The following is a 115,343-nucleotide window of genomic DNA, read 5'->3' on the forward strand; positions in this document are numbered from 1 at the left end:
TCCATCAGCTGGTCAATATGGCGCCAACCACGCAGATTAAAATAGCCCACACAGAAATCAGCCCGCTCAGATATCTTCAGCGTATCTTGCAGTGCACCGAGTAATGATTGTTCAATATTATCAAAAATACGTGGCATCTATTCTTCTCTCTCGTCGTTAGCATCACGGCCCATACGATACTTGATGTCATAGTTGACAATGAAATCGATCTCTTCATCTGTAAAACCGTAGTGCTGGCCAAGCACATAGTCTATCTCGTCGATGATTGATTTGGAATGGCGCGGATAAAATTCTTCATATGTTATTTTTCCTGTGAGTTTAGAAACTTTGTCTTTCTCAGTTTTGTGGAATTTATAATCTTGCATCAGTTTTGACGCAAGATTTGTTAATAATTTGTGATGGTCTTCCCGTAAATTTGAAATTGATAGCGGAAATTCTCTCAGATCCGAAGGATTTAAATCCCTTCCATTTGTTGTTATGATAAAATACCAATAAAAGAGTGTGCTGCTTAATACACTAACTGCAATATCTCTTTCTATTTCTGTGTTAAAATATAGATAACTCTCCCGACTAGATACCCCTTCCTGTCCATTTACTACAAAGCGAGGTTGGAATGTTGTAAAAATTTTCCAGTAACGTCCTCCTCCTATTCGATAAAATAACTTAATTAGAGTTTTAGCTTGTAGTGAACGTCCAAGGATGCCTTTCGAAGTGAACATTTTTTCTATTATAGAATGTTCTAGATTCGAGCTTAGTTTGGGTAAAGTGTAAGAACGTAAGGGTTTGGACATGCATTGATAAGTAGTATTATTAAATAATATTGTTCTTTCTGATGCACTCCACTTTCGTAAGCCGGTTATCCAATGTTTCCCATTATTAACAGTTCCTTTTGCAGTCAATGATATGGTGAGGAGTACTTCGGCCCCTGAAAATAATTTCGAAGGCCTTTCGGCATATATACTATGCCAACTCATCGCAACTGAATGTATAATCTTATTTTGTAAAATACTCATTCTCTGAGTACAAACTAAACTGATAGGCACAATAAACCCTTGTCGCCCTATTTTTTTCAATAGTAGGATAGAACGCTCCATAACAAAAGCATATAAGTTTCCGCATGACTCTGTTTGATATCCATAAAGCATATACTCTTGACGAACCTTACTATACTCTATATATGGTGGATTTCCAATAATCACATCAAATCCACCATTATCCATTATTTCATAGAATTCGATCCACCAGTGAAATGGTTGGTGAGTTTTAAGCCATTTTTCATAGCTCTTCTTATAATTATCTTCCTGGGGCATGTTGTGGTGGTCAATACCATACTCATATGCGAGATAAGGATTGAGATCTGCTCTAAGTTTCTTGAGTTTATTGCGTAGCAATTGTTTATGTTCTTGTAGGGATTTTATTTTGTAATCCGTCTGGAGGCTAGGCTACGGAAGTGTTTTTCACTTCTCTCGATATCTTTGGCTTGCTCTTCTATACTGGCAAGTGATGCACCTAATTCTGAGCCAGCGAAAACGTTTTGGCCTATGATACGTCTTACATCTTCCAGGTTAGTATAACCGATCAGCGTGTTGCCAGCCATTACGTTGAAATCGATGTCTGGTAGGGGTTCTAGCTCGTCAGGCTTTTCGATTTGGGCGACTAGCTTGAGGAAGAGGCGTAATTTACAGATCTCTACGGCTTCATCCATGATGTCAACGCCATAGAGATTATTAATGACGATTGATTTCAGGATGAAATATTGCTGACTGTGGTGCTGATCAACACGAGCAAGGATAGTACGGAATCTGTCTATGCGGTTGTATATTTTACGCTGGGAAGCTGGCAAAGCAGCGTCCAGGCTTTCGCGCTCGGTAACCAATGTGCGCATGCGTTTTAAGCAGGCTTCATAGAGTGGCTTGAGGATGTTGAGGGCGGCAAAGAGGAATGCGCCAGAGCCGCAGGTTGGATCAAGTACCGTGACTTTCTCAATGGCATTATAAAAAGCCTGCAGTAAGTCTGTTCCTTCACAATAGGTAATCACGTCTTGCGCGAACCTGGTTATATCCAGATTATAGGTAATCAGATCGTTGATCGAGGTGATATCCCCTGAAGCCATTTTCATACGCACATCTTCATAGCGCTGACGGCGGGCAACCACTTCACGCCAGATCTCCGTTGGAAGAGCATGGGTTTCTGGAGCGACCTTATTCCATAGCGTGCGTTGGGAAATATCATGAACGCCTGCTTCGATCTCTGCTGGCAGTGGTTCATTTGCACCCCGCGAGACCGCTTCATAGATATAGTCGTCTGGATTATCGCGTAAAAGGGACCAGACCGGGCCATCAGGGGTGAAGGCAATCGGACATTGCTCGGCAGCTTTTTCAAACAGGAAGGGGATGATCGTGTTTTTGCTGATGTATTCGGTGATATCTTCCTTAGTGTAATAAGCGCCCATCTGCTTCTGGTTGATATACTTCTCAAAAATATAGCCCAGCACATCAGGATTAATCTCATTGCCTTTGCGAGCCGGCCGATCATCCAGATACCAGTCAAAGTCTTCAAAGAAGGAGAAGAGCTTTTCGAAGGCCTCATCGACAATCTGAAGGTCAGTATATTTATGCTCCAGCATATGCACATCAAAGAGACCGCCATTGATATAGGGGATATTACCAATAAGCTGTTCTAATTCAGGCTCACGATCGAGTTCTGGCTTATTCAGACCCTCATGAAAGAGACGACGCAAGAAATAGCGATAGAAGGTGTAGAAGACATCATTGCCTTTAAGGGATTGGGTCAGCTGCATGCGCTTCTGTAAGTAATCTTTGTCGCCATCCAGGTGATGCTTACTCGTGTTATCTAACAGTCCTTTTTTCTGGATAAAGTACACGAACATCAAGCGGTTGAGCATTAGCGAGGCATACCATTCACGATCTTCTTTGTGCTCCTCATCATCAGGAATACCCTGGATGTGACCAAGAAAACTGCTATGCTCTTTCTTGAAGCGCTCATAGAATTTTGTGGTGACCTTATCGACATCAAAGCCGCTCTTGATGCGCCCATAGGTGCCAATAACATCGACATTATCCTCTTCCTCGATCCCAAAGGCGATCTTTGCGAGTTTCTGGCTCAGGAGTTCAGCGCTCTGTCCTTGATAAAGTTTGTTAATACGCGCCGCCGCTGGTTTGCCAGCCTCGCGTTTAACCCATAACCAGACTTGATTTGTATGGTTGGCATCCAGAAAAATAACGATTTTCTCGTGGGCATATGGTTCTAATAAGCGATCAAGTTGCTTGAGTACCGTATCTTCAGCAATTGGACCATCAGTAAATGTGCAAGTATAGACCTTAAAGCCACCTTTTTCCGCCAGGGGCTCAAAAATATAATCTCGTCCCTTATAAGGAATAGAAAGGGCAGACCCCTTCAAACGGTTCCAGCCTAATTCTTCAAAAAAAAGATTTTTTAGATTACCAGCCACCAACTGTTTTTTGATTTGCTGAACATTCACTTTTGTTATCATCAGAGAGACTTCCTTGCTAAATAGAAATATATATTATTAGTGCACTTATTATCCCTGGACCATATGTATCTCTTCTATAATAATATGCAGCTATATCTTTGTAAAGGATAAACGTGATGTATTTGAATGGAGCCAAAAAGAAGTATCTATACTATGTTATACTTTGGGCGTTGTGATAGATGGCGTGAATGGAAAGGAGCTATGGTGGTGGCAATAAATCCACAGCATGGTGTTCCTGTGACGGAAGAAGGTTTTGAGCAGCTGATCAGCCTTGAAGGTCCGTATCGGTATGAATTTATTGATGGGTTCATGTATGATATGACCGGATCCTCTCCAGAGCATGCTGATATTAGCTCCAACCTTGAATACCTGCTGAAAGAGCAACTGGAAAGAAGCGGGCCGTGTCGTGTCTATCGAGCGCTGTACGTGTTTATTCCTGGTCAGCCGTCGGTGGTTCCTGATGTTGTTGTCACCTGCGATATTGGTGATCGAGATAAAGAAAAACGCATGCGACCCTTCAAAATTCGTTCCCCACTGATTGCGATCGAAGTTCTTTCCCCAGTACAGAAGCTTATGATCGAGTTGAGAAGTTCGCTCGCTATCAACATTCTCCCACATTAGAAGTTTATATGCTTGTGAGCCAGGATGAAAAGCATGTTGAAGTGTATAGCAGATCAACTGGTTGGGTACAGGAGCGTTTCCAGGGAGATCAAATGATTGAACTGGACCAACTGGACTTAGAACTGCCGTTAAGCTCAATTTATGAAGGTGTTTTATAAAGCTTGGCGAATCATGTTTGCGCATGCCGTCGCTGGCAAATCGAATTAACCGGGAGCAGCAGGAAACGATTCGTCATAAGACTCTTTATCTATTGCACAACGATAAATTCATATTAACCACTATGATTTAGCGTCACTCAGGGCTTTCCAGACATGGGATTATATCTTTACCACAAAGCAGCAGCGGCGGATACTCTAGTTGAGAGAGTACCCACCACTGTTCCCCTTCCCTGGTTTAAACTGATCCATCGATCCTTACGTTGGTGCATATGGGGGCGAAAATGTCGGGCGCTCGATTTGACAGCTCCAGGTTATTTGCTATACCATGCTGTACGCACATTCGGAATTCGCGCTCCAGCCCTGAGGAGCAAGAGTGAGGTAACTACATGTTTTCTATCCAATCGGCGACAGACTTTGTCCAGCTATTACAAACACAGGACCCCCTCGTTCTACTGGAGAATACCCTGGGAGGACAGGGAGATGGGTGGGATTATCTCTTCATCGACCCCATACATACGCTACAAATTTATCAGGCAAGCGAGTTTCTTCCATTGCTTGAGACCATGCAGAGATATATCCAGGAGGGCTATTACCTCGCCGGTTATTTCGCCTATGAATGCGGCTATTTTTTAGAGAAACTAGAGAAACTAGAGAAACTGTGCAGGCACGACTATAGAGATGAGCACGCGCCTCTCGCCTGGTTTGGGGTTTACCGCCATCCCTATCGCGTCAATACTGCTATCCGACAGGCGGGTTGGCAGGCCTACGCCCTGACTCACCAGGATGAGATGGACTGTGAAGCTCAGGATGTGCGTTTCGATCTCGATGAGGAGACGTATCGCCAAAAAGTTGAGCGGGTTCGTGAACACATTCGCGCCGGAGATGTCTACCAGATCAATCTGACTGGACGGACGCATTTTCGCTTTGGGGGCTCGCCGCTGGCTCTATATGCGCGTCTGCGCCATGCCCAGCGTACGCTCTACAGCGCCTATATTCGCACCGGTGAGAGGACTGTTTTGAGCTTTTCGCCAGAGCTATTTTTCCGCCTGGATGGGCAACATGTGACAACCCGCCCCATGAAGGGCACAGCTCCACGGGGGCGTACGCTGCTGGAAGACGAGCAGCAGGCTACCTGGCTACGCGGCGATACCAAGAACCGAGCAGAGAATATCATGATTACGGATCTCTTACGCAATGACCTGGGGCGTGTGTGCAAGATTGGTTCGGTCACCGTTCCGCACCTGCTACAGGTCGAAACCTATGAGACTGTTCTGCAAATGACCTCGACCGTTACGGGCGAGCTGGAGCGTGGGGTCAGCCTGGCGCAGCTCTTTTCCAGTCTCTTCCCGTGTGGCTCGGTGACGGGTGCGCCCAAGCTCAAAGCTATGGAGATTATTGGCCAGTTGGAGGAGACGCCACGGGGCGTCTACACCGGGTCCATTGGCTACATCGCGCCTCCAACAGCACAAAAACCACAGCAGGCTATATTTAACGTGGCGATTCGCACCATTGAGCTTGAGTGTGGGCAGGGCATTATGGGCATTGGTAGTGGCATCGTCTACGACTCGCGGGCTGCTGAAGAGGCTGCTGAATGTGCGGTCAAGGCCCGCTTCTTGACTACGCGAGCGCAAGAGTTTGCCATTTTAGAGGCCATCCTCTGGAATGATGGTTATCATCACCAGGAGAAGCACCTCAAGCGTATGCAGGCCTCGGCTTGCTATTTCGGTTATCGCTGGGACGAGGAGCGTATCCAGGTGCTCTTACACCGGCAGTGCCGCGAGATGACGCCGGGTCGTATCTACAAAGTACGCGTACAGTTAGAGCGCGACGGCAGGGTTACCTGCGAGAGTGTGCAGGTTCCGAAGCTGCAGGAAGAGCCATTGAGGGTCATCGTTAGCGCCGAACGGATCAATTCACAGGATCGCATGTATTTCCATAAAACCACGCAGCGGCCCCTCTATGAGCGTGCTTTCCAGTTCGCACGGCAGCATGGGTACGCCGATATCCTGTTTCTCAACGAGCGAGGCGCAGTGACTGAGGGCGCGATAAGCAACATCTTTATTGAGCGTGATGGCAAGTTGCTTACCCCGCCAGTAGCCTGCGGCTTGCTTCCAGGGATTGCGCGCCAGTGCATCTTGGAGGAGCATTCCAACGCACAGGAGGCCATTCTCTCCCTGGACGATCTCCTGACAGCGGAAAAGGTCTATATCTGCAATGCCATTCGTGGCCTGCGACAGATCCAGGTCGTCCACCTTCGCACTTCGAAATGATATACTGATTGCTACCTGCTAGTGTTGCAAAAAAATTCGCACATCGAGAACCTTCTTCGCGAGTTTGTGGTTTGACGATCTCACGGTGAGCTGATGGAGGACGCGAAGACGGTATATTCCTGAAAAAGGAGAATGGAAAGATGAAAGCGATTCAATTTGATCAGTATGGAGAACCCACGCAGGTTCTGACGCTGCGGGAAACGTCCATACCTGAGCCAGGTACGGAGGAAGTGCTCGTTCTGGAGGGATTTCCTTCTTTCATGTCGTCTCAGGCCCAAACGGGGGGACGCCCAAACACCCTGCTGTCTCAGATGGTCTTGCCAGCCGGGAAGTGCCGCTAATCAGAGAAGGTTTCGAGCGTTCCTACCAAAAACGCTCTTATCACATGTTTCTTGAGCGTGATGGCGGCGAAGAGAGCGATAAAGAGCGCCAGAACGCCACCGATGGCGAATGAAATCTGCGGCGTAATCCAGTGACTTACCGCCGCCTGGGTGAGCGGCGCGAGCAAGACTGCCAGCGACAGTGCTGATCCACGGATACCCATCACCTGTGAGCGATTCTGATCCGTCGTCGCGCTCAGGTAGGCTGTACCCAGCGCTGGAGCCAGCAGTGCGATTCCCAATCCAGTAATCACCGCGGCGGCGATCAAGAGCGCATACTGATGCAAGAAGAGCATGCCCAGGTTTAGCGCAGATTCAAGGACGCATCCCAGAACGATGAGCGTCTTCTTCGGCAAAAGTTCGCTGAGGCGTCCCAGCAGCAGAGGGAAGACAGCCAGCGACAGGCCATACATGCTAATGATCAAGCCATACTGAGCCGCGTTATAATGGAGTACCTTCTCGAAAAAGAAGGGATACTGAGGCAGTGTGAACGGATAGGTAAACGTGATACCAAAGTCTATCAGTACAAAGGCAGCGAAGAGCCACAGTAACTTTCGCACGCTCTGGGTGCCAGTACTCGCCGCAGTCTTTTCCTGGTTCTGACTGCTCTTCTGTTGGGTAAGAATGCTGGCGCGCACCACCAGGGGCAATGTTTCGGGCAGCATAACCAGGGCCAGGAGCGAGGCAATCAGAGCCAGGCCAGACGTCAGCAAGAATGGGGTAGTAAAGCCCCAGGCCTGGTAGAGGAAGCCTCCAATGCCAGGACCAAGGGCGATACCAGCGGCCTGGGCGGTCGTCATAATACCAATCCAGCGTCCCTGGCGTTTTACCGGCAGGATATCGCCAACCATAGCCATTGACGCGGGCATGAAGCCGGCGGCGAGCGCCCCTTCTACGAAGCGCACCACAATAAAGAGAGGTGGCAGGTTGACAAAGGCCAGAAAGACATTGGTAAGGACAAAGCCGGATAATGACAGCAAGACCACTGGCTTACGACCGATGCGCCAGGCCAGGGTTCCCATTGGCGTGCTAAAAAGAAACATGCCAAGTCCAAAGCCCCCCTCCATTAACGCCAGCGTCTCCGCGCCCAATCCCAGTGCCTGCAAGCGCTGAGGGTAGACCGGTATAATAATGCCGAAGCCGGTCATCAACAACGCGATGCAGGCCGAAAGAAAGGATAGGGTCGCCGTGACCTGTTTCTGTGGCCGCGCGGGCGGTATGAATGCTGGCGCGCTATCTAGCTGTGACTCTCCCGGCGTTAGATTGAGATTGCCTGTATTTATGGGGGTTCCTTGCATAAACTGCGAATCCTTTTATTACTCATGGGTTTGGGCCTCCTCGAATGTTCTGTACTGATGCATCAGTCAGTCACGCCTGGCAGATGGTAGCTGATGCTCGTTTTTTTGTCCAACGAATCGATACCGTCTAGGAATTGGAGGAACTCCTGTTTGCGCACTGGGGACAGTTGGAAGCGCGTGTCAATGCGCTCGCTGTCAGGGTAAACTGTTGCAGATCGAGCAGATAGCGGTGGTTGTAGGTTGCTGGCGCGGAGTTGCCCAGCAGATACTTGCAGACCTCAGCGCAGATTAGGTGGGCCGAGAGCGCAGTGACAAAATGGATATTGGGATGACGCAGCCATGCCGCCTGCTCGATCCAGGCCAGTTCCGCAATGGTCCCCTCATCTGGATCGAGGCTGGTGTATGCACATGCCAGGCAGGCCGTTTGAAAGGGAACCACAAATGGGCCGACTTCAGCCCCGGCCCCATGATACCCACCAATGATGAATGGGATCTCTCTCTGGAAAGCAGCCTGATTCATCCACTTCGTGATCTCACGAGGCTGATCGGCGCAGAAGACGACCAGATCCACCCCCTCGATCAACGCACCGAGCTGCTGCGAGCTCGTGATGGTCTGCTGAACCGGCTCGAACTGCACGTTGGGATTGAAGCGGGCGAGCTGCTCTGCTGCAGCGAGCGTCTTCGGTTTTCCCAGATCGTTGACCTCATAGAGTACCTGGCGATTGAGGTTTCCCAGTTCGACCTGATCGCCATCCACGCCGCGTAAGGAGCCGACTCCGATGGCAGCCAGGCCCAGAAGCACATTACTGCCCAATCCGCCCAGGCCAATCACGGCGACACGCGCCTGCTTGAGCCTGGCTTGAAACACATATTTCTGGGTTCCGCTGGCATCGAGCAGAGAGAGAAAGTGGATCTGACTGTCATAGCGCTCCAGATCGGATGGGAGCAGAGTGGCAGGCGGCTCAACGGCAGCGTCCTCTATCAAGCCAAAGTGGAGCAGTTCATCCAGCGCTTCACTCACCTCTTCGGCAGTCACCTGGGGGTGCTGCTGTTGCAGTGTGCTGACAATGTCCTCAAACGAGTGCCGACCATCGAGTTGCGAAAGCAACAGCAGTTGTGCTTCATCGATCTCTTCGAGTATGACTCCGCGTTCCCGCCCATAGTGAACACTGATCGTTTGCTGGGAATGGGAGGAGGATGCAGGCTGTGCACCAGGGTGTTTGACATGGAGAAATCGTTTAAAACACGGTTTGGTAAAAGGCATGCTTTCTTCCTTACAAACTTTCTCTTCAGCGTCAAAGCGGAGGCAGATGATCCCCTGCCAGCCTATGTCCTGAACTGCCTGGATCATCTGCTTTTCCAAAACACTAAAAGTCTTTGCTACCTATGATACAACTACCTATGATACAACTACGTTGGAGCATAAGGCGAGAGGCGCGGTAACTCTTTCGACGAACAACGTCGAATGTGTAGCTTTTTCATCGTTGGTTCCTTTCGTTTCACGTAGACAGGCCGTCGTGTCAAACCGCTTTCGTCACGAGCACGGCTGTCAGTTCCAACCTGGCTTTTGCCACGTTCACGTGGTGTCACCAGCCTTTCCCGATCGGGGGATACCTTGGAGAGGAACTTGCTCCTCCCTCCTATAACGAAAGGAGGGGAGATACGTTATGAGGAGATAATCGGGAGAAATCCCCAGTCTGTCCCCAGAGCCGTTGGATGAGAGAAAAAAAGAAAAAGAGAGCATCGCTGAAAGGTCGCTATTGCCCATAAAATGTGCTCTGGCTTAAAAAAACTGCCGATCCCTGAAAGTGCTTACGGCTCAACCTGTCATCCAGGCTCGCAGGTACAACAATACTGAATATATGATCAGCTTTATCCATTATGACAGTTTATCATATGGATTGTATTTTGCCTGAGTTATAAAGCTGGCCCTGGGCTTTACGTGTAAATACAAATTTTATCCGGCTCTATCATACTGCCTGAAGATGTCGCCATTTCTTTGTCTGTTATAAATTGGTCATATGTAGAAAGCAGCCCATAACGAAAAGAGCTTTTTCTCGTTATGGGCTGTTTTCTTGTCTGCTAGCTGATAGTGGGCTACTTTCTTTCCTTAATTTACGTGCGTCTCTGCGATAAATTCTGGCAGGAAAGTTGACAGGAAAACCGAGAGACGACCAAAGATTTTTGTAGAAACCAGTAGAAATTTGGAAGGAAAGTGAGCACGGAGAGATCTCGGTGGACTCCAGAAGAGTGTTTATGCCGGTGGAGAGATTCGAACCCTCAACCCTTGCGGGACTTGTTTTTGAGACAAGCGCGTATACCGTTCCGCCACACCGGCCTGTTCTTGATGTGATGTATAATACCGCATCTATATGCGGAAGTCAATAGTTTTTTGTGGCTCTTTTCCTCTGCTCGTCATGTTTGGTCTGTCTGCACTCAATATTTTTCGTATAGTCTCATTTAATGCCTATCTTTTACATGTGGCTTGCTGTGTTGATTTTCGTGGACGTGAAAATAAATTTCGGGTCGAGTCAGCTGGTAGGGAGGTGTGTTCATGCTGCTGATGGCTAGATTTTCCTTTCTGGCGTGCGGTTTGGGTATGATGATTATGAAGGGTTGTTATTCGGACTGATCCGTTGGACTGATACCGAATGGTTGAAATCGATGGTACTACGCTATGGGCCAATTTGGGTACAGGGGAGAGTGATCTGGCAAATTCTTGATTATAATACAGATAAATGTTCTCTGATTCTGTGGGTTGATGAGCTTGTGGAGGGTCGTCAGGGACATGGAAACACTCTTGCGCTTTAGGAAAAAGTTCTGTTATACTTTCCAATATCTCTTTCCCGTGGAAATGATGGAAGAGGTTGAATTATCTATCTATACAGCTACGGCAGAGCTTTGGGATTTGGCGTGGCTCGTTGAGACAAGGCATTAGTTATAGAGCGGAGGTAGATTCTCGTGCTTGATAAGGTTGCTCCGTCAGCTACGACCTCACAACAGCCAGGTAGCAAATCACTTGGTTCTCTCGATGCTGATATTATTATTAAGAATGCACCAGATCCAATTTTTATTTCAGACCTGGAAGGGAAGATCCTGTCGGCCAATGATGCGGTCTATGAGTTGCTTGGCTTCCGTAATGATGAGGTCCTGGAACAGTCGCTGTCCCGCTTTATTAGTGCCGAGGAGACGCGTGAGTTCACGCGCGGCCCCTGCGCGAGGTTATTGAGCGTGGTGTCACTCGTAATGCGCGGCTCAAATCCACAGAGCGCTTCTGGTGAAGTGATCCCCACGACCTTGAATGCTTCGGCTCTGCGTGATACCGATGGTAAGGTGATTGGTGCGATTGGTATCTGCGCGATATGCGTGAACTGGACAAGGCGCGTGCGTTGGCGGATAGCTTGATTAAGATGCGCGGACCGATTTTGTGTCGGACTGGAAGGTAATTCTGTCGGCCAATGATGCGGTCTATGAGTTGCTCGGTTTCCGTACTGACGAAGTCCTGGACAGTCGCTGTCCGCTTTATTATCCGAGGAGCGTGAGTTTCTGCACCCTCAAGAGGTTATTGAGCGTGCGCGCCCGCTGCTCGCCTGTCCCGTTCCGCCTCCAATGAAGTGATCCGAGACGCTGAATGCTTGCTCTGCGTGATCCTGATGGTAGGCGATTGGTGCGATTGGTATCCTGCGCGATATGCGTGAGCTGGATAAGGCGCGCGCGCTAGCGGATAGCTTGATTAAGAATGCGCCGGACCCGATCTTTGTGTCGGACCTGGAAGGTAAAATTCTCCAGGCTAATGACGCGGTCTATGAGTTGCTTGGCTTCCGGCCTGATGAGGTCCTGGAGCAGTCGCTGTCTCGCTTTATCAGTGCCGAGGAGACGCGTGAGTTTCTAGCAGCCCTCAAAGAAGTTATTGAGCGTGGCACGACCCGCAATGCCCGCCTGAATCCCCGTTCCGCCTCTGGTGAGGTCATTCCCACGACGCTGAATGCTTCGGCCCTGCGTGATTCCGATGGTAAGGCGATTGGTGCGATTGGTATCCTGCGTGATATGCGTGCCTACGAGAAAATCTTGCAGGACTTGCAGGAATCAAAGTCCGAGTTGCAGGAGAAGATTTTAGACCTGGAGAAGTTTGAAGAGGTGGTGGTTGGCCGTGAATTGAAGATGATTGCTCTGGAAAAAGAGATTGAGAATCTGAGGCGTGAGCAGGAAAAGCCAAAGGGCCAGAGTAAATGGACGTAACGCTTCCACTTCCTCGTGTTCCTGCTGACTATCGTGAGATGAACCTTGAGCAATTGCGCGAGGCTCACCACCACCTTCTGGAGAAAAACGCTTCGCTTGAACGCTGGATCGTGAAGAGCGAGGAGCGCCGCCGTGCCTTTATGCATATCCTTGGGGATCTGCATACTGTCAATCATAAATTAAATGATCAACGGAAGGCGATGATTCATATCCTGGCCGATTATGAGCATGATCGCAGCCGCCTGGCTAAACAGACGGAACGCCTGGATAATTCTCGACGCGCACTGATGCATATCTTACAGGATGCGCATCAGTCGAATCTGCGTCTGGAGAATAGCCGCAAAGCGATGATCCATATTATGAGCGATCTGAAAGAGACCTCGGAGGAGGTGCAGCGGCGCGAACTTGAGTTGCGTGAGAAGCAGGAACAACTGGTGCAGGCTGGCAAGCTGGCAACATTGGGTGAACTGACAACCGGTGTGGCCCATGAGTTAAATAATCCTTTAAATAATATCGGCTTGTTTATTGGCAATGCCATCGATCTGATTGAACTGGGCATGGCGGATACAGATCCTGAACGGATTATGCAGGAACTGTATAATGCTATGCAGCAGGTGCGTAAGGCCACTGAGATCATCTCACACCTGCGTACCTTTGGACGAGCCGCTTCGGTGAGCCGCGAACCAGTGGTCTTGACCGAAGTTATCGAGAGTTCCATCTCGTTGATGCAGGAGCAATTACGGCTGCGCCAGATTGAGATCGAGATGCATTTTCCTGTGCAAGATATGGTTGTCCTTGGGAATGCGATTCAACTGGAGCAGGTTTTTATTAACCTGTTAACCAATGCGCGTGATGCCTTAAATGATGTATCCAAAAAAGTGATCTCTATTGTTTGTACACTTGAGGAACAGATGGTGTTGATCAATGTGAGTGATACTGGTCCCGGCATACCTGAGGGGCTGGAGAAGCGCATCTTTGATCCTTTTTTTACCACCAAAGATGTTGGTGCCGGAACAGGCCTGGGCTTATCTATTACCTACGGTATCATTAAAGAGCACCAGGGAACTATTCTGGTTGAAAATCGTCCGGGCGAGGGGGCCACGTTCTTGATCCAACTACCTCTTCATGTAGATGCAAGTGAGTGATGTGCAGTATGACCGAAGCATATATTCTTATTGTCGATGATGATACAGCTCTGTTACAGGCGTTACCGCAGGCGTTATATTTGCGTATGCCTGGGGCAAAGGTAGATACCTCTGACACGGCTATGGATGCCTTGGAACTGATTAAGGCCAATGATTATGATGCCATTGTCAGTGATATTAAGATGCCGGGCATGGATGGCCTGGTGCTTCTGTCAAAAATACAAGAGTTACGGCCAGATATTCCAACCTTATTGATTACGGGCCATGGTGATCATCGCCTCGCGATTCAGGCGTTGCGTGGCGGGGCCTATGATTTTATCCAGAAGCCGATTGATCGCGAGTATTTTGTGGCCGCCCTGCGTCGTGCGACCCAGACCCGGCAGTTGCGTCGGCAGGTTGTCTTGCAACAGCAGGCCTTAGAGCAGCATGCCAGATCCCTGGAAATGACGGTGTTAGAGCGCACCAAAGAACTGATCCAGGCCAATGCTGTTAAAGATGAGTTTATCAGCATGGCCTCTCACGAATTGCGCACCCCCCTGTCCAGCTTAAAAGGTATGACCCAGTTATTACATCGCCGCTTGATTCGCTCCCAATCGCCTGAAGTCCCCAGTCTGGTCAGTATGGAAAACTCGATTCGTCGTATGGAAGTGCTGGTAAATGATCTCCTGAATATCTCATCGATTGAGATGGGCATGTTTGATCTGCATTGCCAGAAATGCGATGTTGTTGATTTGACCCGTCGGCTCGTCGATGAATATGTCTTTGGCACGAATCCACATCCAATTGTCAAGGTGTACCTCCCGGCGGAACCGATTGAAGCCGAAGTAGATGTTGAGCGCCTGGGCCAGGTAGTAATCAACCTTTTGTCGAACGCGCGCAAATATTCCGGAGCAAACTCACCGATCGAAGTCACCCTGGAGAAGCATGAGGAGACATATTCCTTAAACATTAAAGATTCTGGTGTCGGCATTCCCACTGAAATGCTGCCCTTGATTTTTGAACGCTTCTATCGTGTACCTGGCATTGAAGTCCAGACCGGCTCCAGTGTTGGCTTTGGCCTGGGGCTCTACATTTCCAAGCAGATCGTCGAACGCCACGGCGGCCATATCAAGGTCGAAAGTATTCCCAGCAAAGGGAGCTCTTTCTCTCTGATCCTTCCGTTACTGATAAACCCTATGCGCATTGATAACGATAATATTCAAACCTCTTCTTCAACTTCCTGAAATTATGTGCTTGTGACCACGTTCACGCTCATCCCTATCAGGACGCTGCCTAGTCGTGAGCGTGGTCACAAGGATTACCGTATGTGCGTTTTACTGTGCCAACGGTGTTGCGGATAGTTCAAGGACCTCGCCGCTGAAGCGCTGGATGAACCAGCGATCGTGGGAGATCACGATAACGGGTCCTGCGAATTGCTGGATCGCGCTTTCAAAGGCTTCGAGCACATTCAGGCTAATATAGTTGGTGGGCTCGTCGAGTAAGAGCACATTGGGTCGAGCCGCGAGCAGGCAGGCCAGCTCCAGCTTTCTGCGTTGTCCAATACTGAGTTGCCCGGCTTTTTTCTGCATATCTTCCAGGCGGAACAGACCATACCCGAGTAACCGACCCATCAGCTCGCCTTCAAAGCCGATCTGTCCATACTTATAGTTCTCAAGCACCGTCTTCTCCAGATCCAGTGACTCGGGATCCTGGGCCAGATAGCCGATACGGACGCCCTCGACGAGCTGGATATTCCCACTATCAGGTGCAATTTTGCCCATGATTATTTTCAGGAGCGTCGTCTTGCCCGTTCCGTTGGGACCCGTCAGCAGGACGCGTGATTGTGCCCCCAGAGTCAGGTCGAGTTGCTCGAAGAGCTGCCGTTCACTAAAGCGTTTACTGACCTTGTCCAGTTTAATCACGATGTCGGATTGGATCTGCTCTGTCTGAAAATGTGAGTTTACCGCCAGCAACTCCGGTGGTTTGGGAATCGGATCGGCCTCGATGCGCTCTAGTTGCACCTGGGCGGCGCGGACATTGCGGGCGACTGCGCTCTGGACATTCTGATTGAAGAAGTAGCGCGCGAACTTATCGTTGTCCCTGGGCGCACGATAGCTATGTCCGACCTGACGGCCGCTGACGCGCACCTTTTTGCGCAACTCCTGGATCTCTTCTTGTTGCTGCTCATATTCTTCCTCCCAGCGTTTGCGTTCAGCCTGTTTGGCTTCGACATAGGCGTCGTAGTTGCCGTGATAGACTTTGAGCTGATGGCTATGTTCATCGAGCTCAAAGATGGCGTTGACAGTTTTGTTCAGGAATTGTCGATCATGTGAAACCATCACGACCGCACCCTGATACGCAGCCAGATACTGTTCCAGCCATTCCATGGTCGCGAAGTCCAGATGATTGGTGGGCTCATCCAGGAGCAGCAGGTCGGGTGAGCGCAGCAATAAGGTGGCCAGTCCTACGCGTTCCTTCTCTCCTCCTGAGAGCGTCTCCACCACGCGAGTGCGGGGCAGATAGCTCAGGCGCAGGCCATCCATAATCATGTCGATCTTATGATCCAGATCATAGCCACCGCGATCCTGAAACCGTGTCGAGATGATGGTGTATTCCGCCATCATGGCGGCTAACTGCTCATCCTCGGCACTGGCCATGGCTGCTTCCAGGCTATGCATCTGTTCTTCCAGCTGCTTGAGGTTCCCGACCGATTCCAGGATCAGATCCTGGATATTCTGGCCGTAAAAGTCCGGCGTGGTCTGTGGCAGATAGCCAAACTCTGCTCCCGGTCCATAGGTAATCGTCCCGCTATCAATCTCTTCCTGGCCGATGAGCAGTCGGAGTAGCGTGGATTTGCCGACCCCATTGGGGCCGACGATGCCGATGCGATCATTCTGATTGATCACAAACGAGATCAGATGTAAGATGGTATGGATACCGTAGCTTTTGGTAAGTTCTTTGCTGCTTAATAACATAAAGTGAGCACCTCGCTTCTACCTGTACATGACAAAAGGGAATGAGACATCCCGCGTGTCATCAAAAGAAATGATGTAGTTGCTGTGCTCATGTGGACAGAGTAGACTCTTGCCATCTGGCAAGAGTTACTGGATTGCAGGCAAAAAGAACTGCTAAACATTGGAAATGGTGAGTACATGAGCACAGAATGGGGTGGTAGCGTTGAAGAAATGAAAGCACCAAAAAACATTCTATTGGTGGATAGGAATTGTTATGGTGTTGTGCTACCGAAGGTGTGATATGCTCATGCTACAAGTAAAATCTCCTTGGGGAAAAACTATATATAAAGTATACTTAAGAGAAAATGAAAAGTCAAGGCTAATTTGCATTTTTCAGAAAATTCATCTGGATAGATCGAGTTTGCAGGATACAGAAATATCCTGCAAACTCGCTTCTTCCTCAGGATTCGGAGCGGGTGGTGACGATTTCGTTGCTGGCGGCCCAGAGATTGAGATCCTGTTGTTGGATGGCGGCGGCCATCAGCTCTGGAAACAGTTCTGGTGTGCAGGCAAAGGCCGGGATGCCGAGCTTTGCCAGGGCGGCGGCGTGGTGTTTATCATAAGATGGTGCGCCTTGATCGCTGAGTGCCAGCAGGCAGACAACCTGGACACCGGAACTGACCAGTTCGGCAGCCCGCCGTAGCATACTCTGACTATCACCGCCTTCGTAAAGATCAGTGATCAGGACCAGGATGGTCTGGGATGGCCGGCTGATGATTTGCTGGCAGTAGGTCAGGGCACGATTGATGTCGGTGCCTCCACCAAGCTGCGTGCCAAACAACAGATCGACTGGATCCTGTAGATCTTCGGTTAAATCTACCACGGCAGTGTCGAAGACGACCATGCGTGTGCTGACGGCTTTCAGCGTGGCCAGGACTGCTCCAAAGATGCCTGCATAGACCATAGACGAGGCCATGGAGCCGCTCTGATCAACGCAGAGGACAATATCACGCAGGGATGAGCGTTTATGTCCATGTCCGACCAGCCGTTCGGCGATGATTGTGCGCTTTTCTGGCAGGTAGTTTTTCAGATTGAGACGAATGGTGCGATCCCAATCGATCTCGTTCTGTTTGGGTCGGTAGTTGCGTGTGGCCCGGTTGAGACTCCCATGCACAGCCTGGATAAGTGGATTGGCGAGTTTGCGTTCCAGCTCCTCAACGACTTTGCGCACGACCATGCGCGCGGTATCTTTGGTCTTTTCAGGAATGACCTTACTCAGGGTCAGCAGGGAGGCGACCAGGTGAACATCTGGTTCGACCTGTTCCAACATCTCTGGCTCCATCAACATCTGCGTTAGATTCAGACGTTGCAAAGCGTCCTGCTGCATAATGCGTACGGTTGCCGTTGGAAAGTAGGTGCGGATATCGCCGAGCCAGCGACTGACATTGGGGCTGAGCTTCCCAGGCCGCCTGAGCGCTCGCCATCATAGAGCGCTTCAAGCACATTATCCATGCCCTGATCTTGCCCGTCCAGTACACTCAGGCCGAAATCACCATCCTGTTGTTCTGCCTCTTGTTTGCCTAAGATCAGTCGCCAGCGGCGCAGACGTTCTTTTTCATCAATTGCCATAGGAAACTCCCATCAGTTGTGCCAGCACGGGTAAAACCCGGGCGGCATGCTCGGCATCGATTGTATGACTCTGTATTCCAGAACCTGTCTGCGTGGGTTTTGGTTGGTGCAGGTGCTTGACCTTTTCTCCCATGTTCCGGCGCTCAGGAGCCTGGAAATTAGCGAAGGCACGGCGCAGGATCGGCAGGAGCTGAATAAAGTTGTCTGGATTGAGCTGACTCAGCCAGGCATCCAGTACTTTCCAGAGCTCATCCTGATGCAGGATCAGCAGGCCACTACCACGTAAAACACCTTCAACCCAGGCTGCCGCCTGGAGAATAGGGGCCGTGGGAGCCAGAGCCAGACGTGTGAAGCGCTGCATCTCTTCTTCGCTGAGCGCCTGTTGGTCCAGTAACAAGCGACAACAGCGGCCACGGATCAAGCCATGGATGGTGTCGCTTTCAGCCAGATTTTTTAAGGTATGTTGCCATTGCAGGCGCTGCTCAGGCCAGTCTAATAATTGCAAACTCTCCTGAACATGTTCAATACTTTTGAGCATACCCTGGGCGGCATCATCATCCAGTGAGAAGCAGGCTCCGGGGAGTCCAATGATGCTGCGCTCGAACAGGCCAGCGATGATCGGTACAATACGCTCTGCTTTGGTCTGACGTACATCACCATAGCGGGCGACACGAGCCAGGGGCGGGAGCGCATCCATCAAGTGTTGTACATCGGACGAAACAGCGGCCCGCTGTTGCAGTTCTTCCAGCAGGTATTCAATGGCCTCGGGCAGCTCGGCCAGCACCACGCTTTGCAAGAGTGCGGTAAGTTCGGGAAGATCGGTCTGCTTTTTTGCGGTTGCGCAGGCATAGTTAGTGGCGGCTGCGGCGATGGTATTGCCCCAGATGTTCGCCTCGATGATGGCCACTGGAAAGCTGACCTTCCATTTGAGCTGCCAGTGTTCATGGAAGGTACCGGACTTGCCTGTGACGCGCGCCTGATTGCCCCAGGGAATAGCAAGGAGTTGCAGTCGATGGAGCAACTGGCTGCGACCCCGATCCGTCTCTTTGCGCAGATCGAGTTCTAACTTTGTTTTTTCAATGGATGGCTTCATGCGTAGCCGACGTTGCAGGCTTTCCAGATCCTGTTGCAACGGAACGATTGGCGTTTCTTTGGGTACCTCGCCGAGTTTTTCGCCGATCTCCAGTTGCTCACGAATCAGCTGCATCGGGGTACTATCGCCATGGCAGAGCACCGTTAAAATGGCTTCATTGTGTTCGTCCAGGCCGGGCTGGGACATATCGCGCATCGCGGCCAATGTCTCGGTCAGACGCACTGCCTCAATTACACTGGCCGAAGAGGCATCCAGTCCCTGTTCGCGCAGCAACTGGGCCGCTCTGGTGATCCAGCGGATCGTCATCTGTTTGGGTGAGTTCCAGAGATGGGCATACCAGCCTGGAGCCGTCATACCAGCCCCATAGCCGCTGCGTGAAGAGAGCCGCGAATAGGTCCAGGGAATCCAGGTGGTCGAGACTTTGAGTTGTGGCAGACCTTTGAGGAGCTCGCTATCCGCTCTGGCGGGTCCCGGTTCAACCAGCACCGGTGCATGCCAGGCACCACAGATGACGGCGATGCGCTGGAAGCCTTCTTGTTGCGCTGTCCGAATGGTCTGGCGCATATATGCCTCGCGTAGCTGTTCGCGCTGCGCCTCCTCGCTATTGCGTGGCTTCACCTCCTGGCGTAGCGCTGTCATTGCCTCCAGGATACCCTCAAACAGATTGACGACGTTTTTGCGCTGCTCGATCTGACGCTCCCACCACATCTCATGGTCTGCATAGCCGGCGGCCTGAGCCAGCATCGTCAATGGATCTTCCCGCAACAGCGTTTCTTCCTTACTCTCCTCCGGGACTTCAACCAGCACACTATTACGAATGCGCGCGCTTCTGGTCTGGGTTTTATCCACCGTTACCTGCTCACCACTGGCATCCTGTTCGGGATCGGTGTGGGCGAGCTGAATTGCCTGGGGCAGATCCATGAAACGGGCCGGAATACTGACTTTGCTGGCATATTTCAGGGCTTGCCATTCGGGTGAGAACTGGGTGAATGGATAGTACACAGCCTTTTTGGGTTGTTCAGTGGCATAGATCAGCAAGGCTACAGGCGGCTTCATCTTAGGCTGTGCCATGAAATGTAACACTTCTTGCGCATCCGGTGGGCCTTCGACCAGCAGGATGTCTGGCTTGAGTTTCTCCAGGGCGGCGCGCAGACTGCGCGCACACCCCGGACCATGATGGCGAATGCCAAAGACGTGTATACTCATCTTATAGTACCTCGTTGCAGGCGCGATACAGATCCTTCCAATCACTGCGCTCCTTGACCACGGTTTGCAGGTATTCCAACCAGACCACACGATCCTGAACTGGATCTTTGATGATGGCTCCAATGAGGCTGGAGGCGAGATCACCGGCATGCAGTTCGCCGTCCCCATAGTAGCCGGCCATGGCCAGTCCGCTGTTGATGACCGAGATGGCTTCAGCCGTTGAAAGGGTGCCACTGGGCGATTTGAGCCTGGTTTTACCGTCGATGGTGAGTCCTGATCGTAACTCGCGGAATATCGTGACCACGCGGCGAATCTCTTCCAGCGCTGGCTTCTCAGCGGGTAGTTCCAGCGCCCTGCCCAGACTGGCAACACGGCGATCCACGATCTGGATCTCCTCGTCGATGCTGGCAGGTAGTGGCAGGATCACGGTATTAAAGCGGCGTGTCAGGGCGCTGGAGAGCTCGTTGACGCCTTTATCGCGGTTATTGGCGGTGGCGATAATATTGAAGCCTTTATTGGCTTGCACCTCGGTATTTAATTCTGGTACTGGGAGCGTTTTTTCGGAGAGGATGGTGATCAGCGTATCCTGTACTTCACTGGGAATACGCGTCAACTCTTCGATGCGAGCCAGCTTGCCATCTTTCATTGCCTGCATCATAGGACTGACGACCAGGGCGGCTTCGCTTGGTCCCTCGACCAGCAGGCGGGCGTAGTTCCAGCCATAGCGAATGGCGTTTTCATCGGTGCCAGCTGTACCCTGAATCAGCAGGGTGGAATCCCCGGTAATTGCTGCGGCTAGATGCTCGCTAACCCAGGATTTAGCCGTGCCGGGTATCCCATACAGGAGCAGGGCGCGATCGGTGGCCAGTGTGGCGATGGCGATCTCCATCAGGCGCGGATTGCCGACATATTTAGGACTGACCACAAAACCACTGTCGAGCTTGCCACCCATCAAATAGGTGCGTACGGCCCACGGCGAGAGTTTCCAGTTGGGTGGACGCTGGCGCGTATCAACTTTGACCAGCTCGGCCAGCTCCTCCGCATATTGCTGCTCGGCGTGCTGACGTAAAATTGCCTCGATTTTTGTCTCTGTTACGACGCTTGATTGAGTGGTCATATTACTTGATCTCCTTTAAAAATTGTGTACGCATCTCAATAAGTGCAAGCATGTTCTGGACCTGTTGCTTTCGGTGCTGGATATACCAGGCATCTTTTTCTGGATGTTCCCATGGTCCTTGTGCGAGTTCAAAACAGGATGGATGAATGGCACTGGCTACTATGGGCAGGTTATCGGTCCAGGCGGTATAGCTGGTATTGCTTTCCTGCGCATAATATTTTTGCAGCGTCTTGATGAAATGTTGACTATACTTTTTCGACCAGGGGCCGGGTAATAATTGCACGGCCTGGGTCCAATGATTCGGATGCTCTACCAGTGGCAGGAGTAATGCTTCTGCCTGCTCCTCTGGCAGTGCAGCGAGCAGATTCTGGTAATGATCAAAAGATCCTTGTCTGGTTTTTAACAGGATATGTTCAATGGACCAGCGTAGCAGTGGTTCATACCAGTTGATGCTTTGATGGGTCAGTGCTGAGAACATCAGGCTCTCAATGAGTTCTTGCCTCAGCTCATATGTTGCGAGCTGTTCAATGAATTGGCCGGGTGTGAGCGCAAGGTGTTCCTCCCAGTGTGGTGGTGGCACCAGCATGAGCATATATTGTGACCACTGTTCGAGCGACGATTTCTCGGATAAAGCGGGGACAAACTCATCAATACTATCCAAAACAGTAGGAAGAGTAATTGTCAGTTCATTCTGCTTATAAACGAATATGCTGTCAGCGCAGGCCATGATACGTTGCATCTGTGGTGTTTCTGGAAGATAAGCAAACAGCTGTGTGGCCTTTTCGCGGATGCGTTGACTGCGATCCTTTAAGGCTTGTTCCAGCAATACCTGGTCCGCATTTGAAATGTTGACCACCAGGGTATCCAGAAACCTTTCACGGACCTCCGCTTTTTCTTGCTTCCAGACGCTTTGTAGCCAGTCCCGTGCCGTATCCGGATCCTTTATGCGCAGATATGATAAGACGTTCTCACGCTGCTCCAGGTTGCCTTCTTCCCAGAGTGCTTCTAGCTCCGCCCGGGTTGGATCTTCCTGCTTCGGACGGTGTATCCAACTCCACTCTGGATTGAACTGGCTCAGCCAGTCTCCGCGTTCCCCCAGAACCGCAAGAAATGCTGATTGTAACTCTTGATGCTTGCTGGCATAACTAATGCTCTGTAGCAGCAATGCATGTGGTAGCCGTAACTGTGCCGCTTGCAAACAGTGTAATGCTTCTGGTAGCAGCGTGTTAGCTGAAGTGTCTAACATCTCTTCAAAGCGATGTGCGATAGTTGCTGAGCAGACGCGCAGGGTTTCCGGGGCGGCCTGGGGCATGATCTTTGGTGCCTTTGGTGGCGCAAAGCCTGCCTGACTATAGATGGCATAGGCTCCTGCGGCCAGTAATAATGAGCGTTCTTTTTGTTCTGTGGGCAGTTGGACGGTGAGTGTATCCAGTTCAGTCTCTGTTGCTGGCAGTGGGGAAGCAAGCCGGTCCGTACCAACCACGGCGTTTTTGAGAAATGCTTCCATACAATGATCCTCTCTACAACACGTGATAGTGCTGATCTACCATGATCCCAAACGGGAAAAGCGTTTCTCCATCCCACTCGCCCGCGAAATCGACGGGATAACCACCCGAGATGGCGAGCATTTTCCAGTGGTCAGTTGGGGTGAGTGGCAAGGCATTTCCCTGCTGATCGCCAAGATACCAGCTACGCTTCTCTTCATCGTAGATGGGGCTGGCCTGGTTCAGGATGCAGAGAAAGCGTTCCTGCCATGGTTGTTGGGTTAACTGGCTGGCCACATCCGCCAGGAAGGCATTGATGCTGTCCACGCCAGGTAGGGTTGTTTGCATGGGTTGAACGCTGCTCTGGCGATGTATGAACAGTGCGCGTTGCGCGAATGCTCCTGGCCAGCAGGCTATTTCAGCTTCTTGATGAAAGCCGAGAGGATAATGTTCGGTATAAGATGCCCCGGCAAAAGCGAATTGAAGGATATAGCTGCTACGCCGGGTGCGTGTACCCCAGAGCCAGGTGCGCTGTGACCGACCACGTTGATGCAGGCTTTCCTGCCTTTGTCCCAGAAACAACCAATCGTCTGTGATATGGGTACCACGTTCAATGACTTCTGGTTCTTTGACTGTCCAGCCAATCAACTGGCGAATCTCTTCCTGGAGATCAGGGTTCGCGCGCTCCAGCTGTTGATATGCTTCTGTCAGTAGAGCGAGCTTGCCAAGCTGTGCTAATAATTTGGCGGTCCATGTTTTTGAGGCATTGGGAATATCCTCCAGTGCGCGGATACGGGCAGCCAGCCCCGAGGCCTGGGCATCCACCATCTGCGCCGCCTGTTGCTCCCAGAAGGTCGTTGGGAGAGACTCCACGCTCCCCAGTCCATTGCGCATAAGATCATTGAGCCAGAGATCTAATTGTTCAATTCCCCGCTGTACTTTTGCCTGACGTTTGTCTTTGCTTTGACTGGCTTTTTTATTTGAAGTGGTTGATTGCTCATCTTTTGACGCCAGCGTCTCCTGACGTTTCTGGGTAGCGGCTCGTTTCTTCAGCCATGTGTTCACCCACTCGGGTGGCTCACCCTCGATAAATTCTCCAGGCGATCCAGCGGCTAAGAAGAGCAGGCCCAGGCTATGCTTACAAGGCAGTTTACGGCTAGGACAACTGCATTGGGTGGAGAAACTGGTGAGGTCAACCCGTACCTGGTAAAGGGCACTTCCTGGCACTCACCCCATAGTGCCCGGGTATTTTGTCCCAGGTTTTGCCAATGCTTTGGGATTGCGAGTTTTTTACCAGCCTTTTCGGCACTGGCATCCAATGCCATCTTACTGACTTGATCGGTGGTGATGGTTAATTCCATGGATGTTTCCCCCGAAGAAGTTTTTTTTGTGTTCTACCTCTCTATTCTTTCTCAGCAGGCGAGATATGGCAATCTTTCGGTACTATTTGAGGCTGAGTTGAGTGCCACGCGCACGGTTGGCTTGAAACTTCCTTCCTTATCAGTACGTGAGAGTGGTAGCACTTACATGTATTCAAGCACTCAATTTTCATGAGAATGTATACGCGAGATAGTAGAAGGCATGGAGTGCTTTTCCACTAAGAATGGAGGCATAAAGATGGATAATCAACGCGATCAAGAATATAGAGACAACTCTGAGCAGCAGGACAAGCGTGTGCAAGAGTTGAATGCGGAAGCGATAGCTAAAGGTACTACACCTGAAAAATTGAAGCAGGAGCGTTCTCAGGGAGACCATCCTGTGCCTGGTCAGAAACCTTCGCATCGAATGGTGGATGGCTACGCTGAGACTCAGGGCGAAGATTATGCGCAGCCACAGCGTGATGAGCGCGAGGGCTATGATCCTGCCCATAGCGGTGTCAGACATCCCCAGAATAAGCCGGGTGCTCCGACAGAAACTCCGGGCCGTGATGAAGGTACTGCCTGGTCCTCTCAGGAACAAATGGGAAGCTTGCGCGATACCTACGATAAGAAAAATCCCGCCCAATAGCAAGTGTATCCTCTGGCTATCGTCGTAAACTGGTTTGCGGTTCAAGAATCAGGAACATCGAAAGGTAGATAGTATGCAAGAGAAGGCTAAAATCCAGCACATTCCTATCAAGATGTATCGTACCCCTGATCGTTTAATGGTTGCTGCTCCCATGCCCGGACTACAGCCAGAGGATATTACGGCCGTGGTTTCTGAGAATCAGCGCCTGGTTATCCAGGGTGACTTGCGTGGTTTGCTCAAGGACATTAAAGAATTGCTGGTAGATGAGTGGAGTGTCGGGGGCTATTATCGTGAGATTGAGCTTCCATCGCCCGTGGATGGCGTCAATGCCAATGTGAGTTATGGCAATGGCGTTCTGGTCCTGGCTTTCCCTTTAAGCGCCCAAACCCAGCCTGCCACCCTGAAATTGCAGAAAACTGGCACCGACCGTGGAGAGCATGTTGGTACTGCTGGTCATCCCAGTCATTAGTAGCGGCAGCCTTCATGGCTGCCGAACCTCACCTCCCTCCGCGCCTCCCTCCATGACCGTGACGCCAGGTCCCTCAGTGCCGGAAAAAAATAATCCTCCACAATCGTGTCCTTAGGTACTCCTATTGAGACAATTACGCTCCTCGTAACGATCTCGTAACGATCAACCTGTACAATAATGAAGTATCAAAATATGTGGATGTGCGTCGTAGCGGCGGTATTTACATCTTCAAAACTCCTTTTCTGGTCCAGATTTTCAATTGTGCGGATTTCTATTTATGATAAATGAGGTGTGGATGTGTCAGTAGAATATGCAACGGCTCTGGCTGCAACAGACTCTCCGGTACCAACTCCCGTGTGCTATGTGCAGCCCGTTAGTGCGATGAGTTTGGATGAATTGGCGCAGCACTGTAAAGAAGAAATGAGAAATTATTGTCAGGGGAAAGTGGGGGATGATTGCTATGCATTGGAAATTTTTCGACGTGCCATGCGTTTACATGATGCGCAGGCGTGGGATGTTTTGCACCAGTGTTTTTCCGGTATGGTCTGCACCTGGTTGCGCCGCCACTCCAAACGTGAGCGGGCCTATGCGTTGGATAGCGAAGAGAATTATATCGCCCAGGCTTTTACCCGTTTGTGGCAGGCGAGTATGAATAATACTGAACTGAAGTTTACTTCGGTCGCCGCCGCCTTGAATTATTTGCGGGCTAGCTTGAACGGTGCGATTATGGATACGTTGCGTAGTTATACCCATGCGAACGAAGTGCCCTTACCAGAAGATAATGATACTCTCTACAATGGTGAGCCAGTCACTGAAGAGCCAGAGGACCCCAACGAAGTATGGAATGTGGTGCGTTCTTTACTCAGCGATCCACGTGAGATTCGCCTTGCCTACCTCTACTTTCACTGTGGACTCAAAGCCCGCGAGATCGTACATTTCTGTCCCCTTGAATTTGCTGAGGTTCAGGAGGTGTATCGTTTGCGCCACAACATTTTTAAGCGTCTGACCCGCAACGCAGCGCAGATTCGCTGGCGTCTCAGCTGTTTATAACCTTGCATATATCGATAGTGTTGAGAAACTGAAATAGATTGATGCTTGCCTCTATGCTATTTCAGTTTTTTGTCTCCACATGCTTGTCGCTCTTATACTGTGACACTCCGCACGCCCTGAAGGGGCGGCGGCTTCTTGCACTCCTACGTAGTCGGCCCCCTGAGTCGGTGCCTCGTTGAGGCAACTCGTTGAAGACCGTAGTGGGTGAGGAATACACTCAAGCACAGATCCACACATCTGCTCGCTTGAAGGGCGGTGCCATGCCTGTTCACCGTTTCATGCCGTACCCGACGGGTGTGCAGCCAACGTCGGGTGTTTGGCGACTTGGAAAGGGTGAACACCTTTCTCTTTCGAAAACTGATGCATGCATCAGTGGGAGGCTTTTCTTGAACGATTTTGCCTGGCAACACTTCCTAAGGCCGTACAGCCTGTGCTGTCGTGCCTTCGTTGCACCTATGCAGTATAATCCAACCATGCATTCTATGCAACAAGCAAGGGCTAAAGCCCAGGAGAAACCCGCCTATCCGCCTGGGTTTAAACCACAGCGGCTTGCTGCGGGTTACGCTTTTGTCAGGAGAGCAGGCTGGCGATACTCTTACAGACATGGCGGATGATGGCTTGTGCCGCCTCAAGCGATGGCTGTGACTGTGTATAGACTGCAATGATATACTGTTCCCGTTTCGTTACAATGATCCCGGATGAGTTGACTACCCAGAGATTGTCGGTATCGCTGATGAGCCAGCCGTTCTTCATGGCAATGCTTGCTCCTGGCTGTGCGGTATCGCCAATGCCAAAGCGTTGATCGGGTTCGATATGGCTCATCAAGTCGAGAGCGAGCGCACGATGATGTGGTGTCAGAATTTTACCAGTCGTGAGCAAGGTGAGCAGGTCAACCATCATCTGAGGCGAAAGTTGCCAATTTCCCCAGGCATCAGGATCGGCCGTGAAATTGTTCAGACCAATTTTATGCAAAAATGCGGCCAGCCCGGCAGCATCACCAATCTGGTTATAGTAGATTATTGAGGTGGAATCATTGTTGGAATTTTCGATCATGCTTGTGAGTAGAAACATGGCCTGCTCATCTGGTTCATGCTTCTGATGCTCTAGCAGATCCAAAAATGCCAGCATAATTGGGATTTTGATGGCACTTGCTGCGATAAATTGCCTGTCGGTATTGTAGACATAGGTGCGGTTGCGGCTCAGATCATAGACGCTCATGCCCACATTGGACCCGATTGTCGTGAGGTAGTGGGCCAGTTGGGGTGATAAGATGTCGACCGTGCTCCAGATGCCTGTGCTTATGGGCTTATCGAAGGTGCTGGCAGACGCCATCATCCAACCTGTACTCACTCGTTTGAAAGAAGCCCATTGGACCCGATACCAGAGCTGACCTTCTACCCATGTTGTTGCGCCCAGCAAGGTGAGAGGAAAATGTGGTCCGATGTGGGCCAGGACTTGATTGATTCCTGGTCGTGTCATCAACACGGTCTCCTGTTGGGACCAGACCGGCTGTTGTTGTGTTAGCGTGATTGCTGGAAAATTGAAGGTTCGCAAATAATCGATGCCTGTGGGCAAGCGTTGGATGGCTGGTTGACCTGTCGTGCCTGGACTATCCCAGTCCAGGAGCAGGCCGTCATGTAAGAACGCCTGGGTAAGCATATGATGTGGCTGGCCATTGAAACTGATAGTAAATGGTAATGCCTCGGTGAGGGGCGTACCAAAATCCTTTTGCCAGCCATGCGGCGCAACCGTGGGTTGGTTTATGTAGGTCCAGAAGATGGAAGGAATGCGGTGCCCAACCCTGGTTTTACCACGATGTCCAACTGGAATGATGATATCTTGCTTTTCAGGCATGGAGAGATAGTCGATCCGTGGCCTGCCCGGGAGGGGCTGTACAAAATCGGGGGCAGTAGCTTTACGCAGATCAACATAGGTTGTCGTACTCCCTTGTCCACCAAGTGGTACCAGGCTTCCAGCCGTCAGCAGTGCCTGGAGTAATGGTAAGCGCACGATCCCTGTCGGTGCATCTTTCAGACCGGCATTTATTAAATCATCCATATTTGTCGATGAAGTTTGTACAGGCAGTGTATGTTTGAGCGGATCGAATAAGGCTCCATTTTCAAAGAACTGCAGCCAGCCCTGCTGGATTGGGAAGGCAGAGGTGAGGGGATGCCCCAGATTTTGTGCGCCCGCGTAGCGCTGATAATATGGCTGGAAGAATGGTGCTACCGTTTCACGTTGAAAGAACGCTGTGAAATTGGCATAGGGTGGGGTGACACTGCTGGCCTGATTCCACCTCTCGACCTCAGGGTTCATGACCACTTTTTCAGCCATAAATCTGTGAGGTAATTGCTGGAGGAAGGTGAGAAACGTACCTGTATTGGATACGAAGGATAGTACCAGGAGAAGTGTTATGATTTTAAGGAAAATAATGAATTTGCCTGTTTTTATCGAGTCTGCCTGTTTGCTTTTCCCTTTAAAATTCATATTTACCTTCTCTGATCTTTATGTAGCAGAATTCAGGTACATCTATGGGGATAACTTTCATCTTTCTTATCGACAGCATTATTTTTTTCAATAGGGCTAAAATACCCCAAAACATGAGATAATGATGGAGTTTGCTTGCTCGTTTGTGGTGTGGCAGGTGAAAAATATTTTTGTAAATTCCACCATTCTATGTTATAATTTATAGACAAAATAAAAAACAACGTTGGCGATGGAACTCGCCAGGCCATCTATACGCTGGCCGAACTGCGCAATGCTGATGGCTCCTGACAACCAGGAAAAATATATATGGTTGTCAGGAGCTTTTTTTATGCACGTATTGATGCTCACTATGCTGGAGGGATGTTTTCTGTTACAACTAGTATTTATCGGGCTTGCCGGAGCGCTGGGGGCCGTGGCACGCTATATGTTGGGACATGTTATTACTCAATCTGTTGGCTCAAATTTTCCTTATGGTACCCTGGTGATTAATCTTAGTGGATCGTTCTTGATTGGTCTGGTGTTTGCTTTAACCGCTCACCACCTGCTGAGTCCCGCGCTGCAACTGATCCTGGCAACTGGATTTCTGGGAGGCTACACGACCTTTAGCACGATGTCCTGGGAAGGCGTGCAGCTGGCTCGTGGCAGTATCAGATTGAGCGTGTTATACCTGGGAGCCACTTACCTTTTTGGTCTGCTGGCCGTTGCCGGCGGGATCGCACTGGGATGGTGGCTGTAATGGTGAAAAAAGATCTGTATATTCATCGCCTGTTGATGGTTTTTAGTGGTGGTTTTCTGGGAACGATGGCGCGCTATTTGTTAAGTCAGGCGCTTCAGGGAGCCTGGGGAAAAGGTTGGCCTTACGATATCTTGCTGATCAACCTCACCGGTGCTTTTGCTCTGGCCTTTCTGACCATGCTCGCGGATGCCGCGCTCTTTATTGGTCCCAGGCGGCGCTTAGTCCTGAACGTAGGTTTTCTGGGAGCCTATACCACCTTTAGCAGTTTAGCCCTGGGTGATATGACCCTGCTCACAGGCCAGAAGCTCTTGCTGGCTCTCCTCTACCTTGTCTGTAGCCTGGGTGGCGGCATGATCGCTGTGCTGCTTGGACAACTGGCTGCCCTCTGGCTTATTCGCCGTCAAAAAGGTGCGTAGCCGGTGACAATAAAGAAATAAAGGTCTCCATCCTCATGAGGATGGAGACCTGAAAATACATGGTAGGGCACAATCACCATAAGTTTTTATTTGATAATGCCATATTTAATCTTCATCTGCAAAATACGGGTTACTGATTGGTCAACTTGCGACTGTGGTAATGAACCATCCTGAATGGAGGCATTGAGAGCTGCCAATATGCTGGTGATCTGCTCTGGTGTCGATGGACCTTCGATCATATCATTGCCCGCTTTGATGGCCTGGACACAGGTCTGGGTGAATTGATCGCTGGTAGGGACAACACCATTGTATAAGCCCTTCATATACAATCCATCAGTAATGATGACACCATTGAAGTTGAGATTATTGCGTAAATAATGCACAACTTTTGGGTGAAAGTTCAGCGGGCGTATTGGGATCCAGCGCTTGCGTGATGACATCTGTGGTCATGACCATGGCAGGATCCTGCTGTTTGATGATTTTCTGATAGGGACAAAATCAGTCTTCTGTAAATTATCCATACTTTTGGTCACAATGGGTAGTCCAGAGTGAGGATCGACGTCATCAGAAGAACCAAGCCCAGGGAAATGTTTGAGGGTTCCTGGTATACCATTGTCCTGTAAACCCTTGATAAAAGTGCCTGCATATGTCGTCACCGTATCAGGATTATCGCTGAAGAAGCGTGGTCCATAGATCGTGTTATCAGGACCAACATCGACGACTGGGGCCAGGTTGGCATTGATGCCCAGTTGTTTGAGGTCCGAGGCATCGGTCTTGGCCTGCTCATAGGCGGTATTTGGATCACCTGACTGCGTCATCTGTTCAGCGGACGGTTTGGGCCCGAAAAACGCAGATGTTTTACTGACCGTTCCGCCTTCCTGATCAATGGCGATCAGTGGGGCAACGGCTGCATCGGTGGTAGCTTGAGCCGAAAATGCATGCAGGCTATCGACCGTGTTGTTTGGCCAGGCAAAATTACCATCGCTCTCCTGATACAAAAAGCTTCCGACATGCTGTTGAGCTACCATTTGTTGTAGTCCACTGACAGTATAGTCGTGGCCGATAAACTCAACCATAATCAGCTGGGCAAATTTGTCATTCAGGCTCATCTTCTTGAGGATGAGTTGCGCTTTGGTTTTGATGGGATCGGGTGTTGGTGTCGGTTTGGCGACGTTACTCGTTGTGTTGTTACTAGAAGGACTGACATAGGAAGATACATCAGAAGAAAATGAAGAACATCCACTTAACAGGCAAATGCAACTAAGTAGAAATAAGGAGAAGAGGGTAAGCCTCTTTTTATGCACTGCATAATCCTTTTGCATTGTACAGCTCCACAAAGATCTTATAGCGACCAGCAATATATTTAGTCGACGTTAGTTATTATAAAGCAATAGTTGTGTTATATTGCACATTCATTCAAAAGGTAGCCCTTTTAGGAGGGACCCCAGGGGATTGCAATTCCCCTGGCATGGAATATGTGGCCCTCCACTTATGTATGTACCGTTGCAGCATCATTATTATTTTCGCTGCAATGAACAACTGGCTGCCTGCCGTTTCAGGTTAAACATTGTATCCTGGCCACTGATAGTGCCAGAGAAATGTGTGTCGCCTGAATTACAAGCCGTGGATTTCACTGTCAGATCCACCTGTGGATTAACGCTGGCCTGCGGCTGGAACATCAGACTATAATTGTTCTGACTCAATGGCGGTACCGTCCACGACAGCGTGATCGTCAATTTACAATCGGGTGGAATAATCGCCCACCCTCCAAACATCGCGCGCCCCGTCTCATCGCTATCCGGGTTGGTCGGCTTACCAATCGGGTTCAGCGCGGCTATATTACTTCCTAAGCTATTTATATGCCTGGTGGGAGGATCAACTTGTGGTGTCGCAGAAGTACATACCAGGGAACCATCGTTGTAGACATCCTGCTGGCAAGGCGGGTAACCCGCTGCTGTTGATCCACAAACTGCTCCGTCATTTATTTGCGAGAAGCCATTCCCACTGACCAGCGTACTATCCTTTGGCACATACACGCGCACATAATCCTGATACGTATCGGGCCCGTAGACATCACCTTTTTTCTGATAATTCAGTACTATATTTAGTGAGTGGGTGGCGTTGTTTTGTTGATCCAGTGTGACCGTATCCTTGATAGTGGTTGTGACATACTGGGAGGCTTTGCTGGCACTCAAATTTTCCTGCACAACATACAGGCCATCGTGGGTGTTTGAGCGGTCCATCGACGCGGTTGAGCCATATTTAGCAATCAAGGCTTCAAGCTGGGGATTCGCTACATATACTTGCAGGTCCTTAGTCTTCATGGCCTGGAACATTTGCGCGCCCATTGGGGCTAACTGGGCAACCGGTATATGCATAACGTTACCCATCAATGCTTGCGTAACACGTCGTGTAAAGGCTTTACGCGCCAGCTCATGGTCATGTTGGTGCTCAATTACTATCTCACGATAAATGCCCTTATTATCCAATTGATAATAATGCAATTTGGCTTCAAGATTTTGCTCGGTAACGGTTTCCCCATATTCAGCAATGGTGATAGGGCCAGTGACATGTAAAATTTGTTTAATCAAAGCTGGTGTAAAGAGGATCACGCCGCTGAGCGGTGTCCCAAACTCACCGGTATAATACTGCATAATAGTCTGGGCGGTGGTCGGAAAATCAGCGGAGACATTGGCATCACGCACACCAAAATTGTCAACTGGCCACCAGGCATCAAATGGAGGTGGCGCGTGTTGTTGTGTGACTTTATCGTACAATATTGGATTAAGCGGTTTGGAACCACCAACTGTAGGATCCGAATGATCTTCTTCGTAGGCGCCGATATTTTGCATGTTGAGCTTGTTCATATGACCACCGTTGAAGGTCAGTTCACCAAATTGTCCGGTGAAGCCGCCGGTGGATCGTAGCTCGGCGCTATCCATTGGTTCCAGCAGAAATGTGCGTGGTTGATCGACACCAATCATCCAGCCGAATGCCTCGCGTACACCCGGCCCTTGCGCAAGGAGGGTATGGACGGTCGGGAGTAATGGTAACAGAGATGACAGGGTATGACTCTGGCTGGCAGTAAGGGGCAAGCCATCAAGGGATACACCTTGCGAGTAATCACTCATATCCTTAAAAACTGGCAGGAGTGTATCCAGATCCTGATTGAGGGCTGCAAATACTTCTTTTGTGATGTAGGGTTTGGGATGGGCCGTGTCTTTGTCCGCGGCACTCGCGCGTAGCGTGGCTACCATCTCAGGAGAATGTTTCATTGCCGTCGAAATCAGCTTGTCGCCGATGACGGTTGCATCCGTGGCAATATGCGTCAGTGAACGAGCGGCATTGATCTGCGAGGGCAGTAATGAGCCCACAAGGCCAATTGAGCCATCATGATCAAATTCATCACTTAAACTGGCAAAATCGTTGTGTGCTGCCGCGATCTCTTTTTGCGCCTGTTGGAGTTTGTCCATCTCGAAATAATGTGAGTAATCTCCCTTGGGGCGCCGCTAAAAACCGCCTGGGCTGCTTGCAAATGGCCGATGGCACCTCTGACCTGGCTGTAGAGGATAATACCGTTGACTGCTTCAAATAAGCCGAACAAGGATGGGATCAAGAGCGCAAAGACCAGGATGATAGACATGATTTTCCCTGGTCCTGAGAGTCTCTGGTAGCGGTTGCGGGCACGCTGAATCAAGCGCCTCTTTTTCGCGCGCGCGGCCACCTCTGGCGGCAGTCCCCAGTTAGGTCTGGACGGGGTACCAGATGGCTGCGGCGGAAAATTCATTCCAGAAGCATTGGCATTATTCCGGGCACCATACTGTTGCCGATCTAATAGCGGTTTGGTCTTATATTGCCGATCTAGTAGCGGCCTGGTCTTATATGGTGATTGCATATTGGGCTGTAGTGCGCCCGTGATGCGATTGTTATTCGTTCCTGTGCCTGGATAAGGATGGTTTCCACCTATCGGTTGCTGTCCATGCAAAGGTTGGTCAGGGCGTGGCGCTAACTGACCAGATGGATAAGGTGAACGAAAATTATTTTGCCCAGGTGGTTCAGGCATTCATGCCTCCATCATAAATATTGAAAGTAATAAATATTAAGCACTCATACGGCATTCGTAAAAATACTTATGAACCATACAATACTATAATATCGCATAAGAGCTGGCGAATATCTCTCAATTAGTATTTATGGTTCTGTTCAGCTTATCTGATTCCTGGCGAGAATTGCAGAGTAACGCTACCACTCGTGTCCTGATGAGCTTGAGCACATACCTGTGCAGGCGGTAGAAAGAGCCAATCTGAAAACTACCGGCCTTTCTCGTCTTTGCGTGCAGCCAATGGAATTTTAGCGTACAATCAAATCAAGCACACGTCCTTTTTGGTGTGTGATCAAAGCAGCGTTGACACGAACCAGACAACCGCTGTGTATCTCTGGTTTGTTTTCATTGTAGTTGTAAAGGAGTATGGTATGCAAACACTTCTGGGGATCGATCTTGGCACGACCGGTGTTAAGGCCGCCCTTTTCGCGGTTGACGATGGGCGTGTGATCGCCGATGCTTTTTTCGATTATCCTCTCTTTCACCCTCATCCAGGTTGGGCTGAACAAAATCCAGCGGACTGGTGGGATGCGACGGTTTCCGCGATCCGTTTGTGTTTGCAGCAGGGAGCCAGACAGGGCGCATCCGCTGAAGATGTGCGTGGGCTGGGTATTTCGGGACAGATGCACGGGGTGGTTTTGTTGGATGCCAACCAGCAGGTGTTGCGTCCATGTATTATCTGGGCTGATCAGCGTAGCGATGAGCAGTGTCGCTGGATCACGGAGAAGGTGGGTGCCAGTAAGCTCATTGAATATGTGAGTAATCCAGCGCTAACTGGATTCTCAGCTCCCAAGTTGCTCTGGGTGCGTGATCATGAGCCAGATGTATTTGCGCGTGCCCATACCATGCTACTGCCAAAGGACTATATCCGCTATCGCCTGACGGGCGTCCTGGCGATGGAGATCTCGGATGCCGCCGGTACCTGTTTGCTGGATGTGCAGCATGGCGCCTGGTCCCAGGAGGTGCTGGCCGCGCTCGAACTGGATCCTGGACTGTTGCCGCCTGTTGTACCTGCGGATGCCGCCAGCGGGATGATTACAAAAGAGGTTGCTGAACTGACTGGACTCCACGCTGGCATGCCGGTAGCCGGTGGTGGCGCTGATAATGCCTGTGGTGCGGTTGGGAATGGGGTGGTGGAGCCGGGTCTGGCTCTGGTCTCGGTAGGTACGAGCGGAATTGTTCTGGCCCATGCCAACTCACCGCAGGTCGATACCTCGGGTCCTGTGCCTCGCGTCCACACCTTTAATCATGCTGTGCCGCATGCCTGGTACCTGATGGGCGTCACCCAGGGCGCTGGACTCTCGTTACGCTGGCTGCGCGACAATATCGGCCTGCCCGAGCGAGCCCTGGAGCGCTGGACCGGCATTGATTCGTATGAGACATTGGGCAAGGAAGCTGAAAGTGTGCCTGCTGGCAGTGAAGGCCTGATCTTCCTGCCCTATTTACAGGGCGAGCGCACCCCGCATCTGGATGCCCATGCTCGTGGCGGTTGGATCGGGCTCACGGCCAGCCATGATCGTCGCCACCTGGTCCGTTCTGTGCTTGAAGGGGTAGCCTTTAGCTTGAAGGATTGTTATGGCATCATCCGCGAGCAAGGACTACAATTAAATCAGGTCCGTGCTACCGGCGGCGGAGCTAAAAGTGCCTTATGGCGTCAGATCATTGCTGATGTCCTTGAGGTTGAGCTCGTCGTAACTAATTCCTCTGAAGGACCAGCCTTTGGCGCAGCCCTGCTGGCCGGAGTCGCAAGAGGAGCTTATAGCTCGGTGCAGGAAGCCTGTGCCCGGACTGTTCGTATCACCAAACGTACCGAACCCAATGCTCAGGTAGCCCCGGCCTATCAGCAGGCCTACGCCGTCTATCAGGCGCTCTATCCAGCCCTGAAGCCCATTATCAGCCGACCGCTTGCATAGTATCTGGTATGAAAAAGCATGCGACTGGATTACATAGTGAGAGCCAGTTGCATGCTCTTGCAAAGCAATCATGAAGGGTTTGCACCTTACTCAGCGTGCTCTTTTTGCTTTGCTTTAACCACATTGTGGTAATAGTCGCAGCGATCCGTGATCGGACATTTGTGGCACTGTGGATGCTCATATACACGGACTACCCATGGTCAGACGTTTCTAGCCCGTCCTTTTTGTCAGCTATCTTTCCTCTTCTCCCTACAGACCTGAACTGCGACAGTTTTGCGACACCTTTGCGACAATTCATTACCATATTTTTGTGTTTTTCACTGTATAGTATGTTGAGCATATGAATAGAAGGAATAAAATGATACACATGTGTCAAAGGCGAAACTGTAATTGTGATTTATATGTATAGCATGGCTGGCTGTACATAGTGATTGAGAAGGCGACATATGGATAAAGAAATAAGCGCAAACGGCAGTCAAACTGCTCGCGAGACGGTGCTAGAGCTACGTCACCTGACACGTAAATTTGGTCAAAGGATTGCGGTCAATGAGCTCGATTTACAGGTCTATCGCGGCGATGTCTTTGGTCTGTTAGGTCCTAATGGCTCGGGCAAAACAACAACTATTCGTATGATTGTCAATCTGGTCAGACCAAACGTGGGAGAAGTGCTGTTGTTTGGACAATCTTTACAGCAAAGGCATTTCTCAACCTCTATCCTGGGTCGAGTTGGTTCGCTTATCGAGCAACCTACGTTTTATCCATTCCTTTCGGGACAGGATAATTTACTTGGCATTGCGTCGTTTGCAGGTATGTCAGATACACAGGTGACGCGTTCGCGCATTGATGAGTCATTGGAACTGGTTGGTTTAGCGGATCGCAGGAAAGATCGGGTTCAGACCTACTCATTAGGTATGAAGCAGCGCCTGGGTATTGCCGCTGCGTTACTGCAACGCCCCGATCTGGTTATTCTGGATGAGCCAACCAATGGCCTGGATCCCGCTGGCGTTTTTCATATTCGGCAAATCATTCAGCATATTGCCCGGCAGGGCATTACCATTGTTGTATCCAGCCATCTGCTCTATGAAGTGGAACAGATGTGTTCGCGTGTGGCTATTCTAGAGCAGGGAAAGCTCTTAGTTCAAGATGAAGTACAGAATTTATTACAGAAACATCGCGGTATGACGGTGATGTTTGATGATGCATCGGTGCTGGAAAAAGCTTTCAGTGCCATGCGGGTGTTCATTACCCAACAATCCTGGCTTCAGGGTTGTCAGGTTCTTCATGCGGATCCTAACGACAAAGGTCCAATTGGTGAATATGCATTGTCGATTGATTGCCCGAGCGAGTATGCCAGTCGTTTGAATCGTCTGCTAGGTGAGCAGGGGATCTATGCCGCTGAAATTCGCCGCCAGAAATTAACATTGGAAGATTTCTTTTTGCGCTTGACGGCTCAGCCGCAGCATATGCAGCCTGATCAGAAAAAGGAGGGTGCCGGCGTATGAAATCATTCGCTATTCAGCAACAAGCTACGGTAAATGCTGACGCCGGATCATGGGCGCATTTCTGGTTGCTGGTACGCTGGCATTTGCTGCTCATCCAGAAGCGCAAAACAGGCAAGGTGATTCCTGGTTGTTTACTTGGCGTAGTGGGGATGCCTGTGCTGATTATTATACTGGCTCAGTTATTGAATCCTGTGGTACGGACCGGCAATCATATTGCGATATTGCCTTTATTGATGTGGTTCACCAACTTTGCGCTCTTTTTATTTGGGAGCATCCTGATTGCTACTATGACCTGTATCCTGGTTGGCAGTGAATATAGTCTGGGCACCTTTCGGCAGATGCTCACACGGGGTGCCAGCCGCAGCCAGGTGCTGTTTTCGCAAGTCGTGGCCCTTACACTCTATATTCTGGCCCTCATGACCAGCATTTTTCTACTGGTGGCGGTATTGGGAAGCCTCACCAGTCTCTATATTCATGACTACTCCTACTTATCGCCCGTCCTCTGGCGCAACATTGGTTTAAGTTTTGTGACAGTAGCTGTGCGCTTATTGCTTTTTGCCTGCCTGGCCTTTTTTCTGACCACCGTTAGCCGCTCTACTGTCGTTGGTATTGCAGGTGCCTGGGGATATCTGCTGCTAGAAAGTATTGTGACGACGATACTGCTAGGAATGTCCATGCAATTGGGGAGGCCTGCTATCTATCTGGCGGCTATTTTACCCGGCAATATCACAACTACCCTGAATCAATATGTTATTCTGATGCTTTTTCCACAGGGTAGTGGGATTTCTGGTACCTTTCTGGCGGGACACAGTTTTGATGCCAGCCTGAACTGGCCAATCGTTCTTCTGATTATCGGTGCCTATGTTGTGTTTACTATTGGATGTAGCTATGTGCTCTACACGAGAAGGAATCTGGACATATAAGTTTCGTAAGGCATGGTTCAATGAAAGCGCAAAGGTCGATGACATCTGGTGTTGAGACAAAGCGGGCAAAAAACAGTCGTACCGGCAGCGCTGGTCGCCAATATTTTTTGTTGAAGCGCTTTTGTGGCCATAAAAAATAGTACGTGGAGAGGGCGCCACACGCGGAGGTCGGCATGCGGCGTGATGGTGGAGCGAGGGGCTCAACGAGCATCGCATGCCTGTGGCGCCTACACCGAGACGGATCCTGTTTCGTGATCCTCTCCGAGAAGGTACGGGGAGGATCCACACGATCCCTGTAGGCGCCACAGCACTGCGAGTCGTTCTTGCACGCTGGCCTGCGCAAACGCAGCAGTGCGGCCTCCGCGTGTGGCGCCCTCTCGACGTACACCTTGCTTGCTGGTCACGTCGAACCATCTCTCAACGTCTCGCTAACCGAAAAGTATTGGCGACCAGCGCTGCCGGTACTTTGGTTTCTCCTGCGCTCAAGAATTCTGAAAAGAATTCTTGAGCGCCATTGTCGTGTTAGCTGAGCTGGAAGGCGTAGATTTCGTTGGTGTTGATTAAGAGCCAGCCGTTGGAGACATAGGGGCGGCTCACTCTGCCACCATGCATTTTCATCGAATGGATGAGTTTGCCATGCTGGGTGTCCAGCATGTAGACTTCCTGGCTGCTGGTTGTCAGATAGACGATGCCATCAACGACCAGTGGGGTCGCGCTGATCTCGTTTCTGAGGTAGGCGGCCCATAGCTTCTGTCCGGTGGCCAGATTGATGGCCAGCAACTGGGTACGTGCTGTGCTGGTCGCAAAGGTTCCTTCGGTGCTGATATAGGCGATGCCATCTTCGATCTCGACCTCATTGGTAATCTGGTTTTCGAGTGGCAATGACCAGTAGGTTGCGCCACTATGCATATCCAGTGCGTAGAGCTGATCGTTGTAGACACAGATACAGACCACGTGTTCATCGAAGGGAACGGTGGCATAGACCTGACCAACATCAGCATAGGTAGCTATTTTCTGGCCGCGCTCAGCATCAACGGCGTAGCAGTGTCCCCGCTCTGTGGAGATATATACCACGTTATTGACGATCATCGGTCGGCCTTGCAGGGGTGCCTTCAACGTGACATCCCAGTATTGCTGGCCAGTGGCTACGTTGAGTGCATAGACGGCATGCTCTGAATGCACATAGATAATGTCGTTGAAGATGGTTGGGGTTGCCCTTAAAGGCTCATCCGTCTCATTCACCCAGAAGGCTTCGCCCGTATCCGCGTCCAGGGCGGCTATCTTGCCACCGCCCTGACGTGTACCAGAACAGACATAGAGCAAGCCATCACTGACAACCGGGGCTGCATAAATGCCGCCGTTGGCTTTATAGGACCAGAGATGTTCGCCGGTCGAGATATCGAGGGCGCGTAAGTGGCGTGCCACCCCGGTAAGATCATTGTTGGTGGTGAACGTACCAGCATAAATGATACCATTGGCAACGGTTGCCTCGGAATAATAGACATCCTGCAGTCCACTGGTCGTGTTCCAGATCGGCGTCAGTTGGTCCATCTGCCTGGTTGGTTGCCGGGTCGCGTTTGGATTCTGTTTATGTTTCTGTAAGAATTTGGGGAGCGTAACCGGATTATCTGGTCCAGCCGGTTTGCGCTCACGCGTCGGGGGATTCGTGTCAATAATACTCTGCTGTGCTTCCGCCTGCGTTGTATGCGATATTTTTTTTGCCTGGTTGGTTTTTTTTGCCTGTCTGGTTGCAGTGCGCTTTTGTCCAGTTCTGGGGCTGCTCAGTGCGCTCTGCAGGACCTGAATGAATTCCGCGACGCTTTCAAAGCGGTCGTCGCGCTCTTTGGATAAGGCTTTCAAGAGGGCGGCAGCCATAGCTGGTGAAAGATCAGCATTCAGATCACGTGGATCGATGGGGGCTTCAAAAATATGTTTGTAACCAATGATGTAAGGATCATCGGAGATAAATAGTTGCTGCCCGGTCAGGATCTCGTAGGCGATACAGCCCAGGGCGTATTGATCACTTTTCTTGCTGAGCTTCCCTTTAAATTGTTCCGGTGACATATAGGCAGGTGTGCCGATCTCATCGACGCGCCGTGTCTTCTGGATCTCCAGAGCAATGCCAAAGTCGGCCAGTACGGCATCATCTTTGGCGTTAAATAAGATGTTGGCGGGCTTGAGATCGCGGTGGACGACATCCATGTCATGGGCATGTTGTAGTCCTGCCCCTACTTGCGTTAAGATCGTAACTGCCTCTTCAACCTGCATCGGTGCGCCATCAAGTTGATCCAGGCGATCTCGTAGAGAGCCACCTGGTGCATATTCAGCCACGAAGAAAGGATAACCTTCATACAGGTTCGCATCTATGACCGGCAGAATATTGGGGTGGGCCAGATTATCGAGAATGACGGCTTCCTGAAAAAAACGATCAAATTCTTCTTGTGAATTTAAAACAGTATTCAATACTTTAATGGCTACCGGAGGTTTCTGGGTCAGCAAAAAATGTTTACCCAGATAGACACTACCAAAAGCACCATGCCCCAGTGATTCCGCAAGTATGTAACTAGCTAATTGCTTGCCTAATAATTCATCCTTCACCATACGCATCCTTTGCACCAAGAAACTATACTCTTTATATCAAATGAAATTATATACGATTTGTCCTATATTATGAATAGCAGGCCATTCAATCGTGTGAGCGGCGTTCACGATGGCTTTTTAATAGCATGTATGCCATTGAAGTGCTATTGTGAACACTGCTTTACATGTATAGCATACCTCAACATCATCCGCTTCTGTTTGAAGAAATCCACCAGATGGTTCCACCCTTGGATGGATGGCGGGCTGCCGCTGACCTCATTATACTATGCATAACATTCTTCCTGAGATGGGGAGAGCGCCACTCTTACCGGGGGAGAGTGTTGCCCACCACACTCGGACGCCTGCGGCGCCGATACTTCTTTTATTTTATGGTGCCAGAACATGTGCGCAGACACACATGTTCTGGCACCATAAAATAAACCCTGGTGAGCGACACATGCGCGAGGCAGCAGAACAAAAAAGGCCATTGGATGGGCTGGTTTCTTTCCCATGACGGGGGAGGTATTCTATGGAGAACGTGCACGATCCTCATGAGCGTAAAAAATTATCTATTTACTTTATTACTTCTGTCGCGGCTTTAGGTGGATTACTCTTTGGCTATGATACAGGTGTTATCTCGGGTGCTCAGCTTTTTCTGGTGAAGACGTTTTCTCTTAACCCTCAACAGCAAGAACTTGCCGTGAGTTCTGTCCTGATTGGTGCGATCATTGGTGCGATTGTAGCTGGAAAAATCAATGATGCGCTTGGGCGCAAACGCACCCTGCTGCTCCTGGCGGTTATTTTTACGCTGGGAGCTATTCTGACGGCTTTTTCACCAAATTATGAGCTGTTCATAGTATTTCGCGCGATCGTAGGTTTAGGCATTGGTGCCGCCGCCAGCGTCGTACCGGTCTATATTTCGGAGATGGCGCCATCGCAGATGCGTGGCAAGCTAGTAACCTTCAACCAATTGGCGGTTACGATTGGGATCGCGGTTTCATACTGGGTTGATCTGGCGTTTGCCCATGCTGGTATGGGCTGGCCGCCGATGTTCGCAACGGCCGCTATTCCTGGACTCATGCTTTTCTTTGGGATGTTGATCAGTCCTGAGACTCCGCGCTGGTATGCTGGTAAAGGACGCTGGGATAAGGCACAGGATGTCCTTGAACGCATTCAGGGGGCGGATCCCGCGACCGAGATGGCTGAGATCCGTTCATCATTGAGCCTTGATCGCCGTCAGGGCAGGTTACTTGATCTGTTTACGCCGGGTGTGCGCATGGCTTTACTGGTCGGCGTTGGCCTGGCGGTGTTTCAGCAGTTCGTTGGTATCAATACAGTCATTTATTATGCGCCGACTATCTTCCAGGCGGCTGGCTTTGCTTCGGCCAGTAGTGCCATTCTGGCGACCAGTGTCGTCGGGGTCGTGAATGTACTGGCCACCATCGTGGCTCTGGTTCTGGTGGATCGTACCGGTCGCCGCGTCTTGTTGATTATCGGCACGATCGGGATGATCCTGGGACTGGTCCTGCTGGGCGCGATCTTTGCGATTGGTCCTTCCCAGGCGGGTGTCCTGACCTTGCTGGCCTTGATCCTCTACATCATCGCCTTTGCGATCAGCATGGGGCCGGTCTTCTGGCTGATGAGTGCTGAGATTTTTCCCACCAACGTCCGTGCGGCCGGTGCCAGCGTCTGCTCCTTTTCCAACTGGGTGGCCAATTTCGTGGTCAGTGTCACCTTCCTTTCATTGATTCACGCGATCGGCACCTCAACCACCTTCTGGCTCTATGCCGTTATTGGCGTGATTGCCCTGATCTTCTGCTGGCGCTTAGTTCCTGAGACCAAAGGCAAAACGTTGGAACAGATTGAATCTTATTGGAATAATGGACGCCGCTGGCTCGCCGACCAAAAACGCACGTAACCAGACACCCATGTATGGTTTACAACCCAAAAGAGCAGGTTCCCCAATAACGTTGGGGAACCTGCTCTTTTGGGTTGCTGGTTTGCCTTGACGGGGTTTTCATACGTATGATACTATAGGTTTTAGGAAGCTAAAACATTATTTTTAGGGGGAAATGAAAGTGCAAAAGCCGATTCAGGAACTCGCGCCACGCATTAGTGATTGCCTCAAGCTGATTTATACGTTACAGGAACAGGGTCAGAAGGTTTCGACTTCTGTGGTCAGTGAACGGTTGGGGGTCAGTGATGCTACCGCCACGATGCTGTTCAAGGATTTCGCTGTGGCTGGTTGGGTTGAGCATGTGCCTTATCGCGGTGTCCGCTTAACTCCTGAGGGTGAGCAGAAGGCGATGGAGGTTATCCGCCATCATCGTTTGCTTGAGCTCTATCTGGCTCGTGAGCTAGGCTATAGCTGGGATAAGGTGCATGCCGAGGCTGACAAACTGGAGCATGTGATCTCGGAGGAATTTGAGGAGAAACTGGATGCACTGCTGGGTTATCCAACGGTTGATCCACATGGTGATCCTATTCCCAGTAAGGATGGGGTGATGGTGGTGCGACGGGGGATCAAGCTTGCTGAATTGCCGGTGGGACAGACGGCTCAGGTGTTGCGCGTCAGCGATCAGAATCCTGAGAAGCTGTGTTATCTGGGACAACTGGGCTTATATCCAGAAGCCTCACTCCAATTGCTCTCGCGTGCTCCTTTTGATGGACCTTTGCACATTCTTGTGGGACAGCCTCCTACGCAGGTTGAGCATATGCTCGGGCTGACACTGGCCGCAGAGATTATTGTGACCGCTCCTGAGCCCGCTGAACAATAGATTTTCAAAAACATGCAACTATTGAATTGAGCCAGAGAGTAATAGAGAAAAATACGGGTTCTTTTGTATTGGTGTATATCGATTGTGGCGATTGTATAGATGAGGTAGGCAGGTAGGTATGGCATTATTGTCAAAGTCGCGTAAAAAAGTTGAGTATGGACAGCCTTTTCATCTCGGTGTGCTCGGATTGATGAAGCGTGTCTGGACGGGCGATAATCGTTGGAAACTGGGCATGCGTGACATCTTGAAGGCGTTGGGTCCAGGTTTTCTGATCAGTGTGGGGTATATGGATCCGGGCAACTGGGGCACGAATCTGGCGGCGGGTGCTGGCTTTGGCTATCAACTCCTCTGGGTTATCCTTATCAGTAATCTGGTGGCGATTTTCCTGCAAATCGCTTCATCTAAACTTGGCATCGCGACCGGCAAGGATCTTGCGCAGTTGATTCATGAGCATTTTCCGCGTCCTGTGGCCATCTTCTTTGCGTTTACCTCGATTATTGCCATCATGGCTACTGATCTGGCCGAGATTCTGGGTGGCGCGCTGGGTTTTCATATCCTCTTTGGCCTGCCCTTATTTTTCTCCGCGATTCTCACTGGACTGATCGTGATGGTGTTACTGGGCCTGAGCCGCTGGGGCTTTCGCAAAGTTGAATTTATCATTATCGGCTTTGTCTCGATCATCGGACTGGCTTATGTGTATGAAACGGCCCTGCTGCATCCTGCGTGGGACGCCATCGCTTTCCATGTGGTGGTTCCCCAGGTGTCGGCGGGTGGCCTGCTGGTCGCGGTTGGCATCCTGGGCGCGACTGTCATGCCGCACAACGTGTTTCTGCATTCCTACCTCTCACATCAGCGTTTGAGTGGTCCAGATGCACCGTTATCTGAGCGGCGCAAGGTCTTGCGACTGGCTAAAATTGATACCGTTGCGGCCCTGAATGTGGCCTTCTTTGTCAATGCCGCGATGCTGGTTGTCGCCGGGGCCGTCTTCTATCATCACGTCAATCCTGATAGCCTGGATCTGCAGACCGCCTATGTGTCTCTGATACCTGCGCTGGGGACGTTTGCTGCCATCGCCTTTGGCATTGGCCTGCTGGCCTCCGGCCTCTCCTCATCCATGACCGGTACGCTCGCCGGACAGGTGGTGCTGCAAGGTTTCTTACAGAAGCCCGTTGCCGTATGGGTCTGGCGCATTGTGACCCTGATTCCTGCCCTGATTGTGACCACCCTGAACTTTTCAACGGTGCAGGTGTTGATTATCAGTCAGGTGGTGCTGAGTTTGCAACTCCCTTTCACCATTGTGGCTGTTATTATCCTCTCTAGCCGCCGTGACTTGCTCGGTGAATTCGCTAATACTCGCACTGTCACCATTATCCAGACCGTGATTGCTCTGATCGTGACCGCCCTCAACATCTGGCTCATCCTGAGTTACCTGCCATTTTGACACTCCCCCAGATAAATCGAGGGGGATTCTTCTTTCACTCACCAGGCTTGCTCGATGCTATCACTACCAACGAGTAGAGGTCCAGTGTCCAGAAGCGTTCCCAACCCACTACGGAGTGGTGGTTCCTGCCTGCCCGGCAGTACCGTTCTCTAAGGCTTTTTGTAAGATATTTCGCGCCGCATTTTCATCGCGATCCATGATCAGTCCACAGGAACAGATATGAGTCCGGACGCTCAGGCTCTTCTTCACCATGGTTCCACACCGCGAACACTTCTGGCTCGTGAAATGTGGGGCTACTTTGATGATGGGGATCGCATGCATGGCTCCATAGTAACCTATCCAGGCCAGGAACCCTCCCCAGGCCGCATCATTGATCGATTTCGCCAGATGCCTGTTCTTGACCATATTGGTGATCTTGAGATGTTCAAACGCAATCAGGTCGTGAGACGTGACCAACGCGTTCGCCTGTTTTCTGGCGAAATCTTCACGTTGCCTTTGAACTTTGAGATGCGCTTTGGCGAACCGCTTGCGTGCTTTCATACGATTGCGGCTTTGCTTTTTGGTACGAGAGAGGCGACGATGCAGGTGTTTGAGTCGTTTTTCGGCTTTGCGCAGGTACCGAGGATTATCAACTGTCTTGCCATCAGAGTCGGTCGTGTAGGCGTTCAACCCAACATCAATGCCAACGATGTCCCCAGTGGGGATGTGTTCAACCACGCGCTCAGCCCGGACACAAAACTGGACGTAGAATCCGTCCGCTCGTTTGATGAGCCGGACGCGTTTGATCTGCTTCAACGGAAATGTTTCAATTGCACGGGTCCCCACCAGGCGTACTCGACCAATACCACAGCCATCGGTAAAGAGGATGTGACGGCCATCGGCGTCAATCTTCCAACCAGAGGTTTTATACTCGACGCTCCGATTCGTGTGGACAAACTTCGGATAGCCCTTTTTCCCCGGTGTGTTGCTTGCAGTTGTCATAGAAGCGGGCAATGGCGTGCCATGCGCGATCAGCGGCCGATTGACGAGCCTGGGAGTTGAGGCTGGAGGCAAAGGAGAAGTCTTGAGCTAAGACGGCACAATACTTCCGCAAGTCATTCTGGCTGATGCCTCGCTCATCCATCCAGAGGCGTAGGCATTTATTCCGAATGAATTGGGTGGTACGGATCGCCTCATCAATCGCTGCGTATTGCTGCTGGTTCCCATCGATTTTATATTCAAACACGAGCATATGCGTACTTCTCCATGGTGATCGTCGTAAGTATCTCTCAGCTGTATTGAAAAGTCAATCGATACTTACCAATGTGGAACGGCGCTTTCATCCCCTGCTTCAAAGCAGGAGTTTTCCCGCGCTCGGGTTGATAATAATATGTGTAGGCTCTGGACCCCATCGTCCTGCATGCTGATTTATAGGCATTTAGCCAACGGCACTGTGTTCAATTGGCCAGGCTGTGTCAGCAGGGTTTCCTATACTTCGCTCAATGATATAGCGTACTCGACCATAGTATTTCAGGGCTAACTGTGCTAAGATTCTGCTAAACCAGGAATATGAAGACGAACTCACGTCATATTTGCGGATGATATTCTGTATAAGGAGAGACTTTTTTGGCAACTCACGAGAAAAGATATGTAATTATAGGCAACGGCGTCGCTGGTACGACAGCGGCGGAGACGTTGCGGAAGAATGATCCGAATTGTAGCATTCATCTGTTGACGAATGAGCGCTATCCGTTATATAACCGTGTCTCATTGCCCCGCTTCTTGCAGGGCGTGATCGTGGAGCAGAAAGTCATGATCCGCGATTTTGCCTGGCATGAGCAGCGCAATATCGAGTTGATAACGGAGACTGTGGTGACCGGTGTTAATACGGAAGAGCGCGTCGTACGGACCGAGGATGGTCGGGAATTTCCCTATGATGCGCTGTTGGTGGCCAGTGGTGGCTGGGCTAATCCTCTCAAGGTTCCAGGCGCACAGGATACCAAACATATTTACAATTTTGTGACCCTGGATGACACACGCACCATTGTTGAGCGCATGCAGGAATCCAGGTCGGCTCTGGCCTATGGTGGTAGCTTTATTGCCTATGAGTTGTGCGATGGTTTCGCTGTGCGCAAGCTGAATACGACCTGGCTGATGCGTGGACCTTACTGGCTGCGTAACTCTCTGGATACCGATGGTGGTGAGGTAGTGGATAATATCGCCAAAAAATTTGGGGTTGAGGTGATCCATGGCGATGAAATCGAGTCGGTGATTCCGGCCAATGGTGTTCCCAGCTATGTTAAAACCAAAAAAGGCCGTGAGATTCAAGCCGACATGGTCGGTGTGGGCCTGGGTATTACCCTCAACACCCAGATCCTTGAGGGCTCTCCCATCGAGGTTAATGGTGGTGTGGTCGTCAATGAATATCTGGAGACCAATGTGCCGGGCGTCTATGCCGCCGGTGACGTGGCTAACTTCTATGATGCGACCGTGAAGCGCCATCATACGATGGGAACCTGGGATAATGCCAAATCACATGGTCAGGTTGCGGCCGTGAATATGGCTGGCGGTCATCAGGCCTATGTAGATGTGCCAACGTATACCAGTCCACTGTTTGATGTCAATATCGCTGTGGTTGGTAGCGCGGAATCGAATAATCCTGAAATGGAGACGATCGCGCTGCGTGAGCCAGGTGAGAAGGGCAATGAGAATTATCGCCGCCTCTTCTTCCTGGAAAATAAACTGGTTGGTGTGTTGATGATTGGCAGTCCGAAGGGACGTAAGAAACTGGTTGAGGTTGTCAAAAATCAACAGACGTACGCCACCAAAGCTGAGCGCGAGGCTCTGTTGACCCTGAAATAACCCATGTGTGCAGGACCTTTGGGACTGAAGCTATCACCCAAAGAGTCTATAAAAAAGACGTAGCGACTTATTTCTTCTTGATTCCGATTACTAATAAAAGAAGAGTATGCGCTACGTCTTTTTTATAGACTCTTTTTAAAGCTTTTTTTATTTTGAATGTATTGTATACATATATGTTCTTGTATATATGTGCTATCTATGATCTGGTTACTTGACTGTTGGTTGCTTTTCAGCTAACGTAAGAGATGATAAGAGCTAGATAATAGGAGATGCTCCGTGGCGATAGTATGCAGTCAGTGTGGGAAAGAATTACCGCGAGAGGACGCGCGGTTTTGTACTAACTGTGGAACGTTAGTCCCCGACCATCCAATAAGTCCTCGGGCAAGCATGGCGGCAGAGAATGAGACGCCTGCTCACCATCTACCAGAGCAGGTCGCCCAACAGCCTGGTGACGCTAAAAAATCTGATACAACCAATGTGACTCCCTGGTTGGGCTTTGAAGGCCATGATGGTTCAAATGTAACTCCCTGGCTGGGCCTTGAGAAATATGACCTCCCCGATGCATTCCCTGTTTCTACGCAGGAGCAGCGAGAAACGGAAGTAAATACGTCTCAGGATGAAGGGGAAGCAGCGGCTGAAAAATCTTCTGAGCCAGCCGCAGGACGTAAAGCTGACAGTCCAATTCCTGGTAAGCCAACCTCTGGACCGATCAGTAATCCTGGTGTGTCGAATGGTTCGCGCCGCTTAGGTGGGGCTAGAACGACACGTAAGAACGGTGAAGCCTTGCCAACGAATATTGCCTGGCCTGAACCAATGACACACACGGCGACGGCAGACAATAAGCCTGGCGCGCGTCAGAACGCTGTTCAGACTGATTTTCCTATCCTCCCTTCCACTCCACCTCCAGCCGCGATCTACATGTGAAGGTCTGGGATGAAGAAACAAAAGCAGAAGTCCCAGTTGCTAGTGATAGCTCCAGTTCTGTACCTGTAGTCCAGGAGACGCAGGGAGAAGATGTTGAAGATCTTCCCACTGGTCCTCTGGCTGATCACCTTTCTGCTGTTAGTGCTACCCTGCTCAATCCTTTCCGGATTTGCCCACCACCCCGATAAGCTCGGTTACAGCGCAAGAACAGCTCAAACAGCATGAGCAGAAACGTGATCAGGTCAGTCAACTGCCGAAGATAGATGAGTTGCCGACGGCCCAATGGCAGGTTCAGGGCGTTAAAGAGGCGGTCGCAGCCGAAAAATCTTCACGACCTGGTTATCCTGAAGCCAAAAAAGAGCCAGCCGCTCCTCCTGTCAGCGCGCCAGTACAGAAGCGTGATGAGCCAGGGGTACAGTCTGCTTCTGCGATAGCCCTGTACGTGCACCGCGAAGTAATAAACGTCTGCTTATGATTGCTGCAGCGGCCCTGGTCGTGATTCTCCTCATTGCCATCGGCAGCTGGATGGCGCTGGCACAGCCATTTGCGCTATCGGCGGATACCAATCCTGTCCAGACGACAAGCAATACCGCGATCGGGTCTACCGTCACTTATCCAGCCGGTTGGAATGCGAAAAATACCTCGACCACAGCTACCCTGGCTGATAGTAGCAATACCGCGCAAATTGTTCTGGTCCAGGCGGCCACAGGTGATCCTGCGAAATATCTGCAGCAGCAGGCGACCACCATGGGTATCACTGGTGCGAAAGCTGGCGCTCCAATTACCTTTGCTGGCCAGAACTGGCAGCAGATCAGCGGAGATTTTCAGCTTGCCGGTGCCAGCTACACGGGCACCATCTATACGACCACCTATAACAACCATCTCTATACCTGGAAGCAGATCGCGCCTAAAAACGTTTTCCAGGATGAAGAGCGGCTGGTATTCGCACCCGCGCGTGCCTCTCTGCACCTGCGCTAACCTGTGCGTCAACATAGACAAAAGAGCCTGCTATACATTCGCGTATAACAGGCTCTTTTGTCTGTGCTCGTTATCTGGCTTTGGTGGGTTATTGAGCGGGCGCATATGATATAATGACATTTAGCTCTACGAGAATAGCGCTAGCTTACTTCTTGTCGCAGTTTTCTCTGTATGCATGGTGGTGTATTGCTCCGTGCATATGGTTGTAAGATACAAATTTGGCTAAAAAAGCTGGAGAAAGGAGCGCGTAGTTAGCCTGGCTGCTGCGCACATAGACTGAAACACATGGATGATATACATTTTGAGCGTCACTTCCGTACTCCACATTCCGAGGGATATTACATTATGCAGGGCAGCAACCTGCAAAGTAATAATCGCCTGGGCACGGTGGATATCCACTTTACGACCACTGCGGTCCATGGGACGCTGATCCTGGAGCGTGAGTTGGAAGAGGCGGACCTGACCAAGCTGATTGAGCAGATTGATGAGGATCTGGTTCTGTCGGCGGATATGCCACGCGATGATTTTCTCGTGAGTGTCTATGTCGGTAAGGATGTTGGTTTTTACAGCGATGAGTATTTTGCTGAAGAAAATAACGACTCGCTTGATTTCGATGATGATGATGATCAGTCCATATAGTCAGAACTGGTCACAAAAAGAGCAGAAGAGGTTGCCTTCGATTGGAAAATTGTGGGTGGCCTCTTTTATGTATGGGTGTGTGTCGCTCCAGGCTTCAGGTTAAGGGCGATTGCCCTTAACGATCCGCTGGTCGGGTGCAGGTTATACACATACCCAAACTAATCTTCGAGGAGGCCACGGCGCATGGCATATTTGACCAGTTCGGCGCGGCTATGGAGATTGAGTTTGTCCATGATATGGGTGCGGTGGGTATCAACTGTCTTGGGACTGATGATGAGGCGCTCGGCGATCTGGTTATTGGTATGGCCTTCGGCGACCAGTTTCAGGATCTCGCGCTCGCGCTCGGTCAGACTGCTATAGCTATCGCGCTCTTCGCCGGTGCGCACACGTTGCAGGTAATCTCCAACGACGACCGATTGAGCGGTAGGTGAGAGATAGAATTGTCCGCTTTTGATGACGTGGATGGCGGTGATCAGTTCGGTATCGGCGGCCTCTTTGAGCATATAGCCTGAGGCACCAGCACGCAGGCCTGGAAGACATATTCGTCGTTCTCATGCATGGTGAGGACCAGGATCCTGACATCCGGGAGCAGGCGCTTGATCTGTTTGGTGGCTTCAATGCCATTGATATCTGGCATGGTGATATCCATCAAAATAACGTCCGGCTGAATTCGTTGTGCCTCCTGGATCGCTTGCCGACCATCCTGGGCTTCGCCAACGATATCCATATCCGGCTGGGCATTTAACATCATCTTCAGACCAGCCCGCAGGATGGTATGGTCATCTGCCAGCAATATTCGTATCTTCATATCTTCCATGTTTCCTGACGCTCTTGAACGCTTACTATAAGCTGAATGGTGTGCTTTAACTGACGGCAATCGCCTGGTCCTGGGTTGCCAGTTGGATTGGTATATTGGCGTGGATGACCGTTCCTTTGCCGGGCTGGGAATCGATATCGAGGGTGCCATCCAGCAATTGTGCCCGTTCATACATGCCCACTAATCCCCAGCCACGTTCCTGTCCGAGACCAGGTTTTTTCTTGAGCTTTTCCACATCAAAGCCATCCCCGTTATCCGCGATTGTGGCGTCAATGGCGTCGTCCTCTTCTCTTAAGATGACGCTCACCTTCTGCGCATGTGAATGGCGGGCCACATTCGTCAGGGCCTCCTGGACAATGCGGTAGAGCACCGTTTCGATTTCCGAGGTCAGGCGGTCCTTGAGTCCGGTGGTGTGGAAATCTACTTCAATGGCGAATTTTTGTTGATATTCTTTAATATACCAGCGCAGGGCGGGCATCAGACCCAGATCATCCAGGGCGCTTGGGCGCAGGTCAATACTGAGGCTACGGATCGCGCGCAGCGTCTGGTGCGCCAGTTGACGCGTCTCGGCGATACGCTCGCGGGCCTCGGGCGATGTAATTGACTCTTCAAGGATGGCCAGACTGATCAATAACGATGTCAGGACCTGTGAGGTCTCATCATGTAACTCGCGGGCGACGCGTTTGCGCTCCTCTTCCTGCGCGTTAATGATCTGTGCCGCGCGCAGGCGATTGGCCTCATCAATGGCTTCTAACATCATATTAAACGTGCGTGCCAGTTGATCGGCCTGCGGATCGGTCCCTGTCAGCGGGGCGCGCATGGTCCGGTCGCCTGCCTGCACGCGATTCATCACCTTGCCTAGATCCAGCAATGGTCGAAACGCAAACTGCAACAGCACAAAATTCAAGGCAATACTCACTAACCATCCCACCGCTACAAAAATGATCAGCGGGACATAGGAAAACGTATTGAGTCGGGTGGCCAGCCAGGTTCCTCCGGTGGCACCGACAAAGATAATTGCGCTATTGGCCAGCAGTACACGGTAGAAAACGGGTAGTTCATTGAGTGCCCCTAGCAGTTTATTGCCTTTTCGTGTCGCTGTGGTCATGAGTTCAGAATCGGGCATCGCTAAAATCTCTTTTACTTGCGAATTTTTGAAGATGGTCATTGAGTATGTTGTAATTGTATCGGTTATTGCGCCGTACGTCAAACCAGGATGTTGCTTTTCTGCTACGCTCCTGGTAGGAATAAAACAGGACCCTTGCTTCCAGTATTTTTCTGGCCTTTTCTGGTGATAAAAAATCAGGTATATTCTAGAGAAAAATCAGGTACTCACCTGATGCCTGGGCTTGCAGGCAAGAGTATCTTAGGTTTACATGTCTAACGGAGGGTGTGAGACATCTGGGACAATAATCCGTTTCTCTTCCACTTAGTCTAGACAATCCATTATAATCTATAGGTAAGAGGGCAAAAGTTCTAACTTCTTCCATATTCTGGATGGCCGGGCGCACGCAAAAAAGCTAGGCCAGATCAGGATGCTGACTAAAAAAGTTGGCGAGGGGGTACCAGTGTTGAGGCGCGTATGCTATAATCAGCGTCACATTATAACAAGAACTTTGGCGATAATATCTTTCCAACCTGAGCAGGCCTTCTCCCTTTTGTAGGCCTGATTCTTTTGAGGAGGCACAGTGAGCTCTACTAATAAAAGCTTACTCGACGTAGCCACGCAGAAGATCGTCGAGAGCCAAGTCTGGCGTTCCATCTTCCGCCATGGTTATCCAGATACTCCATTGAACCAGTCTCTGGTAATGATGAGTAACGTATTTTTGCACCTTCATCCCGTTAAGGTTAGCCGCCAGGCGATGAAGATTACTTACACCTGGTGCATGGGCGGCATTTCGTTTTTCCTATTCTTGCTATTGACCATTACCGGTGTCTTTCTTATGTTCTATTATGTTCCGGACACCAATGTCGCTTATCAAAATATCAATCAGTTAAGTAGCGCTGTCTCATTTGGTCATCTTGTCCGCAATATGCATCGATGGTCGGCCCACTTGATGGTTGTTTCGGTAACGCTACACATGATTCGTGTGTTCTATCATGGGGCATATAAGCCACCCGAGAGTTCAACTGGGTGGTTGGTGTACTGTTGTTCTTTGTAACGCTGTTCCTGAGTTTTACCGGTTACCTGCTGCCATGGGACCAGATTGCGATCTGGGCTATTACCGTGGGTACCAACCTGGCTCCATACACTCCGTTGCTCGGCAACCCTGTGTACAAAGTGCTGGTTGGTGGCGGCGCAGTTGGTCAGGCTACGTTGATCCGCTTCTATGTTGGTCACGTGATCCTGTTGCCATTGGCCGGTGCTATTCTAATGGCCGTTCACTTCTGGCGCATCCGTAAAGATGGTGGCGAGGCAGGTCCTCCTCCTCCCTCACGTCGCGAATTGGAAGCCCGTGCTGAGCGTGAGCAGGCCGTGTCTGCGACACGCGGATAACGAGGCGTACCGTAGAATGTTCTGCGGTGCCATGAGAGGATACCTCTATGTCGATTGAACAGAAAGAACCAAAGGTACAGACTCAGGCAGGGGCAACTCAGCGACGGTACCGTACTCTGGCAGTTGTGAAGCAGGAAGCTATCACACGTGTAGAGAAGCCACTTGAAGACTCTGTCTTCGTGTGGCCCCACCTGCTCGTGCGTGAGTTCTTCGCGGCAACCGCACTGACAGTGATGGTCACGTTGTTATCATTGGTAATTGATGCTCCTTTGCAGGAACCGGCAACACCGAACTCGACGCCGAATCCAGCGAAAGCGCCATGGTACTTCCTGGGCTTGCAGGAACTCCTGCACTACTTCCACCGACGAGCGCCGGTGTGTTGGTTCCAGGTTTTACGCTGGCAGCCCTTGCCATACTTCCCTATGTGGATCGTAATCCTAGCCGTGCTTATGCGGATCGTAAAGTTGCCATTGTAACATTTACGATGTTTGTTGTTTTCTGGGCAGTGATTACCCTGGCCGGTAGCTTCTTCCGCGGACCTGGTTGGCTCTGGGTCTGGCCATGGCAGCATGTCTACTTTGATCTATAGGCTGAGGAAAGAGGATTATTAGATTATGAGTATTGATACACCTCCCATTTCACCGCAGCAGTATGAAGTACTGCACGGTGGTGGTGCAGAAGCTGCCGAGCTTGCTAAGCAGCGTATCTCACGCCGACGCTTCCTTCGCCGGTCAATGTTGGCAGTCTGGGGTGTTTCGGCTACAGCTTCTGTTGCGGGCGCACTCTTTTACATGTTCCCGAATCTGTCGGGTGGTTTTGGCTCGGCGATTACCGTGGGAAAAGCCAGTGAGTTTAAGCCTTCAAAGCCAGCTGATTTCAAGCTAGAGATTCAGGGCGTCTACCATCGTCCGACGGCTCGTGCTTATATTATTCACCTCGATCCTTCAACGGAGTTCCTGTTGAATGGACAGGCACTGAAAGATCAGCTGACATCGGAAAATGTGCTGAAGGATCCTAAGGATGGTTCCTATTGGATCGCGCTGTACCAGAAATGCGTGCACCTGGGTTGTACCGTGCCGTTCCGTGACAATTGTGTGAGCTTTAAATGCCCCTGTCATGGTTCTCACTACAACGTCACCGGCGAGTTCCTGGATGGCCCGGCTCCTCGTAGCCTGGACCGCTTCCAGATGACGCTCCAGGGGATGATGTTGTCGTGAATACCGGTACGATTAACGGGACCGTTGCACACCCGGATGCTACCACGCGGTTGATTGCTGCACCGAGGGTGGAGTGTTCAGCCTAGCGCTGTGCATGAACGTCTGACTTGTGTCAGATATGCATTCGTAAAACCAACATCTCATCAGCAACGCTGTCTCTACAGGTCGCCTCCGTTCTATTGGTCTGGATGGATCCGAGGAGGCAGCGCGCTTTTGTGAACAGAAGAAGATCGGTGATAACACCTTGAGGTTAACGCCCTCCATGGGCGAGGGACCGATAGGATGCATATCAAAAGGTGTGTGTTATGGGAAATTTAGTACAAGCTATCGTGGGTATCGTCGTCCTGCTGGTAGTCGTCGGTGGCTTGCTGTATATATTCTACTCAAAGACAAATGCCGTTGAGAAAACGGGCTTTGGCTCGCTGATTATGCTGGGTCTGGTGCCCTGATGATCCCTGTTTTCTGGATTGTTGAGGGCGGAAACCAGGTAGCGGCGACGATGGATCAGCAGAATCTGGCCATCGAACGTGGCATGCATACGTATGCCCAGGTGTGTACGGACCAGTGTTTTGCGATTGACAATGATAAAGTCAAAGATGTGACCTATAACGGTTTCACCATGGATTATTTCCAGAAGGTGACCGATAATGAGCTGCGGCGCATTATCGCCGGTGGTGTCTTTAATCCTAAGGCCGTACATCAACCAGTCAATCCTAATGCGGTACCGCGTGCAGAAGAGTATGGCGGTGGACTTTTAAGCAATGATGTTGATTATTTGATGGCTCTTATTCGTTCCAGTGATCCAAAAAATCATGAGAAGAGTGGCTTTGATGAACTGCCCGCCTACCTGCAGGCCAACAATACGACTCTGTATAACGCCGCGGTAACCTTTGGGAAGCAAGGTCAGTTTGGCGAAGCCAAAGACATGACCAGTCAGAAGGAAATTACCATTGATATCGCTGATAACGGCAGCAATGGAGTTACCTGTCAGAGCCAGCAAGGGTGTTTTACGCCGATTAACATTAAAGTGAAAGTCGGTACCAAAATCACCTGGGTGAACAAATCGAGACTTGCTCACACCGTGGTTGCTGCCGCGGGCCAGGATATTGCCAGCCCTAAACCGGCCAGTGATATCTTTGACTCCAAAAAGCAGTTAGCCACCAATGATACATTCACGTATACAGTGACCGATGCGGCCTATAATGCCAATTCTGACACGCATCGTTTGCTGTACTACTGTTCAATCCACCCGGATATGGTGGCCCAATTGGTCATCGAAAAATAAGTGTTTTCATCGCGCCTCTCATGGGGCGCGATGTTATTCCTGATTCTGATCGCTGCTCATGCTGTCGCAATGGATATGAACAGCATGTCGAAAGGAATTGCGATTCATGCAACAAGTAACGCAACAACGTGAGTTGCCAGAGCGAATGTCGTGGGCGCGTGCAATGGTTTTTGCCATTGGCTTTTTCCTGCTCGCCGCGATGCTCATCGGGCAGATTCCCGGCTATGTCTATAACGCGATGACCGCATCCAGTCTGGTGGAGTTTGAGCGTGGCGTTTTGAGCCTCGGCTTGATCTGTCTGGCCTGTTTTGCTGTGATCATGGTGATCGAACTGCTGTTTGATCCCAAACCAGTTGTGCCTCCTGCGCTGCTCGCTGGCGTCGGTGCTATTGTGACTATTGTTGGTCTGGCTGTGACCGTTGCGGTTGGGATGACCGGCTACAGGGATTTCCCTCAGGCCGAGACAAACATCCTGCCTCTTCTGGGTGGCCGGTTCCTCTGGTTCCAACCCGATGCAATCGATCTGGTGGCCATTGGACTGATCATTCTTTTTGTGGGTGTGGCCACCGTTTTCTATAGTGTTCTGGCTATGCGCGAACTGCGCAATCCAGATCGTCGTGACCTGGGCACAACCCCTGCTGTACGCTGGATGATCATCCTCTCCAGTCTGCTGCTGATTGTGTTCCTGTATTGCTACAACTATGACGTTGCCAGTGCTCTGTTCCAGAATATCGTGCTGGGCGTGGCCGTCTTCCTGGCTCTGGGTGCTTTTGCTCTGCGCCTGCATTATCTGATGCGCCCGGTACGCAAACGTGTCATGCCTGGTCTGTATGCGGTTGGTGCTCTGGGACTGGCCCAGACCGGTGCCGCGTTCGTCCTGCTCTGGATCATCGCTTATCCTTTGCTGGCACTCATTCATCCCTTGCCTGTGCTGGGACCCTATCTGACCAACTGCCTGCGGGCAACTGCTGTTCCTGGTAGTTGTACCTTCTCGCAGGATGCTGGTTATATCGTGGATGCTATCATCACTTCAAGCTTCTTTGGTGCCATGCTGGCAGCCATCTGGGCCTGGAAGTCTAACCGCAACCTGGTTGTGGTTGGTAGCGTCGTGATTACCGCTGTGATTGCCTTGACCGCTCTGGTCATGCACACCAGCGCTACTGCCTTGCCAACGGCTATGATGTTGTGCGCGGGCATTTTGATCGTCGCCACCGTCTGGACTATCACGGCTCGCCGTGAGTTCGCCGTTGTCGGTGAGAATAACCTGGGTTGTCTGGGACAATGGTTGGTGATGGGCACCTGCCTGTTCGTCTATCTGGCCTCATTTGCCTTCTTCTCGATGGCAAACTTCGCGGCTGAAGAGACGCCACCTAATATCCCAAATACCATTCCAGGTGGTGCCTCGAGCGCTAAAGATGCCTTTGTCATGCTGGTACTCTTTGCGATCCTGGGTGCTATCCAGTTCTTCTTCCTGACACGTAATCGTTATCGTGTCTAAGATACTGATGTAACAAAAAACAGGAGTGGCAATCGCGATGATTGCCACTCCTGTTTTTTGTTTGTCTGGAGGATTTAGATTTTTCGTTGCGCGATCGCAATACGCATGGGTGCTGAGCAGGAGCCCTTCTGAGAGAATAGTTCAGCTTTAGCCCTGGCGAGCATCATATCGTAATCAGAAGCCGAGGCGATCTTGAGGGCCACAATGGGAGCGCGGACCGCTTCCACGAGCATCAAAACATTCTTGCCGGCCAGGTGTCCAACCTTCCCCGCATAGTCACCAAGCGGAAACGTCACCTCTTTGTAGGAGATATTGACCAGCCCAGCCTCCCTGAGAAAACCATCCAGGCGCTTTTTGCCGGACAGATCAATGTTACGTCTGTTACCAAGCTCAATCAGCCAACCCCATAATGTCTGGAGTCCAATCCCCGCGTTGATGATCATGCCGGGTTCAGCCAGCTCAATCCACCCGCCGGGTTTCACTACGCGACACATCTCATTGACGACGTTCTGAAAATCACTGGTCGGTAATGCGCCAATCAAGAAACGCATATGGGCATAGTCGAATGTTTGTTCCGTAAATGGTAGCCCTTCAGGACATCGCGCTGTAAAAATAAGACGTTGCGTGGTCGCTGAGTGGCATCGAGGGTGGGTTTTAAAATATCCAGGCCAACAATGTCTGCCGTAGGAAAGCCTTTTGCGAGCTCGATTGCCCAGAGACCGGTTCCGCAACCGATATCTAGAATGCGACCAGGATTTTTAAGCGGAGCCAGATAATTGTCGCGGAGCATATAGCGGAAAACATAGTGTTGAAGATCGAGGCGATCAATTTCCTGCTCGTCTTTGGGCAACACATAGGGAGCATTCTCGACGTAAGCTCGGTCCCCAACTTTTACCAGACGCTGGTCGGTGTGTTCCACGGTCGAGCCCGTTATGCTTTTCCAGAGCCACTGAAATAGTCCCATTGAGATGAACTCCTGCATCATACAGAATTGCGATCATGCGCCTTTGAATTTCTCTGGCATCCACTGCACACCAATGGTGCCAGGCTCTCTATGATCAGGATGATTGTTGGTGTGCATGGCACATATGGATGAGTTGTTGAATCCAAAGGGTAAAAAAGAACCAGCGGAACCAGTCAAACTAACACGTAACTCTGGCTCTACATGATCATTGTGGATATAGTAACATACTTCTGTGATAAAGGTAACTATTTATGACGAAGGTTTGGAATGAAGGGCAAGGAATCATTGGGCCCTGCGGCCGGCGGTACTTTCGCGGATGATCAGTTGAAATGGGGCTTGTGTCTGGCGTGGTTGACCGCTACAGGTTTTCTCAATGCGATCAAGGAGAAATGTGACGGCCAGATCACCGATCTCCTGTTTATTGGGGCAATGGTTGTTAATGAGGGCATTGAGAATGCGTCCTCTTTGATATCGTCAAAGCCAATCACGGCAGAGCTATTGTATTCATTTAGTTGGGCTTTCTGTAAGAATGAGTTTAAGGTAGAAGTGTTTAATAGATAGTTGCTGCAGCTAGAAAGGATCAACTTGCAGTTACATACTTGTTATTTCTGAGTTGTAGAATTATTATTATGAGCATGAGATAAAACTTAAACATGGATGATCTATCAGGGAGGATAAAACGACATGATGTCAAATGAACAAGAGATTTTGTATAGACTAGAATTGTGGAAGTATTTGTCAGAAAAGACGGGTTTTAAAAATGTTGAAGCGGGTGTGTTGCGCGATATAAAGCTCTATGGAGGGATGCAAGGAATTTGGGTTGATAAACAGCGTACAGTTTCCTTAGCTAAGGAAGGAGTGACCGTTAGTGTCACTCACTCCGGTAAAAGTTATCCTGATGATTGGTCGGAGGATGGTGTTATTTATGATTATCCAAAAACAAACCGGCTTTCTGGAAGAGATGAAAGCGAAATTGAAGCCACTAAGAATACATTTAAGTTGGGCATACCACTTTTTGTTATTAAGCATGTAGGTCATTCTTTGCGAAATATTTATCTTGGTCATGTTGAGGCTTGGGATGACGATTTACGACACTTCCTTATTATTTTTGATGAACAATTCCCTGAAAAAACACCTGTCCAGGTTGTCCGAGAAGATCCTGCTGAATATCAGACATTTACCCTTTTTCACAATGATAAAAGCGTAAAACGCACTGTGCAGTCGCGGCCTAACCAGCAGCGCTTTAAATTTCAGGTATTCAAACGCTATGGGGCTACGTGTATGGTGTGTGGATTAAATGCTGTTGCGCTACTTCAGGCGGCTCATATTGTGCCCAAGGAGCACAAAGGGTCAGATGATCCACGTAATGGACTAGTATTATGCGCAAATCATCACCTTGCGTTTGATCTAAGCCTTTTTGCAATTCATCCTGATACGCTAGAACTCTGTGCAGCGCCATCTATAGAGAATCTTCAGGAACTGCTGATTACTGTTGATTCTATCCATCACTTATCATGTCTGCCCCATATAGATGCATTACGATGGAGTTTTGAACGTTGGCAAAAGAACAATGAAAGAACTTCATAATTTATGCGATACTAGTAGTCACTGCCAATTGCTTGAGTGCAATTGGTAGTGACATAAGCGTAACCCGCCGCAAGCCGCTGTGGTTTGAACCCAGGCGGATAGGCGGGTTTCTCGTGGGCTTTAGCCCTCGCTTGTTGCAATATCGTCTTTTCTCCTGTATACTGCAACAATGGAAAAGACGAGTACATTGCAGTATCAGCGTGACGAGCACCGCATCCATCTTATTGTGTATCATCTCATCTGGTGTCCTCGTCGTCGCAAAGCCATTCTTACGGGTCCCATCAAAGAACGGTGTCAACAGATACTCGAAGAGAAATGTCTGGAAAAAGGGTGGAGTATTCTCACCCTGGCGATTCAACCTGACCATATTCATCTTTTTATCCGCGTCTGGCCTTCTGAAAGTGCCGCTGATGTGGTGAAAGAACTTAAGGGCATCACGTCCTTTCATTTACGAAGGGAGTTCGCCCCTATCATGAAGAAAATGCCTTCGACCTGGACCCGTTCCTATTTTGCCAGCACGGCTGGTGCAGTGAGTGCTGAGACCATTCAACACTATATCAATGCGCAAAAAGGAATCTAGCGGGGAGGAAGGGAGGGAGTCATCGCATGGCAAAGGCAACGAAAACCATCACACAAGCAATGCAGTATCCATCCCGGTATGCTGCCTGGTTTACGACCACCCAGGCATTGTTCAACACAGTGGCTTCCTTCTACTTTGAGGTCATCACAGCTCACGAGCAGGTGCTGTTGCTTTCCTCACACAGAGCCTTGCATGCCCTTGAGACATTGACCCATGCGACGGAAGAAAACCCCGATCCGGTGATGCCGCTCGATGCCATTGCTCCTCAGGTTCCTGCCCTCTTTCGCCGTGCCGCTATTCACGCAGCTCTTGGCTCCGCCCACGCCTTTGAGACGAGCTTGCAGAAGTGGCGTGCGCGCAAAGAGAAAGCGGCCCTCAAAAAGAAGCGTTTCACCGAGCACCCACCGGTTCCCCCGCGGACCTGGAATCGGTCGCCGACGTTCTACAAGGGCCAGTGGAAAGGCGAACTGCGTCCTCCATTCTTCTCAAGCTCTGGACAGGGGCGAGGTGGATTTGGGTCAACGTTCGGCTCTTGAGCCGTGACCTGCCCGATGGCTATGAGCCCGGGAGTCCGTCGCTGGTTCGCCATGGCTCACATTGGCGGTTGCATACCCCGGTCGAAAAGACCTTCACCAGTCCGGGGAAGGTGGCTGTGCAACTGGCTCATGCCCAGACACGCATCTGTGCCATTGATCTCAATCTCGACCATCATCTGGCGGTCTGTACCATCCAAACAGCCGACGGCTCGACCGTTGCCACCACCTTTCTCAGTGGCGGCAAACGCGTAAATGGCCGTAGGAAGTGGCTGCTTGGTCGTATCGCCCGCAACCGTCGTAAGACGGGTATCCTGGCCGAAAACGAACCCGATAATGTGGCATTATGGGAGAAAATCCGTCATGTGGATGAGCAGGTGGCACACCTGATCAGTGCGCGCATTGTGCACTTTGCTCGTCAGCATCAGGCGAGTGTGCTGGTATTTGAACACCTGGGCAACCTGAAACCCCAAAAAGGCCGCTACAGTCGCCGAGGGAACAGCAAACGAGCCTTCTGGATGAAGGGGCGTATATTCACCAATGCCAAATATAAAGCGTGGAACGAGGGCATGATCACGAGTCGGGTGAACCCGCGCAACACGAGCCGCGAATGCGCCCGTTGTCATGGCCTGATTGTACGTTACCATGCCAAGCAGGGGCCCGAGCCAGCAGGCTACACCCCTGGGGCACCGTTGGCCTGGTGTCCTGCGTGTGGCATGAAGGGTCATGCCGATCGCAATGCGAGCCTGGTCATTGGTCAGCGCTTGCGTACACGTGCTCACCATCAGGAAAAGCCTCGCGCTCCTCTCCTGGGTCCAGGAGAGAGGGATGAGAAATCATCAGGTGTTGTCCGTTCCCAAGACGCCAACAGCAAAGGTGGCCCATCGCGCCGCCGAGCACGGAGGCACGGAACGGGCAAGGGCATGGCACCGCCCATGAGGATCACGCCAGGATGGTGGCGCCCTCAGCTATTCCTCGCCCATTACCTCTGTTCAGTGAGTCATAGCAACGCTATCTATCTCGAACAGTGGCGTACGCAGGAGTGGAAGAAGCCGCCGCCCTTCAGGGCGTGCGGAGTGTCACTATGGCTTCTATGTTTGAGTTGTTAGCTGGTCAATAGGAGCTTGCTGGAGATTAATGGAGTAGATATTGATGAAAAAAGTTACTGCGGCTATTCTTATGGTGGATGGAAAAGTGCTGATTGCCAGGCGTAAAAAGGGTGATGCTCTGGCGCATAAATGGGAGTTTCCGGGCGGAAAAATCGAGCCTGGCGAGACGCCAGAGCAATGTCTTACGCGTGAAATGATGGAGGAATTTGGTGTTGCGGTCGCTGTAAAAGATTTTTTCTGTTCGACCGTCTATCGCTATCAACATATAGAAATAGAGCTTCTGGCCTATCATACTGTGTATCTTTCCGGCGAATTTCAGCTCAATGCCCATGCAGATATGAAATGGATTCCTCTTGCAGCGTTAAATGACTACGATTTTTCTGCGGCCGATATTCCTATTGCTCATAAGTTACGTGAGAGGCTGATCGAGAAGCCATTGTGACTATAGATGTATGCAAGGAATAGGGCTACCATTGACAATCGTTGACTATATTTTCTATACTTATATTAGATTGTTTTAGTTTAAAAGTAATTTTCATAGCATCTATAATCTATGTGCTTCAGTGTGCTCCAGCCATTTTGCGCCTCCGACACCTGACGCTTTATATCTTCAGGTGCTCAAAACACACTTTTATGTACTGAATTTTGACCCTTCTTTGATTGTCTACCAGTGCTGCTCTGCCGCGATGGAGAGCCGAGCATTCTATATTCAGCAGTATCCTATCTGATATCTTGTAATCGTACATTGATATTCTGACAACATAATACCTGATCCAGGTTTTTTATGAGTATCGATTATTTAAGGATCATTGCGTCGCTTAATGAAGGAGAATTTCTATTGGGTGTGAAATTTGAACATGTTACAAAGGCGTATCCCGGTCATAAGCCTGCTGTAAATGAATTGTCGCTTGAAGTACAGACCGGTGAATTGCTGGTCCTGATTGGCCCGTCCGGTTGTGGAAAAACCACCAGCTTACGCATGATCAATCGTCTGGAAGAGCCGACGAGTGGAACGATTTATGTGGATGGCCGCGATGTGTGCAGTTATGATCCTATTGAACTGCGACGTGGTATCGGGTACGCGATTCAGCAGACGGGTCTGCTGCCACATATGACGATTGAGCAAAATATTGAGCTGGTGCCGCGCCTGCTGAAATGGGATAAGAAGCGCCGTCACGAGCGCACACGCGAGTTGTTGTCTCTGGTTGATATGGATTATGATACCTTCGCTTCGCGTTATCCGCGCCAGCTTTCAGGCGGCCAGCAGCAGCGTATTGGTGTGCTGCGTGCCCTGGCAACCGATCCTCCAGTCATCCTGATGGATGAGCCATTCGGGGCATTAGATCCTATCAGTCGTGAGTCACTCCAGACCGAATTGAAGCGCCTGCAATCCAGGTTGCGCAAAACGATTGTCTTTGTGACCCACGATATTGATGAGGCCATGCGCCTGGGTGATCGCATCGCTATTTTACAGGATGGTCAGTTGCATCAGATTGGCACGCCACAGGAACTGGTCCAGGCACCCAGAGACGAGTTTGTCGCTAAATTCATGGGTCGTCTCTTTAACTTTCCTAAAATACAGACCTCAGTGGATTTGATCGGGCAATTTATGCAAGAGGACACATCGCATGTCCACCAGGAATGCTCCGAACATGGAAAGATCGTGAAGATCGACCACTTACCTCTCTGGTGCTGGATTGATCGCAATGGCGTCCTGCGGGGTGTCTCCTCCCAGCCACCTACCGGTGCTGATCAGTGGGATCGTAATGATTGGACGGATCCGAAGCTGGCCGCTGTGAAGGATACAGATGCTTCTGAAGTGGTGCTCAAAAGGCTGATCGAGGGTGAAGCTGAAGCATTACCGGTCATTGGTGAAGGAGAGCAATTTATAGGCGTCGTTACACAGCGTTCGGCTCTCAAAGCTCTGTCTAATGTTGAGATGGAGAATGATGAATGAGTGTGATAACTGACTTTTGGAGCACATACGGTCTCTTGCTCGTCGATGCCATCGGACCTCATTTGTACATGACGGGAGTAGCTTTGCTGCTGGGCATGGCGATTGCGTTACCCCTGGGGATTCTGTTGTCCCGCTTCCCCCGCTTTTCTGTTCCTGTGATTACAACGGTATCAGTCTTCCAGACGATTCCGAGTCTGGTCTTTTTTGCGCTGGTAATTCCATACTTCGGTATCGGGACGCAACCGGCGATCGCGGTACTTGTGCTTTATTCGCTGTTGCCTATTCTACGCAATACCTACATTGGTTTGCGTTCAGTTGATGCCGCGCTGATTGATGCGGCGCGTGGCCAGGGCATGACCTCATGGCAGATTCTGACGATGGTTGAGTTACCGCTGGCGGCACCCATTATTGTGACCGGTATTCGTCTATCGGCTACCTATTTAGTGAGCTGGGCAACCCTGGCTGCATTGATTGGTGCTGGTGGCTTAGGGACGCTCATTTTCGCGGGCATTTCCAGTTATGATACCAATATGTTACTGGCGGGTGCGATACCGGCTGCTGTGCTGGCCCTGCTTATCGGACTTATATTTGGCTTTGTCCGGCGTCTGGTGACACCGCGTGGCTTGAAGATGGGAGTTCGGAATAGATGATCAGTTTCTCAGATATCGCTATGCTCACATGGCAACATCTCTACCTCTCGCTGCTTGGGACCGTGATCGGTTCGATCATTGGCTTTTTGCTGGCAGTCTGGATCCGTCGACAGCCGCGCCTGGCTGGTGTGTTGATTGGATTTGCTGAGGTTATTCAGACCATTCCTGGTATGGCGCTGCTGGCCTTTTTGCTGCTGGTATTTGGTCTGGGCGATACAACATTGGTTGTAGGGTTGGCTCTCTATGCCATTTTGCCTGTCCTGCAAAATACGTATGAGGGCCTTGAGGGTGTTGATCCGGCTTACCGTGAGGTTGGAAAGGGCATGGGCATGACACGTGGTGAGATCTTTCGCCAGATCGAGGTCCCCCTGGCTTTTCCTGTTATTCTGGCTGGACTGCGGGTTTCGCTGGTGACCGCGATTGGCGTTGCGACGATCGGTGTCTTCGTCGGTTCAGGTGGTCTGGGGAGCCTGATCTATCGTGGCTTGCAAATCATCGATATGCCAACCATGATGGCGGGAGCTATCCCGGTCGCTTTACTGGCCATCGTGCTTGAAATAGCCTTAACACTCCTGGAGCGCAAGCTATCGAAAGTTACTGCGAGCCGCTAACCCGTGGATGCGACAACGTTTGGATGCCTTCAGCAGATGAAGGGACGGCAAGAGAAGAAAGGGAAAAATGAAGAAGATTGTTTCAGTCTGGATCATGCTTACGGCGCTACTGACCCTGGTGAGCGGCTGTGGCTTCGGACCGCAAAGTAGCACCCTTGGGAATACACCAAAAAGTGGCAATACGATTGTCATTGGTTCCAAAAACTTTAGCGAGAGCATTGTCCTGGGCAATATGATGTATGATCTGCTGAAAGCAAAGTTGAAGCATGTCAACGTGCAGAACCAGCCAAACCTTGCCTCGACCCTGGTTGCGTGGACATCTGTGAAAGATGGTCAACTCGATATCTATCCTGAGTACACTGGAACTGGTCTGGTGGATATTTTAAAGAAGCCGGCCAGTACGAATACCGAACAGGTCTATCAAACTGTCAAGCAAGAGTATGCCCGGCAATACCATGTTGATTGGCTTGATCCCATTGGTTTTAATAATACGTACGCGGTCGCCGTACCCAAAGCTATTGCGCACAAATATCATTTGACGAAAATCTCCGACCTCGCCGCTGTCTCATCCCAACTGGTTTTTGGTGGTGATCCCGAGTTCTTTATCCGACATGATGATGGTTTTCCGGCGCTGATGAGCAAGTATGGCCTGAATTTCCAGTCGACCAGGCAGATTGATGTTGGCCTGAAATACCTGGCCGTCGCGAGCGACCAGTTCCAGGTGACTGATGCTTACTCGACCGATGGCGCGCTTATTCGTTACAACCTGGTTGTCTTGCAGGATGATAAGCACCTCTTCCCGCCCTATTATGCCGCCCCGCTTGTGCGTGAGGATACACTGAAGGCGTATCCCGAAATCAAACCCATTCTCAATGAGTTGTCCGGAAAAATTAATAATGAAACCATGAAGCAACTCAACTACCAGGTAGATGTGCAGCACAAGTCCGCGGATGATGTTGCCCGGCAGTTCCTGGTCTCACACGGCCTGCTCTCATCATGATCGGGTACAGGCTTGTGCTTCCAGCCATACTCTAAACTGTGTTCCATCATAGGGTTTATCATGTTCTAGAGAAATGGCTGGAACGATGTCGTGTGGGATCTAAGTTAATGCTTCACTGTGTTATGCTATGCATCGCGCGCTCACTTCGCCGTATTGGTTGACTTCTCTTCATGGCTGGACCCGTGACTGAAGCCAGGTGCTCCGCCAGTATGGTTGTTCTCTGGGTGTGCTGCATAGTAGCTCAGGTGGCGGTGCATATCGTTGAGCAAGAGATTTGCCATGTCTCGACTGAAGCCATCTTTCACCACAATGCGCATCACGGCCAGGTTCTCCAGGTTTTTGGGATAAGTATAGGCCGGCACGATCCAGCCACGATCCCGTAGGCGTTGCGATAAATCGAAAACGGTAAAGTTGGTTTCTTCCTTCAAGGTAAAGGCAAATACCGGTAGGTCGCTCCCATCGCTGAGCAGCTGGAATGGTCCCAGTTGGGCGATTTTCTCTGATAGATAGCGAGCTGTGTCCTGGCAAGCCTGCTGTATACGCTGATAGCCTGCTTTGCCCAGCCGCACGAAATTATAGTACTGGGCCACAATCTGGCTTCCGGGACGCGAGAAGTTCAAGGCAAAGGTCGGTGTCTGCCCTCCCAGATAATTTACGGAGAAGATCAGGTCCTGCGGCAAATCGCTGCGATTGTGCCAGACTACCCAGCCGACGCCCGGATAAACCAGTCCATATTTATGCCCTGACGTATTGATGGACTTAACGCGCGGCACGCGAAAGTCCCACACCACCTCTGGCTGGATGAATGGTGCGACCAGGCCTCCACTGGCGGCATCGACATGGATCGGAATGTCCAGTCCTTGCTCGCTCTGCAGGCGATCCAGTGCCTGGCTGATCTCCTCGACCGGCTCATAACTACCATCCATCGTACTCCCCATAATAGCTACGACGCCGATGGTGTTTTCATCACAGAGCTTGACTGCTTCTTCAGCTGTGAGATGATAGCGTCCCTGCTCCATAGGGACCAGGCGCGGCTCGACATCCCAGTAGCGACAGAATTTTTCCCAGCAGATCTGAATATTAATGCCCATTACCAGGTTGGGACGGTCGGTTGATTTTCCAGCGGCACGCCGACGTTCACGCCACTTCCATTTCAAAGCCATGCCAGCCAGCATACAGGCCTCGCTTGACCCGATGGTTGAGCAGCCAATCGTATCTTTTTCATCTTCAGCATGCCAGAGGTTGGCCAGAATGTTGACACAGCGATTTTCCAGCTCGGCCGTCTGGGGATACTCATCCTTATCGATCATGTTTTTATCGAAGGTATCGGCCATGATCTGCCGTGCCTCTGGCTCCATCCAGGTTGTGACAAAGGTGGCCAGGTTTTGCCTGGCATTGCCGTCCAGGATCAGCTCATCGCTCACGAGCTGGTAGGCTGTTTGTGGCAGCATCTCCTCTTCGGGCATTTCATTGCGTGGGATAGGCCGATCCAGTGGAATGCGACTATAAGCCGGATTCAGCAATTGTTCTGACTCGTCTTTAGTTGTACGCTTCACTTTTTTATGCAGCATGCTTCTGACTCCTACAAAAAATCTCTCTTTTTTTAGCCCTCTCTGGTGAACCACGTTCAGATGGATCGCCAGGATACAGAGATGGCTGTCAGGCTTTAGAGAAGTCGAAAATTTGAACAGCCAATCAAGCCACATTATATTATAGATAAGCACATTATTATCGTTTTTAAGCTGCTCAGCTATCATACAAGAGGAGGGATGCCATGTCAGTTCAGATTGAGCGCAATGGACCAGTTACCACGGTGATCTTGAGCCGGCCAGAGGTGCGCAACGCGGTTAATCGCCAGACGGCGCAGGAGCTGGCTGATGCCTTTCGGGATTTTGATGCTGATCCTGAGGCATTGGTAGGTGTATTGGTGGGCGATCATGGCCAGTTCTGCGCGGGCGCGGACCTGAAAGCGTTTGCGGCGGGCGAAGGTAATCGCGTCGAGCCAGATGGCGATGGGCCGATGGGGCCAAGCCGGATGCTGCTTAGCAAGCCAGTGATTGCCGCCATCAGTGGCTATGCTGTGGCGGGTGGGTTGGAACTGGCGCTCTGGTGCGATCTGCGCGTGGTGGAAGATGACGCTGTGCTGGGAGTCTTTTGCCGGCGCTGGGGCGTGCCGTTAATTGATGGCGGCACGATCCGGCTACCACGCCTGATCGGGATGAGCCGGGCGCTGGATTTGATTCTGACCGGCCGGCCTGTTGGGGCGCAGGAAGCACTGGCGCTTGGATTGGTAAACCGGGTTGTGCCACATGGTCAGGCGCGCCAGGCTGCCGAGCAACTTGCCAGAGAGATCAGTCGCTTCCCTCAGGCGTGTATGCGCAGCGACCGGCTCTCAGCTTATGAGCAATTCGATCTGAGCTTCCAGGAGGCGCTGGCGAACGAGTTTCAACATGGTTTAGGCGTGCTGCAAGCGGAAGGTGCCAGCGGCGCACAGAAATTTGCTAGCGGCGCTGGCAGGCATGGCAGCTTTATGTTGCAAGAAGAAACCGACGCTGGCTGATCTATCTGCCAGCAATTTCTGTCCAGAAAACTTTGTTCACAGACCACAGATTTCAGCCGACCTCAACCGACCAATCGCGGCGAGTTTTGAGCATGGATGGACGTGGTTACCTTTCGTCCTACCATGCCAGCATGCTATAATGAGATACATTTCGTGAGTGGGAGGGAACTTGTATGCAGTCTGAACAACCTCTCAAGGTACTGATCCTTGCTGCTGAAATTGAGCCGTTTGTGAAGGTCGGTGGTATGGCGGAGATCGTGGGTGCGTTGCCGAAGGCGTTACAAGCCCTTGGGCATGATGTGCGCCTGGTGATGCCACGCTACCGTCAGGTTGATGCCGAGCATTTTCAGTTGACGACAATCCTTGATTCGATTTCTGTGCCGATGGGCAATTTTCAGGTTTCGGCTTGCGTACGGCAGGCGGAGATTGGCAATCATATCCCTGTTTATATGATTGATGTACCCCGGTATTTTGATCGTGAAAATATTTATGGTTATACCGATGATGGTGAGCGTTTTATTTTGTTCTGCCGGGCGGCTCTGGAGGCTGTGCGGGCTTTAGATTGGTCGCCAGATATTGTGCATTGTAATGACTGGCATACGGGTATTGTGCCTAACTGGTTGCATACCCTGTATCGGGAAGATGATTTCTTTTCCCATACGGCCTCGGTCTATACGATCCATAATCTGGCCTATCAGGGCATTTTTGGTTATCGCTTGTTAGAGGTAGCCGGGGTGGCCGCCAATGGCTTTGTCTATCCACAGATCGCGGAACTGGCGAATGTGGTGGATATTATGGGGCGCGGTATCCTGTTCGCGGATGCTGTGACGACGGTGAGTGAGCGTTATGCGCAGGAGATTCTGACGCCGACGTTCGGGGAGAAACTGGATCATATGTTGCGCTCCCGCCGCGATCGCCTGTTTGGTATTTTAAATGGGGTTGATTATCAGGAAAATAATCCGACCACCAATAATCATATCCATACGCCATATGATGCGAACAGTCTGGATAAGCGGGCGGAGAATAAGGCGGCGCTTCAGGAGCAGGCGCACTTGCCGGTGAAGCCAGATGTGCCGCTGCTGGCGATGATTTCGCGGCTCGCCGACCAGAAGGGCTTTGATTTGTTGGCGCAAATCATTCTGCCACTATTGGCCCAGGGCGTCCAGTTTGTGCTACTGGGTGTGGGTGATCAGCATTATCATGAGATGTTCCAGAATCTGGCGGCGCGCTATCCGGATCAGGTAGCCATCTTCCTGACCTTTAATACGGAGGTGGCGCAGCGCATCTATGCTGGCAGCGATATGCTGCTGATGCCGTCGCGCTTTGAGCCGTGTGGCACCAATCAGATGTATGCTATGCGCTATGGCTGTGTGCCCATTGTGCGCCACGTTGGTGGTCTGGCCGATACGGTTCGGGAATATAATCCTCATACCAGCGATGGTAATGGCTTTGTCTTCCAGAACTACGATGCCTGGGAATTCTTCGCCTCGATCGTGCGCGCCCTCGCCCTGTATCCTTTTAAGGATTTCTGGCGTACCTTGCAGTTGCGCGGCATGGAGGCCGACCATTCCTGGCATGCCTCCGCCTTGCGTTATGTTGAAGTCTATCGTAACGCGCTGGCCTACCACCAGACGGGCAAATAAGCCAGTCCATACAGCCAAAGGAATTTTTGAGAAAACTGGAAAAGAGCGACGGTTCTTTTCCAGTTTTCTCTTTGTGTCAGGTATTGTTATAGACAGAGAGGAAGTTATGCCATTCAATCGTGTGAGCGAAGCTAGCCGCGGTTGAGCGGCGTTCACGATTGCTTTTTAATATGCTGTGGGCCGTTGACGTTTTTTGGGACGCATTTTATAATAATGCAGCACACTCACGGCATAACAAATAGTGCAGGGATTGATTGATGCGTGCTACCTTTAAAAGTAGGCATGGTATCAATGGTTGTGGAAGGGAGGAGGCATTGGTTGCCAAATACTACTCTGATGTTAATCAGCGACGCTCACATTTACTAAAGGTGTTTGAATCGCTGCCCACATATGATTCACAGGATTTCTGGCCTACGGTCGAACAGACGGATTTTCCACGTGAGGTGTTAGTGAAGTCAGCGCGGGTGGCGCGTCAAATGCAGCTGGAAGCGATCGGCAAGAAGCTTGCGTCCATTATCATTATACGTTCTTCAGCGAAAAATGAGTTTTGGGCCAAAAGTATTGCACGCAAATGCTACGGGCTTGGCTGGGATGAGCAGCGGAATATGGGACTCGATTTATGCGCTGATTTAAATGAAGCGATCCTGAAGGCCGTCCAGGATGTTCAGCGCCACTTCTGGGAAGAAAACTTTGTGCATTGCCTTAACTATGAGCGTATGCATGTCTATCGCTCCTTCATGTTACGCGAAGGACGTCTGAATACTGCCCATGTCGAGAAGAGCCGGCGTGTCCCCCGCAGTCTGATGTATCGCCTCGACGATATGGTTGCGTATTCTGATGCTTTACATAATCCTTATGAAATCGAGGATGAGCAGGCATACGCCATCTTTCACGCGATCGACTCCAGTTTCTTAGTGGATATCGTCAAGCGCCTCCCCAAGCGCCTGGCCGAAGTAGTTCTTCTGTCGTACTGGGAAGACAAAACCGAAAAAGACATTGCTTCGCGTCTCGGTGTTTCCGACCGCACCGTGCGTAACCGCCTGCAAGTCGCCATCCGTGTTTTATCCCAGGCCCTCATTTGCGAACCCGACTGTTCGCCATACATCCCCCACGTGCACCAGTCGGACCCGGATAGCTTGAACAAATAATTCTATATCCATCGACATATCAGCACCTGCAGATCAGCCTGCTTTCGCTTGCTCCTGTCTGGACTGATATGTCATACTACCGGTAATGGTAGGTCTGGCTCTTGCGGCCAATTTATTCAACGTAGCGGTAGCGCTTGTCGCTGCACCCTTTTCGTGTACGAGTGGATAGGAAGAAGGTTCGACAGATGGCTTTTGTGGATTGTTCGATGGGATGTAGTGGTCCTATGTGGCTGGCGGCCCTGCTGGATCTTGGAGTCTCGCTGGAGGTGATAAAGCGCGCCCTGGCAGCGGTGGGGGTGGATTCCTATCAACTGGAGTCGGGCAGGGTTGCGCCTTATAGCATAACAGGCATGCATCTGACCCTGAAGAGTCATGAACTGGAGACCTTTCGTTCGTTGGGGAGTGGGAGGAGATCTTGCAGGTAGGGGCTTTACCGGAACTGGTGCTGACTCGTGTGCTGGCTTGCCTGCATCGCATGGCTGAGGCCAGGGCAATCGTGCGCGAAATAGCTGCCTCTAAAGTCCAGTTTTCTTCCAGGAGCGTGGCGGAACTTGTGGCGATCCTTACTGGTCTATTTGAGCTCCAGATCACTGAGCTTTATGCTTCCTGGCTACCATTGGTGATGGGAGCCGAGGAGAAGGATGGACAGATTGACTCTGCCTTCACGTTAGAGATCTTGCGCGGCAGTGGAGCGCGCTGGCAGCCAACCAATGAGACCGTCACGCTGGTAACTCCTGTGGGGGCGGCTCTGCTGGCCACCTGCGCGCGCTTTGATACACCAGACTTCTCTATTGAACGGATTGGCTATGGCGTTGGTCTTCGTCACAATGCCACGCCTCTCGCTATGCGCCTCTATCTAAGCCCGGCCGACGAAGTGAAGCGGCCGGCCACTATGCGTCTCTATCTGGACCCAGCCGTTGAAATGGAAAAGTCTGCCAGTGTAGAGGGAGCCGATACCGATTGGGTCGCGGTGATTGAATCCCATCTGGATACCATGACCGGTGAGCTCCTGGGAGGACTGATGGAGCGCCTCTTTACCCTTGGAGCGCTGGACGTAACCTATACCCCCATCCAGATGAAAAAGAATCGCCCGGCCACGCTCCTGACGGTCATTTGTCCACTATCCATGGGGGATGAGTTGGCTCTGATATTGTTGCGCGAGACCACCACCCTGGGTGTGCGCATCCAGCCTATTCGTCGCCTCAAAGCACAGCGCGAACAGGTGCAGATCCAGACGGTGCTGGGTCCGATGCTGGTCAAGATCAAGCGCCTGGGCACGCAACTGATCAGTGCCTCCCCTGAATATGAAGAATGCCAGCGCATCGCTACCGCACGCCAGATCCCACTGGCCGAGGTCTATGAGGTTGCACGAGATGCTATCAAAAACGCTATAATAGAGAAAAAGGATGATAGAGACACTGCCGAAAAGGAAAAGTAAGGAGTTTTTCCGATGGATTTTGTTGATTGGCGGAAAAGAACAGACAATCCCTTAACGGATACCGCAGAGCAGCAGCCTACCTATCGTGGTCGGCGTATGGGCGATTATGTTGAAGAGCAGATCCGTGAAGCCCAGGAACGCGGTGATTTTGATAACCTGAAAGGTATAGGGAAGCCACTGCAACTGGATACGCAGCCGCGTGATGAGCATAGTATGGCTAATGGCTTGCTCAAGAGTAATGGCTATGTGCCCTTTGAGATTGAATTACAGCGCCAGATTGATAGTGCGCTCGAACGTACGACTGCCAGAACCAACCTCTTGATTACACGCCGGCAAAAGCTAGCCAGACGCCGCATTGCCCCCTTTGAAAGCGAGAAGCGCGGCTTTAATGCCGCCGTTGAGAAGGCCTTGATTGAATACGATCAAGAACTGCGCCAGATCAACAGCAAAATACTCACCCTCAACCTCTCCACACCCCCCGCGATGCATCGCCCGATCCTCAAAGTCGGCGAACTGGTAGAAGCCTTCCGTGAGGCCTGCCCACTTTTATTGTAACGGCAGCGCTTGTCGCCAATACGTTTCGCTTAAGCCCAGGGACGGTTTGATCCTTAGAGGAGATGAACGAAAGTAGGTTCGACCCTTTGGGTCGATTGGTTCCCTACATACTATCCTTGCTTGACCATGAGCAAGCTATGACATGTTAGGCAATGCATTCGTGGGGGGGGAGACAATCGACCCAAAGGGTCGAACCTACCATTTGTATCTCTCTTGATCATTTTTGCATGCGTTGCTTCATGATCATGCCACCATTGTAGCCATTCCATCCATAACCGAAACGTATTGGCGCTTGCCGCTGCGACCAGTTCGCGTCCGAGCAGGTATCCCGACAAGCGCTTCTTGCATAAAATTGTCTAAGGTGTTGAGCTTGAGTGTCACGTTGTTCTTACTTGCGATAGAGCTGATTGGGATAAGGATAAGCGATTAAAGCCATTTCGCATTCAGTCGCCTCTCATTGTTGTTGAGGTCTTATCTCCAACGACAGAGAGATATGATCGTGGAGAGAAGTTTGCACGCTACCAATCTTGTCCAAGCTTAGAAGTATACATCCTGGTGAGCCAGAATGAGCGCTATGCCGAAGTCTACCGAAAAGCGACAAATTGGAGGCAGGAACGTTTCTCGGAGAATGAGGTTATCAAATTAGATCAACTTGATTTAGAATTACCCCTCGAAGAGATTTATGAAGGCGTTCTCTCGTAGGTTCGGGGCTTGACCCCGATTTCTCGCTTTGGAAGCGATTCCCTTGCTTCGCGTGATCTTGGTGCGGTGAGGTTTGTATAGGGGGGCCAATCGGGTGCAAGCCCCGAACCTACATGCATGGTGGAAAAGGCATAAAAAAAAGCCGAAGGTCGGATTTGAACCGACGACCCACGCTTTACGAAAGCGTTGCTCTACCCCTGAGCTACATCGGCGGGTATTGTTTCAAGAAAGAGGACATCATAAGTTATGCCAACTTCTCTTAACACTGCCGATTATACCTGTAAACCTATGCCATGTCAAGCGCTTTTAAAGCAAATTTTCTCTCCATCTCAAAATCGCTAGCTTTCACTTAATTGATGAGTGGTGTGGTGGTAGGTGCCCGCGGACACCTACCACCACACCACTCATCATAAAACTGTGAGCGCCGCAGGCGCGAGCTTCCGTGGGGCAGTTATAGTTCAAGTGCATTTTCTTATTTTGAATTGATGCATTTCATAGTAATTTTTTGTGTTTAAATACAGAAATGTTCATCTCGACAACTCTACCATGGTATGGTAGAATAGAGGCCAACGTTTCGATCCCACCTAGTTTGGAGTTTTGTATGCGCGTCCTATTGGTGGCAACCACAAATCGTCATAAGTTGGAAGAATATCGAGCAATATTTCAGGATTTACCCTATCAATTGCTCTCTCTAACGGACCTCGGTATTGATTTTGATGTAGAAGAGACTGGTACGACCTTTCAGGAAAATGCGGAACTAAAAGCTCTGGCATATGCACGTGCCGCAGGTGTACTGGCGCTGGCTGATGATTCAGGGCTGGAAATTGATGCTCTTGGTGGAGCTCCGGGTGTGTATTCCGCTCGCTTTGCGGGTGTCGATACGCCATACGAGAAACGTTTTCCGCTTCTCTTTGATCGCTTGCGCGATGTCCCTCCGGAGCAATGGACCGCCCGCTTCAGGTGTGTTATTACCATCGCTGAGCCTTCCGGATATCATCAGAGTGTTGATGGGTCGATTGAAGGCATGATTACGAATCCACCTCGTGGTGCCAACGGATTTGGCTATGATCCTATCTTCCTGGTTCCCGAACTCGGAAAGACAACTGCTGAACTTCCACCAGCGCAGAAAAACCAGATTAGCCATCGCGGACGAGCGGCGCTGAAAGCTCATGCCGTGCTGGAAAACTGGTCACCATCTCCTTTGCCTCCTCAATAGGTATGGAGATGCTATTCGTTCAATGTAGTCGAGAGAGCGTGAGGAACAGATAACCTATGGCGAAGAGATCTGCCATTCGTGTTGCCCTTGATTTAGAGACGACCGGTTTACATCCCGAGCAAGACACAATCCTGGAGATTGCTGCGGTAAAGTTTCAAGGGACTGAAGTCATCGATACATTAGAGACTTTTGTGGCTCCCGGTCGTCCCATTCCTTATCGTGTGCAGCGCTTGACTGGTATTAAGCCAGAGCATCTGACCGGCGCTCCTCCGTTTTCTGCGGTTGCCAGGGATTTGCAGGATTTCCTTGGTGATCTTCCTATTGTTGGACATAGCATTCCTTTTGATGCCAGTTTCTTGCGCATGCGTGGTATCGCGCGCTCGAATCCTCTGGTTGATACGTTTGAGATGGCGACTGTCTTGTTGCCCTCGCTGGTCAGCTATAATCTGGGACAGGTCGCTGAGGCCCTGGGGGTGCGTGTGCCGCATGATCGCCATCGCGCTATGGTTGATACAGTGCTGGCTATGGAAGTCTTTAATGTTTTGCACCAGCGGCTGCAGGATGTTGATCTGGATGTGCTGAACGACCTGGCGAATCTTGATGCGCCGCGCTCCTGGCCTTTGTTGCATTTCTTTCGGCAGGAGTTGCGTGAGCGCCAGGAGCGTGATGGGGTCGTAGGCCGCCTCTCCCGGGGGAGTCTGGGGGATCGCTTCGCGGCCCAGCTTGGCATGGATCCACGTGTCCTCTCTTTTGCGGTTGGTCGCGAGCCTGACAGTGCCGCGCAACCCTCTACTCCTCCTGCTATTCCGGCTCCTGATCTTCCTCTCAGCGTCGTTGCTTCCGAGCAGACAGAGAATCCACAACTGGCCAGTACCCGCAGTGCCGTGCGCCAATCTCTGGAGCAGCGTACCCCGTTGCTCTTAGAGCTTACGCTGGGTGGACATGATTATAACGCTGCCTTGCGACCGGTGCTTGAGTGGTTGGCTGAAGAATCTGGTCCTGAGGATCCTCCGCGCCGTTTGGTGCTTGCCTGTGTGAACCAACAGTATGCTCGCCGCCTGATCGATACTATCCTCCCTCGCCTCCAGGCTCAACTCCATTCTCAGATTCCGGTGGCGTATCTGGCGGAACATGGTGGCTATCTCTGCACCCATCGCTGGTTTGGTGCTGCTATGCGTCGTACCAGTGGTGAACTGACTGCCGAGCAGGCGCGTGGTCTGGCCAAGTTGCGGCTCTGGACGCACGAGACGCTCCATGGGGATCGTAGTGAGCTGACCCTGTTGCAGCAAGAGATATCGGCCTGGGAAAGAATCTCGTCTGATTTTGAGCAGAAGCGCTCGCTTGATCCACGTTTTGAGAAAAGCTATCAACGCTGCACCTATCGGCGTAAAGGTTATTGTTTTGTCGAGCTGGCCGAGAAGCGTGTGAAGGCCGCGCAACTCGTGGTGACGACCCATACCGGCCTCTTCGATGACCTGTCCCTGTCCCAACCTCTGCTGGCTGATTTTGATCGCCGCTTGATTTTGGATGCGGATTTGCTGGAAGAAGAGAATATTCGCTGGGGGGGATCAGAGTTTGATCAACTGCAGGTGTTGCGGCTGCTGAATACGATTGGTACTGAACTGCCTGATGGACGCTATCAGGGCCTATTGGCGCTGGCGGCCCCGGCTTTGCGGGTGAATGGTCCTGGCGGTCTGTCTACGACCCTGACGGTGACGAAAGCCGAGCTGGATCAGCGCTTACTGCAGTGGTTTCAGTGCTTGCGGCAGGCACGCATGTCGGTTGAACGCTTATTTGCGGCCTTCCTGGGACTGGTAGAAGATTTTGCTCAGGGTGGCAAGGGGCGCTCGGAAGGTGCACATCGACCGAATGCCCGTGGCAATGAACGTGCGGATCAACCTCTGCGCATTAATGGAAATATTCGTCAGCTCAGTTCGTGGAATGAAGCTGAACAGGCCTGGCAGCAGGCGGCGCAGCGTTTGCGGGCTGTAATTGATGTGGCGAATCTGGCTGAAAAAACTATCCTTTCAGCGCAACAGGGTCGGCGTAAGCCTGAGCAGGGGAGTGGTGAGGATAGTTCTGTGGCCAGTGAACTGGTGGGTGCGGCCTACAAATTGGGCGAAATGGTACAGATGGTCCAGCAGGCGATGTCTACTGCTGAAAGCGATATGGTCTACTGGCTGCGCACACCACCGATGCCGATGTCGCCAGCACAGCAGCATGCGGCCAGGAAGGCGGCTGATCCCGGCACTGGTTCATTAGCGGTTGAGCACGCGCCGGTTTTATATTCTCAACTGGTGCAGACTTCAAATATGCTCAGGCGCTTGTTGTTGCAGGATCAATCCGGTACGATCTTTGTGGGTACTGCGTTAGCGGTTGACAGCTCGTTCGGCTTTGCTCGTCAGCGTCTGGGACTTGAGCAGGAGGCGATTCCTGAGCGTTCGGTGACGGCGGATCATGCCGAGCAGACGCTGCTTTATTTGCCCAATGATGTCCCTGAGCCAAATTCGCCCCAATATCAACGCCATGTCGATGAGGCTCTGATCAATATCGCTACGGCCCTTGAAGGGCAGGTGGTGGCCCTTTTCACTTCCCACGCCGCTTTACGCAGCACCTATACCGCGATCAAGCCGATTCTGGAAGCGCGCGATATCCTGGTCCTGGGACAGGGTGCAGACGGTTCGCCGCGTCAACTCTGGCAGGTTTTCCAATCCCAGCAGCGTGTGGTCATTCTGGGCACGGGCAGCTTTTGGGATAGCATGGATGAGGTGGTGCGACCGCCGGCCTGTCTGTTTGTGGCTCGTTTGCCCATGCCGGTCTTGAATGATCCACCCATTGCGGCGCGGGCCGAGCAATATTCAGATCAATTGCATCAACTGACTGTCCCGATGGCGACGCTGCGTGTGCGGCGGGTGATTGATCGCTTTATGTGGGGCAATCAGAGCGGCCGGAATATTGTCGTCTTATTTGATCGCCGCGTGACCTCGAAAGAATATGGCTCAACTGTACTCCATAGTTTGCCACGCTGCTCACAGCGTGAGGGCGCCGTCTCGCGCATGCCAGACACGATGCTGGATTGGTTGACAGGCGAAGGTGCCTGGGATGAGAATAATGCTTAGAAGTTGACGTGTGTACTGTCCAGCGGTTGCTTGCTGCTGCCCTCAAGGAATCGAAAGGAAACCGATTGTATGTCTGTGAAGCCTTCCACGAAAAGCGTTGATGGTCGCCAGTTGCGTGTGGTCTATGGCGCCTGCCCCCATGATTGTCCCGATACCTGTGCGTTGGAGACGCATGTAGATGAGCAGGGACGCGCTGTACGCGTGCAGGGACGTTCGACCCATCCGATTACGCGAGGCTGGTTGTGCGCCAAGGTCAATCGTTACCTTGAGCGCGTCTATCATCCAGAACGCCTGCTCTATCCTCTACGCCGGAGCGGACCCAAAGGGAGCGGTCAGTTTACACGCATTTCCTGGGATGAGGCGATTGCTGAGATTGCGGAACGCTGGCAGCAACTGGCAGCTACCCATGGCGCGGAAACTATTTTACCGTATAGCTATGCCGGTACTCTGGGCCTGGTCCAGGGAGGCGTTACCGATGCGCGTTTCTGGAATCGCCTGGGGGCGAGTCAGCTTGAGCGTGCGATCTGCGGCCATGCAGCGGAAGACGCAGTATTACTGACTGTCGGCGGTCGTCTCGCACCTTCGCCTGAAACCCTGGTTCAGAGTAAATTGATCTTGATCTGGGGCAGCAATCCTGCCAGTACCGCGCCCCACGTCATGCCGTTTTTGCGCGAAGCCCAGCGCAACGACTCACGCATCATCGTCATCGATCCTATTCGTACCCTGACCGCTCGTTCGGCCGATCAGCATATCCAGCCCTTGCCGGGCAGCGATGCCGCTCTGGCGCTCTCCATGATGTATGTCATTGTCAAAGAGGGCCTGCATAATCCTGCCTGGATCGCCGAGCATACACTTGGGTGGGAACCGTTCTGGGAGCGTATCCAGCAATATCCACCGGAGCGGGCCGCGACAATTACTGGTCTGGCCGTGGAGACGATTGTGGCTCTGGCCCGTGAATATGCGATGACCGCGCCAGCGGTACTCAGGATCTCGGATGGCATCAATCGCCATACCAATGGTGGCCAGACCGTGCGTACCCTGGCCTGTCTGCCAGCAGTGGTGGGACAATATGGTGTGGCTGGCGGTGGTCTGATGTATAGCACCAGCGACTGGTTGAAGTGGGATCGCGCGACAGTGGCTCGCCGTGGTGAAGCCGTCTGCCCGCCTGCCACGCGCAGCTTGAATATGAATCGCCTGGGTGCTATCCTGACCGGCGAAGCTGATCCCCCGGTCTACTCGCTCTATGTCTACAATGCTAATCCGGTGGCTTCGACACCCAACGCCGGTAAAGTAGTTGAGGGACTGCTACGTGAGGATCTTTTCACGGTTGTGCACGAACTCTTCGAGACCGATACCGCGCGCTACGCCGACATTATTCTGCCGGCCACCAGCCAGCTGGAGCAGGTAGATATCCACAAGCCCTATGGGCATTTATCCCTGCAATATAATACTCCAGCAATCGAACCGCTGGGCGAGGCACGCAGCAATTGGGATGTGATGCGTGCGCTGGCCGCTGCCATGGGCTTTAAGGAAGCCTGGTTGACCGCGTCTGCGGATGAAGTTATTGCTGAGGTATTGACAGCGACGGAGGCTCAGCAGCCTGCCCTGGTGGGTCTGACCCTGGAGCGTTTCCAGGCCGAGGGTTCAATTCCACTGGTCATTCCCGAGCACGAGCGTGTCCCCTTTAGTGATGGCAAGTTCCGCACTCCTTCGGGCAAAGTCGAATTTTACTCTGAGCAAGCGATCGCCAAAGGCTATGATCCCCTGCCGGGCTGGGAACCTGAAGTAGAGGCCAGACCAGAGCCGACCAGGCCAGCCAGCAAAGAGGAGCCACTCCCACTATTGTCGCCTGCGGCCCACCATTTTATCAGTTCTACTTTCGGCAATCAGCAGACCATGATCAGCAAAGAGCGCAACCCGACCCTGCGCATTCATGCTGAGGATGCAAAGCTACGCGGTATTCGCTCGGGTCAACTGGTGCGCGTCAGTAACGAGCGTGGCTGGTGTCATCTCGTCGCCGAAGTCTCAGAAGATGTACGTCCGGGCGTGCTGGCAACCACCACCGTCTGGTGGCCAAAGTTCAGTCCCGACCAGCGTAACATCAACTGGACCACCTCGGACCGTCTCGCTGACTTTAACGGTGGCAGTACCTTTTATACCAACCTGGTCTTCGTCACCCCCCAAGAAAGCAGCCAGCCACAGCAAGATCCAGTTGGCGTCTTCATCGCAACCAACTCCTGACAATCTTGTACTAACCCGTCGCGTTAATTTGACGGGTTTTATGCTCTATGTTACCATACTCTTAAGTGGATTATTAAGGTCTGCTATTCTTGAGGAGAGTATAAAATGAACTTATACGAGCAGTTGTTGGTGGTAAGAGAGCGGCTCGAAGGCATTGGAGCGCATGATGATAGCATGGACCAGGTTGAGAAATTGCTGAAAAGGGCTGAGCCCGCCAGAAATGACCGTACGAGTATTTCTCAAGTACAGGTTTTGCGTCACATGTTGCGTATGCCAGAGACGCAAGATAACTATAATGTCTACAATGACTTGCAAGAGCTGATCAGCGAGCGCGATGAAACTGAGATCATGGCGCGTGAAGATTCTGCTCCTGCTGCCTATGTAGATACTGAGCGTCGTCCTAAGCCAAAATCCTATTATAAGGACAAGGCACGCAAGGAAAAAGAACAGAACAAGGGCTAGACTACATTTCTGTAGCTGGCCCTTTAATTTGTCTTTGCTGGGCATTCGGACCTTCGAGTTGCAGTTGCTGTTTTAAGGCTTGCAATTGAGCGTCAACATTTTGCTGGGCGCTGATCTGCTGCAACTCCCGGTCGAGTGTATCGCCACTCCCGGCGCCCAGGAGGCCCTGTTCGCCCAGTGCTCCTTGCTCAATCAGTGCATCCATGGCATTTGCGCGGGCCTGCATCGTTAACACCTTATCCTGTGCCCGCTGCATTGCCAGATTCATCTCGGTCATTTCCTGTGAAATGCCGGTCAGCGCCTCATTGATCTTTACCTGAGCCTGTGCCGCGCCATATTGTGCTTTGACCATCTCTTTCTGGGTGCGGAACGTTTCAACGCGGGACGAAACATTACGCTCCATCGCGATCAACTTCTCTTCCTGGCCCTTCAATTGTGCAATCTGTTGCTCATAACTATTCAACTGGATGAGTAGCGTCTCCTTCTTCTGCAATGCCAGACGAGCCAGATCCTCTCGATCAGCTTGCAAGGCCTGCTGGGCCTGCCTATCCAGCGTCGTCACTTTATCCGCGACCTGTTTTTGTTGTAGCTCCAGGCGCTTCTCTTGCGTCACGACATCTGCAATCGAACGTTTCAATTGCTGTAACTGCTCAAGTTGTTTCCCATAAGAATAATCCATTACCTGACCGGGATCTTCAGCTTTATCCAGGGCAGAGCTGGCACGAATCCGAAAAAGATTGATAAACCGCTCAAAAAGTCCCATATTGTCCTCCAGGCTATCAATAATAGAGAATAGGCACTGCAATATATACGCCCTATGCCGTAATTCGTTGTTTTTTACTTGTATCATACCATACTTACAGTGAAATCTGCCCCAATGCGAAAATAAGAAAAAGCTCAAGCGGCAAAATGCTTGACAATTGTAGGGTGATCAGGTATACTTTTCTATGTCACTCAAGGACAGACGCGGGTTTGGTGTAGTGGCTAACATGCAACTTTCCCAAAGTTGAGATCACGGGTTCGATCCCCGTAACCCGCTTTTTCAAAAGCCACCTGAAGATTCAGGTGGCTTTTTTGTGCGTTTCATCGCCAGCGTACCGGCAGCGCTGGTCGCCAATACGTTTCGTTTAAGCACTTTTGTGGTTGCAAAAGCTGTTGTGAAAAAAAGCAGCGGATCGTCCGTGGAGAGGGCGCTACACGCGGAGGCCGGCATGCGGCGTGATCATGGAGCGAGGGGCTCAACGAGCAGCGCATGCCTGTGGCGCCTACACCGAGATGGATCCTGTTTCGTGATCCTTTGCGCACCGGTACGGGGAGGATCCACGCGCTCTCCTACCACGTTGCTGCGCGAGCAAGCCACGGCACACACGATCCCTGTAGGCGCCACAGCACTGCGCGTCGTGCTTGCACGCTGGCCTGCGCAAACGCAGCAGTGCGGCCTCCGCATGTGGCGCCCTCTCCACGTACACCTTGCTTGCTGGTCACGTCGAACCATCTCTCAACATATCGCTAATACGTTTCACTTAAGGATTGAATGGCTGAAATGATAGCATGACGGTGAAGGAACACCTTCTCAAAGGATCAAGAGGGGTAAAACGTGTAGGTTCGACCCTTTGGGTCGATTCGGTTGCCTCCACGATACCCTCACCTCCGCAGGATCACGCAAGTGAAAAAGCGGTGAAGCAAGGCGTGAAGAGGCTTGCTCATGGTCAAGCACGGATATCATGCAGGCACGAATCGACCCAAAGGGTCGAACCTACCTGTTCGCTTTTCTTGATCCTTTGAAGTCACTGGGCCTCTGATCGGCTTAGATGCTTTCGTCAATCTCGTCCAGAAAAAGGCTTACGTGAAACGTATTAGCGACCAGCGCTGCCGGTACTTTGGTCTAGCCACGAAGCTACACGGCGGATCGTTCCTGGTTGAGGTGCTTGTGCATCCTCTCCATATCTTTGGGCACGGTCTTGATGCCGATGAGACAGATCAGGCCGGCCAGCAGGAGGCAGGTGGGGCCGGTGACCTGTAAAGCGAAACCAAGGGAGTGGGTGCTATCACTGATGATACCAACGATCAGTGGCGATGCGGCATCTCCTAGCAGGTGACCAAGCAGGAGGGCCAGGCCCACTGCTGTGGAGCGTATTTCTGGTAAGGTTATATCCTGGATGATGGCCTGGATCGGTCCCAGGCTCAGGCTGAGACAAATGATGGCGATGGAGAAGACGGTGATGAAGGCTGGCAGTTGATGCATAGAGAGTGCGAGCCAGGTCAGGGGGGCGCCTGATAGAAAGGCGATAGTAGTGACCAGCATCCGTCCCTGAGGCATCCTTCTCTGCAGATAGTCGGAGAGCCAGCCGCCAATCAATGTTCCGATCAGGCTACCTCCGGCCAGCACACCACCAGAGACAGTGCCAGCTCTGGCAGCCGTCAAACCAAAATCGCGATGCAGAAACGTTGGAATCCAGGAGAGTGCGGCTCCGATGATAAAGAAGCTGCAGATAAAGGCAGCTACCAATACCCAGTATGTCGGTGTTTTAAGAAGTTGTCGGATGACCTTGATGATATCGCTACCGATACTGCCATGTGCAGACGTGGTCTCGTGACTGCTATTCCCATCTACGCGATCAAAAGCTCCGCGTCTGGGCTCTACAGCGCGCCAGATGAAAAAGGCGGCCAGGAGTCCTGGAATGCCAACAATATAAAAGACCCAGCGCCAACCGAATGCTTCGGCGATAATGCCTCCCATGATCAGTCCTAGAGCGGTTCCAATCAAATTACCAATGGACCAGACGGAGAGCATCAGGCCACGTTTCTCTTTGGGGAAGTAGTCGCCGATCAGTGAGACGGAGGCCGGAGCATAGCCTGCTTCGCCAATACCCAGCACGGAACGTGTCAGGAAGAGTTGTAGAAAGTTACGTGTCAGGCCACTCAATGCTGTGGCGATACTCCAGAGTGTCACACAGATCGCCACAATATTCTTGCGCGTGCCTCGATCCGCCCAGATACCAATGGGCAGTGTGGCCAACCCATAGATAAATAGGAATGAGGAATTCAGCAGGCCGAGATCAATATCTGTCAAATGGAACTCTGGCTGGATAAGGGTCTGTACCGACGCGAGCACAGAGCGGTCGGTGTAGTTAAGGATATTTATGATGAGCAAAATGAGAAAGGCAAAACGAGCTTGCGTTTGCGTCGGCTGCGCAGAAGGTTGAGCTTGAACTGAAGGGGTGGCAGTATTCATAAAAGAATAATCCTGGGTCCTTTCCTTGGTTTGCAGTGTCACAGTTTAGCTGATAGGCTCTTCTTTAGATCTTACGTAGAGCATATACCTTATGTTGTATATTCTACAATGCCCATCCCAAAAGTAACGTCAGCCATAGGTTTTTTTGTCCTATTCATTTTTTGTGCCTTTTCTCGAAACTTTATAGTCGTGTTAAAACGTATAGATAGGGAAGAGCATATTTGTCGATCGCATGGTTACGCAGTTTTTTATTTACCGATCTTATGAACTTTATTATCAAGGCAACGTGCGTTTTCCTGACAAAGAAATAAGGGACGACGTAAAGGAGAATTTTATGCTGGTTCTTGCAGACGCTGTAAAAATTCAGATTGGCTCCAATGTATGGACCATCGGCTTTGACATTATCATGTATATTGTGATCGCAGCCGTGGTTGGGGTAATTGCAGAATATATCGTTGGCTGGAAGGTTCCATTTGGCATTATTGGTGCGATTATCGCTGGTGTGATTGGTGTCTGGTTGATGACCAGAGTGATCAACATCACTGGTATTGGCGATTTTAACCTGTTTGGTGTTCCCCTGTTGCGCGGACTAATCGGAGCAATCATCATGATTGCCATCTGGCATGTGTTGACCCGTGGCCTCGGACACCGTCGTCGCTATCGTGCTGGCTAACTCTCAAGCTCAAACAAAACCACAAAAAAAGCTCATCTTCGGCAAAAGGAAGATGAGCTTTTTTTGTGGTTTTAATCTTTCAGGGCTTTTCTTTTGAAGCTGACACCAAACCAGCTTTTACTGATGATACCGGTGAGCAGGAACATATAGAAGATGGCCCAGAAGATGGAACCCAGGTCGGCTCCTTTGATATCTGGATGGGTGACGAGGTTGAAGATAATGGCTGCCAGCAGAAGCACAAATAAGCCAATCTGAGTGGCCGTCTCGCGGAAATAGAGTCCTGCCTGCTGCGTCTTACGGGTCACTTTGTAGGCGGGCTTTTTATTGGGACCATACCACAGCGCGAGCCAGCCGGCTTTAATAAAGACAAAGATCATGCCAAACCAGATCTGCCGGGCGCGCCAGATCTCTTCAAAGGTGGTGGAGTCTCCAATAAAGGCCAGCAGGATCTCGGTGGCGAGGGCGTAGGGCCAGAAGTGCATGACATAGGCCAGATTGTCAGAAATAAAAGGATGAATGCCGGTGACCAGGTCGATGATCGGGGTGATGATAAATAAGAGTAGCGGCAGGCTGAGCAGATAGAAGAAGCCGAGTTCGGTAAATTGCATTCTCTGGCGGAAGGATAGTCCTCTGGTGACCCAGGGATTCTGCCAGAAAAAGATGCGCAGGGTATCGAGCGCCCAGGTGCCGAGCTGTTTGTAGACGTTGGGAATATCCTCGGGCGAGACCTGGCCGACTGCTCCTACGATGGGGAGATATGTTCCTTTGAGTCCATTGCGCATGGCGACATAGCCGGAATAGAGATCCTCGACCAGATTCCAGGTTGGGAAGCCACCGATCTTGTGGAGTTGTTCTTTACGCCATAGCAGACCACTGCCACAGGGGAAGACCGAGTTGGTGGCGTTGCGGGCAAACATGACGCCGCGATAAAAGAACGTCTGGCGATTACCAAAAGGATCTCCAGTACTGACCAGGGTGTCTTTGATGGTCTGAATGTAGGAGACCTCTGGATGCTGCTGGAAGTGACCCATGACGTAGCGCAAGAAGTGGGGGGTACCCACCACATCGTCCGCATCGCGGGTCTCGATAAACTCAATCTCTGGAAACTCGGTCGAGACATAGTCCAGCATGGCATTCAGATTTCCGTCTTTGGCGCTGCCTTTGCGGGCAGGATTCCCTTTGCGTGGTGGCTCAAAATAGATCAATTTGGGCAAAGGAAAATGCTGCTTCATCGTCTGGATCATTTTTTTCATTTCGGGCCGATGGCTATCATCGCCGATGATCAGGAGCATTTTATCCTGTGGCCATTCCTGACTGAGTACGCTCTCCATGGTTGTCTGGACCATCTCAATTGGCTCACCATAGGTCGGAATCATGATCGCGACCTGTGGTTCGTCCCGTAATGGATGTTTGCGCAGGATTGGAATGGTGCGCTGCCAGTTATTGAAAATAGTGATTAAGATCAATAAGGTCATGTACACGGTGGCAATAAAATAAGGAATCGAGAGCCACAGGGCGGCTTTATTAAGTATCCCCTGCAACCAGACCAGGTAGTAGACGGCGGTGGCGGCAAAGAAAAGACCACTCAGACGTAATTTAAGGCTGTTCGCACTCTGGCTGGTAGGAACGCCACGCAGTGTTGCCATCGGGACCGTCTGAAATTTGTCCAGGCGCGTAATCTCTTTGATGGCCTGGATGGGATGGGTTGCCAGCATCTCAAACGTCGAGAGCTTTTTATCGACCCAGGATGGTTCCTGGATTCCATCCATGGACGACTGGCGTGTAACCAGGTCTTTGCGGTTGAATTTTTGTGTGCCACCTGATTTTTTGAGATGTGCAGGTGGGGATTTGAAGCTTTGACTATTCTGGCCAATTCCTCGGCTATCGTTTGTTGTGAGATAGCCTGAGTGGGCATCTCGGATGCGTCCAGACTCTTTTTCACCTCGTCTTGCTTCATATCCTGAGTGGGCATATCTGGTGCCCCCATGGCTGCTTCTGTTCTGGTGGCACAACGGCCTGCGTCGGCACGGCGGAATCGTGCAGATGGTGTGTTATTCTGGCCTGTTTGAATTCCTGAATTGGCGGTTCCGGTCGATAGGGAAACTGAGGAAGAAAGTCTACCTGTCCTCCTGCTCCATCCGCTGGCACAAAATTTGCGTGCGTGGGGGTGGTAGCCTGGTGTGCCTGGAAACCTCTCGGTTCTTGTACCGGTGTTGCCGCGCTCTCTGGTTGGGTATAGCGAAACTTCCTTGGCCTTTTCAGGCTGCTCGCTGTATCAGTTTTTCCTCGAGTTTCCCCTTGCTTCGGCCCTTGTTGATCATCCGGGTATCTAGATGAAATGTTGTCCATGTTAGCTTACCTTTTTCATCTGTTACTATTTTTTTCCAGCCTTAGAAGGGCCAGGCGTTTTGTTTGTCGTTATGTGGCTATTGATATTTTTCCAGATGGTGACTGTATCAGTGTATTTGAGTATCTGGAAATTACTCTTGAGTGCTGTGTCTTTTTGCTCATAAAAATAGACTGGCACAAAGTTTTTGCAGGCACGCAATTGTTTGGTGATAGTGGCTGGCCAGCTATTACTCCATTTGGTCTCTACAAACCAATTATATTGACAAATATTGATCTTTGCTTTGCTATGGGTAATCTGGTAATTATTCAGGACTGCATCTGGGGCTTTGATTTTGTGCTGTGCATAAAGATACATACTATAGGACCAGGAGTCATTGATCAAGAATGTGTCTCCAGGTTTTGCTTGCTGGGCCAGATAGGTGGCGGGTTGGCGGATATCTGGCCAATTATTGTCCAGTTTGGGATATTGATAGACGCCCAGCACGATCAGTCCTGCCAGGACTATCAGTGCCAGGAACTTGAGCAGGAACATGCGCTTCCAGAGCAAGGCACAGACTAATCCGATCAAGGGATATAGAAACAGGAAGCCAAAGCCGGCATTGCCATCCATATCGGCTGCGATACCAGTTAATCCATGATAGAGCGGAAATAAGACGCTGGCGATGAGTAGAAAGATCGTCAGTTTCTTTTTGCCGGCCAGCAAAAATCCCAGTGCCGCAATCACGCATGGGATACCAGTAAAGTAGGCCTGCGTCATAAGTAGCGCCAGGCGGGAGGTGCGTGGAGTCGCCACCGTGTTTGTCACGCTGCTCACCCAATCCCCAAATTGATATTGAAATGAGAGCAGGAAAGCTAAGAAGAGACCCGTGGCCAGGAAAAGGAAAAGAAAAATATCGGTGCGCCTCTTATCCTGTCGTACATAGGCCAGCACGCCCAGCAGAGGCAGCAGCATCAATGCGGCCAGATATTCAGTGATCACGGCCAGCGCAAAAGCGACGGCCGCAGCGCAGATCCAGAAGCGATGGGGATGGTTAGTGAGTTGTGACAGGCAGGCCAGGCTGATAGCCAGCAACGCTACCGCAGGAGACATAGAGACACCCAGATGTCCCAGAACCAGCATGGTACTATTCGCTACAAATGCCATGGCTGTAAAGCAAGCCACTCTGGCATCAAAGAGATTTCTAGTCGCACTATACAGGGCCACCAGGGTCACAAAGCCAAAGGCCATGGCCGTAAAGCGTACCAGTAGCAACCCTTTCAGCGTAAAGCCGAGTCCTGCCAGCAGTGGCCAGAGCAGCGAACCCGCGAACCAGGATAAATAGCCGTCCTGAATACCCTGTCCTTGCAAGGTACGTATCCCGGCCACAATATAGGTGGCTTCGTCCATACGAGGACCGCTTTGCCGTTGCAGGATAAACACACATTGGATGATGATATAGGCCAGCAGGGTTAGATAACCAAGGGTTATCCAATAGGTGTAGCGTACTGGTGCATCGCGTCCTGGTACCACTGCAGGTGTTTTGGCGGACTTCCGACTGGCTTTTTTGGGCTGCACCTCTGTTTTTGTCGAGGCTTCATGCGCGGCATCCGGACTGCTTTTGGGTTGTGTTCTGGGTGTAGAATGTCTGACCAGTTCGATGCCTGCCGTTGGTTGTACTTCCAGTGCTGGGGCAGGCGTGGGCGTTGGTGCTGGCCTGGCGACACTGGGAACGATGCTGGTATTCAGTTCTGAGAGAGCCGTGCGGTTCGTGGTTGGTTGGTTGACAGTGGGCACGGCAGTTGTATCCAGCGCAGAGAGAGCCGCGCGTGCTGGCTGTTCTGTGGCTGGTAGTGTATTGCAAGCAGAAACGATAGCAGTGTCCACCATGGTAATGGGATGTGGATGCTCGTCTGGTTGCTGTTTTTGCTCAGATATGGCTAGCCCTTCTGGCGTTTTTGTCTCTATGCTATCTATGCCAGGGTATCTTGTCGTGGTGTTGGTAACGAGAGCGATGCCTCCTCCCTGGCTGGCTCGGAAGCAGCGTTCTTCTGCTGAAAACGTACTTTAGAAGATTTAAATGGCATGAATTCTCTGAGTCCCTTCAACATTCCACTAAAAATAGGAATGTATCTATTCAGCAGTGGGAAAACACCTGGACTATAAAATATGTATAATTCCTTCTGCCATTTCCATTATAACCACATTGTTGAGCAGTGGGAATTTTTTTGGTCAATAGTTATACTATTTGGTTATTTGCCTGTCATTCAACATGATGGGAAAATCAGCACAGCTCTCTATATGTAACAGGCCCTTTGATCATAAAACAATCAAAGGGCCTGCCGGGATGGATATGATTAGAGATTGACCATTTTGACGCCGTAGATGGTGCCGGTCTGGTTGACTTCGTCGAGGGCCCATTGGGGAATGGGGTTGTCGACGGAGATCACCATGAGCGCGGACTCCGAGGGGCGTCCGGTGTCATAGAAACGGGCTTTGCGTACGCTGGGGCCAACGTCCATGTGCCGGATATTGACTTTCGCTTTGCCCAGGACGGTGCCGACGAGGCCGATCATGCCGGGTTGGTCGATGTTGCGGCAGATGAGAATGGGGCCTTCGGGCACAAACTCGGTCCAGTAGGGTCCGACCTGTACGATGCGGGGCTCGTCGTGCATGACGGTGCCACTGATGACATTGACGTAGTTATCCTGGTTGGCAGTACTGCCAGTGCTCTCGCTGCTGACGCGTACAGTGACCTGGTTGGCGAATTCGGCCGGTGTGGTCGATTTCTGCTCAACAATCTCGATACCCCATTCCCTGGCCAGGACCTGGGCGTTGATCATGTTGACATGGGCGTCGGAGACCGATTCGAGTAAACCTTTGACCAGGGCGGCCTGCAGTGGACGCAGGTCATAGCTGGCGATTTCACCACTATAGGTCAGCTCGATTTTGCGCAGTGGCTCCGGCTGCAACTGGGTATAGAGCCGACCGATTTTCTCGATCAGGACCATATAGGGCTGCAGGATTTTGAGTGTTTCGGGCAGGATCAGTGGTGCGTTGACGGCCGCGCGTGGGAAGCCGCCATTCAGGACTGACACGATCTGCTCTGCGACATCGGTGGCGACTCCGACCTGTGCTTCCTCGGTGGAGGCTCCCAGGTGTGGGGTGGCGATGATGCGTTCATGGGCGACAAGCTGTTTTAAGAGCGCGTTGTCTCGGATTGGCTCCTGGCTAAAGACATCCAGGGCTGCGCCAGCGACATGGTTCTCATTGAGAGCCTTCAGCAGTGCCTCTTCATCGATCAGTCCACCACGAGCGCAGTTGATCAGGCGCGCGCCGGGCTTCATTATACTCAGTTCTTTTTCGCCGATCAGCCCACGGGTACCATTGGGTCCGCTGGTCAGTGAGGTATGCAGCGTAATAAAATCAGCCTGCTTCAGCACATCTTCCAGACTGAGCATGGTGACATTGGATTTGCGGGCCTGTTCAGCGGAGACAAAAGGATCAAAGGCAATGATCTGCATTTCCAGTCCCTGTGCCCGTCTGGCTACGGCCATACCTACTTTGCCCAGGCCGATGACGCCCAGTGTTTTATTGCGTACCTCGATACCCAGAAAGCGGCTCTTTTCCCACTTCCCGGCTTTCATGCTGGCATCGGCGCCTGGAACATGGCGGGCCAGTGCCATCAGCATGGCAATGGTATGTTCTGCCGCGGCCATAATATTGCCGGTGGGAGAGTTGACGACGATAATACCCTGGCGCGTGGCGGCTGCGGTATCGATATTATCGACGCCCACACCAGCGCGGCCAACGATTTTCAGATTATGTGCCGCGCTTAAAATATCGCCGGTCACCTGTGTCTCACTGCGTACGACCAGTGCGCTATAGTCACCAATGATCGCTTTTAACTGCTCCGGTTTCAGTCCAGGTCGCTCATCAATCTGGGCTGCCGGCAGTTGCTCACGCAGAAAGTCAACGCCTTCGCGTGCGATACGATCAGTAATCAGGATCTTCACAGGACCTGTCTGTCCTTGTAGTTTTTCGACCTCGTCACGTACTTCTGCCATGGATTTTGCTCTCTTTCTCGCTGTATGGGCTGGCTTATCCCCGGTAGCCAAGCTCTTTCAGGTGGCGCTCGACGGCATCCAATGTCTGCTCCAGATCGCTGTCCGTGAAGTATCCCAGGTGTCCGATGCGGAACATCTTGCCCTTCATGTGATCCTGTCCGTCGGCCAGCACGATATTGTCGCCTTCACGCAGTTTTTTCAATAGCGCTTTGGTTTCAATACCTTCAGGAGCCTAATGGCGGTGACGGTATTGGAGGCATATCTGACATCGGTGGCCAGCAGATGGAGTCCCATGGCCTGAACACGGTCACGCACATACTCACCAGCTTTTTTGTGGCGTGCGAAGATCGCCTCACGACCCTCGTCCAACATCATTTCCAGGGCTACATCTAGCGCATAGAACAAAGAGACTGGAGGGGTGGTTGGATGCTGCCAGCTGGCGTCTAACTGCTTACGCGTTGAGGTCCAGTCCCAGTAGAAGCGGGGAAGTTTCGCGTTTTTATGTGCCTGCCACGCGCGCTCGCTGGCGGCAATCATCATGATACCAGGAGGAATCATCCAACCTTTTTGTGAACCTGTAAAGACCACATCCAGGTCCCAGAGATCCATTTCTAAGGGCAGGCTACTCAGTGAACTGACCGCATCTACCACCACCAGTGCCTCAGGACTTACCGTGCGCACGATGGAGGCCAGGGTGCGAATGTTATTGGTAACGCCGGTTGAGGTCTCGTTGTGCGTCATCAGCACACCCTTGTAAGGAGTCAGTTCTTTGAGCCGCGCTTCCACGATAGCAGGATCAGCGGCCTCGCCCCAGGAAAACTCGATGCGCGAGACCTTTAAGCCATAGGCCTCAGCGATTTTAGCCAGTCGAGTACCAAAATTTCCAATAATAATCGAGACGACATGATCACCAGGCGAAAAGACATTCACCACGGCACATTCCTGTCCACCTGTACCGGAGGCTGGATAGGTCAAAACCGGGAAGCTGTCTGGAAAAAATATTGCAAACGCGGGGTCACTCGCTTCATCAGTGCAGAAAATTCGGGGCCACGATGATTGATCATCGGAGCCGCCTGAGCATCCAGCACTTCTTGTGGTACAGGAGTTGGCCCGGGCACGCGTAAGTTTTGTGGGGGGATCGGAGTTCGTGCTTCTACCTGAGGTACTGGTATTGCCTTATGTTCCTTCGTGGTCATTGCTGCTATTACTCCATCTCTATCTTGATGAATACCAACGTTACATTATACCAATGGCATTCAGTGCGTCATTGCAATGACATGCGGCGGCTAACTGCACTGTTATCCGCCGCGGTCCTTAAGGGATATTCTTTTCAGAGTATAGCATATATGCTTGAAAGCCGGGTAGACAAAATCCTTAAACATATAAATAAACGCTACGTATTGCGGCCTCTATTTTGACAATGCTACAATTGCTGTACGATGGCTGGTAATTATCAGGCAACCGTAGTCATCAGTCCAAAGAGGAGGCAAGTAAAGCCTTGAAGTATTTTATTAGATGAGGAACAAGTATATGCGACGCACCAAAATAGTCTGCACCATCGGACCCGCGACCAATAGTGACGAACAGCTTGAGAAGCTGATGCTTGCAGGAATGAACGTGGCCCGCTTAAATTTCTCACATGGTACGCAGGAAGGCCATGCGAAGGTCATAGCAAGTATTCGTGCTATCTCGAAGCGCCTGAATGTTCCGGTTGCTATCTTGCAAGATCTCCAGGGACCGAAAATTCGCACAGGACTCCTCGAAGGGGGGCAACCCGTGCGGCTGGTCGATGGGGCTCAGATTGCGATTACGTCGCGTGATATTGTGGGGACCGCTGAGTGTGTGGCGACGACCTATCAACAGTTACCGCAGGATGTCAAAGTTGGTGATCGCATTTTGCTCGATGATGGACTACTTGAGTTACGTGTGATTGGCAAAGATGCGACCGACGTGCGTTGCGAAGTTGTACATGGTGGTCTTTTAAAAGAGCATAAGGGTATTAACCTGCCAGGAGTTGCGGTTAGTGCTCCTTCTTTGACCCAGAAGGATTTAGAGGATTTAAAATTTGGTGTGCGACAGGGAGTGGATTATGTCGCGCTGAGTTTTGTGCGTAAGCCCGAAGATATTCTGGCAACCCGACAGCAAATTGAAGCTATTCAGGCTGAATTTGAATTAGATTGCTCCAATGGTCCCATTCCTTTGATTGCTAAATTGGAGAAGCCTGAGGCTGTGAAGCGGCTCGATGAGATCTTACGGGTCACCGATGGCGTGATGGTTGCGCGTGGTGATCTGGGTGTGGAGATGGCTCCCGAGACTGTGCCGCTGATCCAGAAACATATAATTGCTCGCTGTAATGATCTTGGTTTGCCAGTGATTACCGCCACGCAGATGCTTGAATCGATGATTACCAATCCAAGGCCGACACGTGCCGAAGCTAGCGATGTCGCTAATGCTATTTTGGATGGAACCGATGCTGTGATGTTAAGCGCCGAGACCGCTGCGGGTGCGTATCCGATTGATGCCGTGAAGATGATGGACCGTATTGCTCGCCAGACTGAGAGTGAGGGCCTGACAAACTATCAACGTCATGCGCCGTTGCTGACACAGGATCGCGCAGTCTGCCATGCGGCCAAGGCCCTGGCTGAAGAGGCCAGCGTCAGATATATTACGGTCTTCACCAGAAGTGGCGCCTCAGCTCAGTTAATCTCGAAAGATCGTCCGCGCACACCAGTGATGGCCTATACTCCTTCTGAAAGTGTCTATCATCGCCTATGTCTCTGGTGGGGTGTCTGGCCGCACATCATTCCACTCACCGGCTCAACGGAAGAGCTGATTGATATCGTCGAAAAGAAATTGCAGGCAGAACACGAAATCCAGGAAGGCGATAGCATCGTCATCATGGGTGGCATGCCCGTCGCCAGTCGCATGCGCACCAATTTTGTACGCCTGCACCATATCGGCGAACAACCGTAGATTCGAGGCTTGCCCTCGATTGTGATGGCTAAAAACCAGCCACAATCCGTAGGTTCGAGGCTTGCCCTCGATTGTGACGGCGCGTATATAGCGGGGAGGTGCAGGAGGGGCGTCGAGCCCCTCCTGCCGGGGTTCGGGGTGTCCCCGATCATCTCTCCCCCTCCCTCCCGCCGCAGGCGGGAGAGCTTTTTTTATATCTTCTTTAAAAGTGAAAAATCATAGGGCCCAACCTACGAGGGAGGATGGTTGGCCGTGTCCATGAACATTGACATTTTAGCTGCTGCGTGCTATTCTAATCAAGCCGTAATTTAGGGGCACTTTTAGTGCTATGTAAAACGTGGCGCTGCTGAAAATACAGCCCCCTTTGTGTGGGGCAGAGGTGGAAATAACAAAGCATGACTGTCAAAATTCGCTTAAAACGTACGGGGATGAAGAAAGCCCCTAGCTATCGTGTTGTAGTGGCTGATGCACGTTCTCCTCGTGATGGCCGCATTATCGAAAATATCGGTTGGTATAACCCACGCGTCGAGCCTTCCGCCATCAATATCAATGAGGAAAAAGCTCTCGGTTGGTTAAAAAAATGGTGCGCAACCTACAGAGTCCGTTACTCTGCTCCTCAAGCGCGCCGGCATTCTGGACCGTTTCACTCAGGAGAAAGCTGCAGCCAAAGCTGCTACTGCTGAGCAGGCATCGAAAAAGGCTTAGTTGTATCTGCAGTAAGGATACTATTATGCGGAAATTGATTGAGTATATCGCTCAGTCACTGGTAGACGACCCCTCGGCCGTCGAGGTGCGTGAAGTTCGCAATGACCGCAATGCGCTCGTGTTAGAACTCCATGTGGGGGCTGATGACTTTGGTAAAGTGATTGGTCGCCAGGGGCGTGTTGCAAAGGCCATGCGCACATTAATGCGCGCAGGCGGAACACGTGAAGGTCGTCATACCTCGCTAGAGATTCAATAAAGTTAAGTGTGTACCAGCTCGCAGCGCAAGCCACTCTGCCCAGCACATCTCTGGCCCCTGGGCTAGTTGTATCGTGTTGGTGTTCGTTCTCCAGGCTGGTCAGGCAGAAAAAGAGCTAAGTACCATGAAAAACACGACAGAATGGGCTACTATCGGCAATATAGTGGCCCCTTTTGGTATCCGGGGTGAGGTTAAAGTTTTCCCCCTGAGTGATATCCCCAATCGCTTTGTCAAACTCAAAGCGATCTATCTTGCACCCGATTATACACGCTATGCGATTGAAAGCGTGCGCCCTCATAAAGGGGATTTGCTGCTGATCAAATTCAAGAGCATAGATGACGCCAATGCGGCCGAGAAATTGCGCGGGCGCGCGATTGTGGTCCCCTTGAAGAGCTTTCTACGCTCCCTCCCGATGCTTATTATCAGCATGACATCATGGGTCTGCAAGTGTTGCGCATGAATGGACAGGAAGTTGGTACCATTACCGATATCTGGACCACCGGTGTAATGACGTCTACGTGCTCAAAGGTCCACAGGGTCAGCAATTTCTTATCCCAGCCATAAAAGAGGTCATCAAACAGATTGACCTGATCCGACGAGTGATGTATATTGATCCTATGAGGGTTTGTTGGATGATGATGCGGTCATGGATGACCCAAATCAGGAAGATTCTGAAGAAGTAGAGACACATATCCCAGGTAGCGGTGGCGAGTGAGGGGCTAAACGCCAGGGACCAATGCGTGGCAATTGGAGATTGCGGTCCAAGAAATCAGCAGCCGATTGCCACAGACCGCAGGCGCTTAGCCAGTGTCCTGAAAGACATGATTATGGATGAAACCAGCTTGTGTATTGATCCGTGTCATAATTGGTACTGAGTGTTTTCAACTGTTGTTGCGTCGATTGTCAAGCACGCCGCAGTATATTTGTAGGGGAGGAGTCTCATGCCTGACCATATCCCGACTCTTGCTGATGTTTGTAGCGCAATTGCCGAAGGACATCTTATCGCCGCCTCCGACGGCTCTACGTATCATGTAAGTGCATTTCAACTGCGTCGCCACTTTAATAAACGTCAAAGTTTTCCCACTATTTCATTCCTGGACGACATGTTCGCACCCACGTATCCCGACGGATCCGATGAAAATCAGCTAGATTACTATAGCTATGGCCACTAAAGGCCTTTTTTTTATTTAGACGCAGATGTTGTAACTACGCATCACGTGGGTTCGTGGCTGGCCCCACGATTGTTTTTGATATCTTCATAAGTTGCGTTGATGGGAACGAACGACTATAATATGTCTTGAATTTAAAGAAGCCGTTCAATGACGGCCATCTTGAAGATATCATCTATCATTTGCTTAACCCGGCATATTTCTAGCATCGATTAGACGAAATGTGTCTTCCGACCGCTTGCGACAGAAGCAGAAAAGCACTCGGTCATGAATGAAAGGTAACATATGGAGCCACTTAATTCAGACTACGAAGTTGTCGCCCGCGCATCCCATCCGCGTGCACGCTTCAACTGGTTATACATTTTCCCCGTCCTGGGAGGACTCTGGTTGCTCTATTTACTCGCAGCAGCCGTTTTCCAGTTTTCCATCAGCGATGTAATCGATCCCATCATGAGTTTCATGCTGGTCTTGTTCTTCGTGCTGGCAGGATTGCTGTTCTGGGCACTGGCCCCAAAGGCCAATCGTTAATTCGCTTGAGCCCTTGATGAGACATACACAACTGATCCAAAAACGGCGGTGTATGTCTCATATTTTATTTCAGGCTATTTCTCTCTTGTGCTTCTATTGTCTTCGTACTGAAACTATTACTTCGCATCAATTCGTGTTAAAAGGTGTCCAGACTGCGTTATGCTGGATACAACGCCCCGGGCTCTTCCTGCCAGCGCAGGAAAATGATCAAAAAACACGCCAGGGGCTGCTGTGTAGAGAATACTGCAGCCTTGTTGGATTCTATACAGTAATAAGAGGGAGTTGGTATTTCTTGCTCTCATTCGGTAGAGCAACTGCATCAACTGTTTATTCTCTACCTTTTTCGATGAAGGGATCAGGAGACATTTGTTGCGTTATTTGCTATGATGTGTGCAGACGTAATGAATCCCAGATACACGTGTAAGATACTCGTATAGTTAGGAGTAGATATGACAACCGCAGAAAAAACTTCTCAGGTACAGCAATGGACAAATCTTGCTCAACAACTACGTGTTGATAGTATTCGTTCGACGACCGCGGCAGGCTCCGGACACCCTACCTCATCTATGTCGGCCGCCGATCTGATGTCGGTCCTGATGTTAAGCCACTTCCACTACGATTTTGACAATCCCAAGAATCCGAATAACGATCATTTCATTTTGTCGAAGGGCCATGCCGCTCCACTGCTGTATTCAATGTACAAAGCAGCCGGCGCGGTCAGCGATGAAGAGCTACTGACCTTGCGTAAATTTGGTAGCCGTCTGGCTGGCCATCCGACCCCGGAGATTCCCTGGGTTGATGTCGCAACTGGCTCTCTGGGACAGGGCTTGCCGGTAGGCGTTGGTATCGCTGCCGTTGGCAAGTATCTGGATAAACTTCCGTACAAGGTCTGGGTCTTGCTCGGCGATAGTGAGAGCGCTGAAGGTTCCAACTGGGAGGCGTTCCATCTGGCCAGCCATTATAAATTGAATAATCTGATCGCGGTACTGGATTGTAACCGTCTGGGACAGCGTGGTGAGACCGAGCTGGGCTGGAATACTGAGGCCTATGCTGAACGTGGTCGCGCCTTTGGTTGGAACTCGATTGTGATCGATGGCCATAACTACGAAGAGATTGACAATGCGTATCGTCAGGCCGCCGCAACAACCGATCGACCCACCTTTATCATCGCTAAAACCATGAAAGGTAAAGGGGTCTCGTTCCTTGAGAATAAGGACGGCTGGCATGGGAAAGCTTTGGATGCTGATCAGGAACAAAAAGCCATCGCTGAATTGAATCCCCAGGTGCGCAGTATGGTCTTCCCGGTTCAGAAGCCAGCCAATGATAAGCCTGATCTAGAAGCAGCCAGAAAGCCAGTTGAGCTGCCACGCTACGAGCTGAACTCAACCGAGGCCACTCGTAAAGCCTATGGTGACGCCTTGCTCGCTCTCGGAGCGGCGAATCCTGATGTCGTGGTCATGGACGGCGAGGTGAGTAACTCGACGTACGCGAACGAGTTTGGCAAGGCTTATCCCGATCGCTTCTTTGAGCAATATATCGCGGAACAGCAGATGATTGCCTTTGCCGTTGGTACCCAGGTGCGCGGCAAGATTCCATTTGCCTCAACCTTTGCCGCATTCCTGTCACGCGCCTATGACTTTATCCGTATGGCCGCCATCTCGCGCGCCAATATTCGTCTCTCTGGTTCCCATGCCGGTGTTTCCATCGGTGAAGACGGACCATCCCAGATGGCCCTTGAGGATCTGGCTATGATGCGTGCGGTCTTTAATAGCACCGTCCTGTATCCATCGGATGCCAATCAGGCGGCGCATCTGGTGGCTGAAATGGCCAACCACGGCGGAATTTCCTATATCCGTACGACGCGCGAAAAAACACCGGTCATCTACAGTCCCGATGACACCTTCCCGATTGGTGGTAGTAAGGTTGTCCATCAGTCTGATAAAGACCAGGTGGCCGTTGTGGCGGCTGGTATCACGCTGCATGAGGCTCTTAAGGCCTATGATCAGCTTAAGGCTGAGGGGATCAATATCCGGGTTATCGATGCCTATTCGGTTAAACCGATCGACGAAGAGACCCTGCTCACCGCAGCCGAAGAGGCAGGTGGCAAGATCATCACCGTTGAGGATCACTGGCCCGAGGGTGGCTTAGGTGAAGCAGTCCTGGAAGCTTTCACCCAGGTTGACGCTCCGATGCCTCAGGTCGTCAAGCTGGCTGTGCAGTCGATGCCCAGCTCGGGTAAACCAGCCGAGCTGCTTGAAGAAGCTGGTATCAGCGCTCACGCCATCGTTCAGGCTGTTAAAGCGTTGATCAAATAACTACTGACCTATACCGTAAGACGCCCCACCGCTTAGCATCGTGGTGGGGCGTCTTTTTGTTACTCAGTCCTGGCTCTCACTGTTTTGAATCTGTATTGCCAGAGTTGAAAGATTACATAGGCGATACTTGCACCCAGGCAGTCATAGAAAATATCCAGGGCGGACCACCAGGTGGGGAAGGCCTGGCGGAAGAGGGCCTGGATGGCTTCTTCTCCAATGCCACAACTTACCATCCTTGCAAATTGTTACCAAAACATCCTGTTGACAGCTATTTTAAGTTAATTATTATCACGTTGTCTATGCCCTATGTGCTTATAGTTTGTCCTACCCTATGGTACCTGCAGCGAGTAGTTCCTATGTTTGAAACTGGACTCTGAAATTTCTCGTATTCTATGAGAAATAGATAACATTTAAATATATTAGCGAAGGGGTATTCTATGTCTGGTAAAACTGCTTCATTCCTGATCAACCCCCGTGCCGGAGAGAACACGGCTAAACTGGCCGATATTTTAGCTGTTCTGTCGGCTGGCGGTTGGAAGACCGAGATTGGTCTGAAAGAATATGGCGGCCACATTATGCAACAGGCCCGCGCCGCGAGCGAGCAAAAGAAGAATCTGGTGATTGCCTATGGTGGCGACGGCACGCTGAATCAGGTTGTCAATGGCGTAATGAGCTTTAAAGGCAAGCGCCCGACCGTTGGTTTGATTCCTGGTGGAACCGCCAATGTCTGGGCAGGCGAGATTGGTATTCCTTCTGATCCTGTCAAAGCTGCATTGACGCTGGTCAATAGCGAGGTGCGCAAAGTTGACGTTGGATGCCTTTTCGTGCGCTCAGTTGCTTTTCCTGGTGAAGATCAGCCAGAAGAGACAGGTCTGGGCAAATCTCGCAAGAAAGCCATCCAGGAAAGCGATAAAGTGCGTCATCATTTTCTGTTGATGGCGGGCATGGGTCTGGATGCGGCGGTCATGGGCAATGTCTCCAAACCCCTCAAATATCAGATTGGACCCTTTGCGGTTGGCCTGGCGGCAGCGCAGGAACTACCCGCGCAGCATCCTTTCCCGATCGAGATTCAGTCCGGTGAGGCCGGCGACTCGTTGTGGAAGGGTGAGGCTATGCAGGTGGTGCTGGGCAATACCCGGCGCTATGCTAAAGTTGAGCGCATGACTCCTGATGCCTATGTTGATGATGGCGCGATCGATGTTTGCGTGATTACAGCCGGTAATCCATTGAGCACCATGCAGCAGGTTTCATCATTGTTGCTGCGCCAGAAACCCGATAATACCACTGCTGAATACTTCAAAGGCTCTCATCTGCGCATCAAAATTCCGGCCAGCGTGGCTTTACAGGTAGATGGTAGCGCGGTCAAGCTGAAAGATTATGTCAGTGCCGCTGATTACAAAAAGCTGTCCAAACTGGATAAAACTGAGCTGGAACAGGTCTTTGTGACCTATCAGATTGATACCCTGCCACAAGAGTTACCGGTGGCGATTCCTTGTGCTTATGATGATGAGCTGTTTGAGCATGCTTATCATTCTGACGAGCATAACGAAGTAAGCAATGAGGAACATGAAGAGGCTTCAGGCACTGGTCAGCGCTTGAAGCGTGGTTTGTTCCACCGCTTTACTAAAGACGATGATCAGCCTGGTGAGACTGCTGACCAGAAGCAGACGGCTATCGAGGAGACATTGTCTGCCTCTGAACTGAAGAAGGCAGATAAAATCTCAGAGAAGCAGAAAGAGCATCAAGAAGAGCTGAGCCATGAACTGCCGGATGTGATGGAGTCGCTCTCGAAGAATGGTCGTAAGGTCGCTGTCTTCGCGAAAGCGCCTAATGCCTCTGAGCGCAAGACCTATGTCATCGCCGGTGCGGTGCAGAAAAACAGCGGTGAGCCGGCTCCTGGCGCTGTCGTTGTCAACGGAAAAACCACGATCTTTGATCATGATGGCCACTATGTCACCGATCTGGACGCAGCGATGCGTGAATTGACCGAGGGTGCGGTTGTGGTCGTAGAAGGTTCAAAGAATAAGCGTAACGTGGTACGTGCCAAACGGATCGTCCTGCCATAACCAATTGTGTCGTCTTTTGTAATGTCTGAAAAGTGTTTTGTGTTTATTGGTGCTAGCAACCAGGAAAATATGTGACACTTTTCAGACATTTTCTGTTGAGAGGAGTTGAGACCATGCGCTATCATCACGAAAACCACTAACCTCTGTCTGCGTTCACCCGCCAGTCCTATCCGAGGCGATATTTGGTGACCAGCGTCTGGATCCAGGTATTTTGTTTCTCGGATGGGACAAAGGTATTTTTCTGGCAGCGTTTAGTCATGTCGTCGATGAATTTGCGTTCCTGAGGGGTGATGCGTGAGTTGTCGACATCCATCGCATCGAAGTAGGTTTTGAGATTTTTGATATTCAGCCGTACCCGCGACACCTGAGGACCAGAGAGGCCGCTGCGCGCTTCAGGTGTCTGGGATTGTTGCCATTTCGCGAAGGCGCCCTCATCTTTATTCCAGGCTCCGAGTCCGGCCAGGTAGTCTGCGCGCTCATTTTGTTCATGTCCTGCATGGCCACGCACCCAGTTGAATTTTGGTGCGCTCTTGCGATAGCTGAGCATCTTGCGATAGATCTCCCACAGGTCAGGATTGGCTTTCATTTGATAGGCGCCCGTGGCAACTTTGATGGTGTATTCGCTATCGCTATGAATGGTGAGTGGTAGGGCGGGAGGCGCGAGCGAGAGGACGGCCAGCACTGCGGAGATCTCTGCACGATTATTGGTTGTGGTTTTGGAGCGTGGAATATGACCATAGCACTCCAGGCACTCGGCGTGTGATGGGAGTTGTCCGTTGACCGAGTCGCAGGCCGCCCAGAGCAAGGCGCTCCAGCCAGCAGGCCCGCCTGGATTCTTGATGCAGGCCCCATCTGTATACGCTACAATGCCGCTTTTATCTAACCTGGACAACGACGCCCGCACGTCCATATCCAGGACTGCCTGTAAGATAGACGTCCACTCTAATGATGCTTGTATTTCGCTCACCACATACGCCTTTCAATGCTCAACAATTACAATCGATAGAATCGCATAGTGCAGTTTAACATAGTTGCGCATGTGGTTCAATTTTCAGGCTGGGATTCTTATGATAGAATTGTGTTGTTTGTAGTTTGTGCTAGTTAGCAGTGGATAACGCGGCTCTTGTAGACATCGAGTGGTCCTGGAAGCCTGGCGATATTTCTCGCATGGGACACAAAAGCACTAGTGGAGTTAGAGGTTTTTTTCATGAATACAGCAGATGTTGGACATGTGTGTACCATGGGGGGGCTGGGCGAGCCTTGCGGTGAACTTCAGGCGGTGACTGGCGGACTCCTGCATCGTGTGTGGCGGTTGACCACGAGCCAGGGGACGTTTGCACTCAAGCAGTTAAATGCGGCGATTGTGCGTGAGCCCGCTACGCTGGATACCTACCGGATGTCCGAGAAAATCGCCCGGCTGATGGCGGATCAGGGGCTTCCTGCGGTGGCGGCCCTGCCACAGGCCGCTGGGGATGTCATATACTCGCTGGACAAGCAGGCGCTGCTGGTCTATCCATGGATCGCGGGCCAGACCCTGACGTGCGCGAATGTAGATCTGGAGGCGGCGCGTGCGCTGGGAGCCTTGCTTGCTCAACTCCATGCTGTTAAACTGACTATTCCAGAATTGCCTGCTTTCGAGTGGAAACATTTCCATGATGATGATTGGGATATCCTGACCTTCCAGGCATCCGATCTCAACCTACCCTGGGCTAATCCTGTGCGCTCACTCTTGCCTCAATTGCTTGAGTGGACCCGCGCCTATGAAGAGGCCGGAACCGTGCTGGGGCAGCATATGCTGGTCAGTCATACTCACTGCGAGCCCGGCAATGTCATCTGGAGTGCGGAGAACAGGCCCTGGTTGATCGACTGGGAGGCCGCAGGCTGGATGAATCCGACTATGGAACTGGTCAGTGCGGCTCTGACCTGGAGTGGGATCGCCACGGGTCAACCGCGTGAAGAAATATTTTCAGCGATACTTGAAGGCTATACCAGCGCCGGTGGCGTGATCCAGGACTCTGGCCGGGACGCGCTGCATGGTTTTATGGGTACCTGGTTGGGCTGGTTACTTTTTACTATGCGTCGCTCGCTCGGCGAATCTGTGACGAGCGAAGAAGAAGAACAGATTGGTATACGCGAGACATCCCAGACGGTAGCTATGCTGCGCCTGCTGGCGGCCCATGAAGCATCCTGGATCGCCCTGGTTGAGCGCTGGCGTTAGCATTATCCTATGCTGTTCAATCGTGTGAGTGGCGTTCACGATGGCTTTTTTATCGCATGCTATGGTAAGTATTTGTAGTTTCGTTGGATGTTTTTGTATACCATCAAAGGAAAAAAATTTATGACCACGACAAAATCGCGTACTGCGTCTGCGTCTGGCTCCGAGCCAGCGACCACCGAGGCCCTGGTGCGTAATCCAGGTCTTCCGCTGGATATGGGATGGGTAAATCGCGTCCATAGTAATCGGAGCGCTATTGAGCGTCGCGCCGCTACGCTGCCGACACGACGGACCGTCAAAAAAGATTGGCAGGCGGCCTGGTTGTTGCGGGCAGTAACCTGCCTGGACTTAACCACCCTGGCCGGTGATGATACTCCTGGGAATGTGCTGCGCCTCTGTGCTAAAGCACGCCAGCCGGTGCGACAGGAGATTCTCACTGAATTGGGCTTTGACGAGCTGAAAGTAGGAGCGGTCTGCGTCTATCATAATTTTGTTGCTACTGCTGTTGAAGCCTTGCAGGGAAGTGATATTCCTGTGGCTGCGGTTTCGACTGGTTTTCCAGCTGGCCTGAATGGCTTTGATCAGAAATTGCAGGAGATTACGGCCTCGGTAGCGGCTGGTGCTCGTGAAATTGATATTGTGATCTCACGCCATCATGTGCTGACCGGCAACTGGCAGGCGCTGTATGATGAGGTCAAGGCGTTCCGCGAGGCCTGTGGTGAGGCCCACATGAAGACGATTCTGGCCACGCATGAACTGGCCACCTTGCGCAACGTCGGCATGGCCAGCCTGGTCTGTATGATGGCCGGGGCTGATTTTATTAAAACCTCAACCGGTAAAGAGCCGACCAATGCAACCCTGCCAGTCGGACTGGTAATGGTGCGTGCCATTCGCGATTATTATGAGCAGACCGGCTACAAAGTTGGTTTTAAGCCAGCCGGCGGTATCCGTACCGCTAAATCCTCGCTGGATTGGCTGGCGTTGATCAAAGAAGAACTGGGCAACGAGTGGCTCAACAACTCACTGTTCCGCATTGGAGCCAGTGGCCTGTTGTCGGATATCGAGCGCCAGTTAGCGCACTACGTCACCGGTCAGTATGCGGCCGCGTATGAAAATCCAATGGTTTAGTTGAGGGAGGCGTCGAGTATGAGTGTTATGGAAATTTTTGAAACGATGGAGTATGGTCCGGCTCCTGAAGCGTCTTCTCTGGCTCTGGCCTGGATTAAAGAGCATGAGCCGTTTCAGTTGTTTATCAATAATCAGTGGGTCAAGCCAGCCCAGGGCAATTATTTTGAGAGCAACAATCCCGCCACTGGCAAGACGCTGACCAAAGTCGCGGCGGCCGATAAAGGGGATGTTGATAAGGCTGTGGCGGCGGCGCGGCAGGCGTTTAAGTCATGGAGTAAGACTCCTGGCCATGTGCGTGCGCGCTATCTCTATGCGATTGCCCGCCATATCCAGAAGCATTCCCGCCTGCTGGCTGTGCTGGAGGCGCTGGATAATGGCAAGACTATTCGCGAGACTCGCGACCTGGATATTCCGCTGGTTGCCCGCCATTTCTATTCCCATGCTGGCTGGGCGCAGTTGATGGAGACCGAACTGTCCAACTATCAGCCCGTGGGTGTGGTTGGCCAGATTATCCCCTGGAATTTCCCCTTGTTGATGATGGCCTGGAAGATTGCACCGGCTATCGCTATGGGCAATACCGTTGTGCTCAAGCCGGCCCGCTATACCTCGCTGACCGCGCTCAAGTTTGCCGAGATCCTGCAAGAGGTTGGTCTGCCTAAGGGTGTCGTCAATATCGTAACTGGCGAGGCCTCCAAGGCTGGCGATGCTCTGGTCAACCATCCCGATGTCGATAAGATCGCCTTCACTGGCTCGACGGATGTTGGTCGCAGTATCCGCAAGTCAATCGCCGGTAGTGGTAAGAAGCTCTCGCTGGAACTGGGTGGTAAGTCTCCCTTTATCGTCTTTGACGATGCCGACCTGGATAGCGTGGTTGAGGGTGTGGTGGATGCCATCTGGTTCAATCAGGGGCAGGTCTGCTGCGCAGGCTCCCGCTTGTTGGTGCAGGAAAATATCGCCGAGCGTCTGATCGCCAAACTGCGTGCGCGTATGGAAAACCTGCGCATCGGTAATCCATTGGATAAGACCATGGATATCGGAGCTATTGTTTCGCCGGGACAGCGGGCCGAGATCCAGCATCTGGTCGATATTGGTGTTAAAGAAGGGGCCACGCTCTGGCAGCCATCTACGGCTTGCCCGACAGACGGATCGTTCTTCCCACCAACCCTCTTTACTAATGTCTCGCCGGCCGCTACCCTGGCCCAGGTCGAGATCTTTGGTCCTGTGCTGGTAACTCTCACTTTCCGCACACCCGCTGAAGCCGTTGAGATCGCCAACAACACCCGTTATGGACTAGCCGCCAGTATCTGGAGCGACAACATCAATCTCGCCCTGGATATCGCTCCTAAGGTCAAAGCGGGTAGTGTCTGGGTCAATAGTACCAACCTCTTTGATGCCGCCTGTGGCTTTGGTGGCTATAAAGAGAGCGGCTATGGCCGTGAGGGTGGTAAAGAGGGGCTCTATGAGTATGTCAAACCTGCGTGGTTCGGGACTACACCCCGTGCCCATGCGAAGAACGCCACGGCTACCGTCGCCGCCGCTGAGCAAGAGGCCAGTAACAATGGCGCCGTCCATACGGATGCATTAGAGGCTCTGGTGGCTGACGAGCAAAACTCATCACTACCAGCCATTGATCGCACGCCAAAACTCTTTATCGGTGGCAAGCAGGCGCGTCCTGACTCCGGCTATAGCCTGCCGGTGACTGACGCCAGTGGGCATGTCATCGGTGAAGTTGGCGAAGGTAATCGGAAAGATATCCGTAACGCGGTCGAGGCTGCGCACAAGGCCAGCGCCTGGGCTGGAGCTTCGACGCATAATCGCGCCCAGATCCTCTATTATATGGCTGAAAATCTGGCTGTACGCGAAGCCGAGTTCGCCCACAGAATCGTCGCGCAGACCGGACGTGAGTATGCCGATGCCCTGGAAGAAGTCCAGACCAGCCTGTCTCGCCTCTTCAGTTATGCCGCCTGGGCCGACAAGTACGAGGGAAGCGTCCATCGTCCACCGATGCGTGGTGTGGTCCTGGCTATGAAGGAAGCCGTTGGAGTCATCGGTATCGCCTGTCCCGATGAATATCCGTTGCTCGGCTTCATCTCGTTGGTCGCTCCCGCCATCGCTATGGGGAATACCGTGGTCGCGCTTCCATCACCCACCGCACCCCTCAGCGCCACCGACTGCTACCAGATCTTTGAGACCTCGGACCTGCCGGCTGGCGTGGTCAACATCGTCACTGGAAATCGTGAGGAGCTCAGCAAAGTGCTGGCCGAGCATCATGATGTCAACGCCATGTGGTACTTTGGCAGCGCCGAAGGTTCCACCGCCGTCGAGCTTGGTTCGATCAGCAACATGAAACGCACCTGGGTCAACTACGGTCGGAGCCGCAACTGGCTCCAGCGTGCTCAGGGAGAAGGCGAAGAATTCCTGCGTGAAGCCACCCAGATCAAAAACATCTGGGTCCCCTACGGCGAATAAATCTGCCAAAAGCAAAAGCAAGTAGCGCATGGAAGAGCACTTTCCTCTTTTTGAGGAAGGTGCTTTTTCTTTATTTGCTAATGTGTATTTGTGTGAGAGTCTGTGTTTATTTCTGAGTGTAAGAAGAGAATAAGCACAAGCATATGAGAAAAAATAAGCAGAATGGGTAACGGTTCTTTCCCTTTTAAGTCGGAACAGGAGCAGTGCATGCTACGTTGTGGCTGGTGACCGCTTGCCTTTGCGTTGTGTCGCGCTTGATGAGATTCTTGGTGCAGCCAGGAGAAACTCAGAAGGAAGTTTCTGGATTAGCCAACCTACCTGGATCTGAAAGGGAAAAGAGCATGTTGTGGAAAGTAGTGAGTGCAGAAAGCATGTGTAGTGTGAGTCATACCAACACCAGGGAGTCTGGGAAAGCCAGTGTATAGAGTGAAGGATCACAGGCGGCAGGTGGAGAACAGGGTAAGTGAAAAGGCCATGATATGCATATGTCCTTTTGTACTCTTTGACCTGTCGGAATCTGCAAATGGAGATCCTACTTCGCTGAAACGTGCCCGCCTGGTTCGAGAAGAGGCCGATGGAAAAGGATCAGGAATGTTACCTCGTCAGCGAACTACTGCATAGTTCTACCCCTTACTGAAATGTTGTTTTGTGTCAATCACCCTACAAAATGTAGGCTATATACTTATTTATATTTAATAGAGAATGCATCCGGATCAGTATACATAGATATATAAGTATTGTCAATACTTATATATCTATGTATACTGATCCGGTGATGGTTTATTGTTATTTTTTACTTGATTATAGTAATGATTAATAATAAATTATGAAATATTGTATGTTTTTCATACTCTTAATTTCTTAAATGTATTAAGGAGGGACATAGTATCACTTATATTTAATTTTCTGCTAACTAAAAATAGCTAGTAGAAAGAAGTAAGCCAAGTTTTTTGAAACAGTGGATTTTTAAATAAGGAAGGACTCTGATATATGATTAGTGTGCCTAAAAAATTAAGGTTACTTATTGCATCATTGCTTTTAACAATGGTGCTGTTTACATCGGTATTTTTTTCTAACTCAACCGCCCAGGCAGCAACAAAACCTTCAAAGTCTCCAATTCCTAATACCGTTTGCGATGGACCAACTAATTCCTATGACTATGGTGGTGGGGTTCTCGATAATCTTGGAATAGACCGTGTCAATACAAGTGCTGAATACTATTACAATAACACTACACAAACGACTGTTAGTAAATCATGGTCTACCACAATCACAGCTAATGCTTCGGTTACAGTCGGGGGTCAGTAAAAGCTAATGCTGGTGTAGTTCTTGCTGGTGTTGAAACTAGCTTAAATGCATCTGTGACTATGAGTATTTCCGGATCATTTACAGATTCAATAAGCTATAATATCCCCCAGGAAAAAGCATTGGGGTCAGATACGGTGTAACGCGACAAAAAAGTGGGGGTTATTACTATTATATTGATAGTGGGTGTCATTGGTTAAATCAAGGTTATGTCACTGCGTGGGAGCCATGGAGAGTGGAATGGTTGAAGGTCGAAGGAACCCTCTAAATTTCATCTGACAATATGAATAAACTGGGGTAGTGGACATATATATGCCCACTGTCCCTTTTGTTCATATTGTTACAATACATCCAAACGAGAGGATTGCCTTAAACATTTAGCATTTGTTAGTCAATGAAAGCTTATTCAAAAACCTATTCATGATAGATGTAATGAAAACAAAAGCCAGAGATCTTCCACCTTTATGATGTGAAGGTTGCTCAGGAATGAGGGGACGGATGTGTTTTCACTATTCATTGCTGACTTCCGACGGTCGTGTTTGTGTCATTGGTGCTGGACTAATCATTTTTCAAATAAGCTCTTGTTAAGGATGCAATAAAAAGGAGAAATATATGAAACGTCATGCTTCATTGTGTGTACTTTTTTGTTTTACTTTAATTTTAGTTGCGTGTTCAAGTACGCCGCCAGTCAATGGAAGCAATACTCCAACGGTCCATATATCCACAACCCCTACTGCTACATTAATGCCACCTAAATTAGAAGTAACACCAAATACTGGACTTGTCCTAGATTGCTCGAAGATAAATCAAAAGTTTGAGTTATACAATTCAGGGGGGAGAGATTTACTTTGGGTATCCCAGGTGTACTCTCAAAGTGGAATTACTGATAAATCTTTATTAAAAATAAAATTATCACCTACAGGTGGAACGCTGGTTTCTGGAGGACATCTTGTTGTAATCGCACAAGGAACAATTTCTTCATCATTAGAACCAGTTATTATTTCTTTTATCTATAAAGATTCTGCGATACATGCACAAGGGATTAGTCAATCTATTATTTGCAAATAAATTGAGCATGATCTTTCATTGGTATATGAATGGGCTGTTTAGGTTGTCTTGTTTTAATTTGCACTCTTGACCTGTCGACATCTGCAAATGGAAATCCTACTTCGTTGAAACAAGCCTGTCCGGCTTGAGAAGAGGTCCATGGAAAAAGATCAGCAATGATACCTCACCGGCAACCTGCTTTATAGCGCAACCCCTTTATGTGTATTCTGGATATCTGGTTGGTCAATCAGCGCTATACACGCGGTCGCCGGCCTGGATGAAGTTTTTGGTGGGGCCTTCAGTGACTAAGGCATAGAAGCCACGCTGGCCGTGGTGCAGGAATTGCAGAGCGTGTTTGATCTGTTCGTTGCCGGGCTCTTCTTTACGATGTAACACGAAGTGGCTAAATTCCAGACAGGGAACGGCACAGCTCAGGTTGTAGAGTTCTACCTGCTGCTGGTCCTGTGCGCGTTCGATGATGAGTCCGGCTCCCAGGTCTGCTAGCCGATAGTGTTGATCGGTTTCAATCAAGATATTTTCGCCGGCGCACCCATCATAGACATGCTCACCATAGGCCTGTCTGATCTCCTGATAGTGGGCGGTAAAGTTAAAGGAGATGCCGTTGTTGCCGCCGTTGTGATGGGTGGTGGGATGCTGGATATTGTGAATATCGATGATGGCGGTCGGACCATCAATGATACCTACCACGCCGTCTGAGGTGAGTTGAAGCTGCTCGACGACCTGGATGGGGGAGGGATTATAGGTTACGTGTGGCTTCTGGCCGAACTTTAAACTAAAGCGTTGGATCTGTACCTGTTTAATCGAGCCGATTAGCTTCATCGATATTACTCCCATGAAAAAAATAAAGGATAATGACATTCTAGCATGTTTTGCTATGTGCTGTCATTATCCTTTTATGTAATGTCTGTTCACCTCTTCCTTATGAAAGAAGTTGGTGTTTAGCGTCCAACCACTGAGCGCAGTTCCTGAACGACTTGTTCAAGCTGTTCGGCGGCTTCGGTCGCTGAGGTTGCACCTACGTGTAGCTGTTCGGTCACCTGCGTGGCGACTTTGAGGGCTGTCGCCAGTTTCTGGTTACTGGAATACTGGTATTCGAGCGCGTTGGTCAGATATTTCGAGGAACTGATAATCTCATCTAACGCCTGCTCGGCTTGACGCTGCGAGACATGGCCCCACTGTTGTTTGAGTCCCTGGCTGGTGTTGGCCAGTTTCTCGGAGGCTGCTTTGGCGGCATCCGTATAATACTGGACCGATTGCAAACCAACCTGTGAGGAATCTACCACCCAGATCTGCTCACCGGCTGCATCCTGCTGACTCTGGGCCAGTGTGTTCAGGGATTGGCTGTTGCCGCGGAGCCGATCAACCGCGCGCATGACCGGACCCGTAATGCCTTTGCCTGCGAAATAACCAGCGATGGCGACCAGCAGAGCGGCGAGAAAAGCCAGTCCCAGGATATCCAACGTCTGCTGATTAGCAATATCGGTGACACTATTGACGGGGCTGAGCACCAGATATTGCCAGGGTACTTCGCTTGTCGCGTGGCGTACCACCTGGAAATCTTCTTGCCCACCATCTGGACGTGCGATAAAGTCATCTGTTTGTTGTGTGTTATTGAGGTGTTTGGATAGATCAGTATCATAGGGACCATTGATCTGAGATTTGTCCCCATAGCGTTGTTGATCAAGGATCGTTTGCTGAACGCCATCTTGTAGTGGTTTGATCGAGGTAAAGAGACGCCTGGCATCGGTATCAGCGACGCGGATACCGTTGTCATCTACAATAAAAGCATAACTGCCCGGACCATGCACGTTGGCATCCTTTTTGACGATCTCATTCCAGACATAATTAAGTCTCAAGGTGGCGCGCATAAAGCCCAGGAATTTTCCTCGTGTTTTGGTCAGTGTCTGAGCATCGATCGGGGCATAAATATCGACTGTGGCCTCTTTTTTATCGCTTGAATAAAAAACTGGCGAGACAAAGGTTTTGCCTGCTTTGACCATTTGCAATTGATCGGGTGTAAAATAACTGTTCCCATGTTTGGGCACACCCGCTGGATAGGACTGGATCAGATCTCCATTGGCTCTAAAAAGTGACCAATACTCATAATCGGCATTACGAGCCAGACCAGCCTGCAGGGCGTAGGTCGCATGGAGCAGATCATTCCGATAGAATGGATCATCGGCGGGGGTGACTGCCAGAAATGTCTGTACACTGGGTACCTGGGTCAGGGCCAGTGCATCGAGTTTCCGTTCGCGAAAATAGGTGTCGATCAACTGAACACGTGTTTGAGCATCGTTGGTCATCGATCCATTTGCCTGGGTAATCAACGTTGGGCGCGTCTGGGTCCAGATAAAGGCAATCACCAGCAGAAGTGGGATAACCGCGGCTAAAACATAGCCGAACGAGATGCGTTGTGGCAAAGAAAACCAGGTTCGTTTGTGTGCTTGTTTATTTCTTTGTGCCATAGATAATTGTATCCTTTGTTGCTATTAGGGGAATTGGATAATCCCAATGTTTTCCAGATCTTGCAGAATTTGTTGTACTTCTCCAGGTTGGCGCCCCATCAGGCGTACAAGTTCGATGAAAGATCGATTTCCGTCAATGAGTAGGTAAAGATGCCGATGCAACCGTGAAAGATTTGCCTGTGTTAAGCGTTTCAGACCAGCATCGGCTGCGCTGGTACGTCGCGGTCCCTGCGTTACAGGCGAGGATACCGCCTTTAAAGGGCCTGTCATTGCACGTTGATTGGGATCAGTTAAGTGCTGAGCAGAAAAATCTGATTGGCTCGTTGGTGGCGGTGATGGCATTGATGAGGGTCCCGAGATATGTGCCATTGGCCCCGTGATCCGATCGGTTTGTGTACTGACAAATACAAAACGACATGGACCCCAGGTCCTCAGCCAGGCTAATGCTGTCTGCCCGTCGAGTTGGCCGCTTTGCGCCGCAGTAATATGGCCATTGGAAAACGTAACTTCGCCCCACTCTCTTTGTGGTCCTTCTCCACGTTCAACAGAGAGTTGGCCAGTTTTACGTCCAAGTTGAATTACTTGCAATACATTCGTTAACTGATCAGTAGGGGTACCCCGTTTTAATGGCATCGGCATCATGCTCCGTCCTAAGCCTCGGAATTTTTAAGGTCTTCTATAGTCAAAATATTGTACAAGCATAGCATAAAGAACGACGATTGTGACAATTTTTCCATTTTACTAAGTAAAATGACTTAATCGGCGGTACTATTATCCTTTATTCTCTCAATGATTTAAGGTAGATAGGTTTCACATTTGTGATTCAGTGCGCGTAAATAAATGTTGAGCATATTATAATATAATTATGCTTAAAATGTATTACTGGTTAGAGGAAATTTTATTGAAAAAGAATTTCATATAATGAAATTATAAGCACATGTATTCATACTGGTATGTAACTTAGATGGTGTTTTTAGCAAAGAATGGGCTCATAAGTGAAGGGTCAGTAATAGAACTTGCTTTTTTATGTGCTCTTATCTCTATATTACCACGAAAGAGAGCGTGTTTATTTACCACGAGATATTCAGTTACTGAGCTCTTTTTATTGATTGTAGCATAAATAACAGCATACTAGTATGCTGTCAAATTTCGTGTGATGAGTTGTGCGCCCGCTACGCGGGCGAGAGGGGGGGAGATGCCGGGGGCACAGCCCCCGATCCCCCAGTCAAGGGGCTGGCCGCCCATAGGTGCGAACGTAAGCAGTACTTGAACAATTGAATCAACGAAAAAGACCTCAAGCCGATGCCAGATAGAGCGTCTGGGCTAGTTGCGTGACCACTTCAGATTCCTGATGCACACGGTTTTGCGGATGATACCGCACGACCGGCTGCATCTGGGAGAGTGACGCTTGGATGTGCGACCAGGTCCAGGTACCCAGGATCATCGTGTGCAGGCTTTGAGCAAAGACGGCACACAGCGCCCAGGTACTCATCGGCCCCGCCACGCGCCCTCTCGCTTGCTCATGCAACTCGCGGCGTGCCTGGCTCACCTGCCGCTCCAAGAGGATCCAGCCGACCAGCATGGCTGCAAGTACCGCTTGATTACTTTGCAAATCATCACTGCGTAAGCGGTGTAAACGCACCAATTGCTTGATGCGCTTGAAGAGCAGTTCGATCTGCCAACGCGCCCGATAGAGCAACAGGATTTGCTCGGCTGACCAATGATCCGCTGACAGCGAGGTAAGTACCACCAACCAATCGGCGATCTGAATCGTCAATGCCTGGTTGGTGCGCCCATTCTTGCGGGCCTTCTCCTTTCGCTTGCTGTGCGCTCGCTTGGCTGCTTCTGGACTCAGATGAACGGCCACTAGACGCATCGGCTGCTGACGGCCACGCACCTGGAACACGACGTTGGCTTCTCCCTTGCCCGTTGGCTCCACGTGGGTCAACCAGCCAGAGAGATCAAACGGCGTCTGAGCATCGGCCTCAAGTAAGGGCATCGAGGACCAATGCAATCGGGTCACGACCTCAACGCCCTCATCGAGTTGATCGAGGATTGCTTGTCGACGACAGTAGGCACAATCCCCGACCACGATGTCTCCGCGTTGTCCATGAAAGTG

Annotated in this window: 98 protein-coding genes, 3 tRNA genes, 8 pseudogenes and 1 riboswitch (1 of these 110 running past the window's edge); of the genes and pseudogenes, 70 read left to right on the top strand and 39 right to left on the bottom strand. The window is 50.9% G+C overall.

Annotated elements, in window-relative coordinates; all coding sequences use genetic code 11:
* Positions 1 to 137 precede the first annotated feature (137 nt).
* Both KDW_RS33405 and KDW_RS33410 read right to left on the bottom strand, forming a co-directional pair.
* On the bottom strand, positions 138 to 1,391 hold the full coding sequence (locus tag KDW_RS33405) for an Eco57I restriction-modification methylase domain-containing protein (protein ID WP_198925710.1): 1,254 nt from the start codon (positions 1,389 to 1,391) through the stop codon (positions 138 to 140).
* 23 nt (positions 1,392 to 1,414) lie between these two features.
* Entirely contained in the window at positions 1,415 to 3,514 is a 2,100-nt protein-coding gene (locus KDW_RS33410; protein ID WP_198925712.1) for a DNA methyltransferase, read from the bottom strand.
* A gap of 309 nt (positions 3,515 to 3,823) precedes the next feature.
* Here KDW_RS33410 and KDW_RS34615 point away from each other — a divergent pair.
* The 3 genes and pseudogenes from KDW_RS34615 (at position 3,824) to KDW_RS29825 (ending at position 6,904) form a co-directional block, all read left to right on the top strand.
* Positions 3,824 to 4,293 (top strand): annotated as a pseudogene (locus tag KDW_RS34615) (Uma2 family endonuclease).
* A gap of 386 nt (positions 4,294 to 4,679) precedes the next feature.
* Entirely contained in the window at positions 4,680 to 6,563 is a 1,884-nt protein-coding gene (pabB, locus tag KDW_RS29820) for an aminodeoxychorismate synthase component I (RefSeq protein WP_151759543.1), read from the top strand.
* A gap of 140 nt (positions 6,564 to 6,703) precedes the next feature.
* Positions 6,704 to 6,904 (top strand): hypothetical protein, encoded by a 201-nt coding sequence (locus tag KDW_RS29825; RefSeq protein ID WP_151759544.1) that lies wholly within the window; start codon positions 6,704 to 6,706, stop codon positions 6,902 to 6,904.
* Here the strand turns inward: KDW_RS29825 and KDW_RS29830 are convergent.
* The 3 genes from KDW_RS29830 to KDW_RS29840 all read right to left on the bottom strand — a co-directional run bounded on the left by KDW_RS29830 (position 6,901) and on the right by KDW_RS29840 (position 10,579).
* Positions 6,901 to 8,241, bottom strand: coding sequence for an MFS transporter (locus KDW_RS29830; RefSeq protein ID WP_151759545.1), 1,341 nt, complete (start codon positions 8,239 to 8,241; stop codon positions 6,901 to 6,903). The genes KDW_RS29825 and KDW_RS29830 overlap by 4 nt on opposite strands.
* A 127-nt stretch (positions 8,242 to 8,368) precedes the next feature.
* Entirely contained in the window at positions 8,369 to 9,505 is a 1,137-nt protein-coding gene (locus KDW_RS29835) for a TOMM precursor leader peptide-binding protein (protein ID WP_162005746.1), read from the bottom strand.
* Between the two features lie 993 nt (positions 9,506 to 10,498).
* Positions 10,499 to 10,579: transfer RNA gene (locus KDW_RS29840), tRNA-Leu, on the bottom strand.
* Between the two features lie 623 nt (positions 10,580 to 11,202).
* Here KDW_RS29840 and KDW_RS34620 point away from each other — a divergent pair.
* The 4 genes from KDW_RS34620 to KDW_RS29855 all read left to right on the top strand — a co-directional run bounded on the left by KDW_RS34620 (position 11,203) and on the right by KDW_RS29855 (position 14,848).
* Positions 11,203 to 11,646 carry a PAS domain-containing protein gene (locus KDW_RS34620; protein ID WP_233098030.1) on the top strand — a complete coding sequence of 148 codons (444 nt, stop codon included), beginning with the start codon at positions 11,203 to 11,205 and terminating at the stop codon, positions 11,644 to 11,646.
* 285 nt (positions 11,647 to 11,931) lie between these two features.
* A complete protein-coding gene (locus tag KDW_RS34625) occupies positions 11,932 to 12,480 on the top strand; it encodes a PAS domain-containing protein (protein WP_233098031.1) in 549 nt (182 codons plus the stop codon).
* Positions 12,471 to 13,625, top strand: coding sequence for a sensor histidine kinase (locus KDW_RS29850; protein WP_151759547.1), 1,155 nt, complete (start codon positions 12,471 to 12,473; stop codon positions 13,623 to 13,625). Before KDW_RS34625 ends, KDW_RS29850 begins: the two co-directional genes overlap by 10 nt.
* A gap of 8 nt (positions 13,626 to 13,633) precedes the next feature.
* Positions 13,634 to 14,848, top strand: a complete 1,215-nt coding sequence (locus KDW_RS29855) for a hybrid sensor histidine kinase/response regulator (RefSeq protein ID WP_151759548.1) — start codon at positions 13,634 to 13,636, stop codon at positions 14,846 to 14,848.
* A gap of 90 nt (positions 14,849 to 14,938) precedes the next feature.
* Here the strand turns inward: KDW_RS29855 and abc-f are convergent, their stop codons facing one another.
* From abc-f to KDW_RS29885, 6 genes and pseudogenes are all read right to left on the bottom strand, one after another.
* Positions 14,939 to 16,579: a ribosomal protection-like ABC-F family protein gene (gene abc-f / locus KDW_RS29860; protein ID WP_151759549.1), complete on the bottom strand. Its 1,641-nt coding sequence runs from the start codon at positions 16,577 to 16,579 to the stop codon at positions 14,939 to 14,941.
* A gap of 439 nt (positions 16,580 to 17,018) precedes the next feature.
* Positions 17,019 to 18,187: pseudogene (locus KDW_RS29865) on the bottom strand (VWA domain-containing protein).
* Positions 18,177 to 20,486 (bottom strand): DUF5682 family protein, encoded by a 2,310-nt coding sequence (locus tag KDW_RS29870; protein WP_151759550.1) that lies wholly within the window; start codon positions 20,484 to 20,486, stop codon positions 18,177 to 18,179. The pseudogene KDW_RS29865 and the gene KDW_RS29870 overlap by 11 nt, the downstream one beginning before the upstream one ends.
* 1 nt (position 20,487) lies before the next feature.
* Entirely contained in the window at positions 20,488 to 21,603 is a 1,116-nt protein-coding gene (locus KDW_RS29875) for an ATP-binding protein (protein ID WP_170296582.1), read from the bottom strand.
* 1 nt (position 21,604) lies between these two features.
* A complete protein-coding gene (locus KDW_RS29880; protein WP_151759551.1) occupies positions 21,605 to 23,110 on the bottom strand; it encodes a DUF5691 domain-containing protein in 1,506 nt (501 codons plus the stop codon).
* 13 nt (positions 23,111 to 23,123) lie between these two features.
* Positions 23,124 to 24,314, bottom strand: a complete 1,191-nt coding sequence (locus tag KDW_RS29885) for an SWIM zinc finger family protein (protein ID WP_151759552.1) — start codon at positions 24,312 to 24,314, stop codon at positions 23,124 to 23,126.
* Positions 24,315 to 24,704: 390 nt separating this feature from the next.
* Between KDW_RS29885 and KDW_RS29890 the strand changes: the two genes are divergently transcribed.
* From KDW_RS29890 to KDW_RS29900, 3 genes are all read left to right on the top strand, one after another.
* Complete coding sequence (locus KDW_RS29890; RefSeq protein ID WP_151759553.1) at positions 24,705 to 25,094, top strand: hypothetical protein; 390 nt, start codon at positions 24,705 to 24,707, stop codon at positions 25,092 to 25,094.
* 73 nt (positions 25,095 to 25,167) lie between these two features.
* Positions 25,168 to 25,563, top strand: a complete 396-nt coding sequence (locus KDW_RS29895; protein ID WP_151759554.1) for an Hsp20/alpha crystallin family protein — start codon at positions 25,168 to 25,170, stop codon at positions 25,561 to 25,563.
* A gap of 297 nt (positions 25,564 to 25,860) precedes the next feature.
* Positions 25,861 to 26,613 (top strand): hypothetical protein, encoded by a 753-nt coding sequence (locus tag KDW_RS29900; RefSeq protein ID WP_151759555.1) that lies wholly within the window; start codon positions 25,861 to 25,863, stop codon positions 26,611 to 26,613.
* 570 nt (positions 26,614 to 27,183) lie between these two features.
* Here KDW_RS29900 and KDW_RS29905 read toward each other — a convergent pair.
* On the bottom strand, positions 27,184 to 28,929 hold the full coding sequence (locus KDW_RS29905) for a serine hydrolase (protein WP_162005747.1): 1,746 nt from the start codon (positions 28,927 to 28,929) through the stop codon (positions 27,184 to 27,186).
* Between the two features lie 387 nt (positions 28,930 to 29,316).
* Positions 29,317 to 29,394, top strand: a riboswitch (Fluoride riboswitch).
* 34 nt (positions 29,395 to 29,428) lie between these two features.
* Between KDW_RS29905 and crcB (KDW_RS29910) the strand changes: the two genes are divergently transcribed.
* Positions 29,429 to 29,836, top strand: coding sequence for a fluoride efflux transporter CrcB (gene crcB, locus KDW_RS29910; protein ID WP_162005748.1), 408 nt, complete (start codon positions 29,429 to 29,431; stop codon positions 29,834 to 29,836).
* Positions 29,836 to 30,252 carry a fluoride efflux transporter CrcB gene (crcB, locus tag KDW_RS29915; RefSeq protein WP_162005749.1) on the top strand — a complete coding sequence of 139 codons (417 nt, stop codon included), beginning with the start codon at positions 29,836 to 29,838 and terminating at the stop codon, positions 30,250 to 30,252. The genes crcB (KDW_RS29910) and crcB (KDW_RS29915) overlap by 1 nt, the downstream gene beginning before the upstream one ends.
* An 86-nt stretch (positions 30,253 to 30,338) precedes the next feature.
* On the opposite strand, the pseudogene KDW_RS34630 reads toward crcB (KDW_RS29915), so the two are convergent.
* The 3 genes and pseudogenes from KDW_RS34630 to KDW_RS29935 form a co-directional block, all read right to left on the bottom strand.
* Positions 30,339 to 31,574: pseudogene (locus tag KDW_RS34630) on the bottom strand (glycoside hydrolase family 3 N-terminal domain-containing protein).
* Between the two features lie 195 nt (positions 31,575 to 31,769).
* Positions 31,770 to 33,725 (bottom strand): DUF4012 domain-containing protein, encoded by a 1,956-nt coding sequence (locus KDW_RS29930; protein WP_151759561.1) that lies wholly within the window; start codon positions 33,723 to 33,725, stop codon positions 31,770 to 31,772.
* Positions 33,662 to 34,315: a hypothetical protein gene (locus KDW_RS29935; protein WP_151759562.1), complete on the bottom strand. Its 654-nt coding sequence runs from the start codon at positions 34,313 to 34,315 to the stop codon at positions 33,662 to 33,664. Before KDW_RS29935 ends, KDW_RS29930 begins: the two co-directional genes overlap by 64 nt.
* Before the next feature lie 410 nt (positions 34,316 to 34,725).
* On the opposite strand from KDW_RS29935, the gene xylB reads away from it, so the two are divergent.
* From xylB to KDW_RS29955, 4 genes are all read left to right on the top strand, one after another.
* Positions 34,726 to 36,267 (top strand): xylulokinase, encoded by a 1,542-nt coding sequence (gene xylB, locus KDW_RS29940; protein WP_151759563.1) that lies wholly within the window; start codon positions 34,726 to 34,728, stop codon positions 36,265 to 36,267.
* 446 nt (positions 36,268 to 36,713) lie between these two features.
* Positions 36,714 to 37,769: an ABC transporter ATP-binding protein gene (locus KDW_RS29945; RefSeq protein WP_151759564.1), complete on the top strand. Its 1,056-nt coding sequence runs from the start codon at positions 36,714 to 36,716 to the stop codon at positions 37,767 to 37,769.
* On the top strand, positions 37,766 to 38,692 hold the full coding sequence (locus tag KDW_RS29950) for an ABC transporter permease subunit (protein WP_151759565.1): 927 nt from the start codon (positions 37,766 to 37,768) through the stop codon (positions 38,690 to 38,692). The genes KDW_RS29945 and KDW_RS29950 overlap by 4 nt, the downstream gene beginning before the upstream one ends.
* A 214-nt stretch (positions 38,693 to 38,906) precedes the next feature.
* Positions 38,907 to 39,200, top strand: coding sequence for a hypothetical protein (locus tag KDW_RS29955; protein WP_151759566.1), 294 nt, complete (start codon positions 38,907 to 38,909; stop codon positions 39,198 to 39,200).
* A gap of 14 nt (positions 39,201 to 39,214) precedes the next feature.
* On the opposite strand, the gene KDW_RS29960 is transcribed toward KDW_RS29955, so the two are convergent.
* Complete coding sequence (locus tag KDW_RS29960) at positions 39,215 to 41,293, bottom strand: serine/threonine-protein kinase (RefSeq protein ID WP_162005750.1); 2,079 nt, start codon at positions 41,291 to 41,293, stop codon at positions 39,215 to 39,217.
* A gap of 508 nt (positions 41,294 to 41,801) precedes the next feature.
* Between KDW_RS29960 and KDW_RS29965 the strand changes: the two genes are divergently transcribed.
* The 3 genes from KDW_RS29965 to KDW_RS29975 all read left to right on the top strand — a co-directional run bounded on the left by KDW_RS29965 (position 41,802) and on the right by KDW_RS29975 (position 45,490).
* A complete protein-coding gene (locus KDW_RS29965) occupies positions 41,802 to 43,190 on the top strand; it encodes a sugar porter family MFS transporter (RefSeq protein WP_151759568.1) in 1,389 nt (462 codons plus the stop codon).
* Between the two features lie 160 nt (positions 43,191 to 43,350).
* Entirely contained in the window at positions 43,351 to 44,049 is a 699-nt protein-coding gene (locus KDW_RS29970; protein ID WP_151759569.1) for a metal-dependent transcriptional regulator, read from the top strand.
* 118 nt (positions 44,050 to 44,167) lie between these two features.
* Positions 44,168 to 45,490, top strand: coding sequence for an Nramp family divalent metal transporter (locus tag KDW_RS29975; protein ID WP_151759570.1), 1,323 nt, complete (start codon positions 44,168 to 44,170; stop codon positions 45,488 to 45,490).
* Between the two features lie 108 nt (positions 45,491 to 45,598).
* On the opposite strand, the pseudogene KDW_RS29980 reads toward KDW_RS29975, so the two are convergent.
* Positions 45,599 to 46,721: pseudogene (locus KDW_RS29980) on the bottom strand (RNA-guided endonuclease InsQ/TnpB family protein).
* Between the two features lie 374 nt (positions 46,722 to 47,095).
* Between KDW_RS29980 and KDW_RS29985 the strand changes: the two are divergent.
* The 6 genes and pseudogenes from KDW_RS29985 to KDW_RS30005 all read left to right on the top strand — a co-directional run bounded on the left by KDW_RS29985 (position 47,096) and on the right by KDW_RS30005 (position 50,872).
* Positions 47,096 to 48,331 (top strand): NAD(P)/FAD-dependent oxidoreductase, encoded by a 1,236-nt coding sequence (locus KDW_RS29985; RefSeq protein WP_151759571.1) that lies wholly within the window; start codon positions 47,096 to 47,098, stop codon positions 48,329 to 48,331.
* Positions 48,332 to 48,607: 276 nt separating this feature from the next.
* Positions 48,608 to 48,679, top strand: a pseudogene (locus KDW_RS36320) (zinc ribbon domain-containing protein); the annotation flags it as partial.
* Between the two features lie 39 nt (positions 48,680 to 48,718).
* Positions 48,719 to 49,255 carry a hypothetical protein gene (locus tag KDW_RS29990; RefSeq protein ID WP_233098032.1) on the top strand — a complete coding sequence of 179 codons (537 nt, stop codon included), beginning with the start codon at positions 48,719 to 48,721 and terminating at the stop codon, positions 49,253 to 49,255.
* A 169-nt stretch (positions 49,256 to 49,424) separates the two neighbouring features.
* Positions 49,425 to 49,730 carry a hypothetical protein gene (locus tag KDW_RS29995; protein ID WP_151759573.1) on the top strand — a complete coding sequence of 102 codons (306 nt, stop codon included), beginning with the start codon at positions 49,425 to 49,427 and terminating at the stop codon, positions 49,728 to 49,730.
* On the top strand, positions 49,727 to 50,233 hold the full coding sequence (locus KDW_RS30000) for a hypothetical protein (protein WP_151759574.1): 507 nt from the start codon (positions 49,727 to 49,729) through the stop codon (positions 50,231 to 50,233). Before KDW_RS29995 ends, KDW_RS30000 begins: the two co-directional genes overlap by 4 nt.
* A gap of 285 nt (positions 50,234 to 50,518) precedes the next feature.
* On the top strand, positions 50,519 to 50,872 hold the full coding sequence (locus tag KDW_RS30005) for a hypothetical protein (protein WP_151759575.1): 354 nt from the start codon (positions 50,519 to 50,521) through the stop codon (positions 50,870 to 50,872).
* Positions 50,873 to 51,030: 158 nt separating this feature from the next.
* Here the strand turns inward: KDW_RS30005 and KDW_RS33420 are convergent, their stop codons facing one another.
* Genes KDW_RS33420 through KDW_RS30015 form a run of 3 tightly spaced genes read right to left on the bottom strand, consistent with a single transcriptional unit; the run spans position 51,031 to position 52,815 of the window.
* Complete coding sequence (locus KDW_RS33420; RefSeq protein WP_198925716.1) at positions 51,031 to 51,375, bottom strand: response regulator transcription factor; 345 nt, start codon at positions 51,373 to 51,375, stop codon at positions 51,031 to 51,033.
* Positions 51,345 to 51,680, bottom strand: coding sequence for a response regulator (locus KDW_RS33425; protein WP_198925717.1), 336 nt, complete (start codon positions 51,678 to 51,680; stop codon positions 51,345 to 51,347). Before KDW_RS33425 ends, KDW_RS33420 begins: the two co-directional genes overlap by 31 nt.
* Positions 51,681 to 51,735: 55 nt before the next feature.
* Complete coding sequence (locus tag KDW_RS30015) at positions 51,736 to 52,815, bottom strand: sensor histidine kinase (protein ID WP_162005752.1); 1,080 nt, start codon at positions 52,813 to 52,815, stop codon at positions 51,736 to 51,738.
* A 562-nt stretch (positions 52,816 to 53,377) separates the two neighbouring features.
* Between KDW_RS30015 and extP the strand changes: the two are divergent.
* The 7 genes and pseudogenes from extP to KDW_RS30040 all read left to right on the top strand — a co-directional run bounded on the left by extP (position 53,378) and on the right by KDW_RS30040 (position 58,186).
* A pseudogene (gene extP, locus KDW_RS30020) lies at positions 53,378 to 54,186 on the top strand (selenite/tellurite reduction operon b-type cytochrome ExtP).
* Between the two features lie 47 nt (positions 54,187 to 54,233).
* Positions 54,234 to 54,662 (top strand): hypothetical protein, encoded by a 429-nt coding sequence (locus KDW_RS34635; RefSeq protein ID WP_233098033.1) that lies wholly within the window; start codon positions 54,234 to 54,236, stop codon positions 54,660 to 54,662.
* Positions 54,611 to 54,775 (top strand): hypothetical protein, encoded by a 165-nt coding sequence (locus KDW_RS36325; protein ID WP_371876294.1) that lies wholly within the window; start codon positions 54,611 to 54,613, stop codon positions 54,773 to 54,775. The genes KDW_RS34635 and KDW_RS36325 overlap by 52 nt, the downstream gene beginning before the upstream one ends.
* A 25-nt stretch (positions 54,776 to 54,800) precedes the next feature.
* Entirely contained in the window at positions 54,801 to 55,403 is a 603-nt protein-coding gene (locus KDW_RS30030; protein ID WP_151759578.1) for a Rieske (2Fe-2S) protein, read from the top strand.
* A gap of 305 nt (positions 55,404 to 55,708) precedes the next feature.
* Positions 55,709 to 55,852 (top strand): hypothetical protein, encoded by a 144-nt coding sequence (locus tag KDW_RS32095; protein ID WP_162005753.1) that lies wholly within the window; start codon positions 55,709 to 55,711, stop codon positions 55,850 to 55,852.
* Positions 55,852 to 56,688 carry a cupredoxin domain-containing protein gene (locus KDW_RS30035; protein WP_151759579.1) on the top strand — a complete coding sequence of 279 codons (837 nt, stop codon included), beginning with the start codon at positions 55,852 to 55,854 and terminating at the stop codon, positions 56,686 to 56,688. The genes KDW_RS32095 and KDW_RS30035 overlap by 1 nt, the downstream gene beginning before the upstream one ends.
* A 106-nt stretch (positions 56,689 to 56,794) precedes the next feature.
* Positions 56,795 to 58,186: a hypothetical protein gene (locus KDW_RS30040; RefSeq protein WP_151759580.1), complete on the top strand. Its 1,392-nt coding sequence runs from the start codon at positions 56,795 to 56,797 to the stop codon at positions 58,184 to 58,186.
* 74 nt (positions 58,187 to 58,260) lie between these two features.
* On the opposite strand, the gene KDW_RS30045 is transcribed toward KDW_RS30040, so the two are convergent.
* Both KDW_RS30045 and KDW_RS30050 read right to left on the bottom strand, forming a co-directional pair.
* Complete coding sequence (locus tag KDW_RS30045) at positions 58,261 to 58,800, bottom strand: class I SAM-dependent methyltransferase (protein ID WP_233098042.1); 540 nt, start codon at positions 58,798 to 58,800, stop codon at positions 58,261 to 58,263.
* Positions 58,725 to 59,150, bottom strand: coding sequence for a class I SAM-dependent methyltransferase (locus tag KDW_RS30050; protein WP_162005754.1), 426 nt, complete (start codon positions 59,148 to 59,150; stop codon positions 58,725 to 58,727). Before KDW_RS30050 ends, KDW_RS30045 begins: the two co-directional genes overlap by 76 nt.
* Before the next feature lie 267 nt (positions 59,151 to 59,417).
* Here KDW_RS30050 and KDW_RS30055 point away from each other — a divergent pair, with 267 nt between their 5' ends.
* The 10 genes from KDW_RS30055 (at position 59,418) to KDW_RS30100 (ending at position 67,177) form a co-directional block, all read left to right on the top strand.
* On the top strand, positions 59,418 to 59,711 hold the full coding sequence (locus KDW_RS30055) for a hypothetical protein (protein ID WP_151759583.1): 294 nt from the start codon (positions 59,418 to 59,420) through the stop codon (positions 59,709 to 59,711).
* Between the two features lie 123 nt (positions 59,712 to 59,834).
* A complete protein-coding gene (locus KDW_RS30060) occupies positions 59,835 to 60,737 on the top strand; it encodes an HNH endonuclease (RefSeq protein WP_151759584.1) in 903 nt (300 codons plus the stop codon).
* Positions 60,738 to 60,924: 187 nt separating this feature from the next.
* Positions 60,925 to 61,317: an IS200/IS605 family transposase gene (gene tnpA, locus KDW_RS30065; protein ID WP_233098034.1), complete on the top strand. Its 393-nt coding sequence runs from the start codon at positions 60,925 to 60,927 to the stop codon at positions 61,315 to 61,317.
* Between the two features lie 26 nt (positions 61,318 to 61,343).
* Positions 61,344 to 61,853: a hypothetical protein gene (locus KDW_RS36330; protein ID WP_151759586.1), complete on the top strand. Its 510-nt coding sequence runs from the start codon at positions 61,344 to 61,346 to the stop codon at positions 61,851 to 61,853.
* The gene (locus tag KDW_RS36335; RefSeq protein ID WP_151759587.1) at positions 61,850 to 62,959 is read left to right on the top strand and encodes a zinc ribbon domain-containing protein; all 1,110 of its coding nucleotides are present in this window, start codon (positions 61,850 to 61,852) and stop codon (positions 62,957 to 62,959) included. Before KDW_RS36330 ends, KDW_RS36335 begins: the two co-directional genes overlap by 4 nt.
* Positions 62,960 to 63,002: 43 nt before the next feature.
* Positions 63,003 to 63,401, top strand: coding sequence for an 8-oxo-dGTP diphosphatase MutT (gene mutT, locus KDW_RS30080; protein WP_151759588.1), 399 nt, complete (start codon positions 63,003 to 63,005; stop codon positions 63,399 to 63,401).
* Between the two features lie 402 nt (positions 63,402 to 63,803).
* Positions 63,804 to 64,916, top strand: coding sequence for an ABC transporter ATP-binding protein (locus KDW_RS30085; RefSeq protein WP_269822559.1), 1,113 nt, complete (start codon positions 63,804 to 63,806; stop codon positions 64,914 to 64,916).
* The gene (locus KDW_RS30090; RefSeq protein ID WP_151759590.1) at positions 64,913 to 65,566 is read left to right on the top strand and encodes an ABC transporter permease; all 654 of its coding nucleotides are present in this window, start codon (positions 64,913 to 64,915) and stop codon (positions 65,564 to 65,566) included. The genes KDW_RS30085 and KDW_RS30090 overlap by 4 nt, the downstream gene beginning before the upstream one ends.
* Positions 65,563 to 66,177, top strand: a complete 615-nt coding sequence (locus KDW_RS30095) for an ABC transporter permease (RefSeq protein ID WP_151759591.1) — start codon at positions 65,563 to 65,565, stop codon at positions 66,175 to 66,177. Before KDW_RS30090 ends, KDW_RS30095 begins: the two co-directional genes overlap by 4 nt.
* 67 nt (positions 66,178 to 66,244) lie before the next feature.
* The gene (locus tag KDW_RS30100; protein WP_151759592.1) at positions 66,245 to 67,177 is read left to right on the top strand and encodes an ABC transporter substrate-binding protein; all 933 of its coding nucleotides are present in this window, start codon (positions 66,245 to 66,247) and stop codon (positions 67,175 to 67,177) included.
* A gap of 140 nt (positions 67,178 to 67,317) precedes the next feature.
* Here KDW_RS30100 and gad read toward each other — a convergent pair whose 3' ends face one another.
* A complete protein-coding gene (gene gad / locus KDW_RS30105) occupies positions 67,318 to 68,748 on the bottom strand; it encodes a glutamate decarboxylase (RefSeq protein WP_151759593.1) in 1,431 nt (476 codons plus the stop codon).
* A gap of 203 nt (positions 68,749 to 68,951) precedes the next feature.
* On the opposite strand from gad, the gene KDW_RS30110 reads away from it, so the two are divergent.
* The 7 genes and pseudogenes from KDW_RS30110 to KDW_RS30140 form a co-directional block, all read left to right on the top strand.
* A complete protein-coding gene (locus KDW_RS30110) occupies positions 68,952 to 69,737 on the top strand; it encodes a crotonase/enoyl-CoA hydratase family protein (protein ID WP_151759594.1) in 786 nt (261 codons plus the stop codon).
* Between the two features lie 173 nt (positions 69,738 to 69,910).
* A complete protein-coding gene (locus KDW_RS30115) occupies positions 69,911 to 71,380 on the top strand; it encodes a glycogen synthase (protein ID WP_151759595.1) in 1,470 nt (489 codons plus the stop codon).
* 257 nt (positions 71,381 to 71,637) lie between these two features.
* Complete coding sequence (locus tag KDW_RS30120) at positions 71,638 to 72,528, top strand: sigma factor-like helix-turn-helix DNA-binding protein (RefSeq protein WP_151759596.1); 891 nt, start codon at positions 71,638 to 71,640, stop codon at positions 72,526 to 72,528.
* Positions 72,529 to 72,713: 185 nt separating this feature from the next.
* Positions 72,714 to 72,953, top strand: coding sequence for a nickel insertion protein (gene larC / locus KDW_RS35520; RefSeq protein ID WP_151759597.1), 240 nt, complete (start codon positions 72,714 to 72,716; stop codon positions 72,951 to 72,953).
* Positions 72,944 to 73,966, top strand: coding sequence for a nickel pincer cofactor biosynthesis protein LarC2 (larC2, locus tag KDW_RS30130; RefSeq protein ID WP_162005755.1), 1,023 nt, complete (start codon positions 72,944 to 72,946; stop codon positions 73,964 to 73,966). Before larC ends, larC2 begins: the two co-directional genes overlap by 10 nt.
* A 12-nt stretch (positions 73,967 to 73,978) precedes the next feature.
* On the top strand, positions 73,979 to 74,521 hold the full coding sequence (locus KDW_RS30135; protein ID WP_151759599.1) for a DnaJ family domain-containing protein: 543 nt from the start codon (positions 73,979 to 73,981) through the stop codon (positions 74,519 to 74,521).
* Positions 74,522 to 74,914: 393 nt separating this feature from the next.
* Positions 74,915 to 75,223, top strand: a pseudogene (locus tag KDW_RS30140) (Uma2 family endonuclease); the annotation flags it as partial.
* Between the two features lie 140 nt (positions 75,224 to 75,363).
* Here the strand turns inward: KDW_RS30140 and KDW_RS30145 are convergent.
* Positions 75,364 to 75,435: transfer RNA gene (locus KDW_RS30145), tRNA-Thr, on the bottom strand.
* Between the two features lie 389 nt (positions 75,436 to 75,824).
* Here KDW_RS30145 and rdgB point away from each other — a divergent pair.
* The 4 genes from rdgB to KDW_RS30165 all read left to right on the top strand — a co-directional run bounded on the left by rdgB (position 75,825) and on the right by KDW_RS30165 (position 82,261).
* Positions 75,825 to 76,439 (top strand): RdgB/HAM1 family non-canonical purine NTP pyrophosphatase, encoded by a 615-nt coding sequence (gene rdgB, locus KDW_RS30150; protein WP_151759600.1) that lies wholly within the window; start codon positions 75,825 to 75,827, stop codon positions 76,437 to 76,439.
* A gap of 56 nt (positions 76,440 to 76,495) precedes the next feature.
* Positions 76,496 to 79,558 carry an exonuclease domain-containing protein gene (locus KDW_RS30155; protein ID WP_151759601.1) on the top strand — a complete coding sequence of 1,021 codons (3,063 nt, stop codon included), beginning with the start codon at positions 76,496 to 76,498 and terminating at the stop codon, positions 79,556 to 79,558.
* 69 nt (positions 79,559 to 79,627) lie between these two features.
* On the top strand, positions 79,628 to 81,799 hold the full coding sequence (locus KDW_RS30160) for a molybdopterin-containing oxidoreductase family protein (RefSeq protein ID WP_151759602.1): 2,172 nt from the start codon (positions 79,628 to 79,630) through the stop codon (positions 81,797 to 81,799).
* A 105-nt stretch (positions 81,800 to 81,904) separates the two neighbouring features.
* The gene (locus tag KDW_RS30165; protein WP_151759603.1) at positions 81,905 to 82,261 is read left to right on the top strand and encodes a hypothetical protein; all 357 of its coding nucleotides are present in this window, start codon (positions 81,905 to 81,907) and stop codon (positions 82,259 to 82,261) included.
* A 1-nt stretch (position 82,262) separates the two neighbouring features.
* On the opposite strand, the gene KDW_RS30170 is transcribed toward KDW_RS30165, so the two are convergent.
* Positions 82,263 to 83,024 (bottom strand): PspA/IM30 family protein, encoded by a 762-nt coding sequence (locus KDW_RS30170; protein ID WP_151759604.1) that lies wholly within the window; start codon positions 83,022 to 83,024, stop codon positions 82,263 to 82,265.
* A gap of 203 nt (positions 83,025 to 83,227) precedes the next feature.
* Here KDW_RS30170 and KDW_RS30175 point away from each other — a divergent pair.
* Together KDW_RS30175 and KDW_RS32100 are read left to right on the top strand one after the other, a co-directional pair.
* A tRNA-Gly gene (locus KDW_RS30175) sits at positions 83,228 to 83,300 on the top strand.
* Between the two features lie 250 nt (positions 83,301 to 83,550).
* Positions 83,551 to 83,808: a hypothetical protein gene (locus KDW_RS32100; protein WP_162005756.1), complete on the top strand. Its 258-nt coding sequence runs from the start codon at positions 83,551 to 83,553 to the stop codon at positions 83,806 to 83,808.
* A 350-nt stretch (positions 83,809 to 84,158) separates the two neighbouring features.
* Here KDW_RS32100 and KDW_RS30185 read toward each other — a convergent pair whose 3' ends face one another.
* Positions 84,159 to 85,496: a spinster family MFS transporter gene (locus KDW_RS30185; RefSeq protein WP_151759606.1), complete on the bottom strand. Its 1,338-nt coding sequence runs from the start codon at positions 85,494 to 85,496 to the stop codon at positions 84,159 to 84,161.
* 334 nt (positions 85,497 to 85,830) lie between these two features.
* On the opposite strand from KDW_RS30185, the gene KDW_RS30190 reads away from it, so the two are divergent.
* On the top strand, positions 85,831 to 86,169 hold the full coding sequence (locus tag KDW_RS30190; protein ID WP_151759607.1) for a GlsB/YeaQ/YmgE family stress response membrane protein: 339 nt from the start codon (positions 85,831 to 85,833) through the stop codon (positions 86,167 to 86,169).
* Between the two features lie 71 nt (positions 86,170 to 86,240).
* On the opposite strand, the gene KDW_RS30195 is transcribed toward KDW_RS30190, so the two are convergent.
* From KDW_RS30195 to KDW_RS33435, 7 genes are all read right to left on the bottom strand, one after another.
* Entirely contained in the window at positions 86,241 to 87,938 is a 1,698-nt protein-coding gene (locus KDW_RS30195) for a glycosyltransferase (RefSeq protein ID WP_151759608.1), read from the bottom strand.
* Between the two features lie 184 nt (positions 87,939 to 88,122).
* Positions 88,123 to 88,518 carry a hypothetical protein gene (locus KDW_RS30200; RefSeq protein WP_151759609.1) on the bottom strand — a complete coding sequence of 132 codons (396 nt, stop codon included), beginning with the start codon at positions 88,516 to 88,518 and terminating at the stop codon, positions 88,123 to 88,125.
* A 25-nt stretch (positions 88,519 to 88,543) separates the two neighbouring features.
* Positions 88,544 to 90,292, bottom strand: coding sequence for a glycosyltransferase family 39 protein (locus KDW_RS30205; protein WP_162005757.1), 1,749 nt, complete (start codon positions 90,290 to 90,292; stop codon positions 88,544 to 88,546).
* A 560-nt stretch (positions 90,293 to 90,852) separates the two neighbouring features.
* Positions 90,853 to 92,562, bottom strand: a complete 1,710-nt coding sequence (gene serA / locus KDW_RS30210; protein WP_151759611.1) for a phosphoglycerate dehydrogenase — start codon at positions 92,560 to 92,562, stop codon at positions 90,853 to 90,855.
* Between the two features lie 34 nt (positions 92,563 to 92,596).
* The gene (locus tag KDW_RS33430) at positions 92,597 to 92,764 is read right to left on the bottom strand and encodes a hypothetical protein (protein ID WP_198925718.1); all 168 of its coding nucleotides are present in this window, start codon (positions 92,762 to 92,764) and stop codon (positions 92,597 to 92,599) included.
* A complete protein-coding gene (locus KDW_RS30215; protein WP_198925719.1) occupies positions 92,761 to 93,537 on the bottom strand; it encodes a pyridoxal-phosphate-dependent aminotransferase family protein in 777 nt (258 codons plus the stop codon). Before KDW_RS30215 ends, KDW_RS33430 begins: the two co-directional genes overlap by 4 nt.
* Complete coding sequence (locus KDW_RS33435; protein WP_198925720.1) at positions 93,534 to 93,758, bottom strand: hypothetical protein; 225 nt, start codon at positions 93,756 to 93,758, stop codon at positions 93,534 to 93,536. The genes KDW_RS30215 and KDW_RS33435 overlap by 4 nt, the downstream gene beginning before the upstream one ends.
* Positions 93,759 to 94,092: 334 nt before the next feature.
* Between KDW_RS33435 and pyk the strand changes: the two genes are divergently transcribed.
* From pyk to KDW_RS30255, 8 genes and pseudogenes are all read left to right on the top strand, one after another.
* A complete protein-coding gene (gene pyk / locus KDW_RS30220) occupies positions 94,093 to 95,535 on the top strand; it encodes a pyruvate kinase (RefSeq protein WP_151759612.1) in 1,443 nt (480 codons plus the stop codon).
* A gap of 395 nt (positions 95,536 to 95,930) precedes the next feature.
* Positions 95,931 to 96,240 (top strand): annotated as a pseudogene (rpsP, locus tag KDW_RS36340) (30S ribosomal protein S16).
* A 22-nt stretch (positions 96,241 to 96,262) separates the two neighbouring features.
* Positions 96,263 to 96,496: a KH domain-containing protein gene (locus KDW_RS30230; protein WP_162005777.1), complete on the top strand. Its 234-nt coding sequence runs from the start codon at positions 96,263 to 96,265 to the stop codon at positions 96,494 to 96,496.
* Between the two features lie 124 nt (positions 96,497 to 96,620).
* Positions 96,621 to 96,956, top strand: a complete 336-nt coding sequence (locus KDW_RS30235) for a ribosome maturation factor RimM (protein WP_151759613.1) — start codon at positions 96,621 to 96,623, stop codon at positions 96,954 to 96,956.
* Positions 96,932 to 97,060, top strand: coding sequence for a hypothetical protein (locus KDW_RS36345; RefSeq protein WP_151759614.1), 129 nt, complete (start codon positions 96,932 to 96,934; stop codon positions 97,058 to 97,060). Before KDW_RS30235 ends, KDW_RS36345 begins: the two co-directional genes overlap by 25 nt.
* A 377-nt stretch (positions 97,061 to 97,437) precedes the next feature.
* Positions 97,438 to 97,668, top strand: a complete 231-nt coding sequence (locus KDW_RS30245) for a hypothetical protein (protein WP_151759615.1) — start codon at positions 97,438 to 97,440, stop codon at positions 97,666 to 97,668.
* Between the two features lie 282 nt (positions 97,669 to 97,950).
* Complete coding sequence (locus KDW_RS30250) at positions 97,951 to 98,193, top strand: hypothetical protein (RefSeq protein ID WP_151759616.1); 243 nt, start codon at positions 97,951 to 97,953, stop codon at positions 98,191 to 98,193.
* A 449-nt stretch (positions 98,194 to 98,642) separates the two neighbouring features.
* Positions 98,643 to 100,508, top strand: a complete 1,866-nt coding sequence (locus KDW_RS30255) for a transketolase (protein WP_151759617.1) — start codon at positions 98,643 to 98,645, stop codon at positions 100,506 to 100,508.
* A 59-nt stretch (positions 100,509 to 100,567) separates the two neighbouring features.
* Here the strand turns inward: KDW_RS30255 and KDW_RS32105 are convergent, their stop codons facing one another.
* Entirely contained in the window at positions 100,568 to 100,741 is a 174-nt protein-coding gene (locus KDW_RS32105) for a hypothetical protein (RefSeq protein WP_162005758.1), read from the bottom strand.
* A gap of 204 nt (positions 100,742 to 100,945) precedes the next feature.
* Between KDW_RS32105 and KDW_RS30260 the strand changes: the two genes are divergently transcribed.
* Complete coding sequence (locus tag KDW_RS30260) at positions 100,946 to 102,574, top strand: YegS/Rv2252/BmrU family lipid kinase (RefSeq protein WP_151759618.1); 1,629 nt, start codon at positions 100,946 to 100,948, stop codon at positions 102,572 to 102,574.
* Positions 102,575 to 102,740: 166 nt separating this feature from the next.
* Here the strand turns inward: KDW_RS30260 and KDW_RS30265 are convergent, their stop codons facing one another.
* The gene (locus KDW_RS30265; protein WP_151759619.1) at positions 102,741 to 103,541 is read right to left on the bottom strand and encodes a ribonuclease HI; all 801 of its coding nucleotides are present in this window, start codon (positions 103,539 to 103,541) and stop codon (positions 102,741 to 102,743) included.
* 240 nt (positions 103,542 to 103,781) lie between these two features.
* Between KDW_RS30265 and KDW_RS30270 the strand changes: the two genes are divergently transcribed.
* From KDW_RS30270 to KDW_RS30290, 5 genes are all read left to right on the top strand, one after another.
* Positions 103,782 to 104,792: an aminoglycoside phosphotransferase family protein gene (locus tag KDW_RS30270; RefSeq protein ID WP_151759620.1), complete on the top strand. Its 1,011-nt coding sequence runs from the start codon at positions 103,782 to 103,784 to the stop codon at positions 104,790 to 104,792.
* A gap of 120 nt (positions 104,793 to 104,912) precedes the next feature.
* Positions 104,913 to 105,917 (top strand): deoxyribose-phosphate aldolase, encoded by a 1,005-nt coding sequence (deoC, locus tag KDW_RS30275; RefSeq protein WP_151759621.1) that lies wholly within the window; start codon positions 104,913 to 104,915, stop codon positions 105,915 to 105,917.
* A gap of 18 nt (positions 105,918 to 105,935) precedes the next feature.
* Entirely contained in the window at positions 105,936 to 108,386 is a 2,451-nt protein-coding gene (locus KDW_RS30280; RefSeq protein ID WP_151759622.1) for an aldehyde dehydrogenase family protein, read from the top strand.
* 990 nt (positions 108,387 to 109,376) lie between these two features.
* Complete coding sequence (locus KDW_RS30285) at positions 109,377 to 109,694, top strand: hypothetical protein (RefSeq protein ID WP_151759623.1); 318 nt, start codon at positions 109,377 to 109,379, stop codon at positions 109,692 to 109,694.
* Between the two features lie 609 nt (positions 109,695 to 110,303).
* A complete protein-coding gene (locus KDW_RS30290) occupies positions 110,304 to 110,759 on the top strand; it encodes a hypothetical protein (RefSeq protein WP_151759624.1) in 456 nt (151 codons plus the stop codon).
* A gap of 222 nt (positions 110,760 to 110,981) precedes the next feature.
* On the opposite strand, the gene KDW_RS30295 is transcribed toward KDW_RS30290, so the two are convergent.
* The 4 genes from KDW_RS30295 to KDW_RS30310 all read right to left on the bottom strand — a co-directional run.
* On the bottom strand, positions 110,982 to 111,578 hold the full coding sequence (locus tag KDW_RS30295; RefSeq protein WP_151759625.1) for an MOSC domain-containing protein: 597 nt from the start codon (positions 111,576 to 111,578) through the stop codon (positions 110,982 to 110,984).
* Between the two features lie 119 nt (positions 111,579 to 111,697).
* Positions 111,698 to 113,224, bottom strand: a complete 1,527-nt coding sequence (locus KDW_RS30300) for a PDC sensor domain-containing protein (RefSeq protein WP_151759626.1) — start codon at positions 113,222 to 113,224, stop codon at positions 111,698 to 111,700.
* Positions 113,225 to 113,248: 24 nt separating this feature from the next.
* The gene (locus KDW_RS30305) at positions 113,249 to 113,857 is read right to left on the bottom strand and encodes a DUF4388 domain-containing protein (protein ID WP_162005759.1); all 609 of its coding nucleotides are present in this window, start codon (positions 113,855 to 113,857) and stop codon (positions 113,249 to 113,251) included.
* Between the two features lie 661 nt (positions 113,858 to 114,518).
* Positions 114,519 to 115,343: the 3' portion of a transposase gene (locus KDW_RS30310; protein WP_151756115.1), read on the bottom strand. Its footprint extends 528 nt past the window's final position; the window shows 825 of its 1,353 coding nt (coding positions 529-1,353); its start codon lies beyond the right edge, outside the window — the gene reads right to left on this strand; the stop codon is at positions 114,519 to 114,521.

It is taken from the genome of Dictyobacter vulcani, from assembly GCF_008974265.1.
GTDB classification, from domain to species: Bacteria; Chloroflexota; Ktedonobacteria; order Ktedonobacterales; family Ktedonobacteraceae; genus Dictyobacter; species Dictyobacter vulcani.

Bases quoted from the DNA above. Each gene is read 5' to 3' on its own strand.
- KDW_RS33410 (WP_198925712.1), bottom strand. From the start codon at position 3,514: ATGATAACAAAAGTGAATGTTCAGCAAATCAAAAAACAGTTGGTGGCT.
- pabB (WP_151759543.1), top strand. From the start codon at position 4,680: ATGTTTTCTATCCAATCGGCGACAGACTTTGTCCAGCTATTACAAACA.
- KDW_RS29825 (WP_151759544.1), top strand. From the start codon at position 6,704: ATGAAAGCGATTCAATTTGATCAGTATGGAGAACCCACGCAGGTTCTG.
- KDW_RS29830 (WP_151759545.1), bottom strand. From the start codon at position 8,241: ATGCAAGGAACCCCCATAAATACAGGCAATCTCAATCTAACGCCGGGA.
- KDW_RS29835 (WP_162005746.1), bottom strand. From the start codon at position 9,505: ATGCCTTTTACCAAACCGTGTTTTAAACGATTTCTCCATGTCAAACAC.
- KDW_RS34625 (WP_233098031.1), top strand. From the start codon at position 11,932: ATGCGTGAGCTGGATAAGGCGCGCGCGCTAGCGGATAGCTTGATTAAG.
- KDW_RS29850 (WP_151759547.1), top strand. From the start codon at position 12,471: ATGGACGTAACGCTTCCACTTCCTCGTGTTCCTGCTGACTATCGTGAG.
- KDW_RS29855 (WP_151759548.1), top strand. From the start codon at position 13,634: ATGACCGAAGCATATATTCTTATTGTCGATGATGATACAGCTCTGTTA.
- abc-f (WP_151759549.1), bottom strand. From the start codon at position 16,579: ATGTTATTAAGCAGCAAAGAACTTACCAAAAGCTACGGTATCCATACC.
- KDW_RS29870 (WP_151759550.1), bottom strand. From the start codon at position 20,486: ATGAGTATACACGTCTTTGGCATTCGCCATCATGGTCCGGGGTGTGCG.
- KDW_RS29875 (WP_170296582.1), bottom strand. From the start codon at position 21,603: ATGACCACTCAATCAAGCGTCGTAACAGAGACAAAAATCGAGGCAATT.
- KDW_RS29880 (WP_151759551.1), bottom strand. From the start codon at position 23,110: ATGGAAGCATTTCTCAAAAACGCCGTGGTTGGTACGGACCGGCTTGCT.
- KDW_RS29890 (WP_151759553.1), top strand. From the start codon at position 24,705: ATGGATAATCAACGCGATCAAGAATATAGAGACAACTCTGAGCAGCAG.
- KDW_RS29895 (WP_151759554.1), top strand. From the start codon at position 25,168: ATGCAAGAGAAGGCTAAAATCCAGCACATTCCTATCAAGATGTATCGT.
- KDW_RS29905 (WP_162005747.1), bottom strand. From the start codon at position 28,929: ATGAACCCTGAGGTCGAGAGGTGGAATCAGGCCAGCAGTGTCACCCCA.
- crcB (WP_162005748.1), top strand. From the start codon at position 29,429: ATGCACGTATTGATGCTCACTATGCTGGAGGGATGTTTTCTGTTACAA.
- crcB (WP_162005749.1), top strand. From the start codon at position 29,836: ATGGTGAAAAAAGATCTGTATATTCATCGCCTGTTGATGGTTTTTAGT.
- KDW_RS29930 (WP_151759561.1), bottom strand. From the start codon at position 33,725: ATGGACAAACTCCAACAGGCGCAAAAAGAGATCGCGGCAGCACACAAC.
- KDW_RS29935 (WP_151759562.1), bottom strand. From the start codon at position 34,315: ATGCCTGAACCACCTGGGCAAAATAATTTTCGTTCACCTTATCCATCT.
- xylB (WP_151759563.1), top strand. From the start codon at position 34,726: ATGCAAACACTTCTGGGGATCGATCTTGGCACGACCGGTGTTAAGGCC.
- KDW_RS29945 (WP_151759564.1), top strand. From the start codon at position 36,714: ATGGATAAAGAAATAAGCGCAAACGGCAGTCAAACTGCTCGCGAGACG.
- KDW_RS29950 (WP_151759565.1), top strand. From the start codon at position 37,766: ATGAAATCATTCGCTATTCAGCAACAAGCTACGGTAAATGCTGACGCC.
- KDW_RS29955 (WP_151759566.1), top strand. From the start codon at position 38,907: ATGCCTGTGGCGCCTACACCGAGACGGATCCTGTTTCGTGATCCTCTC.
- KDW_RS29960 (WP_162005750.1), bottom strand. From the start codon at position 41,293: ATGGTGAAGGATGAATTATTAGGCAAGCAATTAGCTAGTTACATACTT.
- KDW_RS29965 (WP_151759568.1), top strand. From the start codon at position 41,802: ATGGAGAACGTGCACGATCCTCATGAGCGTAAAAAATTATCTATTTAC.
- KDW_RS29975 (WP_151759570.1), top strand. From the start codon at position 44,168: ATGGCATTATTGTCAAAGTCGCGTAAAAAAGTTGAGTATGGACAGCCT.
- KDW_RS29990 (WP_233098032.1), top strand. From the start codon at position 48,719: ATGGCGGCAGAGAATGAGACGCCTGCTCACCATCTACCAGAGCAGGTC.
- KDW_RS30000 (WP_151759574.1), top strand. From the start codon at position 49,727: ATGATTGCTGCAGCGGCCCTGGTCGTGATTCTCCTCATTGCCATCGGC.
- KDW_RS30005 (WP_151759575.1), top strand. From the start codon at position 50,519: ATGGATGATATACATTTTGAGCGTCACTTCCGTACTCCACATTCCGAG.
- KDW_RS33420 (WP_198925716.1), bottom strand. From the start codon at position 51,375: ATGCTCAAAGAGGCCGCCGATACCGAACTGATCACCGCCATCCACGTC.
- KDW_RS33425 (WP_198925717.1), bottom strand. From the start codon at position 51,680: ATGAAGATACGAATATTGCTGGCAGATGACCATACCATCCTGCGGGCT.
- KDW_RS30015 (WP_162005752.1), bottom strand. From the start codon at position 52,815: ATGCCCGATTCTGAACTCATGACCACAGCGACACGAAAAGGCAATAAA.
- KDW_RS34635 (WP_233098033.1), top strand. From the start codon at position 54,234: ATGTCGATTGAACAGAAAGAACCAAAGGTACAGACTCAGGCAGGGGCA.
- KDW_RS30030 (WP_151759578.1), top strand. From the start codon at position 54,801: ATGAGTATTGATACACCTCCCATTTCACCGCAGCAGTATGAAGTACTG.
- KDW_RS32095 (WP_162005753.1), top strand. From the start codon at position 55,709: ATGGGAAATTTAGTACAAGCTATCGTGGGTATCGTCGTCCTGCTGGTA.
- KDW_RS30035 (WP_151759579.1), top strand. From the start codon at position 55,852: ATGATCCCTGTTTTCTGGATTGTTGAGGGCGGAAACCAGGTAGCGGCG.
- KDW_RS30040 (WP_151759580.1), top strand. From the start codon at position 56,795: ATGCAACAAGTAACGCAACAACGTGAGTTGCCAGAGCGAATGTCGTGG.
- KDW_RS30050 (WP_162005754.1), bottom strand. From the start codon at position 59,150: ATGGGACTATTTCAGTGGCTCTGGAAAAGCATAACGGGCTCGACCGTG.
- KDW_RS30055 (WP_151759583.1), top strand. From the start codon at position 59,418: ATGAAGGGCAAGGAATCATTGGGCCCTGCGGCCGGCGGTACTTTCGCG.
- KDW_RS30060 (WP_151759584.1), top strand. From the start codon at position 59,835: ATGATGTCAAATGAACAAGAGATTTTGTATAGACTAGAATTGTGGAAG.
- KDW_RS36330 (WP_151759586.1), top strand. From the start codon at position 61,344: ATGGCAAAGGCAACGAAAACCATCACACAAGCAATGCAGTATCCATCC.
- mutT (WP_151759588.1), top strand. From the start codon at position 63,003: ATGAAAAAAGTTACTGCGGCTATTCTTATGGTGGATGGAAAAGTGCTG.
- KDW_RS30090 (WP_151759590.1), top strand. From the start codon at position 64,913: ATGAGTGTGATAACTGACTTTTGGAGCACATACGGTCTCTTGCTCGTC.
- KDW_RS30095 (WP_151759591.1), top strand. From the start codon at position 65,563: ATGATCAGTTTCTCAGATATCGCTATGCTCACATGGCAACATCTCTAC.
- KDW_RS30100 (WP_151759592.1), top strand. From the start codon at position 66,245: ATGAAGAAGATTGTTTCAGTCTGGATCATGCTTACGGCGCTACTGACC.
- gad (WP_151759593.1), bottom strand. From the start codon at position 68,748: ATGCTGCATAAAAAAGTGAAGCGTACAACTAAAGACGAGTCAGAACAA.
- KDW_RS30110 (WP_151759594.1), top strand. From the start codon at position 68,952: ATGTCAGTTCAGATTGAGCGCAATGGACCAGTTACCACGGTGATCTTG.
- KDW_RS30115 (WP_151759595.1), top strand. From the start codon at position 69,911: ATGCAGTCTGAACAACCTCTCAAGGTACTGATCCTTGCTGCTGAAATT.
- KDW_RS30120 (WP_151759596.1), top strand. From the start codon at position 71,638: ATGCGTGCTACCTTTAAAAGTAGGCATGGTATCAATGGTTGTGGAAGG.
- larC (WP_151759597.1), top strand. From the start codon at position 72,714: ATGGCTTTTGTGGATTGTTCGATGGGATGTAGTGGTCCTATGTGGCTG.
- KDW_RS30135 (WP_151759599.1), top strand. From the start codon at position 73,979: ATGGATTTTGTTGATTGGCGGAAAAGAACAGACAATCCCTTAACGGAT.
- rdgB (WP_151759600.1), top strand. From the start codon at position 75,825: ATGCGCGTCCTATTGGTGGCAACCACAAATCGTCATAAGTTGGAAGAA.
- KDW_RS30155 (WP_151759601.1), top strand. From the start codon at position 76,496: ATGGCGAAGAGATCTGCCATTCGTGTTGCCCTTGATTTAGAGACGACC.
- KDW_RS30160 (WP_151759602.1), top strand. From the start codon at position 79,628: ATGTCTGTGAAGCCTTCCACGAAAAGCGTTGATGGTCGCCAGTTGCGT.
- KDW_RS30165 (WP_151759603.1), top strand. From the start codon at position 81,905: ATGAACTTATACGAGCAGTTGTTGGTGGTAAGAGAGCGGCTCGAAGGC.
- KDW_RS30170 (WP_151759604.1), bottom strand. From the start codon at position 83,024: ATGGGACTTTTTGAGCGGTTTATCAATCTTTTTCGGATTCGTGCCAGC.
- KDW_RS30185 (WP_151759606.1), bottom strand. From the start codon at position 85,496: ATGAATACTGCCACCCCTTCAGTTCAAGCTCAACCTTCTGCGCAGCCG.
- KDW_RS30190 (WP_151759607.1), top strand. From the start codon at position 85,831: ATGCTGGTTCTTGCAGACGCTGTAAAAATTCAGATTGGCTCCAATGTA.
- KDW_RS30195 (WP_151759608.1), bottom strand. From the start codon at position 87,938: ATGGATGGAATCCAGGAACCATCCTGGGTCGATAAAAAGCTCTCGACG.
- KDW_RS30200 (WP_151759609.1), bottom strand. From the start codon at position 88,518: ATGGACAACATTTCATCTAGATACCCGGATGATCAACAAGGGCCGAAG.
- serA (WP_151759611.1), bottom strand. From the start codon at position 92,562: ATGGCAGAAGTACGTGACGAGGTCGAAAAACTACAAGGACAGACAGGT.
- KDW_RS33435 (WP_198925720.1), bottom strand. From the start codon at position 93,758: ATGACCACGAAGGAACATAAGGCAATACCAGTACCTCAGGTAGAAGCA.
- pyk (WP_151759612.1), top strand. From the start codon at position 94,093: ATGCGACGCACCAAAATAGTCTGCACCATCGGACCCGCGACCAATAGT.
- KDW_RS30235 (WP_151759613.1), top strand. From the start codon at position 96,621: ATGAAAAACACGACAGAATGGGCTACTATCGGCAATATAGTGGCCCCT.
- KDW_RS36345 (WP_151759614.1), top strand. From the start codon at position 96,932: ATGGGTCTGCAAGTGTTGCGCATGAATGGACAGGAAGTTGGTACCATT.
- KDW_RS30245 (WP_151759615.1), top strand. From the start codon at position 97,438: ATGCCTGACCATATCCCGACTCTTGCTGATGTTTGTAGCGCAATTGCC.
- KDW_RS30250 (WP_151759616.1), top strand. From the start codon at position 97,951: ATGGAGCCACTTAATTCAGACTACGAAGTTGTCGCCCGCGCATCCCAT.
- KDW_RS30255 (WP_151759617.1), top strand. From the start codon at position 98,643: ATGACAACCGCAGAAAAAACTTCTCAGGTACAGCAATGGACAAATCTT.
- KDW_RS32105 (WP_162005758.1), bottom strand. From the start codon at position 100,741: ATGGTAAGTTGTGGCATTGGAGAAGAAGCCATCCAGGCCCTCTTCCGC.
- KDW_RS30260 (WP_151759618.1), top strand. From the start codon at position 100,946: ATGTCTGGTAAAACTGCTTCATTCCTGATCAACCCCCGTGCCGGAGAG.
- KDW_RS30270 (WP_151759620.1), top strand. From the start codon at position 103,782: ATGAATACAGCAGATGTTGGACATGTGTGTACCATGGGGGGGCTGGGC.
- deoC (WP_151759621.1), top strand. From the start codon at position 104,913: ATGACCACGACAAAATCGCGTACTGCGTCTGCGTCTGGCTCCGAGCCA.
- KDW_RS30280 (WP_151759622.1), top strand. From the start codon at position 105,936: ATGAGTGTTATGGAAATTTTTGAAACGATGGAGTATGGTCCGGCTCCT.
- KDW_RS30285 (WP_151759623.1), top strand. From the start codon at position 109,377: ATGATTAGTGTGCCTAAAAAATTAAGGTTACTTATTGCATCATTGCTT.
- KDW_RS30290 (WP_151759624.1), top strand. From the start codon at position 110,304: ATGAAACGTCATGCTTCATTGTGTGTACTTTTTTGTTTTACTTTAATT.
- KDW_RS30295 (WP_151759625.1), bottom strand. From the start codon at position 111,578: ATGAAGCTAATCGGCTCGATTAAACAGGTACAGATCCAACGCTTTAGT.
- KDW_RS30300 (WP_151759626.1), bottom strand. From the start codon at position 113,224: ATGGCACAAAGAAATAAACAAGCACACAAACGAACCTGGTTTTCTTTG.
- KDW_RS30305 (WP_162005759.1), bottom strand. From the start codon at position 113,857: ATGCCATTAAAACGGGGTACCCCTACTGATCAGTTAACGAATGTATTG.